Source organism: Nucisporomicrobium flavum (assembly GCF_016464385.1).
Classification (GTDB): domain Bacteria; phylum Actinomycetota; class Actinomycetes; order Mycobacteriales; family Micromonosporaceae; genus Actinoplanes; species Actinoplanes flavus_A.
This window is the reverse complement of sequence record NZ_JADMLH010000024.1, coordinates 1-111926: the sequence shown is the minus strand read 5'-3', so window position 1 is coordinate 111926 and position 111926 is coordinate 1. Positions and strand designations below refer to the sequence as shown.

Below are 111926 nucleotides of genomic sequence, written 5' to 3'. Positions count from 1 at the left end.
ATAGCCCGCCTCAAACGCCACCGCGGCGTCGCCACTCGCTACGACAAGTTAGCCGTCCGCTTCCAAGCCGTCCTGACCATCACCATCATCAGCGAGTGGCTCTGACCGGCTTTTGAAACACGCCTTAGTGAGAAATAAGGCGTTGTCGACCGGCCTTCCCAGTGGTTAACGTGGCCGTACACGTGAAGGGAGGTGGTCCGAAGTTGTATAGCAACGGGACTCGTGAGGTGGCTGTCCGCTAGCCGCTGTCCTCGACAGCTTCGAGAAATTTTGTAGGACGTCGAGACCGTGTGGCAGCGGTCAGGCGAGTACCAGGCAGCCACCCGACCCCCGGGGATCCGGCCTTGTCCGACCGGACCATCGCGTGCGACAGCGCTCGGTGGAAGTCCCCGGGGGTCGCTTAATTTCTCCGGTTCTTTGTCCGGCGGGCGGGGGCGACGTGCGCGAGCTGACGATCCTGGGCAGCGCCAGCCAGGTGCCCACCCGCCACCGCAACCACAACGGCTACCACCTGCGCTGGGACGACGAGGTGATCCTCTTCGACCCGGGCGAGGGCACCCAGCGCCAGATGCTCATGGCCGGGCTCGCCGTGACGCCGCTGCGGCGCATCTGCATCACCCACTTCCACGGCGACCACGCGCTCGGGCTGCCCGGCATCATCCAGCGGATCTCGCTCGACAAGGTGCCGCACCCCGTCCACGTGCACTACCCGGCCGGCGGGCACGAGTATTTCGACCGCCTCCGGCACGCCACGACCTTCTACGACGTCGCCGACCTCGTACCCACGCCGGTCGGCCCCGGCTTCTCGGTGGAGACCCCGGCCGGCACGCTCACCGCGCTGCCGCTGCGGCATTCGATCGAGACGTACGGGTACCGCCTCGCCGAACCGGACGGCCGACGCATGCTGCCCGCGCTGCTCGACGCGTACGGGATCAGCGGGCCGGTCGTCGGCGAGCTGCAACGCACCGGCCGGGCTGGCACCGTCACGCTCGAGGACGTCAGCGCACCGCGACCGGGCCAGCGGTTCGCCTTCGTGATGGACACCGGCCTGTGCGACAGCGTGTTCGCCCTCGCCGAGGGTGCCGACCTGCTGGTCATCGAGTCGACGTTCCTCGCCGAGGACGCGGTGATGGCCGCCCAGGTCGGCCACCTGACGGCCGGCCAGGCCGCGTCGGTGGCCCGGCAGTCGGGGGTACGCACGCTGCTGCTCACCCACTTCTCCCAGCGGTACGCCGACAGCACCCGGTTCCTCGACGAGGCGCGCGCGGAGTTCGACGGCGACATCGTGATCGCCGAGGACCTGATGCGGGTCCCGATGCCTCCGCGGATAGGTTCGTCGCATGAGCGTGCTCCTGCGGCCGGCCGGTGAGGACGACCTGGCCGGCATCGGCGACCTGCACTACCGTTCGCGCGGCGCGGCGTACGCCGGCATCGTCTCCCCCGCCGCGCTGACCTTCGGCTCCCCGGCCGCGCTGGGCGAATGGTGGGCGGAGCGCTGGAAGTGGGAGCAGGAGACGCACCGGCTGACCGTGGCTGTCGACGGCGGGCGGCTCGCCGGGTTCACGTACCTGGGTCCGAGCGAGGAGGACGGCATCGCCGAGCTGTCCGCGATCCACGCCGATCCGGCGTACGTGGGCCGGGGCGTCGGCCGCGCCATGATGATCGACGCGCTGGAAGCCCTGGCGCGGTACGGCGACCGGGCCGTGCTGTGGGTCCTGGCGGACAACGCGCGGGCCCGGCGCTTCTACGAGCGCGGCGGGTGGGTCGCGGACGGGCAGAGCCGCGTCGAGCCGATCGGCGACGAGCCGGTGACCCAGCTGCGCTACGCCATCTCGCTGAGCCTTGCTCAGCGCAGCACGAGCAGATCAAGCACGTCGAGCACCGGGCCCTCGGCGGCCGGCACGGCCGCCTGGAGCCGGTCAACGCCACTGGCGTAGGCGTCATCGCTGATCAGCTGCAGCAGGGTGTGCGCCTCGCGGCGTAGCCCGGCGGCGGCCTCCGCCAGGGACGGCGCGGAGACCTGGGCCACCCGGTCGAGTCCCGCGGTGGCGAACCCGGCACCGGCGAACGCGGCCTCGACGGCGGTGACGGCCGGGTAGTTGTCGTCCAGCGCGGCCCTCGTTTCCGGCCAGAAGCGGCACAGGGTGATGCCGTCGTGCCGGCCCGGGAACGCGGAACGGATCAGGACCGGGGCGCCGGGCTTCAGCACCCGACGGAGCTCGCGGGCCGCGGCCGGCAGGTCGGGAATGTGGTGCACCACCGTGGAGAGCCAGACCGCGTCGATGCTCGCGTCGTCCGCCGGGATGCCGGCGGCGTCACCGGCGAGGACACCGGGGACGACGGACCGCTCACGCATCGCGGCGGACGGTTCGACCGCGAGGACGTCGGTGCTGGGCCACCACGCGCGGAAGGCCCGTGACCAGCTTCCGGTTCCGCAGCCGAGGTCGAGCAGGCGCATGCCCGGCCGCAGAGTCACGTACCGGGTGATCGCTTCCCGCCACGCGCCGAGCGCGTCGTCGCCCAGATGACGGGTCGCCTCGAACGCGGCGGCGTCGGCGTGGTCGTACGCGATGAGCGCCATGCCCCGAGCCAAGCCGACGGCGCTGCCCCTGCGCAAGCCCGGAGGGAGGGCGGGAGCGCGTGACCGATTGAATGCGGGGGAACCTGTGGTCACGCACTCCCGCCTACCACGCCCGCCCTTACCGGATGTGCCTGGCCGGAGGCGCCGACCGGCGGAGGCGTGCCGGTCGATCGGTATGGGCGGGTCCAGTTGCGGGACACCGGCGAGCTGGCGGGGCAACGGCGGTGTCACCGCGGGGGTGGCGTCTGCCGGGCCGGACCCTTGCCGGGGGACGGTCGGGCCGGCCGGTCGACGCCGGATGGGGTCAGTCGAAATAGCCTCGGTTCAGGTCGTCGGTCTTGCGGACCTCGCGGCGTACCCGGTTGTCGTCGAAGACGCCGGGGATGTCGCGCAGGCTGTTGAGGTCGTGCCGCAGCGTCCACGCCTCGCGCCACGGGCGTCGGGACGCGGTCTCGGCGCGTTCGGCGAGGCGCCGTGGCGCGCACGGCCACCGCCATCCGCACCAGACACAGTTGCCGTCGTGACCGGCTTCGGCGTGCCGCCCCAGCATCTGCTGGGCGTCCTGCCAGAGCAGCCGGTCCACGATGCCGGCCGGCATGTTCTGGTCGACGATGGCCATCTTCTCCGAACCTCCCGGGACGAGTGCAGCTCTGTCGCACCCCATACAACCCCCGGACGCCACCCGCCGATCGGACTGAGTGTGCGACCTTCGCGACTATCTGTGACGGCCGATGTTCGCCGTGGGCGGACGGCGTACGGACATCGATGCGGCGGCGGGGGCGTTGACGATGCCATGGACACCGAACACACGGGCGCCGAGAGCGCGGCGCTCGACGCGTACAGCCGGGTTGTCACCGGCGTCGCCGCCGGTCTCCTGCCGTCGGTCGCCGCGCTCAGCGTGCGTACCCCGCGGGGCGCCGGGGCCGGCTCGGCGGTGACGTTCACCGACGACGGATTCCTGCTCACCAACGCCCACGTGGTCGCCGGCGCGAACGCCGGCACCGCCTCCTTCGCCGACGGGACCGAGACCCGCTTCGACGTGGTCGGCGCCGACGTGCTGTCCGACCTCGCGGTGGTCCGGGTGCACAACCTCGGCGCCCCGGCCGCACCGCTCGGCGACGCCGAGAACCTGCGCATCGGCCAGCTCGTCGTGGCCGTCGGCAACCCCATGGGCCTCGCCGGCTCCGTGACGGCCGGCGTCGTCTCCGGCCTCGGCCGGTCCCTGCCGGCCCGCGACGGCCGGCGCGTCCGCATCATCGACAACGTCATCCAGACCGACGCGGCGCTCAACCCGGGCAACTCGGGCGGCGCGCTGGCCGACTCCGGCGGCACGGTCGTCGGCATCAACACGGCGGTCGCGGGGTACGGCCTCGGCCTGGCCGTACCGATCAACCGGACCACCCGCCAGATCATCGGCGAGCTCGTCGGCGCCGGACGGGTCCGCCGGGCCTGGCTCGGCGTCGCGGGCGTCCCGGTCCCGCTGCCGCCGCCGCTGGCCGAACGCCTCAACCAGAAGCTGGGCCTGCGGGTCGTGGAAGTCGTCCCCGGCAGCCCGGCCGGCACGGCGGGCATCTACCTGGGCGACATCCTCATCACCGCCGGCGGCGAGCCGGTGCAGACCGTGCAGGCGCTGCAACGGCTCATGCTCGGGCCCGCGATCGGCAAGAACCTCCCGATCACGGTCCTGCGTAAGAATGCGCTGGTCGACGTCGTGTCGGTCCCCGAAGAACTGCGCTGAGGAAGCGCGCGGCCGACGCAGCCGCGCGCTTCGTCCATCAGCTCAGGTGGGCGAGCAGGTCCTGGCGGGTGAGGACGCCGGCGGGCTTGCCGTCGATGAGGACCATGGCCGCGTCCGCGTGCTCCAGGAGGGCGACCGCCTCGCTCACCGGCTGGCCGCCACCGATCATCGGCAGCGGGTCGCCCATGTGCCGCTCGATCGTGTCGTGCAGGTGCGCCTGGCCGGTGAAGAGCGCGTCCAGCAGCGCCTTCTCCGCTATCGAGCCGGCCACCTCGCCGGTCACCACGGGCGGTTCCGCCTTCAGGACCGGGAGCTGGCTGATGCCGTATTCGCGCATGTAGTCGATCGCGTCGCGGACCGTCTCGGTCGGGTGGACGTGGACGAGCGGGGGCATCGTGCCGCCCTTGGACTCCAGGGCCGTGGCGACCGTGGGGGTGCCGTCGCCGGTGGAGAGGAAGCCGTAGCGGGCCATCCAGGTGTCGTTGAAGATCTTGGAAAGGTAGCCGCGTCCGCCGTCGGGGAGCAGGACCACCACGACGTCGTCGGGGCCGGCCTTGCGAGCGGCCTCCAGCGCCGCCACCACCGCCATGCCGCAGCTGCCGCCGACGAGCAGGCCCTCCTCGCGGGCCAGGCGGCGGGTCATCTCGAACGAGTCCGAGTCGGACACCTCGATGACCTCGTCGCAGACGCCGCGGTCGTACGTCTCCGGCCAGAAGTCCTCGCCGACGCCCTCGACCAGGTACGGCCGGCCGGTGCCCCCGGAGTAGACCGAGCCCTCGGGGTCGGCGCCGATGATGCGGACGTTGCCCTGCTCCTTGAGGTAGCGGCCGACACCGGAGATCGTGCCGCCGGTGCCCACGCCCGCCACGAAGTGCGTGATGCGGCCCTCGGTCTGCTTCCAGATCTCCGGGCCGGTCTCCTCGTAGTGCGAGCGCGGGTTCGCCGGGTTGCTGTACTGGTCGGGCTTCCAGGCGCCGGGGATCTCACGGGCCAGCCGGTCCGAGACGTTGTAGTAGGAGCGCGGGTCCTCGGGGGCGACGGCGGTCGGGCAGACCACCACCTCGGCACCGTACGCCCGCAGCACGTTCTGCTTGTCCTCGCTGACCTTGTCCGGGCAGACGAAGACGCACCGGTAGCCGCGCAGCTGGGCGACGAGGGCCAGCCCCACGCCCGTGTTGCCGCTGGTCGGCTCCACGATGGTGCCGCCCTCTTTCAGGATGCCGGCCTTCTCGGCGTCCTCCACCATCCGTACGGCGATCCGGTCCTTCACCGACCCGCCGGGGTTGAAGTACTCCACCTTGGCGAGGACGGTCGCGGAGATACCCTCGGTGACGCTCCGCAGCCGGACGAGGGGGGTGTCCCCGATGATCTCGACGACGTTGTCGTAGTACCGCACGTCTTTGTGCCCTTCTCGGTGCTGGCCAGTGCAATCTCAGGCCAGCCTACGGCTCACGGCACCACGGTCCCGGGCAGGACGGCGTCGCGTTGCTTCTCCCACTGGATGAACCGCTCGGTCTCGCTCAGAACGGAACCCGCGAGCCAGGCGATCATCGCGGCGTCGTCGACGAGCCCGAACACGAACAGCGCGGCCTCGGGGATCACGTCGATCGGCGAGACCACGTACGCGGTCGCGGCCGTCATCATGATCACCCGCATGCCGCCGTCGTACTCGCCGCGTGCCGTGGCCTTGAGCATCCGCGGCAGCGCGGCCATGCGCTTGCCGAGGGATGGGCCACCGCGGGCCCCCGACACGAGTGCCTTGGCGAGCGCGCCGAACGCGGAAGCCCGTCGCAACGTCTTGGCCATGGTCGTCCCCTTTCGCTCTCTCCAGCATGACGTCCACCTGCCAGTTGTGCCCGCTCGGCGCAGAGTTCAGACTTTTGTCGCACTTCCGCGCTAGCCTCGAAGACCCCACCATCGCTGTACGCCGGTGCTGTGAGACACAGATGTGGTGCTGCATCGGCTGAAGGGCAGGTTCCCGCCGAGCGAAAGCGAGGGAGAGCATGCACAAGGCAATGACCTTGACGGAGGCGGAACGCCGGCGGATCAAGTTCGCCGGTCAGGTGGCCGGCGGTGTCACCGGAGCCGCGGCGGGCCTCACTCTCCTCTCGGCGGGAGTGCTGCTGCGCCAGGCGGCCGACGCCCGCCGGATCATCCCGATGGCCGAGGCGCCGCCCCCGCGCGGCGACGGGGTGTACGGGACGAAGTTCCCCGGCAAGCCCCTGAGCATGGTCGTCCTCGGTGACTCCACGGCCGCCGGCTACGGCGTCCACCGCCCTCGCGAGACGCCGGGAGCGCTGCTGGCCACCGGTGTGTCCCGGCGGCTGCGCCGGCCCGTACGTCTGCACCGGCTCGCCGTGGTCGGCGCGGTCTCCGCCGGCCTGCGCTACCAGGTCGAGGCGGCGCTCGAGCACGACCCCGAGGTCGCGGTGATCATCATCGGCGGCAACGACATCACCCACGTCTCCGACCGCTCCTCGGCCGTGCGCCACCTCGGTGACGCGGTCCGGCGGTTGCGCGCGGTCGGCTGCAAGGTTGTCGTGGGCACCTGCCCCGACGTCGGCGTCATCCAGCCCCTCAAACCGCCCCTGCGCTGGCTGGCCCGGTCGTGGAGCCGCCAGCTCGCGGCGGCGCAGACGGTCGCGGTGGTCGAGGCGGGCGGCAGGACGGTCTCGCTCTGCGACCTGCTCGGCCCGACATTCGCGGCGGATCCGGTACGCATGTTCGGCGCCGACCGCTTCCACCCGTCGGTCGAGGGGTACGCCCGGGCCGCCGCGGTCATCATGCCGACGCTGATGGCGGTGCTCGGCGAGGACGACCGCGCTCCCGCCACCGGGCCGGACGGGGTGCGTACGCTCCCGCAGGCCGCCCACGAGGCGGCGCGTGCGGCGGGCACCGAGGTCAGCGGGGCACGGGTCGACGGGCGCGAGCGCGGGCCGGCCGGGCGCTGGGCGCAGCTGCGCCGGCACCCCTGGTTCGACGAGCCGCGCAGCTGGTTCCTGCACCGGGCCGCGCCGCTGCAGCCGGTCGGCTCGGCAGAGCCCTCAGCTGCGGAAACGGCGCGGCACGCGGCCGTCGCGGGATGGTCCGACGGTTCCCAGGCGCTGCGCGGCGCATGGCGGCGTGCGGGTGCGCATGTCGCGGGCCGGATGGGTACTCGTGTTACCGGCGGGACCGGCCGGTCGCGTCCCGGGGCCGTAGGCTGGACCTCGGAGGATCATCAAGCGGCCGTCGAGTGACGGACCGGGCAGCGCTCGCCCCCGGGCGGGCGCGGGCACTGCGGCAGGGAGGCGACATGACGGGCCTGACCGGACGGATCGGCAAGGCGACGGCCACGACGCTCTTCGCGTCGGCCGTGGGCGGCGTCGCCCTGCTGGCCGGCGAGGCGATAGCCGCGCGCACCCGGCGGTACGCGAAGCCGACGATGGGCCTGGCCCTGCGCACGTCGATGGGCCCCTCGGCGGCGCCCGCGCTGCGGCTGGTGCTGCTCGGCGACGCCGCGGCGATCGGGGTCGGCGTGGAGTGGCTCTCCGAGACCGTCGGCGGCCAGCTCGCCCGGCTGCTCGCGGACGGCACCCCGGAGACCGGCCGGCGGCATGTGCTGCTGTCCAGCGTCGGGGTGGCCGGCTCACGCTCCGCCGACCTGACGACCCAGGTGGCCCGCGCGCTGCTCGGCGACCGGCCCGACGTGGCGGTGGTGCTGGTCGGCGCGCACGACGCGACCGTCCTGCGCAGCCCGGAGGAGTCCGCCGAGCACCTGTTCAACGCGGTCAAGCGGCTGCGCGACGCCGGCGTCCAGGTCGTCGTGGGGACCTGCCCCGACCTCGGCGCCGTACGCTCCATCGCCCAGCCGCTGCGGCAGGTCACCGGCTGGCTCGGTCGGCGGGTGGCGAAGGCCCAGGCGGAGGCGGTGTCCAAGGCCGGCGGCGTGGTGGTGGACCTCGCCGAGGAGACCGGTGCGGTGTTCCGGGCGGACGCGGGGACGCTCTGCTACGACGGCTACCACCCCTCCGCGGACGGCTATCGGGTGTGGGCGCACGCCCTCTATCCGGCGGTGTTCGACGCGGCTCAGGCGGCCGGGCGGCGCTCGATCCAGGAATGACGAATGACGACATTCCGGTGTGACAAAGTTGCGCTACCGCCATAAGTTACCGGCGCGTTAACGTTGGGCCATGCCGGAAGCCGTCATCGTCGCCACCGCCCGCTCCCCGATCGGCCGTGCCGTCAAGGGGTCGCTGAAGGACCTGCGCCCCGACGACCTCGCCACCACCATCGTCGACGCCGCGCTGGCCAAGGTGCCGCAGCTCGACCGGACCCTCATCGAGGACCTCTACCTGGGCTGCGGCCTGCCCGGCGGCGAGCAGGGCTTCAACATGGCCCGCGTGGTCGCCACCAAGCTGGGCCTGGACGGCCTGCCCGGCGCGACCGTCACCCGCTACTGCTCCTCGTCGCTGCAGACCACCCGGATGGCGTTCCACGCGATCAAGGCCGGCGAGGGCGACATCTTCGTCTCGGCCGGTGTGGAGACCGTGTCCCGGTTCGCCCGCGGCAGCTCCGACGGCCTGCCCTCCGAGGCGCAGGCGCTGGTCGGCGGCGGCTGGGAGAACCCGCAGTTCGACGAGGCCCGCGCCCGCACCGCCGAGTACGCGCAGGGTGGCCGCACCTGGCACGACCCGCGCGAGGACGGCAAGCTCCCGGACATCTACATCGCGATGGGCCAGACCGCGGAGAACCTCGCCCAGCTCAAGGGCGTGTCCCGCGAGGAGATGGACGAGTTCGGCGTACGCAGCCAGAACCTCGCCGAGAAAGCCATCGCCAACGGCTTCTGGGCCCGGGAGATCACGCCGGTGACCACCCCGGACGGCACGGTCGTCTCGCTCGACGACGGGCCCCGCCCCGGCGTGACGATGGAGGGCGTGGCCGGCCTCAAGCCGGTGTTCCGCCCCGACGGCCGGGTCACCGCCGGCAACTGCTGCCCGCTGAACGACGGCGCCGCGGCCGTGGTCATCATGAGCGACACCAAGGCCCGCGAGCTGGGCATCACGCCGCTCGCCCGGATCGTCTCCACGGGCGTCACCGCGCTCTCCCCGGAGATCATGGGACTCGGCCCGGTCGAGGCGTCCAAGCAGGCGCTCAAGCGGGCCGGCATGGGCATCGGCGACGTCGACCTGGTGGAGATCAACGAGGCGTTCGCGGCCCAGGTCATCCCGTCGTACCAGGACCTCGGCATCCCGATCGAGAAGCTCAACGTCAACGGCGGCGCGATCGCGGTCGGTCACCCGTTCGGCATGACCGGCGCCCGCATCACCGGCACGCTGCTGAACTCGCTCGACTGGCACGACAAGAGCATCGGCCTCGAGACGATGTGCGTCGGTGGCGGCCAGGGCATGGCGATGGTGCTCGAGCGCCTGAGCTGACACCCCAGAAACGTCCGCCGGGTCCGGCTGCGCTCGACGCGCCGGGCCCGGCGGATCTCATAGTGCCTTGCGTACGGCGAGCACGTCGGCCGCCGCCCGGGCCAGGACGTCGTCGGGGGCGCCCGCCGCGAGCAGGTCGTCGGTCATCACGCGCAGCTGGTCGGGCAGGATCATGTCCGGCTCCCGGGGCACCGGCCGCGGGGTGCGGTGTTCCGCCTGCGCGCCCAGGTCGGCAAGGCGCTGGACCAGCCCGTACACGTGATCGGCGCGGGTGCCGCCGGACGGCCCGGCGGCCTCCCACCGGCCGGTCTCCCAGTGGCCGACCTGGCTGAGCAGGCGCTGGACCGCGACGCGGAGTTCTTCGGCAGACACCCGGCCACCCTATCCGCGCCGCACCGGCTAGGGTCGGGGGCCAGGAGCCACGAGGAGCTGAGACATGCCCGGTCGTTGAGCACGCGTTGACCGTTGAGGCCGCCATCGGCCTGTCATCGCGTGCTGCCCTTGAATCGCGCGGCACAGCGAGCGCCACCACCGATCGTCGACGGTCGGTGGGCCTTGTCCGCAGCCATCCAAGGGATCACTGTGTCCTCCGTTCGACCCTCTGCGCCGCAGCTGCGGCGCGACGCCGATTTCCGTACGTTCTGGGCCGGCCAGACCGCCTCCCAGCTGGGCGAGCAGACGAGCCTGACGGTCCTGCCGCTCCTCGCGGTCTTGACCCTGCAGGTCGGCGCCGATCAGCTGGGCGTCCTGCGCGCGGTCGGGCAGGCGCCGCAGCTGCTGCTCACCCTCTTCGCCGGCGTGTGGGTGGACAGGTGGCGGACCCGCACCGTCATGACCCTGACCGACCTGGGCCGTGCGCTCGTGCTGGGCGCGGCCGCCGTGGCGGCCCTGGTGAGGGGGTTGAACCTGACGGCCCTGCTGATGGTCGCGTTCGCCGTCGGTTCCCTGTCGGTGCTCTTCGACGTCGCCTACCAGGCCGGCCTGGTCCGCCTCGTCCGGCGTGAGCAGCTCCTGCAGGCGAACAGCGCGGTCGAGGCCAGCAGGTCGGCGGCCCAGATCGGCGGTCCCGCCCTCGGCGGCGCGATGACCTCCCTGCTGTCCGCACCCGCCGCCGTCGCGGCCGGCGCCGCGTTCTTCGTGACGTCGTTCGTGTCCATCGCCCGCATGCGGCAGCGCGAGGAGCTGCCCCCACGCCCCCACCGCCGCCCGCGGATCCACCGGCAGATCCACGAGGGCCTCCGCTTCGTGGCCGGCGACGCCTCGCTGCGTACGGTGTGCCTCGCCTCGGCGGCATTCCAGTTCTTCTTCGCCGCCACGATGACGGCGTACCTGCTGTTCCTGCCACGCGAGCTGCACCTGTCCGGCGCGACCATCGGACTGACGCTCGCCGCGACCGGGCCGGGCGCGCTGATCGGTTCGCTGCTGGCGGCTCGCCTCCCGAGCCGTCTCGGGTACGGGCCGGTGCTGGTCGTCGCCGCGGCCGTGGGTGACGGCGTGATGCTGTGCGTGGCGGCGTTGCACGGCGGATCGGTGGGTACCGTCGTGGCGCTGATCGCCGTGAACCTGGTCTTCGGCGCCCTCGGTCAGCTGGTCAATGTCATGATCATGGCTGTTCGGCAGGCGCTGACCCCGGGGGCGCTGCAGGGCCGGGTGTCCGCGACGATCAGCTTCGCCGGCATGGGGCTGGCGCCGGTCGGGTCATTGCTCGGGGGCTTCCTCGCCGCGCAGACGGGGTTCCGCACGGCGCTGGTGGTCGCGGCTGCGGGCATGCTGGTGTCGCCTGTGCTGATGGCGTTGTCGCCGCTTGCGCAATTGGGACGAAGCCTGCCGTCGGTGAACCCGGACCACCACGACGGACCCTGACCGCCGGGCCGCGGGAACCGGGGGGCCGCGGGTCTTGAGGAGGCCGGCCGCGGCAGGCGGCTTGGGCGGCGCGAGGACTGGGAAAGCGGTCCGCGGACAGCCCCACGCCCGGCCCGCCGGCGCGGGCTGCGCGGGCAGGCGGACCGGCTGCGGACAGCGGAACGCCCGGTCCGCGGGTGCGGGCCGGGCGTTCGCCGGTGCCGGGTCGTCCCGGCGGGGTCAGTCGTCGCCCTGCAGGAAGCTGAGCAGCCGCAGGATCTCGATGTACAGCCAGATGAGGCTGACGAGGATGCCGAACGCCGCCGTCCACGAGTACCGCTGCGGGAGGCCCATCCGGACCCCCTCCTCGATCTCGTTGAAGCTGAGGATGAAGCTCAGCGAGGCGACCACGATGCAGACGATGCTGAAGATGATGCCGAGCGCGCCGTTGTCGCGCAGGCCGGTGTGCACGCCGAAGAGCGACAGCACCAGGTTGATCAGCATGACCGCGAAGAGGCCACCCATGACGGCGATCATGCCGCGTTGGAACTTCGGCGTCGCCCGGATCACGCGGGCCCGGTACAGGAACGCCATGAGGAAGAAGACGCCGAAGGTGGCGATCACCGCCTGCAGCACGATGCCCTGATAGCCGGCGATCTCCTGGAAGAACTTGCTGACCAGGCCGACGAAGGCGCCCTCGACCACCGCGTACGCGACGACGAGAGCGGGGTTGGCCATCCGGCTGAAGCTGATGATGAAGCCGAGCACCAGCCCGACGACCGCGGCGCCGATCCACGCCGCGCCGAGCAGGCTCTGCGGGATGAGGTTCCAGGCCGCGACGGCGGAGACGCCGGTGATGCCGAGCAACGTCACGGTCTTGACGACGACGTCGTCGATCGTCATGGGCTGCACCGCGGGGGCCGCGGCCGGGAAGCCCGGGCCCGACGGGTACGGCTGACCGTAACCCGGCTGACCGGCGGGCGGTCCGTACGGTCCGTATCCGGTCGAGCGCTCCCGCTCGGCCGCCTGGCCGAGGCGCGAGAGCACCGGGTTCGAAGTTCTCACTGTGTCCAGCCTCCCTTTGAGGTTGAGGCACGTAGGGGTCGTGCTTACCCCAGGGTATGCCGAGGACCAGCACAAAACCGCCTGGGGAACCTGTGAACGACCTGAAAAAGCCCGCTCGAGCCAGGTATCTGCGGGCTCCTCATGCGCCGGTGTATGCAAACGGCGCCCAGAACCGCGGCTGGGCGTACGCATGATCGCCCGGCGGAGGCACCACCTCCGGGACCAGCGCGGCGAGATCGGCGCGGGTGGCGGTGCGCAACCAGTGCCGGGCCCGGTGGAGGGCCACGGCGGGCTCGTCGCCGTCGACGCACCAGAAGTGGTAGAAAGCGGTCATCAGGTACGTGGTGGCCAGGTCGTCCACCGCCCAGCCGGTGGCGATCACGCCCGCGAACCCGATCTGCAGCAGCGCCGACGGCAGGCCGACCACCTCGTTCGGCATGGCCGAGCCGACCAGATTGGTGTGGCAGGCGGACAGCACCGCCAGGCGGCGCGGGTCCGGCCTCAGCTCGGCGGCCACCTCGGCGAGCGTCACCGCACGATCGGCGAAGAACAGCCGGCTGGCGTAGATGTCCTCCGGTTCGGCGTCGCCGTGACAGGCCAGGTGCCAGACGGTGTGCCGTACGGCGGCGTCGCGGAACTCCGTCCAGGTGCATCCGTGCACCGCCGTCGCCGCCCGGCCGGTCCAGCGCCGGGTCACCTCGGTCGTCTCCCGGGCCACGTGCTGCAGGTGGCTGCCGTGGCCGTCCGGGGCGTCGACGGCCAGGAGGGTCTGCTCGTTCGTCAGCAGTCCCGCGGCGGTCGCTCGGCAGCGGGCCAGGGTACGGACGTTCGGGGCGTACCGGATCGCCGAGAACTGGGCGATGTGCCGGTGGCCGCCTTCCTCGGCCGGCTCGCCGGCCGCGTGCAGGGGCAGGAGATTGAGCAGGCCGACCGGGATCAGCGTCACCACCCGGCCGCGGGCGCTCAGCAGGACGAGGTCGTGCAGGCCGTTGCGCCACAGCAGCCGGAGACCCTCGGCCATCGGGTCGGCGGCCGCCGGAGCGGGCGCGGCGAGGTCGCGTGCCAGCCGGGTCGAGAAGCCCGCCGGGTCCGGCGGCCGGCTGGTCAGCGCGGCGACCGTGGGGCGGTCGAGGCCGGGCAGATCGATGTACTGCGGGTCGTGCGTGGCGGCCACCACCAGGGCATAGCCACCGGCCTGCGCCGCCGCCAGGTAGACGATGGCGCCATCGCCGGTCTGCGCGGTGATGTCCTCGTAGCCGACCTCACCCTCCCCTGACGACAGGGCGACGGCGCGGCCCCTCTCGAGCGCCAGCACCGCCTCCCGGAAGCGGCCGGCGCGGGCCAGCCAGTAGCCGGCCTCCTCGGCATACTCCTGGGCGGCGAGCAGGACCCGGTCCCGGGCGCCGGCGCCCCGACGTGCGGTGGCGTCCCGGGCGGCCAGCGCGACGAGCCGTTCGTACGCCTCGGCGGCGAACTCGGGCACGTCGGTGCCGGCGGCCCACTCGGCCCAGGCCAGGGCGAGCCGGGCCTGGGCGGCCGGGCTGCCGGGCGCGTCCGCCGCCGTACGCCAGGCCGCCTGCCGGTGCTCCGCGGAGCCGCGACCGGTCAGCGCGTCCCGGGCGGCGAGCACCTCCTGGCGCAGCAGCGGATCGTCCACGTGACGGACCAGCCGGACCGCCTCCGCGAGGTCGCCGCCCCCGGAACTCTGCGCGCTGCCCTCGGCGCTCAGCGCGCTGCCCTCGGCGCTCAGCGCACGGACGAGGAGGAGTCGGGCCAGCGGGCCGTCGGCCGGCGTCGTGCGGCGCCACCACGTACGGCCGGCGCGGCGGCCCGCACGGCACAGGTCGATGCCGCGGTCCAGGTCCTCGCGGGCGACCAGGAGGCCACGGGTCGCGAGGGTCTCCGGCCGCCGGTCCGTCAGCTCGCCGAGAGCGGCCTCCAGGTCACCGCGGAGCACGTGCCGCCGGGCCCGCAGAAGGGGTGTCCCACGGCGGGCGATCAGGTCGTCCAGCGGGCCGAAGTCGTCGTGCAGGTCGGCGTGCTCGATCGCCGCGTCCGCCTCGGGGTCACCGATGGGCGGCAGACCCTCCACCCGTTCCGCCCTGGTGCGGCGGATCGCGGCCCGGAAGCGGCGGCGGTCGCGCAGCTCCCGGATCCGCTGGAAGCTCCGCTGGTGATGGTCCGTCAGCACGCCGGCGGCCCGCCGGGCGATGTCGCGCATCGCGGCGTCGATCTCGGCCGCACGCGGGTGCCCCGCGAAGGACTCCCGTTCGAGCAGCGCGATGCACATCGAGAGGAAGTGGCGTGCCTCGGTGCGCCGCTGGTTGTGCTCCTCGAGGTCGCGGGTGTCGATCAGCGGATGACGCTCGAGCACGTACTCGGCCGCGCCGTCGAAGTCCTCGAAATCGGCAGCCAGCATGACCATCTCCGGCGCCAGGAAAAAGGGGTCCGGGACCCTGCGCCACGCCTGCCACGCGTACCGCAGCCCGGCCCGGTCGCCGCGGTAGCCCGCATCCTTGTACGCCCACACGTGCGCCTGGACCCGGGCGATCTCCCGGCGGGTCGGGCTGGTGTCGTACGCGGTCCGGTGACGGTACTCGTAGATCACCGCCTCGTGCTCCCACGGCTCGGCGAACCAGGGGTCGGCCGGATGCCCACACTCGGGGCACGCGTACGGCCAGGACGCGGGCGGCGTCTCTTCGCGCACCCCGCACCCGTCGTTTCCGCAGTACCAGCCACGTACCTCGGCATCGGGTGGCGACTGATAGCCGTACGAGGTTCGCGGCATGCCGTTCTCTGACGGACCGGTCCGTCAGACAGAGCCATGCGAATGTTTCGCCGCACTGCCCGGTCCCGGTTCCCCGCCGACATGCTCCCGTGGCTGGAGACCCTCGGCCGTCACCGGCTCGACACGCTCAACAGCCGGGTCGACCCCGCCGCGCTGTGGGACCGCATCGCGCAACTCATCGAGGACGCCAAGCAGGACCGGGACGGCTTCCTCGCCGACCTCGCCGCACTGGTCGAGAACGACCGCGGTGGTTTCGCGACCCTCGGCGCTGCCGGTGTCGTGTGGGAGCTCTACGGCGGCGACGCATTGCGCATCCCGGGTGCGCTGGTGCTGGTCGACGCCGGCATCGCCGTCAAACAGGCGCGGGGCCTGCCCGGCGCCGGCTTCACCGGTTACGAGTGGCAACGCGTCCAAGAGCTTCGCAACCCTCCCGAAAGGACCTGACAATGGAAGGCTTTCTCTGTTTCCTCGCGGTGGCCGGCCCGATCGGCATCTTCGCCTGGCAATTGGTCGAAACACGCCGGGCGGTGGCGACAACGGTCGTCGACACGCCGCTCAACCCGAACGAGGCGGCCCGCGTAGCCCAGGAGGCGTTCACCGGGCCCCGCGCCGTGCTGTGGACCTCGACGGCCGGCCCCGGCACGATCAACATGCGCCGGCGGGGCATCCACCGGGGCATCACCATGTCGATCACCATCCGGCCACGGGAGAACGGCGGCTCGGAGGTGTCGATGTGGGCATCGGAGACCGTCGTCTATCTGGGCATGCTGGTGAACTTCGCCGGCGTGGTCAACCGGCGGAAGAACGCGATCGGGCGGGCGATGATCGCGGGGGTCCCGGCTTGACCTCGGCGGGGCCGGGCCGTTGGCCGCTGTGCGTGCCCGGGGTGGGGCACGCAACGAACCTCAAACAACGGCCGATGATCTTCATGCGGATCTTCAGGGTGCCCGGGGCGGGTCTCGAACCCGCACGCCTTTTGGGCAGCCGCTTTTAAGGCGGCCGTGTCTGCCGTTCCACCACCCGGGCCGGTGCGCTGATGCTCACCGTAGCCGGTGCGGACCAGCCGGCACGACGCCGGATCGGCCGGAATCGGAAGGATCACGCTCCGGGAGACGCAAGCGCAGGGATCGGTCGGCCGGGCGGAACCGGGCACGGACCGGACGGCCACGATCGCGAACCGGGCACGGACGGCCGGTCGGGACCGCGGGGTAGGGGCCGGATCCCGCCCGGCACATGGCCGGGCGGGATCGGGGCGGGTCGTCAGCGGCGGCCGGCGGCTACCGGTTCGCGGTTGTCGGTCAGCGGCGGGGTCACGTCGGTGAACTCCTCGCGGGGCTCGTGCAGCTGGCCCAGCGAGATCACCTCGCGCTTGAGTACGAACGCCAGCGTCCAGTCGGCGAGGACGCGGACCTTGCGGTTGAACGACGGGATGCGGCTCATGTGGTACGTGCGGTGCATGAGCCAGGCCGGGAAGCCCTTGAGCTTCACGCCGTAGATCTTCGCCACGCCCTTGTAGAGGCCGAGGCTGGCGACGCTGCCGGCGTACTTGTGCTTGTAGTTCTTGGGGGTGCCGCCGTAGACGACCTGGCGGATGTTGTCGGCGAGGACCGCGGCCTGGCGGACGGCGTGCTGGGCGCTCGGCGAGCACCAGGCGCCCGGGTTGGTCAGGTCGGGTACCTGGGCGCAGTCGCCGGCCGACCAGGCGCCGTCCAGGACCCGGTCGCCGTCGACGACCTGGAGGGTCGGCAGGCAGGTGATGTGCCCGCGGGGGCCGCGCGGCAGGTCGGTGTGGTCGAGCATCGGCGACGGTTTGACGCCGGCGGTCCAGACGATCGTCTCGCTGCGGAACACCTCGCCGTCGGAGAGGTGGACCTCGCCGTCGACGCAGGATTCCATGCGGGTCTCGAGGCGGATGTCGATGCCGCGCTTCTGCAGCTGGCGGGCGGCGTACGCGCCCATCTCCGGGCCGACCTCGGGCAGGATGCGGTTGGACGCCTCGACGAGGATGAAGCGGACCTCGTCCTTGTCGAGCTCCGGGTAGTACTTGAGGCCGTCGCGGACCACGTCCTCCATCTCGGCGAGCGCCTCGACGCCCGCGTAGCCGCCGCCGACGAAGACGAACCGCAGCGACGCCTTGCGCACCTCGGGGTCGGGCGTGGCCGCGGCGACGTCCAGCCGGTCGAGGATGTGGTTGCGCAGGTAGATGGCCTCGCCGATGGTCTTGAAGCCGATGCCGCGCTCGCGCAGGCCGGGGATCGGCAGGGTGCGGGAGACCGAGCCCGGCGCCACGATGATGTGGTCGTACGCGATCTCCTTGACCGGCCCCTCGATCGGCTGCACGGTCACCGTCCGCCGGGCGTGCTCGATGCGGGTGACCTCGCCGGAGACGATGTGGCACCGCTTCAGCTCACGACGCAGCGGCACGACCGAGTGGCGCGGCGAGATGTTGCCGGCCGCGGCCTCCGGGAGGAACGGCTGGTAGGTCATGTGCGGCTGCGGGTCGATGACGATCACTTCCGCGCGCCGCGGGTTGAGCTTCTTCGACAGGCGCAGAGCTGCGTAGAGCCCGACGTGTCCTGCCCCGACGACCACGATGCGTTGCGGTTTCACATGTTCATTGTCCCGCCGGGACCGGTCCCGTGCCCGGTTCTGTGACCAAGGACAACCCCGGAAGTCAAGAGTCGTAACGCCCGTATTTCGGTTTCATTTCGCTGGGAACGTGCTGCGCGGGGGCGGTCACGGACGGCGCAGGAGCCGGCCCAGCAGCAGGGCCAGCCCCACCGCGGCTGCCAGGCCGACCAGAGTCGCCAGGACGAACGCGCCGCCGGCGAGCTCGGCGGTCAGCCCCAGCGCCAGCACGGTCAGCACCGCGGAGATCAGGATCGTCAGACCCGCCCGGGTCAGCCAGCCGGTGAGCACGTCGGCGTTCACCATCGAGTCGTACGGCAGCACCGCCGCCAGCGCCGCGAGGGTGTGCCCCGCGTACGTGAGCGTGGCGATGGCCAGCACCCGCCAGAGCGCCGTACGGGCGTCGTACCAGGTGGTGTCGATGATCCAGCCCGCGACCACGGCGACGATCGCCACCGTGGGGCCCCGGCCGCGCGGCGCGAACGCCGGGTAGACGGCGACCGGGGCGAACAGCACCAGGTAGCGGCTGACCACCAGCGTCACCGGCCAGGCGACCGTCATCGCGGCGAAGAAGGCCAGCCCGATGCCGCAGCGCACCACGAGCGGCAGGACCGTCGCCCGGGTGACGACCGTACGGGTGCGGGCCAGGCGGTTGGCGATGCCGTCGAACATGTCAGCGCCCCCGGGGCGCGGATGCCAGCCGGGCCACGTCGCGCAGCACGAGGTCGAGGCTGCCCGCCCCGGCCCAGGTCACCACGGGTACGCCGTGCTCGCGCAGCCGGCCCAGCACGTTCTCCCGTTCCATCCGCCACAGCCGGGTGGCCAGCGGCGTCCACTGGCTGCGCTGCGGCGGCGCGGCGCCCTCCGGCAGCGTGTCGACGGCCACCGTGTAGCGGCCGGACTGCACCAGCCCGGCCAGCATGTCCGCCGCCCGGGGATCCACCAGCGGGGTCAGCACCACGACGAGGGCGTCCGACGAGACGTTGTGGGCGCCGAAGACGTGCTCGTACGGCTCGCTGTCCGTGGTGTCCGCGCGGACGTCGAGCAGCCACTCCAGCACCGTCAGGTACTGCCGGCGGCCGGTTGCGGGGCGCAGGCGGCGGGCGGAGGAGCCGTACTCGGCCAGCGAGACCCGGTCGCCGCGCTGGAGGTAGTGCTCGGCGATCGCGGCGGCCGCCCGTACGGTCGTGTCGAGCACGGACGCCTTGCCCTTCACGCCGCCGGACGCCCCCGCCTCACCCAGCACGTCGAGGAGCAGCAGCACCTCGGCGTCGCGGTCGGACAGCGTCGACGCCACGTGCAGGTCGCGTGTGCGCAGGGACACCCGCCAGTCGATGCGACGCAGCCGGTCGCCCGGCGCGAACGGGCGTACCCCGGCGAGCTCGCCGCCCTCGCCCGGCCGCCGCGACCGGTGGTTGCCGACCAGGCCGGCCGCCGCGGGCATCGCCTCGGTGGCCGCGAACGGCTCCGTCTCCGGGTAGACCCGCACGCCCCGGGCCGGGACGACGACCGGACGGCAGGCCAGCAGGCCGCCGCACGCGGCCACCCGCGCGGCAGCCGGGCCCACGGCGTGCCGGCCCCAGCGCAGCGCCCGGCCGGGCAGCTCGACCGCCGTCCAGCCGTCCGGCGCGACCGAGATGGCGAACGGGCGGTCGGCATCCTCCAGGTCCAGCCACGGCGAGGTACGGGTCCGCAGCACCACCAGGTCGTACGCGATGACGTCCGGGTTGGCGACGGTCACGCCGGCGGTGACCTCACCGCCCTCGACGATGTGCTCCTCGTCGGCGTCGATCCGCAGCTCCGGAGCGGAGCGCGGCATCCGGCGCAGCCCGATGGCCGCCCCGATCGCGAACGGCGCGGCCAGCAGCACGAGGTCGACCCGGCCCAGCGCGACGCCGAGCACCAGCAGCAGGCCGGTGAGCAGCACCGTCCGGCCCAGGGCACGGGTCGGCACCCAGGCCGGGGGCGCCCAGCCCTCGTCGGCCGCCGCCCCGGCCGGGGGCACCGCGGCCCGCAGCGGCGGCGGGTCGATGAGTGTCACTGCTCGGCGTACCCGCCCGCGTACGTCGGCAGTGCCCCGCTGGCCGGCGCCGGCACGTTCTGCAGCACCTCCTGCACCACGAACGACGGGTCGACGCGGCGCAACCACATCTCCGGACGCAGCGTGATCCGGTGCGCAAGCGCGGGCACGGCGACGTCCTTGACGTCCTCCGGCACCACGTAGTCGCGGCCCACCATCGCCGCTCGGGCCCGGGCGAGCAGGAGCAGGGCCAGCGAGCCGCGCGGCGACGAGCCGACCAGCGCCGAGGCGTGCTCCCGGGTCGCCGAGGTGAGCGCGACGATGTACCGGCCGATGGAGTCCTCGACGGCGACCGACTCCAGCGCGCCCTGCATCGCCTGCAGCGTGCGGGCGTTCACGACCGGCGCGAGCTGCGCCTCCTCCTGGCGGCGGGACATGCGGCGGCGCAGGACGTCCCACTCCTCGTCCTGGGTCGGGTAGCCGAACGAGACCCGCAGCATGAAGCGGTCCAGCTGCGCCTCGGGCAGCGGGTACGTGCCCTCGTACTCGATCGGGTTGGCGGTGGCGAGCACGTGGAACGGCGGGTCCAGGCGGTACGTGACGCCCTCGACCGACACCTGCTTCTCCTGCATCGCCTCCAGCAGCGCCGCCTGGGTCTTCGGCGGCGTCCGGTTGATCTCGTCGGCGAGCAGCATGTTCGTGAACACCGGGCCGGCCCGGAAGGCGAAGTCGCCCTTGCGCTGGTCGTACAGGAAGGAACCGGTCACGTCCGCGGGCAGCAGGTCCGGGGTGAACTGCAGGCGGCGGAAGTCGAGCCCGAGCGCCTGCGCGAAGCAGCGGGCGGTCAGGGTCTTGCCCAGCCCCGGCAGGTCCTCCAGCAGCACGTGGCCGCCGGCCAGGATGCCGGCCAGGACCAGCTCGAGGGCGTCCCGCTTGCCCACCACCACGCTGCCGACCGAGTCGAGGACCGCGCCGGCCAGCCGGCCCACCTCGTAGGGCGGCAGGGCCTCCACGCTCGCGTCCGTCACCGATCCACCCTTCTCAGATCTTCTCCAGTGCGTCGACGACCGCCGACATCTCCCGGGCCTTCGGCGGCCGCCGTCCCGGGTCGTGCAGCACCTGCCACAGCGGCTCGCCCAGCAGCTCGCGGGCCCGCCGGGGATCCGAGGCCTGGGTGACCCCGTGCCGCAGCCGCAGGCGCTCGTCGGCCAACTCGGTGAGCGCGGGCAGCACGATACGCGAGAAGCGCTCGGCGTCGTCGTGCGACCAGTCCAGTTGCTGCTCCCACCGGCGTACGGCGATGCGCAGCGTGTCGTTGCCGGCCCAGCGGTAGTCGGCGCTCTCCTCACCCCTGCGGCTGCGGGCCCGCGGGGGCGGTGGCGGGGCCACTTCGGACACCGCCAGCATGAGCAGCCGCAACGCGGCGAACGCGGCCACGATGAGCAGCACCGACACCTTGATGCCCTGGGAGCGCAGGACCGCCACGGTCACGGCGGTCGCGACGGCGACGAGCAGCGCGTTGCGCAGCACCCAGCCGACCCGGGAGCGCGGCTTCGCGGGGGCTTCCGGCGCCTCCTCGGCCGGGCGCTCGGCCCCGCCGGCGAACAGGTCCTCGAGACCACCGTCGTCCCGGGTCATAGGGCCACCCCCGCCCCGAGGTCGGCGCGCAACTGTTCCAGCGCGGTGCGGGCCTGGTGGCGCATCTGGTTGTCGACCGTGTGGGTCGCGTACCGGGCCTGGCGGTAGACGTCGGCGAACGGGGTCAGCACGGCCGCCTCGACCCGCTGCTCGGCGAGGAGGCGGGCGACCAGGTCGGTGGGGCTGTCGCCGGCGTGCCGGGGCGTGCCGGCCGCCGCCGCGGCCTGCTCGAGGCGTACCCAGCAGGCGATGACGGCGCGGCGAGGGTCGCGGTCGGTGTCGGACAGCTCCTGCAGGCCGGCGTCGAGCGCGGCGACGAGGTCCTCGGCCGTACGGGCGTCCGAACGCGGCACGGCCCCGCGGGCGCCCCGCCGCACGCGACGCCGGCTCCGGTCACGGACGACGGCCCAGGCGACCAGCAGGATCACCGCCAGCCCGGCGACCACGATGACGATCCAGGCCGCGGTACCCAGCCAGTCGGGCAGCCCGCGGGCCGCCTCGACCGGCTCGTGGGTCGCCGTCTGCGCCGCCTCAGGCGTCGGCGGCAGCAGCGGCGCTGCGGTCTCGGCGGCCGCCCCGTCGGCGTCCGGGTTGAACCGCTCCAGCTGCGGCGCCGACCGGGTGGCCGCCAGCGAGGTGACGAAGAGCAGCGCGAGGACGGCGGCGAGCGGCCACCAGCGACGCAGTGCGGCGAGATCCAATGCGCAGGCCCTGATCCGTGTGCGGGAGGAAAGTCGGCAGGACACGAATCATGCCAGGCCCGCCAGCCGTTTCGCACTGTCGAAGACGTCGTCCAGCATGGCCGGGGTGAGCCGGCCGGTGAACGTGTTCTGCTGCGACACGTGATAGCAGCCCAGCAGGTCCGGCGCGCCCGGCACGGACACCCGGGCGCCGTGCCCGAACGCGGGCCTGGGCACCGGCGGCTTCACGCCGTACACGGAGGTCAGGGCCGGCCACCACGCCGCCCAGGCGAAGCCACCCAGGGCGATCACCACCCGCAGCGTGGGTTTGATCAATGTCAGCTCGCGCCGCATCCAGGGTGCGCAGGTGTCGCGCTCGACCGGGAGCGGTTTGTTGTCCGGCGGCGCGCAGCGGACGGCGGCGAAGATGCGGGTGTGCAGCAGCTCCAGACCGTCGTCGGCGGAGACACTGGTCGGCTGGTTCGCCAGGCCGGCACGGTGCATCGCGGCGATGAGCACGTCGCCGGAGCGGTCGCCGGTGAAGATCCGGCCGGTCCGGTTGCCGCCGTGCGCGGCCGGCGCGAGGCCGAGGATGGCGATCGGCGCGTCGGCCGGGCCGAACCCCGGGATGGGCCGCCCCCAGTACGTCCAGTCCCGGAAGGCGGCACGCTTCGTGGCCGCGACCTCCTCACGCCATGTGACCAGGCGCGGGCAGGCGAAACAATCCGCGACGCCGGCGTCCAGCACGGTGAGGTCCGGCGCGGCGGCCGCGTGGGCGGCGACGTCTTCAGGGGTACGGCTGAGCACCGGTCAAGTATCCCGGGGCGGGCTCAGCGCCGCCGGGCGAGGCAGAGCAGGTAGCCGTCGCCGGCCGTGCTGCTGTAGACGAAGTACTCCTCGTTGGCCTGGAAGTACGTCTCACAGGCGGTGGTGCGCGGGTCGCTCTGGCCGTCGAGCCGGCCGACCACCGTGTACGCGGCGTACGCGGAGCCGCACCCGACCACCTTGGCGTCGGCCTCGGCGTCCTCGCCGACCCGCACGGTGACCGGGGCGGCGAGGCAGTCGCCGACCGCCGCGTCCGCCGCCTCGTCCCCGCCGCGGAACACGGTCAGGACCAGCACACCCAGCAGCGCCGCCAGAAGAGCGACGCCGAGGAGTTTGTTCACACGGGTCTCAACGACCCTTGGCGCTCGGCGTCGTCGTCGGCTCCACGCTCGCCGACGCCTTCGGAGCGGCGCCGGGCATGCGGAACGGAGCCTTCTCCGGACAGTACGGGTAGACGCCCGCGTCCGATTCCTCGAGCAGGTTGCCGTACTCGTCGTAGCAGTACGCGCTGCCGAGGTGGATCGGCTCGCCGTTCTGGTCGAAGAGGCGCGCGTTGTCTATCAGGCGTCCCTGCTCGTCGTAGACGAACACGTCCTCCACACCGCTGTACGGGTTGTCGTAGTTGACGTCCGAGTAGTACGAGTCCCGGGTGCTGCTGTCGGCCTCCACGAACCCGGTCAGCGCCACCATGACCAGCACGAAGGACCCCAGGTACAGGGCGAGACGCGGCCACCACCGCAGCCGCAGCGACCGGCGGCCCAGCCAGATCGAGCCGAGGACCGCGGCGCCGAGGAGCAGCAGCGCCACCACGTCGCTCCCGCCGATGCGCGGCAGCAGGCCGATCGGCTGCCCGGTGCCGTCCAGCATCACGGCCACCACCATGGCCGCCAGGTAGCCGCGCACCACCCACCAGGCGGGGCGCAGCAGCACGAAGAAGTCCCGGGCGCGCGGGTAGCCCAGAAGCTTTCCGAGGCGCTCGTCCACCACCCGCAGCAGGGGGTAGACGTGCTCGCGCAGCTGCGGGACGAACTGCTCGCGCAGCTCCGCGAAGGGGTTGGCAGACCGCGGCGGGTCGGGGAAGCCACCCACGAACGGCGCCGTGCCGCGCAGCTCCGCGGCGTACGCCTCAGGGCTGCCGAGCCGGTCGATGAGCGACCCCTCGCCGTCGGCCATGACCTCGGTCAAGTGCTCGGTCAGGTCCTCGAGCAGCTCGTCGCGCTGCGCCTCGGGCAGGTCCCCGAGGGCCGCGCGGACCGCGAACACGTACGCGATGATCTCGTCCTGAGCCGTGGAATTCACGCCGTCTCCCGCTCGCGAAGCAGATCGTCCATCGTTGATGCGAACCCGTGCCAGATCTTGCCCGACCGCTGCAACTCGTCCCGCCCGGCGGCGTTCAGCGAGTAGTACTTGCGGTGCGGCCCCTCCACGCTGGGCACCACGTACGTGGTGAGCAGGCCGGCGTTGAACAGCCGGCGCAGCGTGCCGTAGACCGAGGCGTCGCCCACCTCGCCGAGGCCGGCGGTGCGCAGGCGGCGCAGGATGTCGTAACCGTAGCCGTCCTCGTCGCGGAGGGCGGCGAGGACAGCCAGATCCAGCACTCCCTTGAGGAGCTGGGTCGTATCCACGGGGAGCACAGTAGTGCGCGATGCGAAGTAGTGTCCAATCGATGGATCGTCCGCATGTCGCCCGCAGGTCAGGCCAGGGAGAAGGCGATCCCGTCCAGGATGTCGTGCTCGCTGGCGACCACCGACAGCTTCCCGGACCGCTCCATGATCACCCGCAGGATGAGTGCCCCCGCGCCGATCACGTCGGCCCGGCCCGGATGCATCACCGGCAGGTCCCGGCGGTCCGCCACGGTCGAGCCGAGCAGGTCGGCCGTCACCTTCGCCACGTCGTCGTACGGGATGCGGGCGTGATGGATGCGGGCCGCGTCGTACTCCGGGAGGCGCAACGCCAGCGCCGCGACCGTCGTCACCGAGCCCGCGAGTCCCACCAGCGTCATCGCGCCATGGCCCGAGACCTTGCGCAGCGCCGCGTCGACCGTCCTCGTGATGTCCGCCTCCGCGGCCGCCACCTCCGCCGGGGCGGGCGGGTCGCCGTGCAGATGGCGCTCGGTCATGCGGACGCAGCCGATGTCCACCGAGACGGCGTGCTCCACCCGCTCGAAACCGACCACGAACTCGGTGGAGCCGCCGCCGATGTCGACCACCAGGTACGGCGGCTCCGCGTTCAGGCCGTTCACGGCGCCGGCGAAGGACAGCCGGGCCTCCTCCTCGCCGGAGATGACCTCCGGCTCGACGCCCAGCACCGCCCGGACCATCGACCGGAAGTCCTCCGCGTTGGAGGCGTCCCGGGACGCAGACGTGGCGCACATGCGGACCCGGTCGACGCCCAGCTCGGCGATCTCCGCGGCGTACCCCAGCAGCGCCGTACGGGTGCGCTCGATCGCCTCCGGCGCCAGCCGTCCGGTCCGGTCCACGCCCTCGCCCAGCCGGACGATCTCCATCCGCCGCGAGACGTCGGTCAGCGCCCCGCCGGCCACGTCGGCGATCAGCAGTCGGATCGAGTTGGTGCCACAGTCGATCGCGGCGACTTGCACGCCGGGCCTCCTAAAGGTGGAGCAACATCCTCGTGTTGCCGAGCGTATTCGGCTTCACCCGCTCCAGGTCGAGGAACTCCGCGACACCCTCGTCGTACGAGCGCAGCAGCTGCTCGTACACGGCGTGCGGCACCGGCGCGCCGTCGATCTCCGCGAAGCCGAACGACGCGAAGAAACGGGTCTCGAAGGTCAGGCAGAAGACCCGGGCCACGCCGAGCTCCCGGGCCGCGTCCAGCAGCTCGGTGACGAGACGGTGGCCGATCTTCTGCCCCCGGTACGCGGGATCGACGGCGACCGTGCGGATCTCCGCCAGGTCCTCCCACATGACGTGCAGCGCGCCGCAGCCGACGACCCGGTCCTGGCCGGCGTCCACGGCCACCCAGAACTCCTGGACGCTCTCGTACAGGGTGACGGTGGCCTTGCTGAGCAGGCGCCGGTCCGCGGTGTACGTGTCCACGAGCGCGCGGATGGCCTTGATGTCGGACGTGCGGGCCCGGCGGATCTCGATCGGCACGGCCGTCACGCTTCTTCGGTGGGCCGCACGCAGGGGCCGTCGGCCCACCACGGCTCGACGGCCGCCCGGACCTCGTCGCCGAACGGGTTCACGCCCGGCCCGGCGGCCAGCGCGTGCCCGAGGTGCACGTGCAGGCACTTGACCCGGTCGGGCATGCCGCCGGCGGAGACCTTCTCGATCTCCGGTACGTGCCGCACGGCCTCGCGGCGGGCCAGATAATCCTCGTGGGCGGCGCGGTAACGCTGCGCCAGCTCCGGGTCGGTGGAGAGCCGTTCCTGCATGTCCCGCATGACGCCGGCGGACTCGAGGCGGCTGCACGCAGCCGTCGCCCGCGGGCAGGTCAGGTAGAACATCGTCGGGAACGGGGTGCCGTCGTCCAGGCGGGGCTCGGTCTCCACCACGTCCGGGTTGCCGCAGGGGCAGCGGTGCGCGACGGCGCGGGTGCCGCGGGGGCGGCGGCCGAGTTGCTCGGCGACGATCTCGAGATCGGTCTCGGAAGGAGTCGTCATCTACTTTCGGGATTCTGCATTGGCTGCTGCGACGCTTCCCCACAGTGTGTCGTACCACCGGTCGGGGGCGCCCACCACGGGCCGGCCCGCGTCCCGGGCGGCACCCGCCGGGTCGTTCAGGACCAGCAGCGGGACCTCACCCGGGCGGACGTAGAAGAGCCGGTCACGGGCCTGGATGCGGACGTACTCGGGGTCCTTCCACTTCTCCACCTCCTCCTCGAGCCCCCGGATGTCGTCCTGCTGCTTGGCCTGGTCGGCCTGCATCTGGGCGATCTGGGACTCCTGGGCGAGGTAGACCCGCACCGGATAGGTGTACGCGAGGGCCAGCGCGACCAGCACGACGATCAGGACGGTGGCGCGACCGGTGAAGGCCTTCGGGCGGGTGGCGACCGTACGCTTCGTGGTCCCCGACGCGGCCGCCCGGCGCGCGGCGGCGGGCCTGCTGCCGGACCGGTTGAGGCTGCCGGTGGTGCGGGTCCCGACCGTACGGCGTGGCTCGATGCGGGTGGCGCCGGTGTCGCGGGTGCGCGCGGGCCGGGCGCCGTTGCGGACCCCCGGACGCCCCGCATGACCGGTGGAGCGGCGCGACGGCCCCTGCCCACTCGGTGTGCGGCGCTGCGTCATCCCTGCCCTCCCCCGGCACTCGCCAAGACCATGGAGTTGCGGCACCTGCTCTGCGGACACTATGCCCACAGGACGCGGAGCCACAACTCCATGATCCGTGACCGGGCGTTACGCGGTGCGGTAACGCGGGAACGCGCCCGCCCCGGCGTACCGGGCGGCGCTGCCGAGCTCTTCCTCGATGCGCAGCAGCTGGTTGTACTTCGCGACGCGGTCCGAGCGGGCCGGCGCGCCGGTCTTGATCTGGCCGCTGCCGACGGCCACGGCCAGGTCGGCGATCGTGACGTCCTCGGTCTCGCCGGAACGGTGGCTCATCATCGTCCTGAAGCCGGCCCGGTGCGCCATGTCGACGGCGTCCAGGGTCTCGGTGAGCGAACCGATCTGGTTGACCTTGACGAGCACGGCGTTGGCGGCGCTCTCCGCGATGCCCCGGCCGATACGGGTCGGGTTGGTGACGAACAGGTCGTCGCCGACGATCTGGAGCTTCGAGCCCAGCTGCGCGGTCATCGCCGACCAGCCGGCCCAGTCCTCCTCCGACAGCGGGTCCTCGATCGAGACGATCGGGTACGTCTCCGCCAGCTTGGCGTAGTAGTTGATCATCTCTTCGGTCGACTTGGGCGAGCCCTCGAAGACGTACGCGCCGTCCTTGTGGAACTCGGTCGCCGCGACGTCCATCGCCAGCACGATGTCGGTGCCCAGCGTGAAGCCGGCGGCCTGCACGGCCTCGGCGATCAGGTCCAGCGCGGAGGCGTTCGACGGCAGGCTCGGCGCGAAGCCGCCCTCGTCGCCGAGGCCGGTCGACAGGCCCTTCTTCTTCAGGACGGACTTGAGCGCGTGGTAGACCTCCGCGCCGGTCCGCAGCGCCTCGCGGAACGAGGGAGCGCCGATCGGGGCGATCATGAACTCCTGCACGTCGACGTTCGAGTCGGCGTGGGCGCCACCGTTGAGGATGTTCATCATCGGCACCGGCAGCAGGTGCGCGTTGGGGCCGCCGAGGTAGCGGTACAGCGGGAGCTCAGCGCTCTGCGCCGCGGCCTTCGCCACCGCCAGGGACACGCCCAGGATGGCGTTGGCGCCCAGCTCGGACTTCTCCGAGGTGCCGTCGATGTCGAGCATCTTCTCGTCGATCAGGCGCTGCTCGCTGGCCTCGTACCCGAGCAGCTCGTCGGCGATCTTGTCCTCGACGTTGCTGACCGCCTTCTCGACACCCTTGCCGAGGTAGCGGCCCTTGTCGCCGTCGCGCAGCTCGAGCGCCTCGAACGCGCCGGTGGACGCGCCGGACGGGACCGCGGCGCGGCCGATGGTGCCGTCGTCCAGACCGACCTCGACCTCGACGGTCGGGTTGCCCCGCGAGTCGAGGATCTCCCGGGCGACGATCGCTTCAATGGTGGCCATGTGTCGTGTCGCTCCTCATATTCGTACGGATGAAACTCGGACCGCGACCCTGCGGCCGACCACGACCCTGAGGGTATCGAGCCGGGGTTCCCCGCGTGGCGGCGGCCGGTGAACTTCCGGCGGCACTTGCCTCAAGCCGGTACGCGCTCTGCCGATTTCCGGGGTTGCCATGACTACCACCGCGCACCTCCCCGATGCCGGCTCGTACGTCGAGATGACCGCCTCCGACGAGCAGGCCGCCCGCGTCCGCGTCGTCCACGCCGAGGGCGCGGGCCTGACCCTGTCGGCGCCGCAGGCCGCCGTGCCCCCGGTGGGCACGCCGGTCACGCTGCGCTGGTCCGCCGCCCCCCGCGGCAGGTACGCGCTCCCCTGCGCCGTCGTCGGCATCGCCGAGAACCGGGTGGAGTTGCAAGCCTCGGGTACGGCCGAGATCGAGCAGCAGCGCCTCTTCGTCCGGGGCGGCGGCGGCGAACGCATCATCATGCGCCGGCCCGGCTGGGAGGACGCCCACGGCTGGATCCGCGACATCAGCGAACACAGCATGCGCGCCCACTTCGAGGGCACGAACGTGGTCGCGGGCGAGGAACTGCAGCTGTGGATCCAGCTGGGCAGCGAGATCGTCGACATCTCGGCGGTGGCGGCCCGGGTCGCGATGCTGCCCCAGCAGGTGCCGCCGGGGCCGATGTCGGTGGAGATCGTCGCGATCTTCGCCACGGACGAGAGCCAGGCCCGCGTCATCCGGCGGTACGTGATGCGCCAGCAGCTGCTGAGCCGCACTCGCGCTTGAACGCTGCGCTGCGCTTGCTCGGGAACGCTCGTGCGGCTGCGGAGAGCGACGGGGTGAATACCGGTTTGCGCGCGCTTGCGCACATCGGCAAAGGTGGGCTCGTGCCCTCCACCCGTCTCCGTCTCACGACGGCCGCTCTGCTCGCGCTCGCCGCCACGGCAGGCTGCTCGGACCTCGACGACCCGGCGGCGCAGGGGCTCAGCCGCAACGACCTGGTCGCCGACCTCGCCGCCCAGCTCTCCAACGCGACGGCCCTCACGTACGAGGCGACGTACCAGCTCCCCGGCGGCAAGACGGCCACCATCGCCCAGGCGCAGAAGCCGCTCCGGTCCGCCTACGTGTACCCGGGCGGCAAACTGATGGTGACAGCGGACGCCACCACGGAATGCCGCACCACCACCAAGCCGGCAACCTGCACGATGACCGCCCCGGCCACCCCGACCAGCCCACCCCCGCCCACGGTGTTCCGCGGCGCCGACGCCAGCGGCATGATCACCCCGGCCACGCTGCTGACGCTGCTGAACAAGGCGGTCCTCGACCCGGACGTCCAGGTCGACCAGCACGACACGACGATCGCCGGCCGCCATGCCACCTGCGTGGAACTGATGGGCGTCGACGGCGCGGCGGCCCGCGACTTCCGCACCTGCGTCACCAATGAGGGCGTGCTGGGCAGCTTCAGCGGAACGCTGAACCGGACCACCATCGACGTGGCGATGACCCACTACGCGGACCAGGTCGCGGAAGAGACCTTCAAGACGCCCCCGGCCGCCAAACTGATCGACCGCCGCGGCACCTGAAGCCACGCGGTCGGACACCTGCGGTCAGGCGCTGGCCAGCCCATCCAGACCGGCTCGTGCCAACTGGCCGGCTGTCTGAAAGTAGCGCGCGTGCGTACGCCGAAGCGCCTCAGGCGATTCCGCCCCGAGAATGACGACCTCCATGTCCGCCGAGACGCCGTCGGCGCGCTCCGTCTGGAAACGAGCTCGGAGTGCGCTCGCGCGGTCGAGGAACTCCTCCTCGCGGAGCACTTCACCGCGGATGCGGTCGAAGACCACCAGGTAGTGCTTCATCGGGGATTCACCTCTCTTTCCAGCATGTCGGCAACCATTGTCAACAAGACACGAAGTCTCTTGTCCAGGCGCGCCTCGTCAGCCTTCAACTCCAGATACGTGGAGCGTACCCCGCGAAACTCGACAGGCACGTCCTCCTCGACAGTCGCGAACCCCACCCCGGCGTTCCGCAGCAGCGCAGGAATCCCCCACCCCTCGATCTTGGCGCCCCTGGCTTCATGCTCTTCCATGAGGCCGCTGATCTTCATCATGAGGTCGACGATGTCCTGCCTACGAGCGGCGCGGTCGGCACTGTCGCCGCTTGGTGCGCCCCCATACCTGATCTGCCTGCCCCAGACATCGGCGAGCCTCTCGAAGAGCTGAGCCCAGCGGTCCTGCAGCTCGGTACGAAGTTGCACCTCGACAGGGATTCCGCCGATCTTCAAGATCATATGAACGGCTCGGTAGCCCGCTCGAGGATCGGACCGCCGGTCGATGACGAGCGGAGGGACAGGGGCGTCCGAATATGCCTCCGAGATCAAGCGCACTGCGGCATCCTGAGCCCTCAGCGATCCGGAGAGCACGATGCGGGCACCGGCCAAGTCATGGATGGTCTTCAGACTTGAACTTCGCTCGCGGCGAAGCTTGTCGACGATGGTGCCGGTGGTCTTGAGTCTCACGGTCGGCTCGAAGCCGAGCTCGCGAAGCGTCTCTCTGACCTCTTGCAGCGCCTCGTCATAGGCACCGAGAACGGCTTCCAGCATTTCGAAGTCTTCCGCGGCCGGACTGCCGGCGTCGCGTAGGCGATCCCCGAGCTTGTCCAGCTGCTTCTTGCTGATCGGCAGTCCCGGCACCGGCCGAATTTACCGCAAGCGGGCACCGTCTTCGTGAAGCGGAAAGCCAGGCGCGGGAGAGAGAAAGCGGCCGTCAGACGCCGAGGAGGGTGCGGAGGTGGCGGGGTGGCGGGGAGCCGTGCGCCAGCATCGCGTCGTGCCAGGCTTTGGGGGTGGCGCCGAATGGGCGGGCTGCTGCGATTGCCGCGACTTCGGTGTAGCCCACGAAGTAGGTCGAGAGCTGGGTCGAGGTGAGCAGGGCGCGCTTCCATTTGCCCGCCGCCTCGCCCTCTTCCTGGAAGCCGCGCGTGGTCATCAGCGCCATCGCTTCGGACTCGGGGAGGTCTTCGCAGTGGACGAGCTGGTCGATGACCGCGTTGAGGCTCATGCGGAGCTGCATCTTGAGCTGCTGGAGGCGTACGGGCAGGCCACCGAACCCGAGGCCGGCCATCAGCTCCTCGGCGTAGACCGCCCAGCCCTCCACGAACGGGCCGGAGAAGCCGAGCGCGCGGACCCGGGTGCCGGCGCGGAAGCGGCGGGAGTGGGCGAGCTGCAGGAAGTGGCCGGGCATCGCCTCGTGCACGGTCAGGTTGCGCAGCATGTGGTCGTTGTATTCGCGGTAGAACGACTCGACGCGGTCGCGGGGCCAGTCGGCGGGGGCCGGGGCGATGCAGTAGAACGTCGGGACGTCCGCGGTCTCGAGCGGGCCGGGCGGGTCGCAGTAGGCGACGGCGACGCCGCGGGCGAACTCCGGCATCTCCTCGATCAGGCACGGGTCGTCGACGAGCGTCATCAGGTCGTGCTCGCGGACGAACTCGGTGGCTTCGGCCATGGTGACCTTCGCCAGGTCGACGATGGTGGACTCGTCGGGGTGCTCGGCGGCCAACGTGCCGAGGGCGCGGCGTACGGTCTCGTCGGTGGCCGGACCGCCGACCAGCTCGGCCGCGGCCTCGCGCAGGGCGGCGCCGACCTCGTCGAGGTTGCGCTGCGCCCGGGCGAGGACCTCGGCGGCCGGCAGCTCGGTGTCGAGCGTGTGCCAGAGCCGGGCTTCCCAGAGCGGGCGCCCCAGGCGGGGGTCGCGGCCCGGCTCGCCGCTCTCGAGGTTGGCCCGCAGCCAGCCGTCGAACTCGGCCAGCGCGTCCAGCGCGGCGGCGGCCACCGGTTCCACGGCCGGGCGCAGGCCGGGCGCCTCGGCGAGCAGCTCCGGCACCTGGGTGCGGATCAGGGACGCCGCGCCGGCGAACTGGCCGACCGCGATCTCGGCGTGCAGCCGGGGCACGTCGCGCAGCACCGCGCGGGCGGTGGCGAGCGCGTCGGGGACCGCGGCGAGGCGGCCGCCGAGGCTGGTGAGCCGCTCCTCGGCGGGTGCGAACGGGCGGGCGAGGAGAGCGTGCAGCAGCGGGGCCGGGTTGTGCGCCAGCGGGTTCCACTCGTGCTCGCGCACGTCGGTGAGCTCGAACAGGCCGCGCTCGACGACGGCCGACAGGATCGCGTGGTCGACCTGGTCCTGCTCGCCGAACGCGTCGGGGTCGATGCCCGCGAGGGCGTCGGCCGCGTCGCGCAGCATGGTGACCCGTTCGGCCACCGCGCCGGGCGAGCGGTCGGGCAGCCGGTCGTCGTAGCGGTGGTCGCCCGCATACGACGCCAGGGCGGGGTCGCTGGCGAGGATGGCGTCGACGATGCGCTCGGCGAGCGGGACGAACTCCGGCATGGAGCGAAATCTACTCGGCGGGTCCGACATTCTCTCGGGCCCGCACGTCGACATTCTCTCGGGCCCGCACGTCGTCGGCGTACGCCAGCGCGGCCTGGCGCAGCAGCGCCTCGGGGTCGAGACCGTCGGCACGGGCCTGCGCGACCAGGCGCAACAGGGCCGCGCCCAGGTCGTCGCCCGTGGGCAGCTGCACGGTGAGCCCGGCCCGCTCCGTACGCTGGAGGATCTTCGCGGCCAGGGACAGTGCCGGCTGGCTCAGCGCGATGCCGTCCAGGACCGATTCCCGGGCCTTCTCCTCCTTCTTGATGCGCTCCCAGTTGTCGATGATGGCCTGGACGCCGTCGACCTCCTCGCCCGCGAAGACGTGCGGGTTGCGGCGCACCATCTTGTCGACCAGCCCGCCGGCCACGTCGTCGACGGTCCAGCGCTCGTCCTCGGGCAGGTTCTCGGCGAGCCGGGCGTGCAGCACGACCTGCAGCAGCACGTCGCCCAGCTCCTCGCGCAGGGCGGCCAGGTCCTTCGACACGATCGCGTCGTACGCCTCGTAGCTCTCCTCGAGCAGGTACGGCGCGAGCGTCTCGTGGGTCTGCTGCCGCTTCCACGGGTCGCCGCCGGGCGAGGCGAGCCGGTCCATGACGGCCACCGCGTCGAGCAGCCGGGCGCCGGGCGGGTCCCAGGAGCCGTAGCAGAGCTCGAGCTCGGCCAGGGACGGTTCCCGGGCGAGCCGGAGACCGAGCCGGCGGGCGAAGTCCTCGTCCCCGGCGGCGCCGGCGAGCCACACCACCGTGGGGTGCGTGGCCAGCGCGGCGACGAGCAGCTCAGGGTCGGCTTCGACGACCGTCACGGGCACGCCGGCCGAGCGCAGCGCGGTGGCCTGCTCGCTGTCGGCGGCGGCGTACACCGGGGAGCTGCGGACCAGGTCCCAGGCCGCCGCCGTGAGCAGCCCGGCCGGGAGCCTCGGGGAGGTGACCAGCAGGACGATGCGCCCGGCGCCGGGCATCAGGCGACGTCGGCCACGGCGGAGACGTCGGTGACGTACGGGTCGCCGGACTCGTCGTCGCCGGCGAACGGCAGCACGATCAGCGGCACGTCCTTGCCGTCCGAGCCCTGGGCCGACAGCAGGACGACCTCCTGGTTGCCGTACCGCGGGTTGAGCTTGACCTTCTCGTCCGCCACGATCTTCGTCAGCTCGCCGCGCATCGCCGCGTACGTCTCGAGCAGCGACTTGTTCTCCGGCGACAGCGTGTTCTTGAACTGCTCGAAGGTGGTGGAGGGGTCGGCGATGCCGCCCTTGACCAGCCGGCTGTGCACGTCGCGCAGGTCGGCGTCGGTGAGCGTGGCCGGCTTGACGGCGCCCTGCAGCGCGGTCCGCAGCCGGTACGTCTCCGTGTAGAGCTTCGTGTACTCCCACTGGGGCGAGTAGTTCCGCGCCTGGGCGACCTGCTCGACGGTCGGCGAGTCGGCGGCCTGGAGGTTGTGCTCCTTGGCCGACTTGCGGAGCACGTCGACCGTCAGCAGCGTGTTGAGCACGTCCTGCTGCTTGATCGGCATGGTGAGCGGCGGCAGCGGCTCGGCGGAGGCGCCCTTCTGCTGCTGGGCCTGCTCCCGCGCGGCGGTCAGCTCGTCGCGGACCTGGTCGTAGATGTCCTGCACCCGGTCCTCGGTGATGGTGCCGCCGCCCACATAGGCCGCCACGTCGGGCGACTGCTGGCAGGCGGCCAGGCCGGTGATGGCGAGGACGGCGACGACGGCCGTGGATGCGAGTCGGCGAGCACGCTGCATGGTCATGACTCTCTCACGCTCGGGAGGCACCCGGCGTAACCGGGGCCGGGATGTCACCCAACACGTCCTTGAGCAGCTGCGTGCACCACTGCAGCAGCGCCTGGTCGCGCAGCGGTTCGCCGCCCACCCGGCGGGTCGTCGGGCGCGGGACGCTCACCTGGTCGTTGGCCGGCTTGTAGACCGAGTCGGGGTGGTAGCGCTTGAGCCGCATCTGCTTGGAGTCCGGCAGCGGCAGCGGCGAGAAGCGCAGGTGCTTGCCCTGCACGGAGACGTCGGTAAGGCCGTACGCCCGCGCCACCAGCCGGAAACGGGCGACCGCGATGAGGTTGGCGACCGGCTCGGGCGGGGTGCCGTACCGGTCGGTCATCTCGGCGACCACCTCGTCGAGGCGGGCGCCGTCGCGGGCCTCGGCGAGCTTGCGGTACATCTCGAGGCGCAGCCGCTCCACGGAGATGTACTCGGTCGGCAGGTTCGCGTCGACCGGCAGGTCCACCTTGACCTCGGGCTCCTCCTCGGGTCGCTCGCCCTTGAAGGCCTGCACCGCCTCGCCGACCATGCGCACGTACAGGTCGAAGCCGACGCCCTCGATGTGGCCGGACTGCTCGCCGCCGAGCAGGTTGCCGGCGCCGCGGATCTCGAGGTCCTTCATGGCCACGTACATGCCGGCGCCGAGCTCGGTGTGCTGGGCGATGGTGGCCAGGCGCTCGTGGGCCGTCTCGGTGAGCGGCTTCTCGCGCGGGTAGAGGAAGTACGCGTACGCCCGCTCGCGGCCGCGGCCCACCCGGCCCCGGATCTGGTGCAGCTGGCTCAGGCCGAGCAGGTCGGCGCGCTCGACGATGAGCGTGTTGGCGTTCGGGATGTCGATGCCGGACTCGACGATGGTCGTGCTGACCAGGACGTCGAACTCCTTCTCCCAGAAGCCGATCATCACCTTCTCGAGGGCTTCCTCGCCCATCTGGCCGTGCGCCACGGCGACCCGCGCCTCGGGCACCAGCTCGCGCAGCTTGCGCGCCGCCCTGTCGATGGACTCGACGCGGTTGTGCAGGAAGAACACCTGGCCGTCGCGCAACAGCTCGCGGTGGATGGCCGCGGCCACCTGCTTCTCGTCGTACGCCCCCACGTACGTCAGCACGGGGTGCCGTTCCTCGGGCGGGGTGGCGATGGTGGACATCTCACGGATGCCGGTGATCGCCATCTCCAGCGTGCGCGGGATCGGTGTGGCGGACATGGTGAGCACGTCCACCGACGCCCGCAGCGCCTTGAGCTGCTCCTTGTGCTCGACGCCGAACCGCTGCTCCTCGTCCACGATGATCAGGCCGAGGTTCTTGAAGTGCGTCGACTTGGAGAGCAGCCGGTGCGTGCCGATGACGATGTCGGCGGTGCCGTTGGCGGCCGCCTCCAGGGTCAGCGCCGCCTCCTTCGGCGTCTGGAACCGGGACAGCTGCTTGATCGTCACCGGGAACTGGCCCATCCGCTCGGCGAACGTGTTGTAGTGCTGCTGGGCCAGCAGCGTGGTGGGCACCAGGATCGCGACCTGCTTGCCGTCCTGGACCGCCTTGAAGGCCGCGCGTACGGCGATCTCGGTCTTGCCGTAGCCGACGTCGCCGCAGATCAGGCGGTCCATCGGCACGGCCAGCTCCATGTCGTGCTTGACCTCCTCGATGGCGGCCATCTGGTCCGGCGTCTCGGTGTACGGGAACGCGTCCTCCAGCTCGCGTTGCCACGGGGTGTCGGGCCCGAACGAGTGGCCCTTGGACGCCTGACGGGCGGCGTACAGCTGGATGAGCTGGGCCGCGATCTCGCGGACGGCCTTGCGGGCCCGCGCCTTGCTCTTCTGCCAGTCGGAGCCGCCCATCTTGTGCAGGCTGGGCTGCTCGCCGCCGACGTAGCGGGAGAGCTGGTCGAGCTGGTCGGTCGGGACGAACAGGCGATCGCCGGGCTGGCCGCGCTTGCTCGGGGCGTACTCGATGACCATGTACTCGCGCTCGGCGCCGTTGACCGTGCGCTGCACCAGCTCGACGTACTTGCCGATGCCGTGCTGCTCGTGCACCACGAAGTCGCCGGGCTTGAGTTCCAGCGGGTCGATCGTGTTGCGCCGCCGGCTCGGCATCTTGCGCATGTCCCGGGTGGACGCCCCGCGGCCGCCGGTGATGTCGTTGCCGGTGATGATGGCGAGCCGGGAGCCCTCGTCGATGAAGCCGTGGTTGAGCCCGCCGCAGGTGACCAGCAGCTGCCCCGGCTCGATGCCGGTCTCGATCGCGTCGACCGGGGTGACGCCGAGCCCGGCGTCGCGCAGCAGCTCGGTGGCCCGCTGGGCGGTGCCGTGGCCCTCGAAGACCAGCGCGATCGCCCACTGCTCGCCGGCCCACTGCCGCAGGTCGCCGGCGAGCTTCGCGGTGTCGCCGTGGTAGAGCGGGACGGGCTGGGCGTGCAGGGCGATCGCGTCGCCGAGGTCCGGTGACACGTCGACCTCGGGCGTGTCCAGCCACGGCGTGTCCGACGGCTGCTCGCCGGCGTCGGCCAGACCGAAGGGCGAGACCGTCCACCACGGCTGGTGCAGGGTGGCGGCGTGCGCGCGGACGTCCGCGAGGGTCTTGAAGGCGGCGGCGCCGACGTCGATCGGGGCCTGGCCGCCGACCGCGGCCGCGGCCCAGCTGGCCTCCAGGAACTCGTCGGAGGTACGGGTGAGGTCGTGTGCCCGGGTCCGGATCCGCTCGGGGTCGCAGAGCAGCACGTGCGTGCCCCGCGGCATGCAGTCGATGAGCAGCTCCATGGAGTCCGTGCCGTCCATGAGCGCGGGGGCGAGCGACTCCATGCCCTCGACCGGGATGCCCTCGGCGAGCTTGTCGAGGATCTCGGCGATCTCGGGGTGCTCCTGGGCCAGCTCGGCGGCGCGGGCACGGACCGGCGGGGTCAGCAGCAGCTCGCGGCAGGGCGGCGCCCAGAGCCGCTCGACGGGGTCGATGGTGCGCTGATCGGCGACGGCGAAGGTGCGGATCTCCTCGACCTCGTCGCCCCAGAACTCGACCCGGGACGGGTGCTCGTCGGTGGGCGGGAAGACGTCGAGGATGCCGCCGCGGACGGCGAACTCGCCCCGCTTGGTGACCAGGTCGACGCGGGCGTACGCCATGTCATTGAGCCGCCGCGCGACGTCCTCGAGCTCGGCCTCTCCCCCGGCGCGCAGCTCGACCGGCTCGAGGTCGCCGAGGCCCTTGAGCTGCGGCTGGAGCATCGACCGTACGGGCGCGACGACGACCTGCAGCGGCGCGCCACCGGACTCGGCGGGGTGCGCGAGGCGGCGCAGCACGGCCAGCCGGCGGCCGACGGTGTCCGAGCGGGGCGAGAGCCGCTCGTGCGGCAGCGTCTCCCAGGACGGGTACACGGCGACGCGGCCGGGGTCGAGAAGGCAGCCGAGCGCGTTGGCGAGGTCGTCGGCCTCCCGGCTCGTGGCGGTGACGGCGAGCACCGGACGGCCGGCGCCGCCGAGCTCGGCCGGTCCGGCGACGGACGCGACGACGAACGGGCGCAGCGCGGCGGGGGCGGTCAGGTCGAGCGCATCGGAGTCCACCCCGCCCTTGCGGGCCAGGTCACGGGCCCGCGCCAGCCCGCGGTCACGCAGGGAGGCCGGGATGAGGCCGCTGAGTTGCATGAAAAAAGCTCTCCCGACAGGCACATCGAAAACCCCCGACGCCAGTTGGACGGGGGGTACGCCCCCAAGCTTAGTCCGCCACCCGGGGACGTCGGCGCGGCCGACCGTTATCGGACAGCAAGTCCGACATCGTGCCAATCGGGTGGTCCAGACTGCCGGGCTGTTGTGGGGGATTGTCTGGGGAGGCAATGTGCGGGTTCTACTGCTCGTGTCCGGGTTCAACGGCTTGAGCCAGCGCGTCTGGTGCGCCCTGCGGGAGGCCGGGCACGACGTCGGCGTCCTGCTGGCCACCGGCGCGCAGGACATGATCGACGGCGTCCGCGCCGCGCGGCCCGAGCTGATCGTCTGCCCGTACCTGAAGGACCGCGTGCCGGCGCAGGTCTGGCAGAACTGGCGGACGGTGATCCTGCACCCCGGCCCGGTGGGTGACCGCGGGCCGTCCTCGCTGGACTGGGCCATCGCCGAGTCCGCGCCGACGTGGGGCGTGACCGCGCTGCAGGCGGTCGAGGAGATGGACGCGGGCCCGATCTGGGCGACCCGGACGTTCCCGATGCCGGCCGCGGCGCCGCGCAAGTCCTCGCTCTACAACGGACCGGTGGCCGACGCGGTGCTGGAGTGCGTCTTCGAGGTCGTCGCGAAGGCCGCCGACCCCGCGTTCCAGCCGGTGCCCGCGACCGAGCTGACCGTGGAGGTGCAGGGCGCCCGGCCGCGGCCGGTGATGACGCAGGCCGACCGCGCCTTCGACTGGTCCGCGCCGACCGACCAGATCCTGCGCAAGATCCGGGCCGCGGACGGCGCGCCGGGCGTCCGCACCGAGCTGGCCGGGCTGGAGGTCTTCGCGTACGACGCGCATCCCGGCCTGACCCGCGGCGCCCGTCCCGGTACCGTGCTGGGCCGCCGGCAGGGAGCCGTGCTGGTCGGCACCGGCGACGGCAGCGTGTGGCTGGGCCACCTGCGGGACGGCTCCGGCCCGGGCCACTTCAAGCTGCCCGCCACCACGTTGCTCGGCAAGCGGCTGCGCGGTGTGCCGCACTCCCCGCTGCCCGCGGGCGTCGAGCCGGAAGCGCCGTCGTACCGCCAGATCCGGTACCGGCGGGCCGGGTCGGTCGGCTGGCTGGCGTTCGACTTCTACAACGGCGCGATGTCCACCGGGCACTGCCACCGCCTGCTGGCCGCCCTGCGCCACGCGGCCGCACAGGACACCCGGGTGCTCGTGCTGCGCAGCGGCAGCGACGCGTTCAGCAACGGCATCCACCTCAACGCCGTCGAGGCGGCGGCCGATCCCGCCGGCGCGGCGTGGGCGAACATCAAGGCGATCAACGAGGTGTGCCGGGAGATCATCACCTGCACCCGGCAGGTCGTCATCGCCGCGTACGCGGGCAGCGCCGGAGCCGGCGGCGCGATGCTCGGCCTCGGCGCCGACATCGTGGCGGCCCGCGACGGCGTGGTGCTGAACCCGTACTACGACATGGGCCTGTACGGCTCCGAGCTGCACACGTTCACCCTGCCCCGGCGGGTCGGCGCGGACACCGCGCAGCGGCTCATCGACGAGAAGCTGCCGGTCAGCGTGGCACAGGCGCAGTCGATGGGCCTGGTCGACGAGGTCGGCCCGCGTCGCCCCGAGGCGTACGCCGAATGGCTCACCGCGCTGGCCGGACGGCACGCCGACGCCCGGACCGCCCGTCGCCTGCAGGCCGCGAAAGCCAAGCGGCTGGCCACCGAGCGGGTGCCGCTGGAGGTGTACGAGACCCGCGAGCTCGCCGAGATGAGCAGCGACATGTACGGCGACCGCTCCGGTTTCGCCGCGGCCCGGCGTGCCTTCGTCACCAAGGCCCGGCCCGCGCACACCCCGGCCCGGCTGTCGCTGAGCGGGGCGTCGCCGAGCCAGCCGGGACGCCAGCGCCAGGCCACCCGGACGCGCAACGCCGGGCCCACGGCCGACGCTCCGGCGCGCGTACGCCCGGCCGTGCCGCTCTCCGCCTGACCGTCCACACCGGACGCCGGTCGCGACGCATCCCGTCGTGCCCGGCGCCCGTTGCCATGCCCGGGTCCGATGTGAGAGGACGCCATGCGCGACCCTGCCCACCCTTCCACTGAGATCCCCGCGCCGAGAACCCCCGCCGATCAGGCGCTCTCGCGGGCTCTCACCGCCCCGACCGTGCTGTTGCCCGGCAGGTACGAGTACAGCGGCTACAGCGTGCTGGCCGGCCCCGCCGAGCTCCCGGACGGCGACGGCCCCCAGCCGGTACGGATGCGTCCGCTGGCCCGCCGCCGCCCGGTGCTCACCGTGCTGATCACCCTGTTCGCGTTCGCCTTCGAGAGCACGTTCTTCGGCTGGCTGCTGTCGTCGCTGCAGGTGCCCGACCCCGGCCTGGACGTGTGGCTGTACGCGGCCACGATGTTCATGATCGTGGCGACCGCGCTGATCGAGTTGTTCCGGCTCGTCAACGTGGTGACCCTGTGCCTGGCGACGCTGTGGGCCCGCGACCCGGTGCCGATGGTCCCCGACGCCGGCCTGCGCGTGGCGTTCCTGACCACGATCGTGCCCGGCAAGGAACCGGTCGAGATGGTCGAGCGGACCCTGCGCGCGGCCAGGGCGATCCGGCACGCCGGGCCGTACGACGTCTGGCTGCTCGACGAGGGCAACGACGACGGCGTCAAGGCGATGTGCGCGCGCATCGGCGTACGGCACTTCAGCCGCAAAGGGATCGAGCGGTACAACACCGAGGCCGGCGCGTACAAGGCGAAGACGAAGCACGGCAACTACAACGCCTGGGTGGACGCGCGCGGCGACGGCTACGACGTCTTCGTGTCGGTCGATCCGGACCACGTGCCGATGCCGAACTTCTGCGAGCGGCTGCTCGGCTACTTCCGCGACCCGGACGTGGCGTTCGTCGTCGGCCCGCAGATCTACGGCAACTACGACAACGTCGTCACGCGCTGGGCGGAGTCGCAGCAGTACCTGTTCCACTCGTTGCTGCAGCGCGCCGGCAACCGCCTCGGCATCTCGATGCTGGTCGGCACCAACAACGCCGTACGCATCTCCGCCCTGCGCAGCATCGGCGGCCTGCAGGACTCGATCACCGAAGACATGGCCACCAGCCTCGCGGTGCACAGTGGACGGAACCCGGAGACCGGCAAGCGGTGGCGGTCGGTCTACACGCCGGACGTCCTGGCCGTGGGCGAAGGGCCGTCGTCCTGGACCGACTACTTCAGTCAGCAGCACCGGTGGTCCCGCGGCACCGACGAGGTCGTCCTGCGGTCGTTCGCGCGGTTCGCGTGGCGGCTCGGGTTCCGGCGCGGGCTGCACTACGCGCTGCTGATGTCGTACTACCCGCTGACCGCGCTGGCCTGGCTGCTCGGCGCCGTGAACGCGATCTGCTACCTCGTGCTCGGCGCGAAGGGCGTGCAGGTGCCGGCGGAGGTCTGGCTGATGCTGTACGTGGACGCCGCCCTGTTCCAGATCGGGCTGTACCTGTGGAACCGGCGGCACAACACCAGCCCGCACGAGGAGGCCGGGTCGTCCGGGCTCGCCGGCATGGTGATGTCGACGCTGTCCACGCCGATCTACGTGTCCTCGTACATCGGGGCGCTGTTACGCCGCAAGGCCGGGTTCGTGGTCACGCCGAAGGGCGACTCGGCCAGCCCGGACCGGCTGCTCACCTTCCAGCAGAGCCTGCGCTGGGCCGCCTTCTACGTCGCGCTGCTGATCGCCGCGCCGATCGGCGGGCACGTCGACGGCGCGATGTGGCTGTGGCCCGGCCTCAACCTGATCGTCTGTCTCGCGCCGCCGGCCATCTGGGCCGGTCAGGAATACCGGCGCCGCAGAACCGCCCGGCGGACCCCTCCGCCGGAGACCCCGCAGCAGAAGGAGACCGAAGCACCCGTGGAGACGTACGCATGAAGCCCCGTCCCCGCACCTCGACGCCCCGCCGGCTGCTCAGCGCCGGCATCGGCCTGGTCGTGCTCAGCGTGCTCGTGTTCGTGAACCGGCCGATGGTCGCGTTCGGCGCGGACGCCCTGCACGACTTCAGCATCAACCGGGAGTCGTACAAACAGAAGTACGGCCACTGGTCGCGGCTGCCCGTGCCGCAGGGTTTCCGGGTCAACGCGATCCACGCGGCGCTGCTGAACACCGGCAAGGTGCTCATCGTCGCGGGCAGCGGCAACAACCGGGACAACTTCGAGGCGGGAACCTTCCGCACCGTCCTGTACGACCCGGCGAAGGACTCGTTCTCCGAGGTGCCGACGCCGACGGACGTGTTCTGCGCCGGGCACACCTTCCTGCCCAACGGCAACCTGCTGATCGCCGGCGGCACGAAGTCGTACGAGGTGCTGGAGAAGAACATCACCCACGCGGCCGGCGTCATGAAGATCAAGAACGAGTCCGCGACCGGTGGGCCGCGCGCGTTCCCGAAGGGCACGACGCTGCTGTCGGCCGACGGGACCGCGTACCGGACCCGGGACGACCTGACCGTGCCGGCCGCCACGACGATGAAGCACGGCGACGAGGTGATGACCCACGCCGGCGCCGCCGAGGTGTGGGTGGACGCCGTCGAGGAGGGCGACGGGCCGATCGTCGACCACCCCGCGCAGTACACCGTCTCCGGACTGACGGGCGCGGACAAGCGGAACATCTACGGTCTCGCTGACAAGATCACCCGGGAGAAGCAGGAGTACGGCGGGGACAAGACGTCGTACGAGTTCGACCCGCGGACCGAGCGCTACGTGCGTACCGGGGACATGGTGGAGCACCGGTGGTACCCGACGCTCGCCGAGATGCCCGGCGGCGACGTGCTCGCCGTCTCCGGCCTCGACGAGTTCGGCCGGATGCTGCCCGGGCACAACGAGCGCTACCTCAAGGACCAGCGGCGCTGGGTGGACGCCCCGGAGCTCAAGCGGGTGTTCCCCACGTACCCGGCGCTGCACCTGATGAAGGACGGCAAGCTGTTCTTCTCCGGCTCGAACGCCGGCTACGGCTCGGACACCGAGGGCCGTACGCCCGGCCTGTGGAACCTGAAGAACAACACGTTCAAGGAGGTTCCCGGGCTGCGCGACCCGCGGATGACCGAGACCAGCTCGTCGGTGCTGCTGCCGCCGGCCCAGGACCAGAAGGTGATGATCTTCGGCGGGGGCGAGGTCGGCGAGTCGGCCGTCTCCACCGCACGGACCGCCGTCGCGGACCTGGACCAGCCGGCGCCCGTCTACGAGCCGGGGCCCGACCTGCCCCACCCGGCCCGGTACCTGAGCACGGTGATCCTGCCCGACGACACCGTCTTCACCACCGGCGGCTCGTCCGGGTACCGCGGCGGGCGCTACGGCGACAAGACGCGCAGCGACCTGTTCAACGCGCAGATCTACCGTCCCGGCACCGGGAAGTTCGAGACCGCCGCGGAGTCCTCGGTCGGCCGCAACTACCACTCGGAGGCGTTGCTGCTGCCCGACGGCCGGGTCATCACGATGGGCTCCGACCCGCTGTACGACCCCAGCGGCCGCAACCCGGGCACGTTCGAGCAGCGGATCGAGGTGTACTCCCCGCCGTACCTGTTCAAGGGCGACCGTCCGGTGATCGGCGGCGCGCCGGAGGCGGTGCAGCGCGGCACCACGTTCGCGGTGGCCACGCCGGACGCCGGCCGGGTCCGTACGGCCCGCCTGGTCCGGCCCAGCGCGGTCACCCACGTGACCGACCTGGACCAGCGGTCGGTGGCGCTCGACATCACCCCGGCGACCGGCGGGCTGGCGCTGAGCGTGCCCAAGGCCAGGGGGCTCGTGCCCTCCGGCTGGTACATGCTGTTCCTCACCGATGCCGAAGGTGTGCCGTCGGTGGGCCGCTGGATCCGGGTGCGCTGATGTCCCGGCACGCCCTGCCGGCCGGCCGCCGGTGGCCGTTGGCCGCCGCCTGCACGGCGCTCGTCGTCGTCCTCGCCGCCATCGTGGTGCTCTCGATGCGCGGCGAGGAGTCGCCGGTGGTGGCCGGCCCGGCCGCGGTCCAGGCCAGCGTGGCAGCCCCGGAGCGGGGCGGCCACGTACCCGGCCGGGAGCTCTACGTCGACCCGAACGGGGCCGCCGCGGAGCAGGTCCGGGAATGGGAGGCGGCCGGTCGCACCGCCGACGCCGCGGCGATCCGGCGGATCGCCGACCGGCCCGCCGCCACCTGGTTCGCCGACGCCGAACCGGGCTACGACCGGCGGGCCCGGCAGCTGGTCACGGCCGCCGCGGCGGCCGGCCGGCTACCGGTGCTGACGCTCTACAACATCCCCGGCCGGGACTGCTCCGGCCAGTCGGCGGGCGGCGCCGAGGACGCGGAGGCCTACCGGGATTGGGTACGCGCGATAGCGGCCGCGCTGGAGGGCAACGAGGCCCTTGTCGTGCTGGAGCCGGACGCGATACCGCAGGCGGTGCAGGGCTGCCTCGACGAGGAGCACACCCATGAGCGCTACACGCTCCTGGCCGAGGCGGTCGGCGAGCTGCGGGCGGTCCCCGGCGTGCACGTGTACCTGGACGCGGGGAACCCGACGTGGATCACCGACACCGGCCCGCTCGTGACGGCGCTGCGGAAGGCGGGGATCGCGCGGGCGTCCGGCTTCTCGCTGAACGTGGCGAACTTCGAGACCACGGCGGACAACGTCGCGTACGGGCTTCAGCTGTCCGCGTTGCTGGGTGGTGCCCACTTCGTTGTGGACACCAGCCGCAACGGCAACGGGCCGGCGCAGAAGGGCGCCGGGGACCGGCACTGGTGCAATCCGGCCGGCCGGTCCCTGGGCGACCCGCCGACCACGCGGACCGGGGTCGCGGTCGTCGACGCGTATCTGTGGGTGAAACGGCCGGGCGAGTCCGACGGCGCGTGCGGGAACGGCGCTCCCGCGGCCGGCCAATGGTGGCCCGGCTACGCCCTCGAACTCGCCCGGTGAGGATCAGTCCAGGCCGTGCACCGACGGCACCTCGAGGGTACGGGCGCCCGGCGTGCCACCCAGGCGGATCTCCCGCAGGGCGGTGTTGTTCGACGTGCTCAGCTCGCTGAGCTTGTTCGACGGGTTGGCCTTGACCTCGATGTAGTACGTGCCGTTCGGCAGGTCGGTGATCTCGAAGGACTGGCCCGGCCGGTCCTGGGTGTACGTGTCACCGTTGCCGATGTCGAGCACCTCGCGCACCGCGACGGCCGTGTTCTGCCCGCAGGAGCTGGAGAGGTCGGTGTTGCCCGGGCGCCACTTGGCGTTCGGGATCGTGTAGTCGACCGAGTCCGTGTTGGCCAGGCAGAAGGCCTCCTTGCCGCTGCGCACGGCGAGCTTCTTGTCGGCGCCGAGCAGGTTGTACTGCGCGAAGTCGGTGAAGTGCCAGTGCCGGTGCCCCTCGCGGGCGTCCCACTCCATCGTGCCGGCCGCGACCGAGCCGACCTCCTTGCCCTTGGCGTCGAAGAAGTACTGGTACGCGTCCATCAGCTCGGTGCCGGTCCGCCGGAAGCCGTCGACCAGCAGCGGCGAGGTGCCGGCGTTCCAGACGGTGGCGCCGAAGTTGACGAACGTCTTGCCGTCCTCCTCCGACATGGAGATGCCCCAGGCGGGAAGCGAGCGCAGGTCGGGACGCGGGCCCGAGGCGATGCTGGAGAGCTTCATCGCGCGCGGGGCCTTCGCCGGCGGCCGGAACGCCGGGTCGTACGCCGCCACCTGCAGCGCCTTGTCGCCCTGCCCGGCGTGCTCGCCGTGCTGGGCCGCGGCCACCTTGGCGGAGGTGTCGTCGCCGGCCTTCGCCGCCTTGACGCGCGCCTTCGCCGTCTCGATGCCCCGCTCGTCCTCGCGGACGGTCTCCACCGTGAGGTTGACCTGCGCGGTGCCCTGGTCCGCCGGGATCTTGAAGTAGTCCCGGTACTTCTGGTTCAGGGTGACCGTCGCGGTGTACGAGCCCGCGGCCAGGTCGAAGTTCTCCTTGTTCGGCATGCTGGCGACCCCGGCGTTCCACCCGGCCTGGATGCCCCACACCGCGCCCAGATTGAACGGGTTGTACCCGTTGCAGCCCTGCGGGTACGGCGTGTCAGCGGGAGCATCGCGCCGGGTCCGCGTGGAGCTGTAGTCGTTCGGGCAGAAGTCGGTCTGGTAGCTCGCCACCTGGGCGCCCGACGCGTCCTTGATGGTGATCGTGGTGAAGTCCTTGAGCCCGTTCCAGTCGGTGACCATCCCGGCCGGCAGGGCCACGGCCTTGCGCTTCCCGTTCTTCACGACGTACTGCTGCGCCACGATCGGGTCCGCGTACGACTTGCGGGTCGCCCGGACCTCGAACGGGTCCTTGCCGGCGATGACGTTCACGCCGAGGTCCAGGTACAGGTACACCTCGTCGCCGTACACGTAGCGCTCCGCCGTCACGTTCGGCGTGGCCAGTGAGAAGGCCAGCGGCGGGGTGTCGGCCGCCGCGCCGGCGATGCCCACCCCGACGCCGGCGAGGGCGACGGCCGCGGTCACGGCACCAGCCGTGAGCAGTCGGGTCCTGCTTGTCATGCTTTTTCCTCCCCAGAGGTTTTGTGGCGCTCAGGTAAACCGGAAAGGTGTGAAGCAGACGTAAGGCGCTATGAGACTTGCCTCAAATCAACCGGCCGCGGCACGGCACCGATACGATCGCGGGGAGTCGGGACAGCGCCGTCCTCCGCACGTCTTGAACTTGCAAAGGAGCGACCCGGTGTCAGACCACCACGGCCAGCTCGACCCCGACGGGCCCGACGCCGCCCTGCGCGCGGACATCCGCCGGATCGGCACGCTGCTGGGCCAGACCCTCGCCCGGCAGGAGGGCAAGCCGCTGCTCGACCTGGTCGAGGAGGTCCGCGCCCTGGTGCGCGCGGACGCCCCGGCCGCCGCCGAGCGCCTCGCCGCGATGGACGTCACGACCGGCACCAAGCTGGCCCGCGCGTTCTCCACGTACTTCCACCTGGCGAACATCACCGAGCAGGTGCACCGCGCCCGGGACCTGCGCCGGCGCCGGGCCCGCGACGGCGGCTGGCTGGACCAGGCCGCCAAGCAGATCGCCGAGAAGGGCGTGCCGGCCGACGAGATCGCCGCCGCCGCGCGCCGGCTCGCCGTACGGCCGGTCTTCACCGCACATCCCACCGAGGCCGCCCGGCGTTCGATCCTGTCGAAGTTGCGCCAGCTCGCCGACTCCCTGGACGCCGAGGCGAGCGCGGCCGTGCTGTACGGCGCCAAGGACACCACCGCCTCGACCCGCCGCTTCGCCGAGCTCATCGACCTGCTCTGGCAGACCGACGAGCTGCGCCTCGACCGGCCGGACCCCACGGACGAGGCCCGCAACGCCGTCTACTACCTCAAGGACCTGTACGCCGAGGCTGCCCCGCAGGTGCTCGACGACCTGGCCGAGACGCTGCGCCAGCTGGGCGTGGAGACCGCCCCGACCGCGCGCCCGCTGACCTTCGGCTCGTGGATCGGCGGCGACCGCGACGGCAACCCGTTCGTCACGCCGGCCGTCACCCGCGACGTGCTGATCATCCAGCACGAGCACGGCATCCAGGCCACCGAGGCGGCGATGGACGCCCTCATCGACGAGCTGTCGGTGTCCCGGCGGCTGCGCGGGGTCTCCCTCGACCTCTCCGCCAGCCTCGCGGCGGACCTGGACGCGCTGCCCGAGGTGGCGCCCCGGTTCCGGCGGACGAACGCCGAGGAGCCGTACCGCCTCAAGGTCCGCTGCGTGAAGGCGAAGCTGGCCAACACCCGGCAGCGCCTGCGCCAGGGCACCGCCCACGTGCCGGGCCGCGACTACCTGGGCAGCGACGAGCTGATCGCCGACCTCGAGCTGATCCGCGCGTCACTGGCCCGCAACTCCGGCCAGCTCACCGCGGTCGGCACGGTCGCCTCGGCCATCCGCGCCGTCTCCGCGTTCGGCCTGCAGCTCGCCACGCTCGACGTGCGCGAGCACGCCGAGAAGCACCACGAGGTGCTGGCGCAGATGTTCGCCCAGGTCGGCGAGGTCGAGGACTACACCACCCTGAGCCGCGAGGAGCGCACCAAGCTGCTCGCCACCGAGCTGACCGGCCGGCGCCCGCTGGCGGCCGCGGACGTCCCGCTCACCGAGTCGGCCCGCAAGACGTTCGACGTGTTCGGCACGATCCGCGAGTCGCAGGACCGCTTCGGCGCCGACGTCATCGAGTCGTACATCATCTCGATGACCCTCGGCGTGGACGACGTGCTGGCCGCGGCGGTCCTGGCCCGCGAGGCCGGGCTCATCGACATCCACACCTCACGCGCGCGGATCGGCATCGTGCCGCTGCTGGAGACCCCCGCCGAGCTGGACGCCGGCGGCGAGCTGCTGGACGAGATGCTGTCGCTGCCGGCGTACAGGGAGATCGTCCGGGCCCGCGGTGACCTGCAGGAGGTGATGCTCGGCTACTCCGACAGCAACAAGGAGGCCGGCATCACCACCAGCCAGTGGTCGATCCACAAGGCGCAGCGCGCGCTGCGGGACGTGGCGGCCCGGCACGGCGTACGGCTGCGCCTGTTCCACGGCCGCGGCGGCACGGTCGGGCGCGGCGGCGGCCCCACCCACGAGGCGATCCTGGCCCAGCCGTACGGCACCCTCGACGGCGCCATCAAGGTCACCGAGCAGGGCGAGGTCATCTCCGACAAGTACACGCTGCCGGCGCTGGCCCGGGAGAACCTCGAGCTCACCGTGGCGGCCGTGCTGCAGGCGACCCTGCTGCACACCGAGCCGTCGGTGGACGCCGCGTCGCTGGTGCGCTGGGACGCGGCCATGGACACCGCCTCCGGCGCCGCCTTCCGGCGCTACCGGTCGCTCGTCGAGAACCCGGACCTGCCCGCGTACTTCTGGGCGGCGACGCCGACGGAGCTGCTCGGCGCGCTGAACATCGGCTCCCGGCCGGCGAAGCGCCCGAACGCGGACGCCGGGCTGGGCGGCCTGCGCGCGATCCCGTGGGTGTTCGGCTGGACCCAGACCCGCCAGATCGTGCCGGGCTGGTTCGGCGTCGGCACCGGCCTCGCGGCGGTCCGCGAGGCGGGCCAGGGCGACGCGCTGCACGAGATGTACGCGAACTGGCAGTTCTTCCGCACCTTCATCTCGAACGTGGAGATGATGCTGACGAAGACCGACCTCACCATCGCCCGGCGCTACGTCGAGACGCTGGTGCCGCCGGCCCTGCACCCGATCTTCGCCCTCATCGAGCAGGAGTACGCCAAGACGCTCGAGGAGATCCTGGCCATCACCGGCCACGAGGAGCTGCTCGCCTCCCAGCCGGAGCTGTCGCGGACGCTCAACGTGCGCGACACGTACCTCGAGCCGCTGCACCACCTGCAGGTCGCCCTTCTCCGGCAGTACCGCGACCTGGGCGACGCCGACCGGCAGCTGCCGACGGCACCGGGCGCCCGCCGTCCCCCGTCGGACTCCACGGCGCTGGAGCGGGCCCTGCTCACCACGGTCAACGGCATCGCCGCCGGCATGCGCAACACCGGCTGATCAGACCCTCAGGGCAGAGGCCGGGCACCCCCGTGGTGCCCGGCCTCATCTCATCTCAGGTCGCTCGCCGCCGCCCGCGCCTCGGCGAGCGTGGCCAGGCCCTCCAGCCGGTACGTGACCACGCCGCCGGACCAGATCAGCGTGGGCGCGGCGAGCCGGCCGGTCTCCGTACGCTCCGACCCCTGGCGGTCGACGTAGCGGACCGAGTGCGGACCGGCCACCCAGATCGCCGCCTCGCCCTTGACGTCGGTCCACTCCGCGCTGCCCCCGGAGGCCTTGAGGAACATCGGCGAGATCGTCCCGTCGAACTGGTCCAGCCGCACCGCGCCGCCGCGGAACGTCATGGTCACGACGCGTGGGGCGCCGGCCGGATCCGGGTCCGCCAGCTTCACCTCGTCCGGCACGCCCAGCGCCGCGGGGACGCGTACGGGAAAAAGCGCCGCCCGCTTCGCCTCGTCGAGCCGGGCGATCCGGACGCCGGGCAGCGGGCTCGGCGTGGCCGGGAGCGCGCCGGGCGTACGGTCCTGGCGTACCTCGATGCCGACCACCCGCAGGACGTCACCGACCGCCTCGACCACCGCCGCGCGGGCCGGCGCCACCACGCCGACCGCCCCCACCAGCGCCGCCAGGCCCGCGACGATCCACCGCGCGCGGCGCCGGGGCGCGAGCCGGGCCCGCACGGCGGCGCGCTGGTCCGCGGCCGGTGGCACGTCCAGCCACGCGTCGAGGGCCCGGAGTTCCGCGATCAGCGGATCGTCGTCAGGCACCGGGCACCTCCTCCACGGCCAGCAGCGAGCGCAAGCGGGTCAGCGCCCGCGACGTCCGTGATTTGACCGTCCCCTTCGGTACGCCGAGCGTGTCGGCGGTCTCGGCCTCCGACAGCTCCAGGAAGTAGCGGCAGACCAGCACCTCCCGTTCGCGGGAGTCGAGCAGGCGGATCCCGTCGACGAGGCGCTGCCGGCGTTCCGTGGCCAGCACGTGGTCCGCGGGGTCGGCATCGGTGGGCGCCGGGTCCTCCTTGGCGGCGGCGCGCAGCACGAGCCCGTCCCGGCGCTTGCGGGAGCGGTGCAGGTTGCGGGCCTCGTTGGCGACGATCGAGAAGAGCCACGGGCGGAACCCCGAATCGCCCCGGTAGCGCGCGAGCTGCCGGTACGCCTTCACGAACGCCTCCTGCACCACGTCGTCGGCCTCCGCGCCCGCGCCGAGCAGCACGGCGAACCGGTGTGCGGGCGCGGTCCAGCGGGCGACCAGGACGTCGTACGCGTCCAGGTCACCACCGCGCGCCCGCTCCACGGCGGCCGCGTCGTCGACTTCGCCTGCCTCGTCCAGCCCCGACACCTCCACAGCGCCGACACCGCCCGGGCCGCCGAGGTTCCCGGATCCCGGAACCTTTCCGCCGGCCGCGGTGTCGGCCGGGTATGACCACGCGGCGTGACTTGCTCATTCTCGCCGGTGCCGTCGCGGGCCTGAGCGCCTGCGATCCGCCCCGGCGCACCCCGGTGACCGCGGTCCCGGACCGGCTGATCGCCCGGACCACCGGTGGCCTGGTGACCGTCGACGGCTCGACGACGCGTCGATGGGGCGAACGGTCCGCGGTGAGCCCCGACGGATCGTTCGTCTACGCGATGAAGGACGGCACCCTCACCGGACCAGCGGCAAACGCACAGCTCGAAGCCGGCTGGGCACCCGAGGTCGTATCGGCCGACGGTACGGCCTGCGTGCTGCGCCGGCCGGGCTCGCTGCTGGTGACCCACGGCGAGAACCAGACGCGGCTCCCGGTGGCCGGCAACATCCAAGCGGACGCGTTCACCACGGACACCCTCGGGTTGTTCGTGCTCGAATGGCTGCCCGCGGAGGCGCCGGACCACTACCGCGTACGCCTGATGGACCTCGGGACCGGCGCCCTGAGCCCGCTGCTCACCCGCGACAAGAGGCCGGTCCCGGCGGGCGCCGAGGAGGAGATGCGCGGCGAGGGCCGGCAGGCGGTGCTCTCCCCCGACCGCCAGACGCTCTACACGCTCTACACACACCAGCCGGGCCACCAGCACACCCGGAACCTGCTCGCGGGCACCCGCAGCGACGTGCACGCGTTCGTCCATGTGCTGCACCTGGAGCAGCGCTGGGCGTACTGCCTCGATCTGCCGCACCCGTTCGGCGAGGGTCCGGCGGAGTCGCACGCCATCGCCATCGACCCGGACGGGAGGCGCCTCGCTGTCGTCGACCTGGCCTCCGGCTCCCTCGCGTACGCCGACACGCACCGCCTCGCCATCACCTCGGTGATCTCCGTTCCGAAGGGTGCCGGGACGGCCGCCGTGGCCCTCGACGCGAGCCGGACGTTCCTCGGCGCCGGCCGGACCGTGACGCTCCTCGAAGGCGGCGGCACCAGCCGCTGGACCGTCCCGTCCCCGCTGCGCGGCCTGCACCTCAACCACGCCGGCGACCTGCTCTACGCGGGCGGCACCGACGAGATCGTCTGGCTCGACGCCGCCTCGGGAGCCATCCGCGGCCGCGTCCGGGTCCCCGGCCTGCAGACCCTGCGCCACGTCCTCGGTTCTCAGGGGCGAGTCGGGGGTTCACCTGATCCCGGGACGTGACACGTCTCCCTAGGCTGACCCCGTGAGCCTCATCGTTACCCAAGGGTTGACCAAGACGTACGGCGGGCGGGTGACCGCCCTGCACGACCTGACCGTCTCCGTCGAGCCCGGGATCATCGGACTGGTCGGCGCCAACGGCGCCGGCAAGTCGACCTTCATCAAGATCCTCCTGGGCCTGATCCCGCCGTCCGGCGGCGGCGTCAGGGTCTTCGACATCGACCCCACGGTCGACCCGGACCGGGTACGCGCGAAGGTCGGCTACATGCCCGAGCACGACGCGCTGCCGCCGGACGTGTCCGCGGCCGAGTTCGTGACGCACCTCGGGCGGATCAGCGGCCTGCCGCGGACGGCCGCACGCGAGCGCGCCTCCGAGGCCCTGCGCCACGTCGGCCTGTACGAGGAGCGCTACCGGCAGATCGGCGGCTACTCGACGGGCATGAAGCAGCGGGTGAAGCTGGCGCAGGCGCTGGTGCACGACCCCGACCTGCTGCTGCTGGACGAGCCGACGAACGGCCTGGACCCGGCCGGCCGCGACGCGATGCTGGCGCTGATCCACCGCATCGGCACCGAGTTCGGCATCTCCGTCGTGGTCTGCTCGCACCTGCTCGGCGAGGTCGAGCGGATCTGCGACTCGCTGGTCGCGATCGAGGGCGGCCGGTTGCTGCGCGCGGACCGGATCTCGGCGATGACCGAGGCCAGCGACGTGCTCGCGGTCGAGGTGTCGGAGGGCATGGAGGAGCTGGCCGAGGCGCTGACCCGGCTGGGCCTGCCCGCGCAGGCGGACGGGCGGTTGCTGCTCGTACCGCTGGACCGCGAGGACACGTACGACCGGATCCTGCAGGCCGTGGCCGACCTGGACCTCCCGCTGCACCGCCTCGACCAGCGCCGCCACCGGGTGGCCGAACTCTTCGCACCGAGGGAGACCGCCGATGTCTGAGGCGAGCGTCATCCATGACATCGGGTACCAGCGCTACACCGGTCCCCGGCTGGGCCGCGGGGCCGTGTTCGGCGCGATGTACGTGCACGGCCTGCGGGCCGCGTTCGGCCTCGGCCGCTCCGCGAAGGCGAAGATCTTCCCCTGGCTGGTCGTCGGGATCGTCACGCTGGTCGCGGTGATCCTCGCGGCGGTCCGCTCCCAGACGGGCATCGTGCCGCTCACCTACCTCGGGTTCGCCGACGCGATGAGCTGGCTGATCATCTTCTTCGCCGCGATCGTCGCGCCGGAGCTGGTCTCCCGCGACATGCGTGCCGGCGTGCTGCCGCTGTACTTCAGCCGCCCGTTGCGCGCGGCCGACTACGTGGGCGCCAAGGTGGCCGCCATGGTGACCGCGATCTGGGCGCTGCTGGCCGTACCGCAGTTCATCATGTTCCTGGGCGCCGCCTTCACCACCAAGAACGGGATGTCCGACGTCTGGGACGAGCTGGGCGACCTGCTGCCCGGCTGGGGCTACAGCCTGCTGTGGGCGTTGCTCTTCACGGGCATCGGCCTGCTCATCGCGTCGCTGACCGGCAAGCGGGCGTTCGCCGCCGGCGGCATCGTCGCGGTGTTCCTGATGACCACGCCGGTGGTGGGCGTGCTGTCGATCCTGCCGTCCTCGGACGCGCAGCAGCTGGCCGGGCTCGCCAGCCCGATGACGCTGATCAGCGGGGTGGGCCAGTGGCTGATCCCGACGGCCAACTCCGGCATGAACGTGGGCAACTTCGGCCCCGTGTACGCGATCGAGGCGGTCACGCTGATCGCGGCGTGCCTGCTGCTCCTACTCGCCCGCTACCGGAGGGTGGCCGCGCTGTGACCACAGTGGACCTGCAGAACGTGTCGCGCTGGTACGGCAACGTCGTGGCCGTCAACGACATCAGCATGAGCCTGGCCCCGGGCGTGACGGGCCTGCTCGGCCCCAACGGCGCGGGCAAGACGACGGTGCTGCACATGATGGCGGGCTTCCTGGCGCCGTCGCGGGGCGAGGTCACCATCGACGGCACCCCGACCTGGCGCAACCCGGCCGTCTACCGCCAGCTCGGCCTGGTCGCCGAGCGCGAGGCCGTGCACGGCTTCCTGACCGCCCGCGAGTTCATCATGGCGTCGGCCAAGATGCAGAAGCTGCCGGACCCGAAGGCGGCCACGGACTGGGCGCTGGAGATGGTCGAGATGGCCGCGGCGGCCGACCGCCGCATCGAGACGTACTCCAAGGGCATGCGGCAGCGCACCCGGGTCGCGGCGGCCCTGGTGCACAACCCGCAGGTGCTGCTGCTGGACGAGCCGTTCAACGGCATGGATCCGCGCCAGCGCATGCACATGATGGCGCTGCTGCACGACCTCGGCGACCGCGGCCACACGATCCTGTTCAGCTCGCACATCCTCGAGGAGGTCGAGCAGGTCTCCGGCACGGTCCAGGTGATCGTGGCGGGCCGCCTGGCCGCGTCCGGCGACTACCGCCGGATCCGCCGGCTGATGACCAACCGCCCGCACGTCTTCGCCGTGCAGTCGTCCGACGACCGCCGGCTGGCGGTGGCACTGATCGCGGAGAAGTCGGTCAGCGGCGTGGAGATCGACGGCACCGGCATGACGGTACGGGCGTCCGACTACGGCAGCTTCACCCGCGCCCTGCCCCGGATCGCGCTGGACTCGGGCATCCGCCTGCGCAAGCTGATCCCGTCCGACGAATCCCTGGAGAGCGTCTTCTCCTACCTGCTGGAGGCCTGACATGTCGACAGTCGCCTGGATCACGGCGCGTGGCCTGTTCGGCCGCCGGCGGGCCCTGCTCCTGCTGCCCCTGCCGCTGCTGCTCGTCGGGCTGGCCACACTCTGCCGCGCGTACGACGTCCGCCCGTCGGACTGGGGCAGCCCGGTGATCGTCGGCCTCGGCCTGGCCGTGGTGCTGCCCGTGGTGTCGCTGATCGTCGGCACGGGCGTGCTCGGCTCGGAGATCGACGACGGCACGATCGTGCACATCCTGACCAAGCCGCTGCCCCGCCGCGACATCATCCTGGCGAAGCTGGGCGTGGCGGTCGTGGTCAGCGCCCTCACCTCGGCGGTGCCGCTGTTCATCGCCGGCCTGCTCGCGGAGTCCGCCCGCACGGGCGCGGCCCTCGCGGTGGCGGCGACGGTGGGCGCGCTCGCCTACTCGGCGCTGTTCCTGCTGCTGAGCCTGCTGACCCGGCGCCCGGTGCTGCTGGGCCTGGTCTACATCCTGGTGTGGGAGGGGCTGCTCGGCCAGTTCGTGAGCGGCACCCGGGTCCTCTCCATCCAGCAGTACGTGATCACGCTCGCGGACAAGATCTCTCCGACCGGGCTGCTGGAGTCGAAGGTCTCGCTGACCGTCTCGATCGTGATGGGCGCGATCTTCGTCGTCGGTTGCGGTTTGGCATCGATCGATCGGCTTCGGTCGTTCTCCATGGCCGGCGAAACCAGCTGACCGTGCGGGCGTCCGCTCCCCCGGGGGCGGGCGCCCGGCGAGGGCAAGACCCTGAACGGACGGCGGATGACAGCGAGTGACTGAAGACACATATGTCGGATCTTCGGTCAAAAACGCCCAGACGGGCGCATCGTTACATCCCCTTAGTGCGTTTTATGCGGAAAAGGCGTCCCCCTGCGGCGGCTCGCACAAGATGATGCACACCGTCGCCAATCCGTTCGCTGTTCCGGGTCGTTCCCTCGTGGGCACGTCCTATTCTGAAATGAGCTCCTCGCGCGGCATTGTTTGCCTCACGAGCCTGACGACGGGATAATCCGCCCGCGGACGGGCGCGGTGTGGCTCCGGTCGTGTGACGAAGCTGTCCGAAGTCGGAGGATCCACAGTGACCCAGCCCGCCGCACGACCACCCGCCGCGATCACCCCTGTCATCTACGACGGGGCCACCGTGCAGGACGTCGCGAACGCGGACTGCGATTGGGACCATTTCGATTCGGCGTCCTACTTCGAGCACAATTACTCGACCGCCCGCGAGGCCGACATCCGGATCGCGCGCATCATCGCGCGCCACTTCGCCGAGACCGCCCGGCTCTATCCGACCGGCGGACGCGCCATCGACGTCGGCGCCGGCGCCAACCTGTATCCCGCGCTGGCCATGCTCCCGTTCGCCGAGGACGTGCACCTGAGCGAGCGCGCGGAGAGCAACCGCCTCTGGCTCGACGCGCAGATCGAGCAGCCCGCTCCCTCGTGGACGGACTTCTGGCGCGTCATCAGCAGCGGTCGCGAGCCGTACCAGCGCGTCGCCAACTTCCAGCAGTCGCTGCGGCGGCGGGCTCATGTCCAGGCGGGCGACGTCTTCAAGCTGCCGACCGGGGTCTACAACCTCGGCACGATGTTCTTCGTCGCCGAGTCGATCACCACGATGAACAAGGAATTCCGCAGGGCGATCAATGCCTTCGTCGGCTCGCTGAAGGTGAAGGCACCGTTCGCCGCCGCGTTCATGAAGGACTCCTCGGGTTACCGGGTCGGCGGACGCGACTATCCCGCGTGCCCGGTCGATGAGTCGGATATCAGACGCAGCTTTGCCGAGATCGCGCACGATGTGAAGCTGGACACCATCGAGGACACTGAGGTGCGGTCCGGTTACGCAGGGATGATCGTCGTCACCGGCCGCGCAGGAAAGAAGAAGTAGCCTTCGCGACGGGCGGGTGACGGCACTCCCATGCAGCTTCAACCGCGTCAGCAGTTACTGGAGATCTGGCGGGCCACGGCCCGGTCCTCCTACGCCCCACCGGAATGGCACTGGGGCGGGCGCAACGAGAAGAATTCGATCAGCGACGCCGAGCAGCTGCTCTGCCTGCTGGGCCCGGCCACCGAGGTGCCGGTCTTCCGGCTGGACCGTCCCGACGAGACGGCCGACGACGTCATCGCGGCCCTGCAGCGCATCGGCGACAGCGTCGAGATCCCCAAGCTCCTCATCCGGGTGCTCACCGACTACATGCGCGAGTATTCGGCGGCGGACGGGACGCCCCTCTTCGCCGGCAGCTCGTACTTCGCCGCCCCGGACGGGCAGGTTCTCGACGACGACCAGCTCGGCCTGGACGTGGTCGACTCGTTCTCCATCTCGGTCACGCTCACCGTCGCGGTCATCGGCTTCGTCCGGGTCTTCCGCGGCGTCCTGACCCGGGAGAACCTGCGCGCCGAGGCCGACGAGCTCGAGCGGCTGGCCAGCCGCCGGCTCACCGCCGCGATGGTGGGGCTGTTGCGCAGCTTCGCCGTCAACGTGTTCAGCGCGGACTCGGAGTTCGGCGTCGAGCTGTGCCGCATGGTCAACCAGGAGGGCCTGCCCGTCCGGCAGATCGTGGACGAGCTGCGCGAGGCGTTGCGGGAGATCAACGCCCGGCTGCGCGACGACGTCCAGATCGGGTCCGGCGCCCGGGAGGGGTCCGAACTGGACAACCCCAACCGCCTCTTCGAGTGCGGCTGGTCCTGGGGCATCGTCAAGAACGCACCGCCGATCGACCTCGCCGCGGACGTCGACGTGGGCGTGCAGCGCGAGGGGGTGGCGCAGGCGGCGCCGTACCTCTACTTCACCGTCGTCGCCCTGGACGCGATCCAGACGCTGTTCTCCGAACGCACCCGGCTGCTCGGCCTGCTCGACGAGACGCAGCTCAAGCTCGCGCAGTCGCTGCAGCTGCGCTGGGAGCTCACCCAGTCGTACTGGTCGACGATCGCGACGTTCGGCAGCGGGCGCTGGCCGCTGGAGGACGTGCCGTGGCGGACGACCGACGGCGTCGACTCCGACTACCTGTCCCTGCTCGTCAGCGGCATGGTGATCCAGGACCTGGTGACCAAGCGGGCCTCGGACGCCGAGCTCAGCAGGGTCGGCGCGGTGCTCGAGGACCTCGCCGGCCGGGCCCGGATCACCCGCCGGCCGTTCGTCGGCGACCCGGCCCTCCAGCTGCACCATCCGGGCTTCCGGATCGGCCTGGAGCTGCAGGACCAGCCCGGCAAGGAATACCTGGGCTGGACCGCCGCCGACTTCTCCCCCCAGCTGCTGCGCCGCTCGCTCAACCTGGCCCGGCTCATCGCGGACAACGCCGGGCGCAGCCGCTTGCTGGATCTCTCCGACGAGATCTGGGCGCACCTGTTCTCCCGGCGCATCCCCGAGGGTGAGGCGCGAGGGCTGTGGGACCGGCCGTCGCTGGCGTACGCGCAGCTGGACGACGACCCCGATCCCGCCGCGTCGTGGTACTTCACCAAGCGGGTCGTCGACTGCCTGGTGGCCGCCGCCCGGCTGATCGACAGCCCGCCGCAGCGCAGCGACCAGCTCACCCGGCTCGCCGCCGCCCTCATCGTCGAGGCCGACCACCTGTTCGACCAGGAGATGCTGAACGGCTCGTCGGACAGCGGGCGGCCGCTGCAGGCCGAGCGGGAGCAGATCCAGGTGCTGCTGCAGCGGGCGCGGAGCGTACGGCGCACGCAGCCCGGTACGGCCGTCTCGATCACCCAGGCGGTGCTGCGCCGGCTGGACAAGCTCTCCGCCGCCCGCCGGCCCGCCAAGGGGATCAACTGACATGCTCGTCTTCGCCACCTCGGACAAGGGCGGTACGGGCCGATCGGTCACCAGCAGCAACGTGCTGTACCGGTTCGCCCTGCAGGGCCAGGACGGCTGCTACCTGGACTTCGACTTCGGCTCCCCCACCTCCGGCGCGATCTTCGACCTGCCCGGGGCGCTGGCCGGGGTGCCGGGCGGTGGGCTGCACTCGTACCTGCGCGGGTCGTCGCCGCAGGCGCTGGCGCTGGACGTGTGGACGGAGTCCGAGCGGGGCTCGCTGCGCGGCCGGCCGGCGGGTGCGGGCCGGCTCGTGCTGTACCCGGGCGACGTCGGCGGCGGGGAGTTCCCGTCCAGCCCGGAGATGGTCGAGCGTTGCACCACGCTGTTCCAGCGGCTGGACGAGGAATTCGACCTCTGCGTCGTCGACCTGAGCGCCGGCCGCTCGTACGCGACGGAGATCGTGCTCGCCGCGACGGCCTCGCCGCGGCTCGCCCACGTCGCCCGGCGCTGGCTGGTCTTCCACCGCTGGACCCGGCAGCACATCATCGCGGCGAGCGGGCTGGTCCACGGCGAACGCGGCATCCTGGCCGCGGGCGAGTCGCACGGTCACGACCCGCGGGAGCTGCGCGACTCGATCCGCTTCGTCCGCACCGCCGTGCTGGACCTCAAGTCGTCCGAGATGGAGGGTCTGCGGCCGGAGCAGGCGACCTGGCTGGAGCTGTGCGACCGGCGGCTGCAGGAGCTGGCCAGCCGGCACCGGGTGGGCCGCACGTCGATGCTGGGCCAGATCCCGCTGGACCCGGTGCTGCAGTGGCAGGAGCAGCTGCTGTCCAACAACGACGTCTGGCTGCACCGTACGGCCAACGAGGCCACCGTGACGGCCTTCGAGAACCTCGCCAAGCAGATCATGAACGACGCGGCGTGGGAGGGCCTGTGACCTCGGTGGAGGGGGTGTTCACCGAGGCGACCGCCGTCCCGAAGGTGCGCTCGGTCAAGCTGTCGCACCTGTCGATCGAGCTCGGCCATCTCTACATGGACGATTTCAAGGCCGGCCGCGACCGCCTGGTGGACAATTTCCGCAGCGTACGGCCCTGGGCATTGACCGCCACGGAGGCGTGCGGCACCTCGGTGCGCGGCCGCCCCCGGATCAGCACCTGCTTCCTCATCGACGACTACTTCACCCGGTTCAGCTCGCCCGCGGAGGTCATCCCGGCCCTGCTGAGCGCCGCCGAGGAGACCGGCCTGCAGATCGACTACATCGCGCGCGAGTCCGCCTGCGCGCAGGCCGACGGCGTCGACCTGGCGACGCTGGTGCAGCAGCGGCTGGTCGAGGAACCGCCGGTGGGCAGCAACGGCAGCCGGCCGCCGAGCGAGGTGAGCGGGTGGCTCTGCAACGGGGAGCGCTCGCCGTCGGACCGGGCCGCCGAGGCGATGGCCGCGCCGGCGCAGTGGCGGCCGCCGCGGCAGAGCGCATTCCGCAACCACTCGATCTTCATCGACGTGGAGTTGTGGCGCGACGAGGGCGGCCGGCGGCTGTGGTCGTGCCCGTTCCTGGCCGCCGTCTGGCAGCTGCAGCGGCTGGGGCTGCTGCGCCACCACGGGGAGCCGGTGGGCGAGCCGCGCCCGATCACGGTCGCGGAGCTGCCGGCGGAGTGGGACGCGCTGCCCCCGGTGGTCCAGCTCAACCCGGGCGCAGCGGCGTTCCACGCGTACCGCACGTTCTCCGCGCTGGGGTCCCGGTTCCTCGGCATCGAGGTGGCCGTGCGGACCATCCTCAGCCAGGTGTCGGTCGACTCCGCGGTGGCCGCCCAGGTCGCCACCCGCGCCGCCGGGGAGGGCTTTCCGCTCCCCGACGAGGTGGTCGAGCGAATCGGCTACGCGTTTCTCTGAGCCGGTGCGACCGCGTCGCCGGGCTCGCGGGCGGCGCCCCACAGGGCCTCGAAGACGCGTACGCGGTCACGGACGCGGTGTTCCCGCAGCACGAGCTGGGTCTCGGCGACGGCGGGCCGGTCGGTGTCGGTGACCGCGGCGGCCGGCGTGGTCTCGTAGCTGACCACCTCGTCGAAGATGATGAAGTCGAGCACCTGCACCTTGAGGGCCGCGGGAATGCGGCTGCGCTCGAGCACGCGCACGTGGATGCCGACCTTGCGCTGTTCGTCGCAGGCCCACCCGATGTCCGCGTCGTCGTCCGGCTCGAGGATGAAGATGCGGCGCACCGCGACCTCGCGTTCCACCGCCTGCCGCTGCGCCTCCATGTACCGCTGCCCGATCTCGCTGTACCAGAGCCCGCGGTCGACGCTGGCCAGGCTGATGGCGTCGATCGACGTGGTCGCGTACGTCGTCAGCCCCAGCAACCAGTCCCGGTCCTCGCCGTAGTACGTGACCGTGCCACCCTCGGACAGCTGCTTGAGGCATTCGGACATGTCCTGCAGCTCGGCCTGCACGAACTGGTAGACGATCGACGGCGAGTGCGGCGTGATCTTCGTCGAGTGCCGGACAAGCCCCTCCACCAGGCCCTCAGGCAGCTTCGACGCCTCGATCAGCCGGAACAGCTCGGTGGCGTCGTCGATCTTCGCGAACGCCTCGCTGACCAGGTTCTCCATCCGCTTCTGCCCGGCCCGCGAGAGCGCCTCCACCACGGCCAGCCGGCGTTCGAAGTCGACCAGGAAGCGGACCATCAGGAAGATGCCGCCGATGAGGATGGACAGGGTGACGCTGGTGGCCACGGGCTGTTCCAGCGCGTTGGTGATGAGGAACGTCAGCACCCCGGAGGCGGCCGTGTAGAAGATCTTCCGGGAGACGGTGGACGGCGCGACCACCACCTCGCCCGTGGGCTTGCTGTCCGTCATCGCGCGTCCGCCTGCTGCGCGGCGAGGGCGGTCACGGCGCCGACGGAGAGCTGGTCGCGGATGCGGCGGACCAGGGTCTCCCATTGCCGGGTGAAGCCGGGGCGGTTCTCCAGCGCCTGCCAGACGGCGGCCAGCTCGCCGGTGAGCCGGGCGCCCGGCATCCACAGGTGCAGCAGGTAGTCGATCGCCGGTACGAGCCGCTGGACGGCGGTGCGGCGGTCGGTGACGCCGAGGGCACTCTTGCGGACGAGGTCGATGAGGACGGTGAGCAGCCAGTCGTGCACGGCGATGTCCTCGCACAGGGCCGCGACGCCGGCGAGCGGCAGGCCGCCCGCGCGCAGGCGCAACGTCCGCAGCCCGCGCGGCTCGACCCGGAACTCGACCTCGGCGGGTGCGGACACGTCGCCGGTCCACGCGGCCCAGCGCAGCCTCGTCCGCGCGGCCTTGACGGGCGAGCCGCGGACGAAGGAATCGGACTGCTGGAGGCGGTCGAGGACGCGGGCGGCGATCGCGCCGAGGTCGAGCGTGCCGCCCTGGTCGCCGCCGAGGAACGCCGCGGCGGCTTCCGGGCCGGGCGTACGGCCGACGGCCTCCAGCGTGCCGGGCCGGGCGAGGTAGTGCGACCACGGCAGCCGATGCGTACGCTCCGTCGCGGTGATCTCCGCGTGCGCCGACCCCTGCACCACGTGCCCGCCGGTGAGGATGGCGCGGGCCGTCACGGCGCCGATGACGCGCACGGAGCGGCCGGAGGCGGCCGGCAGGTCGCAGTCCACCCCGGTGAGCAGGGGCGGCGACTGCACGAACGGCATCGGCCGCTCCGAGACGAGCACGGCCTGACCCGGCACGAGCTCGAGCAGGCGCGCGGCCTGATCGGTCTCCAGCGGGCTGCGGGTCTGCAACAGCCCGGTGTGCACCTCGCCCAGGATCACCATCGTTCTCCCCACCCCGTGGACCGGCTCATTCCAACCCATGAGGCCGAAATTCGCAACGGTACGTGTTGGGCGCATAAACCATACGTCACTTCGGAACAACCCTCCGGCGCCCGGTCTTCGGATGCCGACCATTCACGTCTTTCACTGTCCGCCGCCCTGTCAACCGCCGATAGCGTGCAGATCATGGCGAGAGTCCGACCCGACGCGCTGATCATCGGGGCGGGTGTCTCCGGCCTGACGACCGCCGTCCGCCTCGCCGAGCGCGGGCTGACCGTCCACATCGTCAGCAAGGAGCTGTCCGCCTGCACCACGTCCGCCAACGCGGGCGCGATCTGGGACCCGATCTACGCGACGCACGAGGACGTGCCGCGGTGGAGCGCGGAGACGTACGAGGTGCTCTCCGCGCTGGTCGGCGTGCCGGGGACGGGCGTACGGATGGTCAGCGGCGTCGAGGCCTCCCGCGAGGTGATCCCCGCGCCCGCCTGGGCGCGCCAGCTTCCCGGGTTCCGTGAGTGCCGGCCGGACGAGCTGCGCAAGCCGTTCCTGAGCGGGTGGCGCTACACGGCGCCCATTGTGGACATGCCTGTCTACCTCGACCACCTGCTGCGCCGCCTGACCACGATGGGCGTCTCGCCGGCCGAGGGCGCGGTGTCGACCCTCGACGAGGTGACCGGGCAGGCGGACGTGATCGTCAACTGCACCGGCATCGGCGCGCGGGACCTCGTCGGCGACCGGGCACTGACCCCGGTGAAGGGCCAGCTGGTGGCGATGACCAATCCCGGCATCACGGAGTTCTTCGCCGAGCACACGACCGAGCTGACCGAGGAGCCGGACATCACGTACATCCTGCCGCAGGGCCCGGACGTCGTGCTGCTCGGCGGCAGCGCCCAGGACGGCGTGGACTCGCTCGCCCGCGACGACAAGGTCGCGGACGGCATCGTCGAGCGCTGCGTGGCGGTGGAGCCGGCGCTGGCCGGCGCGAAGGTACTGGGACACCGGATCGGGCTGCGGCCGAACCGCGTACCCGTCCGGGTCGAGCTGGAGCGGCACGCCGGCGCCACCGTGGTCCACAACTACGGCCACGGCGGCGCCGGCGTCAGCCTGTCCTGGGGTTGCGCCGGCGACGTCGCACGGCTCGTCACGGGGCGGTGAGGGCGCGCTACGGCAACGCCGGCGCCACCTGCACCTGGAAGATCGGCAGCTTGCCCAGCTTCCGGTACGCCCGCAGCGACTCCGGGGTCGCGTCCACCGACGAGGCACGCCCCTCCTGGTTGTGCGGGGTGTCGAAGTGGACCATCGCCCGGATGCCCGGGAAGTGGCCGATCTGCCGGCCCACCTCCTGGTAGAACTCCGCCTTGTGGCCGGGGTTCTTCTTCGACGACCACACGCCCCACTCCGCCACCATCAGCGGCTTGCCGGGGTGCCGTTCGACGGCCCAGTTGTAGAAGCCGGGCCACGTCGGTCGCGCCGACGACTGCCGGTTCAGCAGCTCGGCGAAGTCGCCGTGGCCGTAGCCGGGGTCGCTGTACGCGTACGAGTCGAAGCCGATCCAGTCCACGACGTCGTCGCCGGGGTACATGTCCGAGAACCACTTCTGGCTGGTGTGCGGCACGTACGCCATGTGCACCAGGACGGTCACGATGTTGTCGGCGCCGTGGGCGCGGAGGCGCTTGACGACGTAGCGGTACATGGCCGCGTAGTCCTTGGCCGTGTAGCCCGAGCCGGCCTTCTCCCGGACGTTGTCCTCCGCCTCGTGGTGGACGGTGAAGAAGAACTGCTCCGGGAAGTCGTTCTTGAGGTGGGCGGCGAGCCGGTCGAGGAACTTGTCGGTGTCCTTGTCGCCCTTGGCGATCTTCGCCCAGGAGGCGCCGCGCGGCTTCCAGTTGAGGAACAGGATGCGCTCGCGGCCGGGTTCGCGCGCGATCGCGATCTCGCTCTTCGTCGGGAAGAGCTGCGTGTTGCCCCGGTGGTACGCGTGGTAGATGTCCTGGTGCCGTTCCGTCTTCTCCTCGAAGCGGGCCAGCGCCTGTTTGCCGCGGCTGTCCGTGAACGCCCCCGGCGCCACGCCCCAGAGGATGCCGCAGGTCGGGACGAGCTTCCGGCCGGTACGGCAGGGTCCCCCGCCGGGCGCCGCGAGGCCGGGCGCGGGGGTCGCGGTGGCCCGCGCCGCCGACCGGGCCGACGTGGACGGCGACGCGGTGGCCGAGCCGGTCGGCATCGCACCGCCGGGCAGCATGGGTACGCCGGGCTCCGCGACGGCCGGCGGCTCGGGGCGGGAACCGGGGCCCTTCGTCGCGGCGGCCGGCCCTGGCAGCACGACCGGGCCGGGCCCGTACGGGAGGCCGATCTGGTCAACGCCGCCGGTGTAGGCCCACGAGAGCGTGGCCCCGGCCGAGATGGTGAAGACCGTGGTGATGGCGGCGAGGTGCAGGAGCCGGCTGCGATGAGGACGACGTCGACGTGTCACGATCGCCCAGTATTCGACCTTAAGTCCGTTTTGTCGACTACCCGACTGGGTTACGTCCGGCGCGCCGGATCGATCACAGACCCGGCTCGACCCGGTGGAGTCCGGCTGCGAAACTGTCCTCCAAGTCACTGCAGGGGGAGTCTTTGGTGAACGACGGTTCTGTGCTGCCCGAGGACGTGTTGCGTGACGCGCCCTCGTACACGCCGCGCGCGCACGAACTGGCCGACCTGGAGCTGCTGCTCTCGGGGGCGTACGCGCCGCTGACCGGTTTCCTGGGCCGGGCCGATCTGCAGGCGCTGCGCCGCCGCGGCCGGCTGGCCGACGGGACGTCGTGGCCGGTCGCGGTCACGCTGGAGATCCCCGCCGAGATGGCCGCCGCGCTCGACCTCGACGACCCGCTGCATCGGACGGTCGTGCTCACCGACCCCGAGGGCGCACCGGTCGCGGCCATCGAGGTGAGTGACGCGTGGCCCACCACCGACGGGCTCTCCGCCGTCGGTGGCACGGTGCGCCGGATGGGCGACGGCGGGCACGGGCCGTTCCAGCGCCTGCGGCGTACCCCCGAGGAAGTGAAGGCCCTGCTGCCGCCCGGCCGGGTCCTGGGCGTGATCGCCGACCGGCCGCTGCACCGCCCGCAGCTCGCGCAGATCGCGCACGCGGCCCGCACGCTCGCCGCCCACCTGCTGATCTTCATCCCGGTGACCGGCCCCGGCCCCGACGGCCTGCCGCCGGAGGCGCTGGTCCGCTCGGTCTTCGCCGCGCGCGACCGGATGCCGCCCGCGACCATCGTCGCGGTGCCGCTGCTCCCCCGCGGCGACGAGATGCGCGACGCGCTGCTGCGGGCCCGGGTCGCCGCCGCGTACGGCGTGACGCACGTGCTGTCCACCGGCGACATGCTCTCCGGCGGCGGCCTGCGGGTGCTCGTGCCGCGCGAGCTCGCGTACGACAACCGTGACGGCCAGTGGCGCTGGCGCGACGACATCCCGCCGCGCAACCGGCGCCTGGCGATGTCCGCCGCCGAGATCAACGACCTGCTCGACCGCGGCTTCCCGCTGCCGGAGTGGCACACCCCGCCGGCGGTCGCCAAGGAGCTGGCCCGGGTGCGCCCGCCCCGCCGGCACCGCGGGCTCGTCGTGTTCTTCACCGGCTTCTCCGGCTCCGGCAAGTCCACCGTGGCCCGCGGCCTGGCCGACACGCTGCGGGAGAGCGGCGAGCGGACCATCACGTTCCTCGACGGCGACGTGGTGCGCCGCGAGCTCTCCGCCGGCCTCGGCTTCAGCCGCGCCGACCGGGACCGCAACGTCCGGCGGATCGGCTGGGTGGCGGCCGAGGTGGCGCGGCACCGCGGCATGGCGATCGCGTGTCCCATCGCGCCGTACGCGAACGCCCGCGCCGCCGTCCGGCAGATGGCCGCCGAGGCCGGGGCAGGCTTCATCCTCGTGCACGTCGCGACCCCGCTGGAGGTGTGCGAGCAGCGCGACCGCAAGGGCCTGTACGCGCGCGCCCGCGCCGGCCAGCTGCGCGGCATGACCGGCATCGACGACCCGTACGAGGTGCCCACCGACGCCGAGCTGGTCCTCGACACCACGGACATGTCGGTGCCGGAGGCCGTCGACCTCGTGCTGGCGTACCTGGTGGACAGCGGCTGGGTGGAGCCCGAGATGAAGTAACCGATCGCGGCGGAGTAGTTACGCATCGGCGCACGGGCCGTTTACCCCTCGGGGGCTGGCCCCCGCGTCGTGACCCGCTACTCCGCCTGCGAAAGGGCCGCCGTACCGATGGAACCAACCCGCCCGGTGACCGCCGACCTCTCGCACTACGTGGGCGTGTTCCGCCGGCATTGGTGGGTGGTGCTGGCCGCGACCGGGGCCGGACTCGGGATCGGCGCCGCGGTGACGCAGGCGCTGCCACGGGTCTACGAGTCGTCCACCTCCGTGCTCGTGCAGGCCGTCGACCAGGACACCAACGCGTCCGGCGGGCGTACCAAGGGCGCGATCAACCTGGACACCGAGGCCCAGCTGGTGCCCTCCGGCGCGGTGGCCGCCAAGGCGGCGGCGCTGCTGCGATCGCCGGTGTCGCCGATCGAGCTGGCGCACGACGTGTCGGTCGAGGTGCCGGCGAACACGACGGTCCTCGTGATCAGCTTCGAGGCGGACAACCCGCGCGACGCCCAGGCCGGCTCGCACGCGTTCGCGGAGGCGTACCTGCGCAACCGCGAGGAGGCCGCCCGCTCGGTGCTGGACCAGAAGATCAAGACCTTGAACCTCAAGGTCCGGCAGCTCACCACGAACCTGACCAGCATCAACAGCCGGCTCGCCAAGGCGCCGAGCGGCAGCTCCGACCGCAGCAACCTGGAGAGCCTGCGCAGCAACTCGCAGAACCAGCTCAACAACCTGACCGGCAAGCTCAACGAGCTGACCACGGCGACCGTCGACGCCGGCAGCATCATCAGCGACGCCCGCGAGCCGGAGGAGCCGACCAGCCCCAACGCGCTGCTCAACATCGCCACCGGCACGATGCTCGGGCTGCTCGCGGGGCTCGCGCTGGCGTTCATGCGGGAGCGGTTCGACCGGCGCCTGCGGACGGCGGCCGACGTCCGCGACCGGGGGCGCATCCCGGTGCTCGCGGCGCTGGACGAGCGGACCACCCCGCGCTTCGACGACGTGCTGCAGCCGTACGGGCCGGGCGGGCGGGTCTTCAACCGGCTGCGCAACGAGATCCTGGCCAGCCTCAGCCCCGGCGACCAGATCATCGTCGTCACGGGTGCCAGCCGGGGCTCGTCGACCACGCTGGTCGCCGCGAACCTGGCCGCGGCGCTCGCGCGTACCGGCAGCGACGTGGTCCTGGTCGGCGCGCATCTGCCGGACAGCGTCGTGGACGCCGCGCCGCTGGCCCGGATGCTCGGGGTCACGGCGATGCCCGGCCTCTCCGAACTGCTGGCCGGCCGGATCGGGCTGGAGCGGGCCATGCAGCGCACCCCGCGGATCCCGTCGCTGCGGGTGATCACCACCGGCGGCGCGGCGACCGCGGCCGGCCTGATGCAGTCGCAGCGGCTGCGCGACACCCTGCAGGCCCTGCGCCAGCAGACCGGGTACGTCGTCATCGAGGCCCCGTCGACCAGCAGCAGCGCCGACGCGCAGAGCCTGGCCAGCCTCGCCGACGCCGCGATCCTGGCGGTCGAGCTGCGCCGCGCCAAGCGTCCGGCGCTGCTGGACGCGGCCGAGCAGCTGAGCCGGGTCGGCACGCCGCTGCTGGGCGCCGTGGTGCTGCCCCACCTCACCGGGATGGCCCGCAGCACCGCGGCGGACAACCTGCCGGCGGTGGCGCTCAGCGCGCAGAAGCCGGACGAGACGGCCGTCCTCGACGACGACCGCACCCAGCCGATGCGGATCCCCACCGGCCCGCCGGCCCGCCCGCCGCGCCAGGGTGACGGCAGCGAGGAGGTCACCGCGGTGATCGACCTGACCACCGGTACCAGGCCGGCCGGCGGTCCGAAGGCCGCCTCGAGCCCCGAGAAGCCGGCCGAGAAGTGACCCTGGTCGTCCCCCGCACGCAGCGGGCGGCGCACAGCGCGGCACCCGAGCGGCCCACCCGGCTCCCGGCCTGGCCGGTGGCGGGCATCCTGGCCCTGTACCCGCTGTGGTGGGCGCTCGGCCTGGGCGTGCTGATCTTCCCGATCATGGCCGCGCCGATGCTGGTGCTGCTGGTCCGGCGGCGGGCAGCCGGACGGCCGCTGCGGCTGCCGCCCGGCTTCGGCTGGTGGGCGCTGTTCCTGGCCGCGGTCGTCATCAGCATCGCGGCGCTGGGCGCCGACCCGGCCGGCACGGTGGCCGAGGCGGCGACGGACCGGCTGGTCGCGGTGATCTACCGGCTCGTCATGTACGCGGCCCTGACCGTCCTGCTCGTCTACACCGGCAACCTGACCGAGCTCGAGCTGCCCCGGCGGCGCCTGGTCAAGCTGCTCGGCTGGCTGTTCGTGGTGACCGTCGCCGGCGGCCTGCTGGGCATCCTCGCCGGCACGTTCGAGTTCACCTCGCCGGTCGAGTGGCTGCTGCCGGGCGGCGTACGGTCCAAGGGCTTCGTGCAGTCGCTGGTGCACCCGTACGCGGCACAGATCATGGACCTGGTCGGCGGCGAGAAGCCCCGCCCGGCCGCGCCGTGGGGCTACACGAACACCTGGGGCAACAACTTCTGCCTGCTCATGGGCTGGCTCGTGGTGGCCGCCTGGGCGACCCGTAACGCCGGGACCAAGCTGCTCGCGGTGCTGTGCCTGGCGGTCGCGGTGATCCCCGCGGTGGTCTCGCTGAACCGTGGACTGTGGATCGGCATCGGCGTCGTCGTCCTCTACGTCGCCGTCCGGTACGTGCTGATGGGCCGGCTCTGGATCATCGCGGCCGTGGTGCTGGCCGCCGTGGGGCTGGTCGTCGCCCTGATCGCCACGCCCCTCGGCGACGTGGTCGACGCCCGGCTCGACAACGGCAAGTCCAACGGCGTGCGCTCGTTCCTCGTGCAACGTGCGGTGGACGGCTTCGTCGACTCGCCCGTCATCGGCTACGGGTCCACCCGCAACACCATCGGCGGCCGCAACTCGATCACGGTCGGCGAGAGCGCCAGCTGTGAGCGCTGCGGCAACTTCACCGTCGGCGGCAACGGTCAGCTGTGGCAGCTGCTGTACGCCCACGGCGCCGTCGGCACGATCGCGTACCTGGGTTTCTTCGGCTACGGCTTGTGGCGGTTCCGGCGCGACCGTACGCCGATCGGCATCGCAGCCGGCGCCGCCATCGTCAGCTCGTTCACCGCGATGTTCTGGTACAACGCGATCCCCACCCCCCTGGCGTTCATGTTCCTGGCCTACGCGCTGCTGTGGCGCAACCAACTCGAGGGGGACGCTGATGCCCGTTAAGACCGCGCCGGCGGAGCTGACCGCCGGCGACTCGGCGCTGCGTACGCAGTACCTGGCCGAGGTGCTCGAGCTGCTCTATCCGGCGCCGTGCAGCACCGAGGACCGGCGGGGCGAGGCGATCGCCGAGTACGTGGTCGTCCCGGACGCACGCCGCCCCCGGCTGCTGGTGCCCACGACGTCGCGCCGGGTCTCCGCGGCGGCCGTACGCCGGTACGCCGAGCCGCAGTCGCGCGCCGCCCGGCTCAAGCGGGACGCCGTCGTGGCCGCGCTGCGGACGGGCGCCTCCAGCGTCCTGCTGCGCGACCGGATCCGGATCACCGGCCCGGCCGCCGGGAGCATCGACGGCTACCTGCGGGAGGCGCTGGGCCGCGAGCTGTCGGTGAGCATCCACATCGGACCGGCGCGCGCCAACCGCAAGCCGGTGCTGCAGCTGATCAGCCCCGAGGGCGAGACCTTCGGCTTCGGCAAGATGGGCACCGGCCCGCTGACCCAGCGCCTGGTCAAGGCGGAGACCGCGGCGCTGACCGCGCTCGGGACCGTCGGCCTGAGCAAGCTGACCGTCCCGCGCGTGCTGCACGCCGGGGTGTGGCGCGGCTCGCAGGTGCTCATCCAGTCGGCGCTGCCGGTGTGGCTGCCGCGGGCGCCGCTGACCCCGCGCCGGCTCACCGCCGCCATGCTCGACATCGCCGGGTGCTGCGGCTACACGAGCGGGAGCCTGGTCGGCAGCGCGTACTGGGCGGAGCTGCGCGGGCGCCTCACGGCCGTCGCGGACCGGCCGGAGGGGGCCGCGCTGGCGTCGGCCGCGGAGCTGCTGGCCACGCACGCCGGTCACACCACCCTGCGGTACGGCGCCTGGCACGGCGACTGGGCGCCGTGGAACATGGCGAACCTCGCGGACGCGCTGCTGGTGTGGGACTGGGAACGGTTCACCAAGGGCGTGCCGACCGGCTTCGACGCGGTCCACCACGAGCTGCAGCGCCGCATCCAGGCCTCCGGCGACGCCGAGGGCGCGGTGGAGGCGACCGTACGCCGCGCCGGCGAGCTCCTCCAGCCGTTCGGGGTCGCGCCGGACGCGCAGGAGCTGACCGCGCTGCTGTACCTGGTCGACCTGGCCGTGCGCTACCTGACCGACCGGCAGGCCGAGGCCGGCGCGCGCCTGGGCGTGCTCGGCACGTGGCTGCTGCCCGTACTGATCCGAAGGGTCGAGCAACTCTGATGGACGTTCGCAAAGTTCCCGCGCCGGTCAAGCGCGTCGTGCACCTCGGGTCGAGGTCGTACGGCCGGCTCACCGCGCCCAGCCGGATGATCCCGTCGTTCCTCATCTGCGGCGGCCAGCGGTGCGGCACCACGTCGCTGTACCGGGCGCTGTCGCAGCACCCGGCGGTGCTCAAGGCCGTGCTGCACAAGGGCGTGCACTACTTCGACGTCTCGTACGAGCGCGGCATGTCCTGGTACAAGGCGCACTTCCCGCTGCAGCGCCAGGCCGACAAGGTGTACGAGCGTCACGGCGTACCGGCGCAGACGTTCGAGTCGAGCCCGTACTACATGTACCACCCGCAGGCGGCCGCCCGGATCGCCGCGGACCTGCCCGGGGCGAAGCTCGTGGTGCTGGTCCGCGACCCGGTGGAGCGGGCGTACTCGCAGCACCACCATGAGGTGGCCCGCGACTTCGAACCGGAGCACGACTTCGGCAACGCGCTCGCGCTCGAACCGGCGCGGCTGCACCGCCAGGAGGACATGCTCGCCGCGGACCCGAAGTACTACTCGTTCGCCCACCAGCACCACGCCTACCGCGCCCGCGGCGAGTACGCCCGCTACCTGAGCGTCATGGCGCAGCACGTGGGCCGGGAACGCATCCACGTGGTGGAGAGCGAGCGCTTCTTCAGCCAGCCGGAGCAGGTGTACGACGAGGTCTGCGCGTTCCTCGGGCTGCCGATCAACCTGGGGCACCCGGAGTTCGAGCGGCACAACGCCCGGCCCCGGCAGTCCGACATGGACCCGGGGATCCGCCGTGAGCTGACCAACCACTACGCGCCGCACGACGACGCTTTGATCACGTGGCTGGGCCGCGTACCCATCTGGCGCCAAGCGTGACGGCCACTCTCGAGGCCCCCACCGCATCGAAGGCTCGAGGGGTCGCCCGCGGGGGTCTCGCCAACATGGTGGGGTCCGCGCTGGCCGGCGGCACGGGCGTCGTGGTCACCTGGGTGGTCGCGCGCGCCCTCGGCGCCGAGCAGGCCGGCGCGTTCTTCGCGGCGACCGCGGCGTTCGTGCTGGTCGGCGGTCTGGCGAAGCTCGGCACCCAGACGGGCCTGGTGTACTGGCCGGCCCGGCTGCGCGCCACCGGCCGCGACCACCTGCTCGGCGCGTGCCTGCGTACCGGGCTGACACCCGTGCTGGTGCTGGCGGTCGTGCTCGGCGTCGCCATGTGGCTCGCCGCGCCCGCGATCGCCGGGCTCACCGCCGCCGACTCGCCGCACGTACGCCACGAGCACATCGCCGGGCTGCGCGTCCTGGCGCTGTTCCTGCCGTTGCAGGCGATGACCGACGCCCTGCTGACCGCCACCCGCGGGTACAAGGCGATGCGGCCCACCGTCACCCTCGACCGCGTCCTGCGCAGCACGCTGCAGTTGCTGTGCATCGGGGCGGCGGGGGCGGCGGCGATGTGGACCAGCGCCTCGCTGCCCGCGTTCGCGCTCGCGTGGGTGGCGCCGTACCTGCCGGTCACGGTCCTGGCCGCGCTCGCGCTGCGCAAGATCTACCTGGCCGGCAAGCCGGAGCGGTTCCGGACCCGGCGCAGCGAACGCCTCGACCTGCGCCGGGACTTCTGGCGGTTCACCGGCCCGCGCGCGCTCGCCAGCGTCGCGCAGCTCGCCCTGCAGCGGGTGGACGTGCTGCTCGTGGCGGCGCTGGGCGGCCTCGTCCCGGCCGCCGTGTACGCGGTCGCCGGCCGGTTCGTCGTGCTGATCCAGTTCGCCAACCAGGGCATCTCGCAGTCCGTGCAGCCCCGCCTCGCCGAGGCCCTGGCCGTCGGGGACCGCGCGAGCGCGAACCACCTCTACCAGACCGCGACGGGCTGGCTCGTCCTGGTGACCTGGCCGATCAACCTGCTGGTCATCCTCTTCGCGCCGCTGTACCTGCGGCTGTTCGGCGAGTCCTACGTCGCCGGTACGCCCGTCGTGGTGGTGCTGGCCTGCGCGATGCTCGTCGCCACCGGGTGCGGCATGGTCGACATGGTGCTCGCGATGGCCGGGCGTACCTCGTGGAACCTCTACAACGTCCTGGTCGCGCTCGTCGTCACGATCGGCCTCGACGTGCTGCTGATCCCCCGGTACGGCGCGCTCGGCGCCGCGATCGGGCTCGCCTGCGCCATGGTCGCCAACAACCTGCTGCCGCTCGTCCAGGTGGGCCGGGTGGCGCGGCTGCACCCGTTCGGTCGGGGAACGCTCGCTGCGGGGGCGCTGTCGGTGGCCTGCTTCGGCGTACTCCCCCGGGCCGTGACGGTGCTGACCGGGACCGGCACGACCGGTCTGGCGCTGGCGGCCGGCGTGGCGGTGCCCGCGTTCGCCGCGGGCGCCTGGCTGCTGCGCCGCCCCCTCGCACTCGACGCCTTCAAGCCACGCAAGCTCATGTCAAGGAGGACCGGTTGACCACCGAATACACCAAGGTGTTCCAGGACGCCGACGCCGTCGCCAAGTACGAGCACGTCACGTACGCGCCGGACAGCTACGCCTCGCAGATCAACGAGCGGCAGCAGGCGTACCTGCGCAAGCTCGTGCAGCGCGAGTTCGGGGCGAAGCAGCCGGTGCAGCACGACTTCGCCTGCGGGACGGGCCGGGCGATCCGGACGCTGCACGGGCTGGTCCGGGAGGCGCACGGCTACGACACCTCGGCCGAGATGATGGCGAAGGCGGAGGAGGTCGGCTCGCGGGCGCAGTGGCACCAGATCCCCGCGGACGGCCCGGTGCCGAACCCCGTGCCGGCCGGGCACCCGGCGATCGTCACGATGTTCCGACTGCTGCTCAACGTGGACGAGACGGTCCGCGAGCGGGCGATCGCCTTCGCCGCCAAGGCGCTGCCGACCCGGGACGCGGGCGTGCTGGTGGTGGAGAACCACGGCAACGCCGGCTCGGTACGGCACCTGCGCGCGCGCCGGCACTCCGGGCAGCGCTGGTTCGCCGAGCTGTCGCACGCCGACGTCGAGGCGCTGCTGGCCCGGCACGGCTTCGAGATCGTCGAGCGGCGAGGCTTCTCGATGCTGACCGAGTCGCTGAACAAGAACCCGCTCGCCCGGGCGGCGGACGCGGCGGCCCGGGCCCTGCCCGGCACCGACGGCTTCGCTGTGAACGTCGTCTACACGGCGCGCCGGAAGAAGTAACCGCCGTGCGCCGCCCTGTCGCCCTCCTGGGCGTCGTCGCGCTCGTGCTCGCCGGCTGCACCTCGCACCGGCGGGCCGAGCCCGAGCCGACGCCGTCACCCGACCTGACCAGCCCGCCGGTCGCCGTCGCGGTGAACCCGGGACCGTTCGAGGCGGGACCGTTCGAGGCGCCCGCCGAGGGCGCGTACGTCGGCGCGTGGATCAAGCCGGACGAGTTGACCCACGAGGGCCGCCTCCAGGCGGTCGACGGGCTCGAGGACGACCTCGGCCGGCGGCTGGACATCGTCAACACGTACCGCCGGTTCGAGCAGATGGTCGGCACCGAGTCCGACGCCGACCTGCTGGACCAGGGCGCGACGCTGATGGTCAGCTGGGCGACCGGGGACAACCGCTCGATCACCGCGGGCGAGCACGACCGGCTGATCCGCAAGCAGGCCAAAGCGATCCGCAAGGTGAAAAAGCCGCTGCTGCTGCGGGTGCGCTGGGAGATGGACCGGCCCAACCTGCGGGCGACGATGTGGTCCGGCGAGGACTACATCGCCGCGTACAAGCACATCCGCGGCATCTTCGCGCAGGAGCGGGTGAAGAACGTCTCGTGGGTGTGGTGTCCCACCGCGGAGGGGTTCATCCGCGGCGACGCCCCGGCGTTCTACCCCGGCGACGACCAGGTCGACTGGACCTGCGTCGACGTGTACGCCGGCAACCTGTTCCAGCCGATCGGGCAGCTGATGGGCCCGTTCCTCACCTGGGCGGCGCAGCGGCCGAAGCCCGTCATCATCGGCGAGTTCGGCGTGGCCAAGGCGTGGGGCTCGGCCGGCCGGGCGGCGTGGCTGCGGGACGCGCAGCGCACGTTCAAGGCCAACCCGCAGATCAAGGCGGTCGTCTACTTCGAGTCCGATCCGGAGGGCAACGGGCCGAAGCAGCAGTTCCAGCTCGCCGGGGACCGGCCGGCGTTCAAGGCGTTCACCCGGCTGACGAAGGACCCGTACTTCAACCCGCAGTGACCGGCCTTTGTCATTCCGCGGAAAGCGGTTGCAGGAACTCGAGCCGGTTGCCGTGGTCGTCGAACGAGTAGAGGCGGCGGTGGCCCGGGAAGTCCGGATCCCAGTCCACCGGCCGCCCGGCCTCGCTCAGCGCGGCGGCCAGGGCGTCGAGGTCGTCGACGAGGACGCCCGGGTGCGCCTTGCGCGCGGCCACGAAGTCCTTCTCGACGCCCAGGTGCACCTCCCAGCCGCCCCCACGGAACCAGCAGCCGCCGCGCTGCCGCAGTGACTCCGGCTTCGCCAGCTCGGTCATGCCGAGGACGCCGCCGTAGAAGGCGCGGGCGACGTCCTCGCCGCCGGGCGGGATGGCCAGCAGGACATGGTGGAGACGCTCGAACGTGAATGCCATGCCGCCACCCTAACCCAAACCGTACGTCCGTCTTGTTAGCGGCGGCGCGCCTGGGCGAGCAGCCGCAGCGCGTACGGGGCGTCGTGCTTGAGATAGCGCCCCGCGAGCCGCCGCGGTTCGGTGCCGAGCCGGTGCGCCCACTCGAGGCCGGTCCGCTGCATCCACCGCGGCGCCCGGTCCACGTCCCCGGCGACGAAGTTGACCGCCGCCCCGCAGCCGATGAACCACGCCCGCGGCATGAGCGCGCGCAGCCGGGTGATGACGGCTTCCTGCTTGGGGAAGCCCAGGCCGACGAAGACCATGTCCGGCTCGGCGCCGGCGACCTTGCTGCAGAAGTCCGCGTACGCCGCCTCGTCCCGCTCGAAGCCGAAGGCGGGGCAGAGCGTGCCGGCGACGCGCAGCCCCTCACACTCGGCGGCGAGCCGGTCCGCGGCTCGGGTCGCACCGTCGGTCACGCCGTCGGCTGCCGGCGTACCCCCGATCACGAAGACCGACCGGCCGTCGTGGCCGAGCCCGCGCGACAGCGACCAGACCAGGCTGCTCCCCGCGACGCGCTCGGGCAGCGGCGTGCCGCTCAGCCGGCTGGCCCAGACCAGCGGCATGCCGTCGGCGACGATCAGGTCCGCGTCGGCGAGGTACCCGCGCACCTCCGGATCGCCCTGCGCCTGCCGCATGATGTCGATGTTCGGGGTGAGGATCCGGCCCCCGCGACCGGCCGCGATCGCCTCGCGGACCAGCGCGACCACCTCCCCTTCGGTGATCGGGTCGAACCCGGTCCCGTCGAGGTGGACGCGGTCGAAAGCCTCGATGGACATCGCGCCTCCTTCCAGCTCGTTCGCTCGTTATAGGAGCGAAACGAGCGAAGGTGGGCAGAAGTGGCACGCGTTGTATATCTGGGCGGATTAGGGCGAAGCGGAACGACGCTCGTGGAGCGCCTGCTCGGTCAGCTGCCCTCGGTGTGCGCGCTCGGCGAGATCGTCCACCTCTGGCAGCGCGACATCCGGGACAACGAGCGGTGCGGCTGCGGCGCACGGTTCGCGGCCTGCACGTTCTGGCGGCGGGTCGGCGAGCGGGCGTACGGCGGCTGGCACAACGTCGACGTCGACCGCATCCACGCGCTGCGCAACGCCGTCGAACGCACCCGTTTCATCCCCCGTCTCGCCGCCGCGACCCTGCCCCCGGCCCAGCTCGCCGACGTCCGCGAGTACGCCGGCTTCTACGCCCGCGTGTACGCCGCCGCCGCCGAAGTTTCCGGCGCCGAGGTGGTCGTCGACTCCTCCAAGCACAGCGCGCTCGCTCACGTGCTGCGCTGGGCGGAGGACGTGGACCTGCGCGTGGTGCACGTCGTCCGGGACGCCCGCGGGGTCGCGTACTCCTGGACCAAGACCATCTCCCGGCCGGAGACCGACGGCAGCGACGAGATGACCCGCTACTCCCCCGGCCGCTCGGCCCTGCTGTGGAACGCGCACAACGCGGCGTTCGGTCTGCTCGCCCGCCGCGGCGTGCCGGTGAAGCGGATCCGCTACGAGCAGTTCCTCACGGACCCGCGCGGCGCCCTGCGCGAGCTCGCCGACTACGCGGGCGTCCCGGCCGGCGAGGCCGACCTGAGCTTCCTCGGTGACGGGTACGCGGACCTCGGCGTGGGCCACAGCGCCGCGGGCAACCCCATGCGCTTCACGGTCGGCCGGCTGCCCCTGCGCCGCGACGACGCCTGGGTGCGCTCGCTCCCCAGCAGCCAGCGGCGGCTCGTCGGCGCGGTGTGCGCGCCGATGCTGCGCGCGTACGGGTACCCGCTCAACCCCGCAGAAGCACCCCAGGAGGCGTGATGAACTGGCCGTCCGTCGGCGTTGTGATCCCCACCCGCAACCGCCCCGAGCTGGTCCGCAAGGCGATCGCCTCGGTACGCGGCCAGCGCTACCCCGGCGAGGTCAAGGTCGTCGTCGTGTACGACCAGACCGAGCCCGACTACCTGCTCGCCTCCACCGAGGGCACCCAGGTGCTGGTGCTGACGAACTGGCGTACGTCCGGGCTGGCGGGCGCGCGCAACACCGGCATCCTGGCGCTGGACACCGAGCTCGTGGCGTTCTGCGACGACGACGACCGCTGGGACCCCGACAAGCTGCGCCGCCAGGTCGCCGCGCTGGTGGCCGAGCCGGACGCCGAGTTCGCCACCTGTGCGATCGAGGTCGAGTACGAGGGCAAGTGCACGCCACGGCTGGCCGGGCGCAGCCGGGTCACGGTCGACGAGCTGGCCCGCTCCCGGATGGCGATGCTGCACTCCTCGTCGTTCCTGGTCCGCCGGGAGGCGCTGCACGAGGACGCGATCGGGCTCGTGGCCGAGGACGCGCCCGGCAGTCAGAACGAGGACTGGGACCTGCTGCTGCGGGCGGCCCGGCGCGCGCCGATCGTGCACCTCGACGAGCCGCTCGTCCGGGTGCTGTGGGGCCGGACCTCGCACTATGCGTACGAATACGCCACGAAGATCTCCTCCCTGCGCTGGATGATGCAACGTCATCCGGAGATCAGCGGCTGCCGGCCCGGCGCGGCGCGCGTCTACGGACAGCTCGCCTGCTGGTCCGCGGCCACCGGCAACCGGTCGCAGGCCTGGCAGTTCAGCAAGGAGGCGGTGCGCGCGAACTGGAAGGAACCGCGTACGGCGATCGCGCTCGCGGCCATGACCGGCGCGGTGAAGGTCGAGAATGTGCTCTCCGCCCTGCACAAACGCGGACGAGGTATCTAACACACTCTTTTGCGCACACCCGATCGGCGGGTAGTGTTCGCACGTGTTCGAAATAGTGCGGTTCACACGGCCGACGGCGGCGGGTCTCTGATGCTGGCCCAGCAGCGCCAGGCGGCGATCCTCGATCGGGTACGGGCGGCCGGCGGCGTCCGGGTCAGCGAGCTGGCCGCCGAGTACGGCGTGTCCGACATGACCATCCGCCGCGACCTCGAGTCCCTCGCGGACCGGGGTCTGCTGGCGAAGGTACACGGCGGCGCGACCACGGTGAGCCCTGGTTCGACGCACGAACCGGGCTTCGCGGCCAAGTCGGTGCGCCAGCGCACCGAGAAGGCGGCCATGGCGATGCGCGCGGCGGCGCTGGTGTCCCCCGGCGACGCGATCGCGCTCTCGGCCGGCACCACGACCGCGGGCCTCGCCCAGCGCCTCGTCGACGTGCCGGCGCTCACCGTGGTCACCAACTCGATCCCGGTGGCGGACATCTTCTACCGCGCCGGGCGGCCCGACCAGACGGTGGTGCTCACCGGCGGCACGCGGACCCCCTCGGACGCGCTCGTCGGCCCGGTGGCGGTGGCCGCGATCGGCACGCTGCACCTCGACATGCTCTTCCTCGGCGTGCACGGGATGAGCGAGCGCGCCGGCTACACGACGCCGAACCTCATGGAGGCGGACGTCAACCGGGCCCTCGTGGAGGCGGCGGAGCGGCTCGTCGTGCTCGCCGACCACACCAAGTGGGGCACCGTCGGCATCTCCTCCATCGTGCCGCTGAACCGCGCCGACGTGGTGATCACGGACGACCAGCTCGACGAGAGCGCGCGCACGATCCTCGCGGAACAGGTGAACGACCTCATGGTGGTGAGCGCTCAGTGAACCATTTTCAACCTGGCATCGAGCCCGACGGCGCCCAGCCGTCCAACGGCGGCGGCCAGGATCGGCCTCGCCACGTTGAAAAAAGTTCAGTGATTGAGCAGCGGACGGCGATCGAGCTGTCGGACGGCCGGGAGCTGATCTACTTCGACGAGTCGACGGGCGTGGACCGGACGAAGTGGCCCGACACCCGCCGGCTGCCGCCCCCGCCGCCGACCTCGCAGCTGCGCTACGACCCGCTGGTCGACGAGTGGGTCGCGGTCGCGGCGCACCGCCAGACCCGCACGTTCCTGCCACCCACCGACAAGTGCCCGCTGTGCCCGTCCACACCGGACTTCGCCAGCGAGATCCCGGCCCCCGACTACGACGTCGTCGTGTTCGAGAACCAGTTCCCGTCGTTCAGCGACCGGGTCAAGCCCGACGAGATCACACAGCTCACCGAGATGGTTCCGGTACGCCCCGGCGTCGGGCGCGCGGAGGTCGTCTGCTTCACCAGCGACCACACCAGCTCGTTCGGCGCCCTCTCACCCGCGCGGGTCCGTACGGTCGTCGACGCGCTCGCCGACCGCACCACCGAGATGTCGGCGCTGCCGGGTGTGGCGCAGGTCTTCCCGTTCGAGAACCGCGGCATCGAGATCGGCGTGACGCTGAGCCACCCACACGGCCAGATCTACGCGTACCCGATGGTCCCGCCCCGCACGACGGCGATGCTGGCAGCCGCCCGCCGCCACGCCGACCGCACCGGTGGCCGCAACCTGTACGCGGACGTCCTCGCCGCTGAGCAGCAGGCCGGCATCCGGGTGGTGGGCGCCAACGAGCACTGGACCGCGTACGTCCCGGCCGCCGCGCGCTGGCCGTTCGAGGTGCAGCTGGCGCCCAACCGCCACGTCCTGGACATCCCGGCGCTGACGAACGCCGAACGTGACGCGTTCGCCCCGCTGTATCTGGACATCTTGAAGCGCTTCGACGCGCTGTTCGACAAGCCGATGCCGTACATCGCCGCCTGGCACCAGGCGGTCATCGGGGAGGGGCGGGAGCTGGGCTACCTGCACCTGCAGCTGTTCAGCATCCGGCGGGCGGCGGACAAGCTGAAGTTCCTGGCCGGGTCGGAATCCGCGATGGGCGCGTTCATCAACGACATCGTGCCGGAGAAGGCGGCACAGCTGCTCCGCGACGCGATCTGACTGTCCCACCCCCGGCGCTTCACGCCGGAGCCGGCGCCGCATCCCGCGGCGCTGGAGCCTCTTCACGCCGGAGCCGGCGCCGCATCCCGCGGCGCTGGAGCCTCTTCACGCCGGAGCCGGCGCCGCATCCCGCGGCGCTGGAGCCTCTTCACGCCGGAGCCGGCGCCGCATCCCGCGGCGCCGGAGCCTCTTCACGCCGGAGCCGGCGCCGCTTCTCGCGGCGCCGGCTCTTCGCGGCGGACATAGGGGGCGGGGGGCCCGGGACAAGGCCCCCCGCAGGGAAGGGACGGCAGGCGTGCACACCTACTGGTCGGCACCGCTTGCGGAGAGCCGATCGGCGCCCGGGACAAGGCGGCCAGATCGGCGGGCGACCTCCGTCATGCGGCGGACCGTCATCCGTTCTGTCCAGTGAAACGAACGGCCTACCCCTCGGTTACGGATCCTAAACATCCCCTTTGATGCATTCTTACTTTTCGTCGACACCGGTCCCGAAATAAGCGTCGCGCATGAGGCGCTGCAGGTCGGCGAGCATCGGCATCCTCGGGTTCGCCGGGGCGCACTGGTCCAGGTAGGCGTTCATGGCCTGCTGGGGCAGGGCGTCCACGAACTCCCGCTCGGGGACACCGATCGCCTGGAAGGACGGCGGGATGCCGACGGCCGTGCGCAGCCGCTCCACCGCTGCCGCGTACGACTCCACGCCCTGCTCCGGGGTCTCCGCGGGCAGGCCGAGCATCCGGGCGATGTCCTGGAACCGTTCCGGCGCCACGTACCGCTCGTACTTCGGCCAGCCGGTCAGCTTCGCCGGGACCTTGCCGTTGTGCCGGATCACGTGCGGCAGCAGCACCGCGTTGGTACGCCCGTGAGCGATGTGGAACGTCGCCCCCAGCGTGTGCGCCATGGCGTGCACGATGCCCAGGAACGCGTTGCCGAACGCCATGCCGGCGATGGTGGCCGCGTTGTGCATCTTCTCCCGGGCCGCCGGGTCCGCCGCGCCCGCCACGGTCGCGCGCTCCAGGTTGCCGAAGATCAGCTTGATGGCGTGCAGCGCGAGGCCGTCGGTGTAGTCGTTCGCGTAGACCGACACGTACGCCTCGGTCGCGTGCGTGAGCGCGTCGAAGCCGCTGTCCGCGGTCACCGCCGGCGGCAGCGCGGCGGCCAGCTCGGGGTCGACGATCGCCACGCTCGGGGTGAGCGCGTAGTCCGCGAGCGGGTACTTCTGGCCCGTGGCGGTGTCGGTGATCACCGCGAACGGCGTCACCTCCGCGCCGGTGCCCGAGGTCGTCGGCACGCACACCAGCTGGGCGAGCTTGCCGAGCGTCGGGAAGCGGAAGGCGCGCTTGCGCACGTCGACGAACTTCTCGCGCATGTCGGCGAAGACCACGTCCGGGTGCTCGTACAGCAGCCACATCACCTTGGCGGCGTCGATCGGCGACCCGCCGCCCAGCGCGATGATCGTGTCGGGGCGGAACGAACGCATCACCGCGGCACCGCGCTGCACCGTGTCGATGCTCGGCTCCGGCTCGACGTCGTCGATGACCTGGACGGTCACCCCGCCGCCGCGCTGGCGCAGCACCTGCTGGATGCGGTCCACATAGCCCAGACGGGTCATCGTCGGGTCGGTCACGATGGTGACCCGCTCCACGCCCGGCATGTCGCGCAGGTATCGGATCGCGTGCGGCTCGAAGAACGTCTTCGACGGCACCTTGAACCACTGCAGGTTGTTGGTGCGCCGGCCGATCCGCTTGATGTTCAGCAGGTTCACGGCCGACACGTTGTCCGACACCGAGGTACGCCCGTAGCTGCCGCAGCCCAGGGTCAGCGAGGGCACGAACGCGTTGTAGATGTCGCCGATGCCGCCCTGCGAGGCGGGGGCGTTCCAGATCACGCGGACGGCCTTCACCCGGGAGCCGAACTCCTCGACCAGGGCGTTGTCCCTCGCGTGGATGACGGCGCTGTGGCCCAGGCCGTTGAACGCGACCATCTGCTCGGCGTACCGGATGCCCTGCTCGTCGCTGTCGGAACGGAGCAGCGCCAGGACCGGGCACAGCTTCTCGCGGCTGAGCGGCTCGGCGGGCCCGACGGCGGCGACCTCGGCCAGGATGAGCGAGGTGTCCTCGGGTACGGCGAAACCGGCCCGCTCGGCGATCCACGCCGCCGACTGCCCGACGACGGCGCTGTTGAGGCCGCCGTTCTTCTCCGGCGGGAACACGTACCGCTCCAGCAGCGCCTTCTCCTCGGCACTCGCCACGTACGCGTGCAGCCGCCGGAACTCGGCCAGCGCCTCGGCGGCGATCTGCTCGTCGAGGATCACGGCCTGCTCGGAGGCGCAGATCATGCCGTTGTCGAAGGTCTTCGACAGCACGATGTCGTTGACGGCCCGCCCGACATCCGCGGTGGCGTGCACGTACGCCGGAACGTTGCCGGCACCGACACCCAGCGCGGGCTTACCGGCGGAGTAGGCGGCCCGCACCATGGCGTTGCCGCCGGTCGCGAGAATCGTGGAAACCCCGTCGTGGTGCATGAGAGCCCGGGTCGCCTCGAGCGACGGCTCCTCGATCCAGCCGACGCAGTGCTCCGGGGCACCGGCGGCGATCGCGGCGTCGCGCACCACCCGCGCGGCGGCGGCACTGCAGCGCTGCGCGTTCGGGTGGAAGGCGAAGACGATCGGGTTACGGGTCTTGAGCGCCAGCAGCGCCTTGAAGATCACGGTGGCGGTCGGGTTCGTCACGGGGGTGAGGCCGGCCACGACCCCGACCGGGTCGGCGATCTCGACGATCCCCTCGATCTCGTGCCGCGCGATCACACCGACCGTCTTGAGCCCCGCCATGTGGTGGGTGACATGCTCGGCGGCGAACATGTTCTTGACGGCCTTGTCCTCGAAAACACCCCGCCCGGTCTCCTCGACGGCCAGCCGCGCCAGCTCACCGTGCTGGTGCAGGGCGGCAACGGAAGCCTTCGCGACGATGTGGTCGATCTGCTCCTGCGTGTACGAGGCGTAGTCGGCGAGCGCCTTCTCCGCGGCCGTCACGAGCGCACCCACCGCCTGGTCCACCACCGTCGGCGCAGCCTCCGCGGCCGTCGCAGTCTTCGCGGCTTCGGCGGTCTTCGCGGCCTCCGCGGCCGGTGCTTTCTCCGCCGTCTTCGCGGCCTTCGCGACCTCCGGAGCCGGTGCGGCCTTCGGGGCATTCGCGCCTGATGCGTCCTTCGGGGCTTTCGCGGCCGGCGTCGTCGGCGCGGTGGGCTTGACGGCCGCGGCCTGCTCGGCAGGTGCGACCGGTTCGGCGGCTACGGCCTGCGTCCCCGCTGCCGGAACTCGTGTGGCATTCCTGTGGCTCATCGTCGGCCCCTCGTGATCGGCTGGCGGCCCATCCGCCGAGATCATCCTCGCTGGCCGGGCCCGTGCGGCGATGCGGCGCAAGGGCACGACCATCCGGGCCGAAGGTCCCGGTCAAGTCCGGCCCTCCGGCCGGGCAGGCCTCCGACCAGGCCCGCAGCGCCCGGGCCGGCCGACCCCCCGGACACTTCAGCCCGGGCCGGCCGACCCCCAGACGCTCCAGCCCACGCCGGCCGACCCCCAGACGCTCCAGCCCACGCCGGCCGACCCCCAGACGCTCCAGCCCACGCCGGCCGATCCCCAGACGCTCCAGCCCGGGCCGCCTGGTCCCCCGGGACCCTCCGACCCAGGCCGGCCGACCCCCCAATCCTCCGACCCAGCCCGGCCGATCCCCCGAGACGCTCCGGCCCGGGCCGGCCGGTCCTCCGGACGCGCGAAGGCCCGCCGGCGCAGGTGCCGGCGGGCCTTCGTCGAAGCTGTCGGATCAGGCGGCGAGCTTCCGCGCCAGGTTCTCGTCCAGCGCGTTCATGAACTCGTCCGTCGTCAGCCACGGCGCGTCCCGGCCGATCAGCAGCGCCAGGTCCTTGGTCATCTGGCCGCCCTCGACGGTGTCGATGCAGACCCGCTCGAGGGTCTCCGCGAACTGGGTGACCTCCGGGGTCCCGTCCAGCTTGCCGCGGTGCTTGAGGCCGCCGGTCCAGGCGAAGATCGACGCGATCGGGTTCGTCGACGTCTTCTCGCCCTTCTGCCACTGCCGGTAGTGCCGGGTGACCGTCCCGTGCGCCGCCTCGGCCTCGACCGTGCTGCCGTCCGGGGTCATCAGCACCGAGGTCATCAGGCCGAGCGAGCCGAAGCCCTGCGCCACCGTGTCCGACTGCACGTCACCGTCGTAGTTCTTGCAGGCCCAGACGTAGCCGCCCTCCCACTTCAGGGCCGCGGCGACCATGTCGTCGATGAGGCGGTGCTCGTACGTGAGGCCGGCCTTCTTGAAGTCCTCGGCGAACTCGGTCTCGAAGATCTCCGCGAACAGGTCCTTGAAGCGCCCGTCGTACGCCTTGAGGATCGTGTTCTTGGTCGACAGGTAGACCGGGTAGTTGCGGGCGAGGCCGTACCGGAACGAGGCGCGCGCGAAGTCGCGGATCGACTCGTCGTAGTTGTACATGCCCATCGCGACGCCGCCGGCCGGGAAGTCCGTGACCACGAACTCCATGGGCTGCGAGCCGTCCTCCGGGGTGAAGGTCATCGTCAGCTTGCCGGGGCCGGGCGCCACGAAGTCGGTGGCCTTGTACTGGTCGCCGTGGGCGTGCCGGCCGATGATGATCGGCTTGGTCCAGCCCGGCACCAGCCGCGGGACGTTCGACATGATGATCGGCTCGCGGAAGACCACGCCACCGAGGATGTTGCGGATGGTGCCGTTGGGCGACCGCCACATCTTCTTCAGGCCGAACTCCTCGACGCGGGCCTCGTCCGGGGTGATCGTCGCGCACTTGACGCCCACGCCGTGGCGCTTGATGGCGTTGGCCGCGTCGATGGTCACCTGGTCGTCGGTCTCGTCGCGGTACTGGATCGACAGGTCGTAGTACTCGAGGTTGACGTCGAGGTAGGGCAGGATCAGCTGCTCACGGATCTGCTTCCAGATGATCCGCGTCATCTCGTCGCCGTCGAGCTCCACGACCGGGTTGTTGACCTTGATTTTCGCCACCATCGGCCGGCGCTCCTCTCCCGGGACACATGCTTAGCAGTACGAGCGTACTGCCTGCCGGTTGAAGATCGCCGCCGGGCCTCACGTGGCGCGAGGGTTCTACGCTTTCTGACGATGTCCAGCGCGCAGCCTCCGCTCCCGCCCCACCGGACCAGCCCGATCCTGGTCACGGTGGTTCTGGCTGCCCTCGTGCTGGCCGTCACCGTGAACGCCGTGTGGCTGGTCGCGGCCGCTGTCGTGCCGGTCGCGGCGCTCGTGCTGCGGGAGACGACGTCGGAGGGCTCGGCCACCTCGACCGTGGCGACCCTGGCAGCCGCGACCGGGCTCATCCTGCTCGGCCTGGGCGTCGCACACAGCTGACGAAGGCCCACGCACGGCTGACGAAGGCCGGCGCGCAGCTGACGAAGGCCGGCGCACGGCTGATGGAGGCCCGCGCGCAGCTGACGAAGGCCGGCACACGGCTGATGGAGGCCGGCGCGCAGCTGACGAAGGCCCGCGCGGGCGCCCGCTGCCATCCGGCGGACAGCCCTCGTGAGGGCGGCACAGCACCTCATCCTCAGGCCGCCGGCAGCCCTCGCGACGGGCCGATCATCGATCTTCATGCCCACGAGGCTGCCCGTCGGCCCCGGCCGCCCGCAACGCCGCACCGGCGTTCCTGTGGACAGAGCCCTGATGTGGATAACTCCGGCCGGGCCCGGCCGCCATCGATAAAGTCGCGGCCATGACCGACGCCACCCGCAAGATCGGGCCCCTGACCGTGATCGCCCTCGACGACGCCCAGGGGCCGCATTTCGATCAGCGCGAGGACGCTTTCCCCGCCGCGACCGCCCAGGACTGGGCCGCCGCCGACGCGCTCGACCCGGGTTCGCTGACCGCCGACGGCCGATGGTGGTTGAGCTTCCGCAGCTTCGCGATCGGAAGCGCCGACGGCCGGGTCACCCTCGTCGACGCGGGCATCGGGCCGGCCGGCTCCCTGGCCGCCGACTGGGCGCCGGTGCCGGGCCGGCTGCCGTCCGCGCTCCTCGATGCCGGTCTCGACCCGGGCGCCGTCGAGGCGATCGTGCTGACCCACCTGCACACCGATCACATCGGCTGGGCCGTGCCGGCGGATTCACCGTTCGTGAACGCCCGGGTGGTTGTGCAACGGGCGGACGCGGAGGCCTTCGCCGCGCGAGCGCAGGAGGACGTATTGCTGCGTCCGCTCCGGGAGCAGGGCCGGCTGCAGGTGGTCGACGGGGACACCACGCTGTCACCGGAGGTGCGGATCGTCGCGACGCCGGGTCACACGCCGGGGCACCAGTCGGTGCTGGTGGAGTCGGGCGACGAGTCGTTGCTCGTGACAGGGGATCTGCTGGTCCACGCCGTGCAGCTGGTCCGGCCCGAGCTGGCGTACGGCCATGACCTGGACCCGGAGTCGGCGCGGCGGTCACGGATCGCGGCGCTGCAGCGGGCCGCCTCCCGTGGCTCGGTGCTGGCGGTGTCGCATCTGTCGACGGTGTGGGGGCGGGTGGGAAAAGAATGAGGGCCGAGCCGAAACGGCCCGGCCCTCATCGCGATCTGTCAGAGGTCGGCGACGTCGGCCTGCTTCGCGCGAACCGCCTCGGCCGCCTCCTTGAGGCCCGCCAGCTCGGAGTCGGTGAGCTCGGTCTCCACGACGCGGCGCACGCCGGTCGCGCCGATCTCGGCCTCGACGCCCAGGTAGACGCCGGAGATGCCGTATTCGCCGTCGACCCACGCGCACACCGGCATGACCGCGCCGGAGTCCTCAGCCACAGCGCGGGCCATGCGGGCCGCGGCCGCCGACGGGGCGTAGTACGCCGATCCGGTCTTCAGCAGCGCGACGACCTCGGCGCCACCGTTGCGGGTACGGGTGACGAGCTCCTCGACCTTGTCGGCGGGCAGCAGGTCGGTGAGCGGCTTGCCGTTGACCGAGGACTTCGACGGCACCGGCACCATCGTGTCGCCGTGCGAGCCCAGCGTGAGGGTCTTCACGCTCGCGACCGGGACCTTGAGCTCCTCGGCGACGAAGTTCGTGAAGCGGGCCGAGTCGAGCATGCCGGCCTGGCCGAGCACCCGGTTCTTCGGGAACTGCGTGGCGATCTGGGCCAGCGCGGTCATCTCGTCCAGCGGGTTGGACACGACGATGACGACGGCGTTGGGGGCGTACTTCGCGACGTTCTCGGCGACCTGGCGGACGATCTTGGCGTTGACGCCGAGCAGGTCCATGCGGCTCATGCCGGGCTTGCGCGGCAGGCCGGCGGTGATCACGACGACGTCCGAGCCCTCGATGGCCTCGTAGCCCTCGCCGTTCGGGCCGGTCGTGGCGCCGACGATCTTTGTCTCGAAGCCCTCGATCGGGCGCGACTGGTTGAGGTCGAGCGCGAGGCCCTCGGGCTTGCCCTCGACGATGTCGGTGAGCACCACGGTCTCGAAGATGTCGTACTCGGCCAGACGCTGTGCGGTCGTGGACCCGTAGAAACCGGCGCCTACGACGGTGACCTTCTTGCCCATGCTCTTACTCCCAGTCCGCGGGACGGTTTTTCCGGACCGTATCAGTCGGTTAACGGCGCATTACCCGGCAGGTCCGCCCGGCGGGAGATAAGCCACTCGCGTTCAGCCCAGGATCGCTCCGTAGGCCTGCGCGACCAGCCCGGCCTGGGAGATGTCGATCTTCGCCCCGGTGAGGTCCACCTCCCGCAACGCGACTCCGTCGAGGTCCGCGCCGCGCAGGTCGGCGCCCTTGAGCACCGCATCCTTCAGCCGCGCGTAGGAGAGGTCCGCGCCGCGCAGATCGACCCGGGTGAGGTTGGCTCCCTCGAAGTCGGCCTCCCGCAGCCGCAGGCCGCCCAGCTTCGCCGCGGTCAGGTTCTGCCCGCGCAGCGACACGAAGCCCCAGTCCCCGCCGTCGACCGTCAGCGGTCGCAACGAGCAGTCGAGGAACTGGGCGCCGGTGAGCTTGCAGCCGGTCAGCGTCGCGTCGAAGAACGAGCAGCGGCGCAGGCGGGACTGGATGATCGCGCAGGTCGTCAGCTCCGCCGCGTTGAAGCGGACGTTGCCGAACTCGCAGTGCCGGAACGTGCAGCCGGTCAGGCGCGCCTCCGACCAGTCGACGTCGTGGAACGCGCAGTCCTCGTAGACCGCGCGTTCCACCTCCGCCAGCGCCCAGTCCTTACCGGAGAAGGTCTCGTTGCGGATGACCTCGACGTCGGACACGTCAGTGGTAGAAGTGCCGCGTACCGGTGAGGTAGACGGTCAGGCCCGCCTTCTCCGCCGCCTCGATCACCAGGTTGTCGCGGATCGAGCCGCCGGGCTGGACCACGGCCTTCACCCCGGCCGCGATCAGCACCTCGAGTCCGTCGGGGAACGGGAAGAACGCGTCCGAGGCCGCCACGCTGCCCTTCGCCCGGTCCGCGCCGGCGCGGTTGACCGCCAGGTGGGCCGAGTCGACGCGGTTGACCTGGCCCATGCCGACGCCGACCGTGGCGCCGTCGTGGGCGAGCAGGATCGCGTTGCTCTTCACCGAGCGGATCGCGCGCCAGGCGAAGGCCAGGTCGCGCAGGTCCTCCGGCGAGGCAGCCGGGCCGGTCGCGAGCGTCCAGTTGGCCGGGGCGTCGCCCTCCGCGTCGATCCGGTCGGACACCTGGACCAGCACGCCGCCGCCGATCTGCTTCACCTCGGCGGGCGGCGGGTTCCATGCCGGCGCGACCAGCACGCGCAGGTTCTTCTTCTCCTGGAAGACCGCCAGCGCGTCCGGCGCGTACGACGGCGCGACGATGACCTCGGTGAAGATGCCGTCGAGCTGCTGGGCGAGCTCGAGCGTCACCTCCCGGTTCACCGCGATGACGCCGCCGAACGCCGACACAGGGTCGCACGCGTGCGCCTTGCGGTGCGCCTCGGCCACGTCCGCGCCGATCGCGATGCCGCACGGGTTGGCGTGCTTGATGATCGCGACGCAGGGGTCGGTGAAGTCGTTGGCGCTGCGCCACGCGGCATCCGCGTCGACGTAGTTGTTGTACGACATCTCCTTGCCGTGCAGCTGCTGCGCCTGGGCGAGGCCGGCCGGCGCGTTCGGGTCCACGTAGAGGGCCGCCTGCTGGTGCGGGTTCTCGCCGTAGCGCAGCGCGCTCTCCCGCTTGAGCGCCAGCCCGGTGAACTCCGGCCATTCCGACGGGGCCAGCGTCGTGGCGCACCAGTTGGCGACCGCGACGTCGTACTCGGCGATGTCGGCGAAGGCGCGGGCCGCGAGCAGCTTGCGCTGCGTCAGCGTGAACCCGCCGTCCTTCACGGCCTCCAGGATCAGCGGGTACGCCGACACCGACGTGACCACCGCGACGGAGGGGTGGTTCTTCGCCGCCGCCCGGACCATCGCGGGCCCGCCGATGTCGATCTGCTCGACGCACTCGTCCACGCTCGCGCCCGACGCGACCGTCTGCGTGAACGGGTACAGGTTGCTGACGAGCAGGTCGAACGGCTGAACCTCCAGCTCGGCCAGCTGCTGCTCGTGCGCCGGCAGCCGCAGGTCCGCGAGGAGGCCCGCGTGCACCTTCGGGTGCAGCGTCTTCACCCGGCCGTCGAGGCACTCCGGGAAGCCGGTGAGCTCCTCGACGCGGGTCACCGGCACGCCGGCGCCCTCGACGGTCGACGCGGTGGAACCCGTGGAGACGATCTGCACCCCGGCGGCGTGCAGGGCCTGGGCCAGCTCGACCAGCCCCGTCTTGTCGTACACGCTGAGCAGTGCCCGCTTGATCGGACGACGGCCGTCGGCGCTCATGGGATGGTGACCTTCCTGTCCGTGATGGTCCAGCCTTCGCGGACCAGCCGGCCGACCTGCTCGACGAGCTGCCGACGCTCGGCTTCCTTGATCCGCTCGGTCAGCGTCTCCTCCGTGTCGCCATCGAGCACGGGGACGCTGACCTGGGCGATGATGGGTCCGGTGTCGACGCCGGCGTCGACGAAGAACAGCGTCGCGCCGGCGATCTTCACCCCGTACGCGAGGGCGTCGCGCGGGCCGTGGATGCCCGGGAACGCCGGCAGCAGCGCATTGTGGGTGTTGACGTACCGGTCGCCGAACGCGTCGAGGAACTGCTTGCCGACGAGCTTGAGGAACCCGGCCGAGATGACCAGGTCCGGCTCGTGCTCGGCGACGTGCGCGGTCAGAGCGGCGTCCCAGTCGTCACGCGTCGGGTACGCCTTGACGGAGTCCACGAACGTGGGCACTCCGGCCGCGGCGGCACGGTCGAGGCCGGCGATGCCGTCCCGGTCAGCCCCGACGGCGACGACCTTCGCGCCGTACGCGGGATCCGCGGCGGCGTCGAGCAGGGCCTGCAGGTTGCTGCCGGAGCCGGAGACGAGGACGACCAGGCGGGCGGGCGCGGGGTCTGTCACCCGAGCACCCTATCGTCGCGCCCCCGCCCAGCCGCACCCGGGCCGAGCGCGCCCGCCGGCGACGGCACCCCGCCGGACGAACAGGGTTCAAGCCGGTCGACCCCACGGCCGGACGCCCCGCGAAGACACCACCGGGCGCGCCGAAGGACACCAACGGTCGCCTGGCGAAGGCACCGCCGAGTGCGTCGCACGCAAATCGTCGGGCGTCCCGCCAAGCCACCACTGGTCGCACCGCGAGGACACCGCCGGGCGCGTGAGGCCCGCCGCCGGGCGCGCCGGGAGGACACGGTTCGTTCCGTGGACAGCGAAAACACCTGATCATCGGTTAGGCTGCGGGCCGCTCACGCGATGGTCCGCGTGCGCATGGATTGCACACCCCCCGCCTGAGCGCGGAATTATCTGGAGGATTCGCCCGTGACGCCACCGCCCTACTACGGACAGCAGCCGCCGCCCGCCGCGGGCAACGACAAGACGACGCTCTGGGGTGTCCTGGGCATCGTCTTCGCGTTCTGCTGCTGGCCGCTCGGCATCGTCTTCGGTGTGCTGAGCCTGCTCGAGGCCCGCAAGGTGGGCAAGCAGCCGACGCTGGCCTACGTGACCTTCGGCGTCATCGTGCTGGCCCTGATCATCAACATCATCCTGGCCGCGACGGGCACGCTGTCGAACCTGACCTCTCCCTGATCGACCAGGGCCCACGACGGGCGTTCCGGCTCCGGCCGGGACGCCCGTCGTCCGTTCCAGCACGCCCCACCGCACCCACCCGCCACCCGGGCCACAAAGCACCGACCGACCGACCGACCGGCGCAGCGCAATCACCGCCGCAGCCCAGCGCAGCGCAATCACCGCCGCAGCCCAATGACCGCCGCAGCCCCACGCAGCGCCATGACCGACACAGCCCAGCGCGGAGCACCGACTGACCGACACGTGCTCCGCCGCGGCCGACCCCCTCACCGAACCGCGAACAAGCACGCTGATCGCTGACGGGCCGGCAGGGCCTACTTGTGGTGGACCGGCGCCCGGAACGCTCGCCCGGCCGCCGCGCCGATGCACGCCGACACCGTGACCACCACGGTCGCGATGAATGCCACCTGCCACGGCACCGGTCCGATCTCCGCCATCCGGCCGTTGCCCAGCGGGCCGCCCGACAGCCACGACAGGACGCCGAGAACGAGGCCCGCCACCGGACCGGCCAACGCCGCCGAGGCGAGCACCAGGTGCCATGCCGGTTCGGCGGGGGCTGTGTCGCCGGATCGCGACGGGTGGCGGCCATCGACCAGGTGACCGTCCACCACGTGGTGCACGCCCATGAGCCGGCGGGTCAGCAGCCAGCCCGCGGCCATCGCGGCGAGGACCGGTACGGCGAGCAGGGCCGCTCCGCTCGCGCCCATCGGGCCGTTGGGCAGCCCGGCGAGCAGTGGCAGCGTGGGCAGCGGGCCGACGGTCAGCTCGGTCAGGCGTACGGCGGAGTCGGTGCCGAGCGAGAATCCCGGGCCGAGCAGGTACGCCGCCGCCCACACCACGCCGTTGGCCCCGTACGCGAGGCTGACCAGGGTGATGCCCGCCTGCCCCGCCACCCCGGTGCGGTACGCGCCGATCATGTCGGCCGCCTGGCCCCCGCCGATCGCGACCGACAGGCCGGCGAACGCAGCCCCGGCGGCGAGGATCAGCAGGGCCGCCACAACGCCGGTACGCAGGCCGTGCCGTAGGGGCGGCGGCATGCGCCGGGCGACGACCACGAGGGCTTCCGTGCTGCGCAGGGAGCCGATGAGTGAGAAGACCAGCCCGGCCAGGAAGAGGTGGAGCGCGGCGCGGCCGGGGGTCACCGCGGTGCCGCGGCCGTCGACCACGAGGGCCGCCAGCGTGCCGAGGATGGCGTACGCGATCCCGATCGTGGCCGCGACCAGCAGCGCGGCCCGCGGCGAACCGCTGCGCCGGGCCCCGATGGCGCGGGTGACGTGCAGCCCGGCGCGGTTGAGCCGCCACCCTGCGAGCAGTGTGAGCAGCAGCGGCGCGAGGCCGAGCGGGCCGATGGACGTGCCGATCGGTACGCCGTGCCCGAGCAGCCACCCGGCGAGCCCGGCATGGGCGGCGCCGCCGAGGCCGCCCTGCCCCTCGAGCGTGCGGGCGAGCCCGATGACCGCCGCCACCGGCACGTACGACAGCAGCGCGGCCCACAGAGTCGCGAAAGCCGCGGCGACCGGCAGGGGTGCGCGCCGGCTCCGGTACTCCGCGGGGCGCCGCTGACCGGGAAGCTTGACCGTCTGGTGATTGCGCGGGTCGACGCGGACCGTGGGCCGGTTCCGCGGATCGATCCCGACCGTGGCGTGGTCGCCCCCCGCCCCGGAACCGGCGGCCGCCGAGGCACCGTCGGCGGGACCAGCCGAGGCGTTCCCGCCAGCAGGACCGGCCGAGACACCACCGGCGGCGGGGCCGGGTGCGGCGGGCCGTACGCCGATCGACACGGTTTCCCGCGCGATGGCGAAGTCGTCGTCGTCGACGTCGTCCCCACGCAGGGGCGTGCCCGGACCGGTGGCGGGGTCTGCCCACGGGCCGAGGGCAGCGTCGTCGGTGGCCTCGGCGGCCTCGATGGGGTCCCCCGAGCCGGCGGGTCGACCGTCGGGACGGTCGGGTGTGGTCGGCATCGCCGACTACTTTTCCACGCCGGGCGGCCTGCGGCGACGCGAAAACCGCGACGCGCCGCCACAAGCCCCGGCCGACGCACCGCCACAACGCCCCGGAACAGCCCGGAACGAAGGGGCGCCGCCACGCCGGGACGGAAAAGGCGACGCGCCGCCGACCGGACCGGGCTGGTCCGTGCGGCGGCGCGTGCGTGGCCGTACCAAAATCAGCTCATGACCTCGCGCATGAGGCGCGCGGTCTCGCTCGGCGTCTTGCCGACCTTGACGCCCGCGGCCTCGAGGGCCGCCTTCTTGGCGTCCGCCGTGCCGGCCGAGCCGGAGATGATCGCGCCCGCGTGGCCCATGGTCTTGCCGGGCGGGGCGGTGAAGCCGGCGATGTAGCCGATGACCGGCTTGGTCACGTTCGCCTTGATGAACTCGGCCGCGCGCTCCTCGGCGTCGCCGCCGATCTCGCCGATCATCACGATCGCGTCGGTGTCCGGGTCGTCCTGGAAGGCCTTGAGCGCGTCGATGTGGGTGGTGCCGATGATCGGGTCGCCGCCGATGCCCACGCACGTCGAGAAGCCGAAGTCGCGCAGCTCGTACATGAGCTGGTAGGTCAGCGTGCCGCTCTTCGAAACCAGGCCGATGCGGCCGGCCGGGGTGATGTCGGCCGGGATGATGCCCGCGTTCGACGCGCCCGGGGACGCGATGCCGGGGCAGTTCGGGCCGATGATGCGGGTCTTCTGCCCCTGGGCGATGTTGTGCGCCCAGAACGCGGCGGAGTCCTGCACCGGTACGCCCTCGGTGATCACCACGGCGAGCGGGATCTCGGCGTCGATGGCCTCGAGCACGGCGGCCTTGGTGAACGCCGGCGGGACGAAGATGACCGACACGTCCGCGCCGGTCTCCTTCATGGCCTCGCCCACGGAGGCGAACACGGGCAGCGAGGTGCCGTCGAAGTCCACCGTCGTGCCGGCCTTGCGGGGGTTCACGCCGCCGACCACGTTGGTGCCGGCGGCCAGCATGCGGCGGGTGTGCTTCGAACCCTCCGAGCCGGTCATGCCCTGGACGATGACCTTGGAGTCCTTGGTGAGCCAGATAGCCATGTCGTCACTTCCCCGCAGCCGCGAGCTCGGCGGCACGCTCGGCCGCACCGTCCATCGTGTCGACCCGCTCCACGAGCGGGTTGTTCGCCGAGTCCAGGATCGCCCGGCCGGCCTCGGCGTTGTTGCCGTCGAGGCGGACCACGAGCGGCTTGGAGACGGCCTCGCCGCGCTCGCCGAGCAGGGCGAGGGCCTGGATGATGCCGTTGGCGACCTCGTCGCAGGCGGTGATGCCGCCGAAGACGTTGACGAACACCGACTTGACCGACGGGTCACCGAGCACGATCTCGAGGCCGTTCGCCATGACCTGGGCGCTGGCGCCGCCGCCGATGTCGAGGAAGTTGGCCGGCTTGACGCCGCCGTGCGCCTCACCGGCGTACGCGACCACGTCGAGCGTCGACATGACCAGGCCCGCGCCGTTGCCGATGATGCCGACCTCGCCGTCGAGCTTGACGTAGTTGAGGTTCTTCTCCTTGGCGGCCTGCTCCAGCGGGTCGACCGCGGACTGGTCCACCAGCGCCTCGTGGTCGGGGTGGCGGAAGCCGGCGTTCTCGTCCAGGGTGATCTTCGCGTCGAGCAGCAGCACCCGGCCGTCGCCCACCTTGGCGAGCGGGTTCACCTCGACCAGCGTGGCGTCCTCGGCCACGAAGGCCTGCCACAGCTTCTGCGCGATCTCGACGATCTGCTCGGACACCTCGGCCGGGAACTGCGCCGCGGCGACGATCTCGCGCGCGACCGCCTCGTCCACGCCCTTCACGGCGTCGATCGCGATCTTGGCAACCTTGTCCGGCTGCTCCTCGGCGACCGTCTCGATCTCCATGCCGCCGGCGACGCTGGCGATGCAGAGGAAGGTGCGGTTGGCCCGGTCCAGCAGGTAGGAGAAGTAGTACTCCTCCTGGATGTCCGCGGTCTCCGCGAGCATCACCTTGTGCACCGTGTGACCCTTGATGTCCATGCCCAGGATGTCGGTCGCGCGGGCCTCGGCCTCGTCGGCGCCGTCAGCGAGCTTGACGCCGCCGGCCTTGCCCCGGCCGCCGACCTTGACCTGCGCCTTGACGACGACCTTGCCGCCCAGGCGCTCGGCGATCGCACGCGCCTCCTGCGGGGTCTCGGCGACGCCGCCGCCCAGCACGGGCAGCCCGTGCCGTTCGAACAGGTCGCGCCCCTGATACTCGAACAGGTCCACGTGTCTCCTTTCGCTCGCGACGCTTGCCCCGGCAAGCCGCGTACCTGCGTCCCGACCTGTGTGCGCGGCGCGTCGTTGCGTCGCCGCCAGCGTGAGAAGAAATGTCGGCCCGGTGGTGCCAGCGGACCTCGTTCGAAGCCTAGCCACACCGCCCGTGACGACAGCCTCGCGGGTGGTCCGTGTGCACCAACCCACAATCCACTTCATCGGGGGGCGTGCACCAAACCACGATCCACTTCATAAGTACGGACTTCATAAGTACGCCGAGCGGCGTCCACAACCGCAGCAGCCGGGCTGGACCGCCTCCGGCGGCTACCGCGGCCGGCCGGGCGGGTGCCCCAGGCCGTCCCCCGCCGCCGGCCCGGCCCCAGCCCGGCCCCGGCCCCGGCCCGGAGCCCTGCGCAGGCGCCGGGCCACCCGGGCAAGAGCTGGACCGCCACGCGGGAGCCGGACCACCGCGCGGGAGCCGGGCCACCGCGCGGGAGCCGGGCCACCGCGCAGGAGCCGGACCACCGCGCAGGAGCCGGACCGCTGGGCCGTCGGCGACGGCTTGGGCCGGCGGGGGGCTTCGGTCGGCGGGCCGCTCCCGGCCGGCGGGCCGCTGGGTCGGCGGCGGGGGCGGCCGGGACCACCGAGGGGCCCGGCGCGGTAGCCGCCGGAGGCGGTCCAGCCCCGGTGCTGCGGTTGTGAACCCGGTCCCGCGTACTCGTGGAACGATCTTGATTTTCGTCGTAACCGCCCACGGAGCGCGTCGTTGAGTGTGATGTCGGAGCGCTGAGCGACGACGAAAGCGGCCGATGCCCTGTCGGTCGAGGGGTGGCGGCGGGGCATCGTGCATGAGGGGCCGGACGTGTGAGGGGTGCGTCCGGCCTCTCCCCTTAACTCTTCGCAGTTATGCGGTGACTATTCGCGTCAGGAAACGGGTGCGGCGACATTGGCGCGTACCCATTCGATGATGGACGCGGTCGTGGCACCCGGCGTGAATATGCGGGCGACGCCGAGCTTCTCCAGTTCGGCAATGTCGTCGGCCGGAATGATGCCGCCGCCGAATACCACGATGTCTGATGCGTCACGTTCGGCCAGCAGTTCCAGAACCCGGCGGAAGAGCGTCATGTGCGCGCCGGAGAGGACGGACAGGCCGATCGCGTCGGCGTCCTCCTGGATGGCGGTCTCGACGATCTGCTCGGGCGTCTGGTGCAGCCCGGTGTAGACGACCTCCATGCCGGCGTCACGCAGGGCGCGGGCCACGACCTTCGCGCCCCTGTCGTGCCCGTCCAGGCCCGGCTTGGCCACCACGACCCTGATCCGTGCTTCCATCTGCGACCCCTTCGGCGCGCGACGACTGACGACCTGAACGAACGGTAACCCGGCCCGGTTGAACCGTGGTAGCCGCCGCTCCGTACTACCGCCCGGCACAGACCACCCCGGCGATCCAGCGCAAGCACCGTTTACCGTATTCCACGTCACATGACTTTCCGTTTCGAGTGCCGTTACTCACAGACATCACTGCGCGACCTCCGAAAAGATGACCAACTCGGACATTCGCCCCCGAAAGCCCTGAGGGAACTGTCAGGGAATTGGCGGTGCGACTTGTGACCGGCGTTGCGTTTCGTTACCGTGGCTCCCGGCTGTCAACCGGTTAACGCCGGACCGATCGCCCGGCAAACCACCGTTCAGTTTCAGTTCCCCCACGGTGGAAGCCGTTCTTTGCCATCGACGGAGGGTTGTTCGTGCGTCAGCGCTTGTCGTCTGAGCCCGACCGCTATCGCGGCCGTCGTCGCGTCCCCACACCTCCGCGCAGCCGGTATGCGGCCGTCGTCACGTCGGCCTTCGTCGGTGCCGGAGTCGTGGCCCTCGGAGCGGCATCACAGCTCCCGGACGCCAAAGCAGTCAGCCCCACGGTCCTGCAGAACCTGGAAGAGGCCTCGGCCGCCCAGGACGCGCTCGCGGACCGCTCCGCGGACAACGACCGCGCCTCCCGCAGCGAGGACCGCGGCGTCAGCACCAAGGTCAGCGAGGAGGAGGCCGCCGAGCAGGCCTGGCTCCTCCCGCTCGGGGACTACGAGTTCACCTCGGCGTACGGCGTCCGCTTCGGCAAGCTGCACGCCGGCATCGACCTGGCGGCCCCGGAGGGCACCCCGTACAAGTCGATCCACGCGGGCACGGTGACGTCGGCCGGCTACACGGGCGGCTACGGCTACGCGGTCACCGTCAAGCACGACGACGGCACCGAGATCATCTACGCCCACTCCCGCCGCCTCTTCGTGAAGGCCGGCGACACGGTCAAGGCGGGCCAGGTCCTCGGCCAGGTCGGCAACACGGGCTACTCGTACGGCACCCACCTCCACGTCGAGGTCCACGTCAACGGCGCCCCCACCGACCCGATCGTCTTCCTCCGCAACCACGGCGTCGACATCAAGCTCAAGATCGAGTCCGTGCTCGGCACGCTCGCCGCCTCCTGAGCCCTCTCCCCCGCCCGGCCGCGACCTCCCGCGGCCCCGCCTTTCGCCGCGCGGCCCCCGCCTTTCGCCGCCCGGCCCCGCCTTTCGCCGCCCGGCCCACCCTTCGCCGCCCGGCCAGCCCGCAAGCGCGGCTTCCCCGCGAGTGGCCTGCCGTTCGTCGGCCGCGCTCCCCGTAAGCGGCGGGCTCCCCGCAAGCGCGGCTTTCGCGGGTGCTTTCTCGCACTCCTGACCCTTCCTGGTCTCCTGGTGCTCGGCGACGCGATCCCTCTGTCAGAGGCTCCCGGGCCGCCCTCTGATACCTCCCCGCAACCACCCGGGTAGCAGCTCCCCCACCCCGCTCATCATCGGCCGGAGCGTGCCGACAGGCAGATGTCGAACGACGTCGCAGCCCTGGAGGATCAGCCCGCCGTGCAGCACCGAGCCCCCCGGCACACCACCGGTCGCCACCGCCGTACGGCACCGCTGCACAGCCACCGCGCGCCCCGCGAGCCGATCGCCGACAAGGGCCGCTACGCCGTGGCCGCCGCGCTGGTCGCCGGCGTGAGCGTGGCCGGGGTGTCCGCCGCCGGCGACAGCGCGTCCCCGGCCGGAGCCGTCGCGAGGAGCGCCGCCCAGAACTCCGCCGCCCAGAACTCCGCCACGACCCCGTCGGCCGCGCCGGCTCCCACCACCTCCGCCGACGCGAACGGGAGCGCGATCGCGGGCGCGTCCACCGGATCGGCCGCGGCGTCCACCGGAGCAGGCGCGGCGTCCGCCGGACCCGGCGCGGCGTCCGCCGGACCCGGCGCGGCGTCCGCCGGACCCGGCGCGGCGTCCGCCGGACCCGGCGCGGCCGCCCCCGGATCAGGTGCGGCGGCTGGAGTGCCGGCGGGACCGTCCGCCGCGGGCATCAGCGCGACGGCCGGTGACAAGACGGCGGGTGACGTCCTGTCCTTCATCCCGCAGCTCCGCAAGGCCAAGCCGCTCCCGCAGTGGGTCAACCCGATGCCCGAGGGCGCGGTGACCTCCTGCTTCGGCCAGCGCTGGGGACGCCTGCACGCCGGCGTCGACCTCGCCGCGCCGAGCGGCACCCCGATCCACGCGGCGGGTGCGGGCATTGTGGTGTCGGCCGGCGTCGAGCAGGGCTACGGGAACGCGGTGCTGATCGACCACGGGAACGGCTACCTCACGCACTACGGCCACATGTCCGCGATCACGGCGACGCTGGGCCAGCGCGTACGACCCGGCGACGAGATCGGCAAGGAGGGCTCGACGGGTCACTCGACCGGCCCGCACCTGCACTTCGAGGTGCACGAGGGTTCGTACAAGAACCCGATCGAGCCGACGGCCTGGATGCGCGGGCACGGCGTCGACATCCCCGGCTGCGCGAGCTCCTAGATCTTCTCGATCGGGGCGTGCCGCAGCACCAGCCACATCACCTGGTCGCCGAAGTCGATCTGCGCCCGCGCTCCCGGCCCGTGGCCCTCCACCGTGACGACGCGGCCGAGGCCGTACCGCTGATGGTTGACGCGGTCGCCCGGCGCGACCTTGGGGGTCTGCTTCATCTCGCTGGCGGTGGTCAGCTTGCTGGCGTCCACCCCGAGCCGTTCGGCCAGCCGCTGTGCCTTGGGCGTACCCCCGGCGAAGCCTCCGCCGCGACCGTAGTCGCGGCCGTTGTCGCCACCGCGACCGCCCACGCCGCCGCCCGTGCCGGACCATGACGTGTACGAACCGGCCGTACGCTCCCAGCGCACCAGCTCCGTCGGCAGCTCGTCGGTGAACCGCGACGGCGGGTTGTACTGCGGCTGCCCCCACGCGGAGCGGGTGACGGCGCGGGACAGGTAGAGCCGCTGGCGGGCGCGGGTGATGCCCACATACGCCAGCCGGCGCTCCTCCTCCAGCTCGGTGTTGTCCCCGAGCGCGCGCATGTGCGGGAAGACGCCGTCCTCCAGGCCGGTCAGGAAGACGACCGGGAACTCGAGGCCCTTCGCGGTGTGCAGCGTCATGAGCGTGACGACGCCCTGGTGGTCGGGGTCGTCGCTGGGGATCTGGTCGGCGTCCGCGACGAGGGCGACCTGCTCGAGGAAGCCGGCCAGCGTCGCGGCCTGGGCGTCGTCCTCCTCGGCCTGAGCCTCGACGCGTTCGGTGTACTCGCGGGCGACGCTGACGAGCTCCTGCAGGTTCTCCACGCGGCCCTGGTCCTGCGGGTCGAGGCTCTCCTCCAGCTCGGACAGCAGGCCGGAACGCTGCAGCACCGACTCGAGGACCTCCTCGGGCGGCGCGGTGCGGGAGAGCTCGCGCAGGTCGTCGAGGAGCTGGACGAAGTCGGTGATGCTGTTCACCGCGCGGGTGGAGATGCCCGGGGCGTCCTTGGCGCGGCGCAGGGCCTGACCGAAGGAGACGCGGTCGCGTGTGGACAGTGCCTCGATGCAGGCCTCCGCGCGGTCACCGATGCCGCGCTTAGGGGTGTTGAGCACCCGGCGGATGCTCACGGTGTCGTCGTCGTTGACCACCGCGCGCAGGTACGCCAGCGCGTCGCGAACCTCCTTGCGCTCGTAGAAGCGCACGCCACCGACCACTTTGTACGGCAGCCCGACCCGGATGAACACCTCTTCGAAGACCCGCGACTGGGCGTTCGTACGGTAGAAGACCGCGACGTCTCCCGGACGCACCTCGTGGTTGTCGCAGAGCCGGTCGATCTCGCGGGCGACCCAGTCGGCCTCGGCGTGCTCGGTGTCGGCCACGTAGCCGACGATCTGCTCGCCGGCGCCCTGGTCGCTCCACAGCCGCTTGGGCTTGCGGCTGGTGTTGCGGTCGATGACGGCGTTGGCCGCGGAGAGGATCGTCTGGGTGGAGCGGTAGTTCTGCTCGAGCAGGATCGTGCGGGCGTCCGGGTAGTCGCGTTCGAACTCGAGGATGTTGCGGATGGTCGCGCCGCGGAACGCGTAGATGGACTGGTCGGCGTCGCCCACCACGCACAGCTCGGCCGGGGGCACCTCGCCGCCGGACGGGCCGACGAGCTCGCGGACCAGCGTGTACTGCGCGTGGTTGGTGTCCTGGTATTCGTCGACGAGCACGTGGCGGAACCGGCGCCGGTACGCCTCAGCGACGTGCGGGTGCGACTGGAACAGGTGCACGGTCGCCATGATGATGTCGTCGAAGTCCAGCGCGTGCGCCTCGAGCAGACGGCGCTGATACAGCTCGTACGCCTCCGCGACGGCGCGCTCGTTGGGGCCCTTCGCCTTCTCCTTGAAGTCGGCCGGGTCGACGAGCTCGTTCTTGAGGTTGGAGACCTGGGCGGCGAGCCCGCGCGCGGTGTAACGCTTCGGGTCCAGGTCGAGCTCGCGGGCGACGAGCTGCATCAGGCGCCGGGAGTCGTCGGCGTCGTAGATGGAGAACGTGCTCTTCAGGCCGGCGTGCTCGTGCTCGGCGCGGAGGATCCGGACACAGGCCGAGTGGAAGGTCGAAACCCACATCAGCCGGGCGCGGGGGCCGACGAGCGCGGCGACCCGCTCCTTCATCTCCCCGGCCGCCTTGTTGGTGAACGTGATCGCGATGATCTCGCCGGGGTGCACGTCACGCTCGGCCAGCAGGTAGGCGATCCGGTGGGTCAGCACCCGGGTCTTGCCCGACCCCGCGCCGGCCACGATGAGCAGCGGCGACCCGGCATGGGTCACCGCGTCGCGCTGAGGGCCGTTGAGGCCGGTCAGCAGCGACTCGGGGTCGAGGCGCCGGGCGGCCGGCCGCCGGGGCGGCTCCTGCTGGACCGGGGGCACCGCGAACAGGGGCTGAGGATTTTCCGGAAGGACTCGCATCGCGCGGACAAGTGTATGCCCGGGGTCCGACAATCCGAGGAGGGCTGCACCGAGGGGAGGATCCGCACCAAATCGCCGTACGCCGATGCAGGCGCAACCAACCTGTCACTCGGAAGTAGTAGCGCTGACCAGCATCGATACACCAGGCTGTCGAGGTTGGTTGAACCGTAACCCGACCGGGAGACCGAATACTATGGATCACCCCCGCCGAAGCGGCCGGGCTGTGCTGCGCCACCTCGCCGTACCAGCCCTCGCACTGGCTGTCATCGCCACCCTGCCGATGACGCGCTCCGAGCAGGCGCAGGCCGCTCCGCAGTACCTGCCCGGCATGGCGCCCGCCGCCGTGTCCTACGGGCTGCCCGCCGGGCCGGCCGTCAAGGGCCAGTTCCTCAGCTACAACGACTTCCACGGCGCCATCGACCCGCCCGGCGGGTCCGGCGCCGTCGTGAACGGCACGCCCGCGGGCGGTGTCGAATACCTCGCCACGTACCTGCGCAACCTGCGCTCCCAGGCCGCTCAGGAGGGCCGCTCGACGCTGACCGTCGGCGCCGGTGACCTGATCGGCGCGAGCCCGCTGGTCAGCGCGGCGTTCCACGACGAGCCGACGATCGAGCTCATGAACGAGGTCGGCCTGCAGGTGTCCTCGGTGGGCAACCACGAGTTCGACGAGGGCGTCGACGAGCTGATCCGCATGCAGCGCGGCGGCTGCCACCCGGTGGACGGCTGCCAGGACGGCGACGGGTTCGGCGGCGCGAAGTTCAGCTACCTCGCCGCGAACACCATCAACAAGAAGACCGGCCTGCCGATCCTCCCGCCCATCGACATCAAGTTCGTCAAGGGCGTACCGGTCGGCTTCGTGGGCCTCACCCTCGAGGGCACGGCCGGCATCGTCAACCCGGCCGGCATCCAGAACGTACGCTTCGCCAACGAGGTCGAGACCGCCAACAAGTGGGGCAGCCTCCTGAAGCTGTTCGGCGTCAAGGCGCAGGTCCTGCTGCTGCACCAGGGCGGCCAGCAGAACGCGTCGGACCCGGTGCCGGGCGTCTCGGACTGCACCAACTTCACCGGCCCGGTGGTCGACATCGTCAAGGGTCTGAACCCCGAGTTCGGCCTCGTCGTCTCCGGCCACACGCACCGCTTCTACTCGTGCACGCTGCCCAACGCGAAGGGCTCCTCGGTGGTCACCAGCGCCGGCACGAACGGCCAGCTGGTCACCGACATCGACTACAGCATCGACCGGCGCACCGGCCGGTTCGCCGAGATCTCGGCGAAGAACGTCGTGGTCGAGAACGGCGTACCGGACGGCAAGGGCGGCTGGCAGAAGGACGCCAACGGCGTCTTCCTGAAGAACCCTGACACCGTCGACCCCAAGGCCAAGAAGGTCGCCGACAAATACCGTACGGCGGTGGCCCCGATCGCCAACCGCGTGGTCGGCACGATCACGGGCGACATCGTACGGACCGCCGGCGCCAACGGTGAGTCCCCGCTGGGCGACGTCATCGCGGACGGGCAGCTCGCCTGGACGAAGAACAACGGGGCGCAGATCGCGCTGATGAACCCGGGCGGCATCCGCGCCGACTTCGACGCCGAGGCGTCCGCGGGCGGCGAACCCGACGGCAAGGTCACGTACGGCGAGGCCTTCACCGTCCAGCCGTTCAACAACCTGGTGGTCACCCAGACGTTCACCGGGGCGCAGCTCAAGGACGTCCTCGAGCAGCAGTTCGTCGGCTTCGGCGGGCAGACCACCCAGCGCATCCTGCAGGTGTCGGCCGGCTTCACGTACACGTGGACCAGCACGGCGGCCCCGGGCTCGAAGGTCTCCGCGATGGCCCTCAACGGCACGCCGATCGACCCGGCCGCCACGTACCGGGTCACGACGAACGACTTCCTGGCCAACGGCGGCGACGGCTTCACCAACCTGAACGTGAAGGTGGACCGCACCACCGCGCCGGGCTTCGACATCGACGCCCTGGTCGGCTACCTGGGCGCCGGCACGCCGGTCGCGCCGGGCCTCGCGAACCGCATCACCAAGGCGGGCTGAACGTCCTGATCCGACGGCCCGGGTCGCGTCCTCACGGGGCGGCCCGGGCCGGGATCCCACGCTTCGGGCCGTTTCCTTGCGGGGCGGCCCGGGCCGGGGGCATACTCGGTCCGTGATTCAGACCGCGCGATTTTTTTACTACGGCACCGGAGGTCCGGCGGCCGTAGGACGCGTCTGAACGACATTCCTGCATCAAGCCCCGGGCTTCCCAGCCCGGGGCTTGATGCTGTCCGGGCCGGACCGACCGAGGCGCCAGCACCCGAGGAGCACGACATGACCGCCGACCTGATGGACCAGTCGACCGGTGCCGGAGCGCCCCCCGCCGCCGAGGAGATCAAGGCGATGCGGGAGCGGATCGACGAAATCGACCAGGCGATCATCGACCTGTGGCTGGAACGCGCCCGGCTCTCCCAGGAGGTCGGCAAGACCCGCATGGCCTCCGGCGGCACCCGCCTGGTGCTCTCCCGGGAGCGCGAGATCGTGGAACGCTTCCGCGAGGCCCTCGGCGCCGACGGCACCCAGGTCGCGCTGATGATCCTCCGCGCCGGCCGCGGCCCGCTGTAACAGCCCGGCCCGCGCGGCAGCTCAGCCCGCGCCCGCGAGCCGGCCCGGTAGCGCGGCCCTGGTCCGGCGGCGCGGTGCCGGAAACGTCGAACGGCCCGCCCCCGTTTCCGGATGGCGGGCCGCTCGGGCCGTACGTCAGATCGCTCTCGCGTCGTGGGTGACCACGACCTCGCGCGGTTCGGCGAAGTGGCAGGCGCTCGGGTGGTCGCTGCCCCGCCGCTCCACGAGCTGCGGGACCTCGGTCGCGCAGATGTCCTGCGCCTTCCAGCACCGCGTACGGAAGCGGCAGCCGGACGGCGGGTTCACCGGGCTGGGGACGTCGCCGGTGAGGCGGATGATCTGCTTGGTGTGCCGGACCGTCGGGTCCGGCACCGGCACCGCCGACAGCAACGCCTGCGTGTACGGGTGGGTCGGCCGCTCGTAGATCTCGTCCTCGGAGCCGATCTCCACGATCTTGCCGAGGTACATGACCGCCACCCGGTCCGACAGGTGCCGGACCACCGACAGGTCGTGCGCGATGAAGATGTACGCCAGCCCGAACTCGCTCTGCAGCCGGTCCAGCAGGTTCATCACCTGGGCCTGGATGGAGACGTCCAGCGCGCTGACCGGCTCGTCGCAGACGATGATCTCGGGCCGCAGGGCCAGCGCCCGGGCGATGCCGATGCGCTGCCGCTGACCGCCGGAGAACTGGTGCGGGTAGCGGTTGATGTGCTCGGGGTTGAGCCCGACCACCTCGAGCAGCTCCTGCACCTTGCGCCGGCGGCTGCCCTTCGGCGCCACCTCCGGGTGGATCTCGAAGGGCTCGCCGATGAGGTCACCGACCGTCATACGCGGGTCCAGCGACGTGTACGGGTCCTGCATGACCAGCTGGATCTGCCGGCGCATCCGGCGCAGCGCCGCGCCCCGCAGGCCGGACAGCTCCTCGCCGCGGTAGTGCACCGAGCCGCTGGTCGGCTTCTCGAGGTTCATCAGCACCCGGGAGAGGGTCGACTTGCCGCAGCCCGACTCGCCCACCACGCCGAGCGTCTCGCCGGCCTTGAGGTCGAACGAGACGCCGTCCACCGCGTGTACCTGGCCGATGGTGCGCCGGAAGACCACCCCGCGGGTCACGGGGTAGTGCTTCACCAGGTTGTCGACTTTCAGGATCGTCTCAGGCACGGTTCACCAGGTCCTCGGCGAAGTGGCAAGCGCTGGCCCGGGTGGGGCCGATCTGCAGCAGCGGCGGCACGTTCGGGATGCAGATGTCGTCCACCCGCATGGGGCAGCGCGGGTGGAAGGGGCACCCCGAGGGGATCCGCATGAGGTTCGGCGGCAGGCCCTTGATGGTGCGCAGCTCCTGGCCCTTCTCATCGAGCCGGGGAATCGACTGGAGCAGGCCGATCGTGTACGGGTGGGCGGGCTTGGCGTACAGCTCGTAGACCGTCGCCTCCTCCACGATGCGCCCGGCGTACATGACGGCGATCCGGTCCGCGACGTCGGCGACGACACCGAGGTCGTGGGTGATCAGGATCATGCCCATCTGCCGTTCGCGCTGCAGCTCGCTGAGCAGGTCCATGATCTGGGCCTGCACGGTCACGTCGAGCGCCGTGGTGGGCTCGTCGGCGATCAGCACCTCCGGGTCGAGCGCCAGCGACATCGCGATCATGACGCGCTGCCGCATACCGCCGGAGAACTGGTGCGGGTACTCGTTCACCCGCTGCTTCGCGAACGGGATCTTGACCTGGTCGAGCATCTCGATCGCGCGCTTCTTGGCGTCCCCGCGGCTGAGTCCCTGCCGTACGCGGAACTGCTCGGCGATCTGGAAGCCCACGGTGAAGACCGGGTTGAGCGCGGACAGCGCGTCCTGGAAGACCATGGCGATGCCGTTGCCCCGGATCCGGCGGCGCTGCTCGGGGCTCATCGTGAGCATGTCGTCGCCGTGGAAGCGGATCTTGCCGCCGGTGACGAAGCCGGGCGGGGTGTCCAGGATGCCCATGATCGCCTGGGCGGTCACGCTCTTGCCGGAGCCGGACTCGCCCAGAACCGCAAGCGTCTCACCGGCGTTGACGTGGTAGGTGACACCGTTGATGACCTTGGCGACGCCGTCCCGGGTACGGAACTCGACACGCAGATCCTCGACCTCGAGCAGCCTGCCGGAGGGTTTGCCCGCACTGGCGTACCGGGGGTCGGTGATAACAACTTCGGACAAGGGGATCTCCTACCGGAGTTTCGGGTCGAGGGCCTCGCGGACGGCCTCGCCCAGCATGACGAACGCCAGAACCGCCGTCACCAGGAAGGCAGAGGGGAAGAAGAGCAGGAAGGGCGAGACCCGGATGTAGTTCTGCGCCTCGTTGATCATGATGCCCCAGGAGACCACCGGGGTCCGCAGACCGACGCCGAGGAAGGACAGGGTGGCTTCGGCGCCGACGAACGAGCCGATCAGGATCGTCGAGTAGACCAGCAGCGGGGCCAGGCAGTTCGGGATCAGGTGCTTGAAGATGATCCGCCCCGGGCCGGCGCCCATCGCGCGGGCCGCGACGACGTAGTCGGCGTCGCGGACGGCCAGCACCGACGAGCGCATGATACGCATCGACACCGGCCACGTCAGGACGACCAGCGAGGCCACGACGATCGCCATGATCGCCCACGGTCCGCGGTTGCTGCCGGGGCCGTTGAACGTGAAGAGGATGACGATCGCGCCGAGCACGAACGGGATACCGGAGAAGACTTCGCCGAGCCGGGACACGAGGCCGTCCACCCAGCCGCCGCGGTATCCGGCGATGACGCCCATCATGCCGCCGAAGAGCACGGTGCCGAGCGTGGAGGCGAGCGAGACGACGATGGACGCCCGCGCGCCGTAGATGACCCGGGCGTAGACGTCGCGGCCCTGCACGTCGTAGCCGAACCAGGCGTCCGCCGACGGGCCGACCCGGCTGCGCGACAGCACGCCGTCGGAGGGGCTGGCCGACGTGAACAGGAACGGCATCGCGGCCATCAGCACGAAGAGCACGATCAGCGCGGCGGAGATCCAGAACAGCGGCTTCCGGCGCAGGTCACGCCAGGCGTCGCCGAGCAGGCCGCGGGGCTTGTCGTGCGACCGCTTCTCCTGCGCGTCCGCCTCGAGTGCGTTCCCCACGGTCGGGTCGCTGGACGGCGGCGACGTCACCAGCGACGGGGGCATGGGCTCACTCATAGCGGATCCTCGGGTCGAGCGCGGCGTACAGGAGGTCGACGAGCAGGTTCGAGAGCAGGTACACGAGCACGAGGATCACGACGATCGAGACGACGGTCGCGCCCTCCTTCGTGACGATCGCACGGTAGACCTGCCGGCCGATACCGTTGATGTTGAAAATGCCCTCGGTCACGATGGCGCCACCCATCAGCGCGCCCAGGTCGGTGCCCAGGTAGGTGACCACCGGGATCAGCGAGTTGCGCAGCAGGTGCACACCCACCACCCGCTTCATCGGCAGACCCTTGGCGATCGCCGTACGGACGTAGTCGGAGCGCCGGTTCTCGGCGATGCTGGTGCGCGCGAGCCGGGCGATGTACGCCATCGACGCGCTTCCCAGCACGAAGCCCGGCATGAGGAGCTCACCGAAGCTGGGCGGATTGGAGACCGTGGGCTTGACGATGCCGAGGTCGACGCCGAGCCACTTCTGCAGCAGGAAGCCGAGCACGAAGATCGGCAGCGCGATCATGAAGAGCGTGGAGACCAGGACGAGGTTGTCCAGGAAGCCGTTGCGGCGCAGGCCGGTGAGGACGCCCGCGGTGAGGCCGATGACGGCCTCGATGATAAGCGCGACGATCGCCAGCTTGATCGTGTTCGGGTACGCGTCCGAGATGAGGTCGCTGATCTGCCGGCCGCCGAAGGTCTGCCCGAAGTCGCCTTGCAGCAGGTTCTTCATGTACGTGCCGTACTGCACGATGATCGGCTTGTCGAGGTTGAACTTCTCGGTCATGAAGTCGACGTACGACTGCGGGCACGGGCGCTCGCCGCACTTGCCCGCGAAGGGGTCGCCGGGCACTGCCCAGACCAGGTAATAGATGAGGAACGTGGTCCCGAAGAAGACGGGTATCAGCTGGAGCAGCCGCCTCAGCACGTATCGGCCCATGGATGTTTCTCCTAGAACGGGCGTTGGTGACGCCCATGACGAAACCGGAGCCGTGCGGGGGTCGGCAGGACTCCGGGCGTGGGAAGAACTCAGGTCCGGCCCACCCCTCGCAGGGTAGACCGGACCTGAGATTCGCGCCTTACTTGAGCTGCACCGAAGAGAGGTCGATCTCTCCCACGTTGGTCGTCTTCACACCGGTGACGCGGTCCGAGACACCCGACTGCTGGGTGACCTCGAACATCGGGATCGCCGGCACTTCCTGGTCGATGATCTTCGTCGCGTCGGCGAACTTGGCGTGCGCCTCGTCAACGGAGGGCGCCGCGGTGCCCTCCTTGTAGAGCTTGTCCACCTGGCCGTTGCTGAACAGGCCGTCGTTCGAGGAGCCGCCGGTCACGTACAGCGGACCGATCCAGTTCTCGACGTCGGGGTAGTCCTGCTGCCAACCGGCGCGGTAGATGCCCTTCATCTTGTGGTCGTTGATCGTCTGGCGGAAGACCGCGAAGGTCGGGATGCCCTCGGCCCGGACGTTGATGCCCAGGTTGGTCTTGATGCTCTGCGCGGTCGCCTCCATCCACTCCTTGTGGCTGGCGTCGGCGTTGTAGTAGAGCACCAGCTCACCGGTGAAGCCACCGGCCGCCTGCAGAGCCGCCTTGGCGGCCGCCGGGTCGAACTTGCAGACCGTGCAGTCGTTGTCCGTGTGACCGGGCGCCAGCGGGCTGGACCAGCTGGTGGCGGCCTTACGGGTGTTGAAGAAGATCTTGTCGGCGATCTCCTGGCGGTTGATCGACAGCGAGATGGCCTTACGCAGGTTCGCGTTCTGGAACCGCTTGTCGTAGATCGGGATGCCCAGGATCTGCATGACCGGGATCTGCGCCTCGATGGCGCGGTCGCCCAGGTCGGCCTTCCACTTGTCGCCGGCCAGCGAGGAGACCGGGACCTGCTGCTGGAAGTCGAGCGTGCCGGACACCAGGTCGTTGTACGCCGCGGTGTCCTCCTGGTACATCTTGACCGTGACGTCCTTGATCTTGACCTTGTCGTCAAGGTTGTAGTCGTCGAAGCGGGTCAGCTTGACCTCGACGTTGTCCTGCCACGAGACGAACTTGACCGGGCCGTTGCCGATCGGCTTCTTGCCGAACTCCTCCGGCGTCTGGGAGAAGAAAGCGTCGGGCAGCGGCATGAAGGCGCTGTAGCCGAGCTTGGTCGGGAAGATCGAGAACGGCGCGTTGAGGGTGACCTCGAACGTCGTGTCGTCGACGACCTTCAGGCCGGACATCGTCTTGGCCTTGGGCTCGGGCGCCTTCTTCGGGCCGTCGCCGTCCGGGTCCTCGGTGTGCACGTCGGCGAAGCCGGCGATGTCGCTGAAGAAGCTGCCGTTCTGCGCGCCGTTGGGCGAGTACGCCGCCCAGTTCCACGCGTCCACGAAGTTCTTCGCCTTGACGACGGTGCCGTCGTGGAACTTGGTGTCCGGCTTGATCTTGATCGTGTAGACCTTGGAGTCCGTGGTCTTGATCTCCTGAGCGACGGCGTTCTTGGGAGCACCACCGTCGTTCGGGTACTGGACCAGACCCGTCCACAGGAAGTCGACGATCTTGCCGCCACCGGTCTCGGTGGTGTTGGCCGGAATCAGGCCGACCTCAGGCTGAGTGCCGTCGATGGTGATCGCACCGTTTGCGGTATCGCCGCTGCCCTTACCGGTATCGCTGTCGTCGCTACCGCTGCAACCAGCAGCCACGAGCGCGACGGCGGTGGTCAGCGCGACCACGCCCGCCCGCTTCGAGACTCTCATTGTGAAAGGCCTCCTCTAAAGGTTCTTACCTCGTGGGCTCATCGGAGCATTTCCGCGGACCCGCCACCGGCCGGTGGTGCCGCCCGGTGAGGTGCAAGCTACCGCAGGTGCGTCTCCATACCGTTCGACTTCGGTGGGTCGCCCGGCCGACCACGACGGCCGACGGGCACTCGTCCGTCGGTGCCGCACAGCGCACCGCCATTGGCAGCGATGACTGATCGAGCTCCGCGGAAGACACGGGCGCGAGGTCGAAGCAACTCTGACACCCCCCGCCCATCTCGGAAAGGCGTGTTATCAACCCGATACGCGACGAGGGGCTGTAACAGGGACGACAAGCAATCAGCTCGCACCCCGGCCACCATCGGTCTGGGCTGTTCGCCCAGCTCCGCGGCTTTTTGCCCGCAAGAGGCCCGCCGCCGCGCCCGCCCACCGCCGTTCCACCCTTATCCGACTGGAGTCTGCGCAGGTCAAGCCCCCGAGCGCGGCCGATCGCCACATTCGTCACTCTTTTGGAGTGCATCCCATTCTGCCCGAACAACCGCGGGACGATCGGCATATCCACAGCCCGGATTTCACCGCGTTCCCCGCCATTTCGCCGCCGGGAGGGTGCACTGCGCGGGGCGGCGGGGAGGGGCCGGGGGCGCAGGGTAGGGCTTAGCGCGCACCCGCGCTGCGTATTTTCTTGAGCCCGCGCAAAGCGTCCGCGTCCGGGCAAAGCACTCCAGCGCCGACCGGCCAAGCGGCCCGGCCCGAGCGAGCGGCCCGGCCCGAGCGAGCGGCCCGGCCCGAGCGAGCGGCCCGGCCCGAGCGAGCGGCCCGGCGCGGGCAACGCGGGCGCGCGGCAAGGCGCGGCGGCAAGGCGCGGGCGAGCAGCAGGGCACCGCGCGTCACGGCGCGGCACGGCACGCCGCGGGCGGCACGGCACGCCGCGGGCGGCACGCGCGGGGCGGGG

Annotated in this window: 96 protein-coding genes, 1 tRNA gene and 2 pseudogenes; 46 read left to right on the top strand and 53 right to left on the bottom strand. The window is 71.8% G+C overall.

Annotation, left to right across the window (positions count from 1 at the left end; all coding sequences use genetic code 11):
• The 3 genes and pseudogenes from IT780_RS42370 to IT780_RS36870 form a co-directional block, all read left to right on the top strand.
• Nucleotides 1-105 (top strand): annotated as a pseudogene (locus IT780_RS42370) (IS5 family transposase); the annotation flags it as partial.
• Between the two features lie 334 nt (nt 106-439).
• Nucleotides 440-1369, top strand: a complete 930-nt coding sequence (locus tag IT780_RS36875; RefSeq protein ID WP_199516495.1) for a ribonuclease Z — start codon at nt 440-442, stop codon at nt 1367-1369.
• Nucleotides 1341-1826: pseudogene (locus IT780_RS36870) on the top strand (GNAT family N-acetyltransferase); the annotation flags it as partial. The gene IT780_RS36875 and the pseudogene IT780_RS36870, both read left to right, overlap by 29 nt.
• A 20-nt stretch (nt 1827-1846) precedes the next feature.
• Here IT780_RS36870 and IT780_RS36865 read toward each other — a convergent pair.
• Both IT780_RS36865 and IT780_RS36860 read right to left on the bottom strand, forming a co-directional pair.
• A complete protein-coding gene (locus tag IT780_RS36865; RefSeq protein ID WP_199516493.1) occupies nt 1847-2581 on the bottom strand; it encodes a class I SAM-dependent methyltransferase in 735 nt (244 codons plus the stop codon).
• Nucleotides 2582-2885: 304 nt separating this feature from the next.
• Nucleotides 2886-3200 carry a hypothetical protein gene (locus IT780_RS36860; protein ID WP_199516492.1) on the bottom strand — a complete coding sequence of 105 codons (315 nt, stop codon included), beginning with the start codon at nt 3198-3200 and terminating at the stop codon, nt 2886-2888.
• A gap of 174 nt (nt 3201-3374) precedes the next feature.
• Between IT780_RS36860 and IT780_RS36855 the strand changes: the two genes are divergently transcribed.
• On the top strand, nt 3375-4319 hold the full coding sequence (locus IT780_RS36855; protein WP_199516491.1) for a S1C family serine protease: 945 nt from the start codon (nt 3375-3377) through the stop codon (nt 4317-4319).
• A gap of 37 nt (nt 4320-4356) precedes the next feature.
• On the opposite strand, the gene IT780_RS36850 is transcribed toward IT780_RS36855, so the two are convergent.
• A complete protein-coding gene (locus IT780_RS36850; RefSeq protein ID WP_199516490.1) occupies nt 4357-5715 on the bottom strand; it encodes a cystathionine beta-synthase in 1359 nt (452 codons plus the stop codon).
• A 53-nt stretch (nt 5716-5768) separates the two neighbouring features.
• The gene (locus tag IT780_RS36845; protein WP_199516489.1) at nt 5769-6125 is read right to left on the bottom strand and encodes a YkvA family protein; all 357 of its coding nucleotides are present in this window, start codon (nt 6123-6125) and stop codon (nt 5769-5771) included.
• A gap of 197 nt (nt 6126-6322) precedes the next feature.
• On the opposite strand from IT780_RS36845, the gene IT780_RS36840 reads away from it, so the two are divergent.
• From IT780_RS36840 to IT780_RS36830, 3 genes are all read left to right on the top strand, one after another.
• The gene (locus IT780_RS36840) at nt 6323-7558 is read left to right on the top strand and encodes an SGNH/GDSL hydrolase family protein (protein ID WP_199516488.1); all 1236 of its coding nucleotides are present in this window, start codon (nt 6323-6325) and stop codon (nt 7556-7558) included.
• A gap of 56 nt (nt 7559-7614) precedes the next feature.
• A complete protein-coding gene (locus IT780_RS36835) occupies nt 7615-8421 on the top strand; it encodes an SGNH/GDSL hydrolase family protein (protein ID WP_199516487.1) in 807 nt (268 codons plus the stop codon).
• Nucleotides 8422-8491: 70 nt separating this feature from the next.
• Nucleotides 8492-9736 (top strand): acetyl-CoA C-acetyltransferase, encoded by a 1245-nt coding sequence (locus tag IT780_RS36830; RefSeq protein WP_199516486.1) that lies wholly within the window; start codon nt 8492-8494, stop codon nt 9734-9736.
• Between the two features lie 57 nt (nt 9737-9793).
• Here the strand turns inward: IT780_RS36830 and IT780_RS36825 are convergent, their stop codons facing one another.
• A complete protein-coding gene (locus IT780_RS36825) occupies nt 9794-10108 on the bottom strand; it encodes a hypothetical protein (protein WP_199516485.1) in 315 nt (104 codons plus the stop codon).
• Nucleotides 10109-10318: 210 nt separating this feature from the next.
• On the opposite strand from IT780_RS36825, the gene IT780_RS36820 reads away from it, so the two are divergent.
• Nucleotides 10319-11599: an MFS transporter gene (locus IT780_RS36820; RefSeq protein WP_307831576.1), complete on the top strand. Its 1281-nt coding sequence runs from the start codon at nt 10319-10321 to the stop codon at nt 11597-11599.
• A 219-nt stretch (nt 11600-11818) separates the two neighbouring features.
• Here IT780_RS36820 and IT780_RS36815 read toward each other — a convergent pair whose 3' ends face one another.
• Both IT780_RS36815 and IT780_RS43350 read right to left on the bottom strand, forming a co-directional pair.
• Complete coding sequence (locus tag IT780_RS36815; protein WP_199516484.1) at nt 11819-12643, bottom strand: Bax inhibitor-1/YccA family protein; 825 nt, start codon at nt 12641-12643, stop codon at nt 11819-11821.
• A 139-nt stretch (nt 12644-12782) separates the two neighbouring features.
• Nucleotides 12783-15350 carry a CHAT domain-containing protein gene (locus tag IT780_RS43350; RefSeq protein ID WP_199516483.1) on the bottom strand — a complete coding sequence of 856 codons (2568 nt, stop codon included), beginning with the start codon at nt 15348-15350 and terminating at the stop codon, nt 12783-12785.
• A gap of 123 nt (nt 15351-15473) precedes the next feature.
• Here IT780_RS43350 and IT780_RS36805 point away from each other — a divergent pair, with 123 nt between their 5' ends.
• Both IT780_RS36805 and IT780_RS36800 read left to right on the top strand, forming a co-directional pair.
• Nucleotides 15474-15875 (top strand): hypothetical protein, encoded by a 402-nt coding sequence (locus IT780_RS36805; RefSeq protein ID WP_199516482.1) that lies wholly within the window; start codon nt 15474-15476, stop codon nt 15873-15875.
• A 2-nt stretch (nt 15876-15877) separates the two neighbouring features.
• Nucleotides 15878-16276 carry a hypothetical protein gene (locus tag IT780_RS36800; RefSeq protein WP_199516481.1) on the top strand — a complete coding sequence of 133 codons (399 nt, stop codon included), beginning with the start codon at nt 15878-15880 and terminating at the stop codon, nt 16274-16276.
• A 99-nt stretch (nt 16277-16375) separates the two neighbouring features.
• Here the strand turns inward: IT780_RS36800 and IT780_RS36795 are convergent.
• The 16 genes from IT780_RS36795 to eno form a co-directional block, all read right to left on the bottom strand.
• Nucleotides 16376-16457: transfer RNA gene (locus IT780_RS36795), tRNA-Leu, on the bottom strand.
• Nucleotides 16458-16691: 234 nt separating this feature from the next.
• Entirely contained in the window at nt 16692-18041 is a 1350-nt protein-coding gene (locus IT780_RS36790) for an NAD(P)/FAD-dependent oxidoreductase (protein ID WP_199516480.1), read from the bottom strand.
• A 126-nt stretch (nt 18042-18167) separates the two neighbouring features.
• On the bottom strand, nt 18168-18731 hold the full coding sequence (locus IT780_RS36785) for a hypothetical protein (RefSeq protein ID WP_199516479.1): 564 nt from the start codon (nt 18729-18731) through the stop codon (nt 18168-18170).
• Nucleotide 18732: 1 nt separating this feature from the next.
• Nucleotides 18733-20076, bottom strand: a complete 1344-nt coding sequence (locus IT780_RS36780; RefSeq protein WP_233414122.1) for a DUF58 domain-containing protein — start codon at nt 20074-20076, stop codon at nt 18733-18735.
• 20 nt (nt 20077-20096) lie between these two features.
• On the bottom strand, nt 20097-21107 hold the full coding sequence (locus IT780_RS36775; RefSeq protein WP_199516478.1) for an AAA family ATPase: 1011 nt from the start codon (nt 21105-21107) through the stop codon (nt 20097-20099).
• Between the two features lie 13 nt (nt 21108-21120).
• Nucleotides 21121-21717, bottom strand: a complete 597-nt coding sequence (locus tag IT780_RS36770) for a hypothetical protein (RefSeq protein WP_199516477.1) — start codon at nt 21715-21717, stop codon at nt 21121-21123.
• Nucleotides 21714-22418 (bottom strand): DUF4129 domain-containing protein, encoded by a 705-nt coding sequence (locus tag IT780_RS36765; protein WP_199516476.1) that lies wholly within the window; start codon nt 22416-22418, stop codon nt 21714-21716. Before IT780_RS36765 ends, IT780_RS36770 begins: the two co-directional genes overlap by 4 nt.
• A 48-nt stretch (nt 22419-22466) precedes the next feature.
• Complete coding sequence (locus IT780_RS36760) at nt 22467-23204, bottom strand: uracil-DNA glycosylase (protein WP_275980024.1); 738 nt, start codon at nt 23202-23204, stop codon at nt 22467-22469.
• A 23-nt stretch (nt 23205-23227) separates the two neighbouring features.
• Nucleotides 23228-23563 carry an LppU/SCO3897 family protein gene (locus IT780_RS36755; protein WP_199516475.1) on the bottom strand — a complete coding sequence of 112 codons (336 nt, stop codon included), beginning with the start codon at nt 23561-23563 and terminating at the stop codon, nt 23228-23230.
• Nucleotides 23564-23570: 7 nt separating this feature from the next.
• On the bottom strand, nt 23571-24521 hold the full coding sequence (locus IT780_RS36750; RefSeq protein WP_199516474.1) for an HAAS signaling domain-containing protein: 951 nt from the start codon (nt 24519-24521) through the stop codon (nt 23571-23573).
• Nucleotides 24518-24847 (bottom strand): PadR family transcriptional regulator, encoded by a 330-nt coding sequence (locus tag IT780_RS36745; protein ID WP_199516473.1) that lies wholly within the window; start codon nt 24845-24847, stop codon nt 24518-24520. Before IT780_RS36745 ends, IT780_RS36750 begins: the two co-directional genes overlap by 4 nt.
• A gap of 68 nt (nt 24848-24915) precedes the next feature.
• Nucleotides 24916-25821 carry a Ppx/GppA phosphatase family protein gene (locus IT780_RS36740; protein WP_199516472.1) on the bottom strand — a complete coding sequence of 302 codons (906 nt, stop codon included), beginning with the start codon at nt 25819-25821 and terminating at the stop codon, nt 24916-24918.
• A gap of 10 nt (nt 25822-25831) precedes the next feature.
• Nucleotides 25832-26329 (bottom strand): amino-acid N-acetyltransferase, encoded by a 498-nt coding sequence (locus IT780_RS36735; protein WP_372443889.1) that lies wholly within the window; start codon nt 26327-26329, stop codon nt 25832-25834.
• A gap of 11 nt (nt 26330-26340) precedes the next feature.
• A complete protein-coding gene (locus IT780_RS36730; protein WP_199516470.1) occupies nt 26341-26844 on the bottom strand; it encodes a DUF501 domain-containing protein in 504 nt (167 codons plus the stop codon).
• Nucleotides 26845-27468: an FtsB family cell division protein gene (locus tag IT780_RS36725; RefSeq protein WP_199516469.1), complete on the bottom strand. Its 624-nt coding sequence runs from the start codon at nt 27466-27468 to the stop codon at nt 26845-26847.
• Between the two features lie 108 nt (nt 27469-27576).
• Nucleotides 27577-28860: a phosphopyruvate hydratase gene (eno, locus tag IT780_RS36720; protein ID WP_199516468.1), complete on the bottom strand. Its 1284-nt coding sequence runs from the start codon at nt 28858-28860 to the stop codon at nt 27577-27579.
• 169 nt (nt 28861-29029) lie between these two features.
• Here eno and IT780_RS36715 point away from each other — a divergent pair, with 169 nt between their 5' ends.
• The gene (locus tag IT780_RS36715; RefSeq protein WP_199516467.1) at nt 29030-29647 is read left to right on the top strand and encodes a hypothetical protein; all 618 of its coding nucleotides are present in this window, start codon (nt 29030-29032) and stop codon (nt 29645-29647) included.
• 101 nt (nt 29648-29748) lie between these two features.
• Entirely contained in the window at nt 29749-30444 is a 696-nt protein-coding gene (locus tag IT780_RS36710) for a hypothetical protein (protein WP_199516466.1), read from the top strand.
• A gap of 24 nt (nt 30445-30468) precedes the next feature.
• Here the strand turns inward: IT780_RS36710 and IT780_RS36705 are convergent, their stop codons facing one another.
• From IT780_RS36705 to mfd, 6 genes are all read right to left on the bottom strand, one after another.
• Nucleotides 30469-30717 (bottom strand): hypothetical protein, encoded by a 249-nt coding sequence (locus IT780_RS36705; RefSeq protein ID WP_199516465.1) that lies wholly within the window; start codon nt 30715-30717, stop codon nt 30469-30471.
• Entirely contained in the window at nt 30714-31550 is an 837-nt protein-coding gene (locus IT780_RS36700) for a RelA/SpoT domain-containing protein (protein ID WP_199516464.1), read from the bottom strand. The genes IT780_RS36705 and IT780_RS36700 overlap by 4 nt, the downstream gene beginning before the upstream one ends.
• A gap of 73 nt (nt 31551-31623) precedes the next feature.
• A complete protein-coding gene (locus tag IT780_RS36695; protein ID WP_199516463.1) occupies nt 31624-33240 on the bottom strand; it encodes a DUF885 domain-containing protein in 1617 nt (538 codons plus the stop codon).
• Nucleotides 33241-33250: 10 nt separating this feature from the next.
• The gene (locus tag IT780_RS36690; protein WP_199516462.1) at nt 33251-34240 is read right to left on the bottom strand and encodes a nucleoside triphosphate pyrophosphohydrolase; all 990 of its coding nucleotides are present in this window, start codon (nt 34238-34240) and stop codon (nt 33251-33253) included.
• Nucleotides 34240-35028, bottom strand: a complete 789-nt coding sequence (locus IT780_RS36685) for a SurA N-terminal domain-containing protein (protein ID WP_199516461.1) — start codon at nt 35026-35028, stop codon at nt 34240-34242. The genes IT780_RS36690 and IT780_RS36685 overlap by 1 nt, the downstream gene beginning before the upstream one ends.
• A 7-nt stretch (nt 35029-35035) precedes the next feature.
• Nucleotides 35036-38671 carry a transcription-repair coupling factor gene (mfd, locus tag IT780_RS36680; protein ID WP_199516460.1) on the bottom strand — a complete coding sequence of 1212 codons (3636 nt, stop codon included), beginning with the start codon at nt 38669-38671 and terminating at the stop codon, nt 35036-35038.
• A gap of 190 nt (nt 38672-38861) precedes the next feature.
• Between mfd and IT780_RS36675 the strand changes: the two genes are divergently transcribed.
• The 4 genes from IT780_RS36675 (at nt 38862) to IT780_RS36660 (ending at nt 45582) form a co-directional block, all read left to right on the top strand.
• The gene (locus IT780_RS36675; RefSeq protein WP_199516459.1) at nt 38862-40655 is read left to right on the top strand and encodes an enoyl-CoA hydratase-related protein; all 1794 of its coding nucleotides are present in this window, start codon (nt 38862-38864) and stop codon (nt 40653-40655) included.
• Between the two features lie 84 nt (nt 40656-40739).
• Nucleotides 40740-42575: a glycosyltransferase family 2 protein gene (locus IT780_RS36670; protein WP_199516458.1), complete on the top strand. Its 1836-nt coding sequence runs from the start codon at nt 40740-40742 to the stop codon at nt 42573-42575.
• Nucleotides 42572-44521, top strand: coding sequence for a radical copper oxidase GlxA (glxA, locus tag IT780_RS36665; protein ID WP_199516457.1), 1950 nt, complete (start codon nt 42572-42574; stop codon nt 44519-44521). The genes IT780_RS36670 and glxA overlap by 4 nt, the downstream gene beginning before the upstream one ends.
• Nucleotides 44521-45582 (top strand): glycoside hydrolase family 6 protein, encoded by a 1062-nt coding sequence (locus tag IT780_RS36660; RefSeq protein WP_199516456.1) that lies wholly within the window; start codon nt 44521-44523, stop codon nt 45580-45582. The genes glxA and IT780_RS36660 overlap by 1 nt, the downstream gene beginning before the upstream one ends.
• A 3-nt stretch (nt 45583-45585) precedes the next feature.
• Here IT780_RS36660 and IT780_RS36655 read toward each other — a convergent pair whose 3' ends face one another.
• Nucleotides 45586-47160 (bottom strand): lysyl oxidase family protein, encoded by a 1575-nt coding sequence (locus IT780_RS36655; RefSeq protein WP_199516455.1) that lies wholly within the window; start codon nt 47158-47160, stop codon nt 45586-45588.
• A 178-nt stretch (nt 47161-47338) separates the two neighbouring features.
• Between IT780_RS36655 and ppc the strand changes: the two genes are divergently transcribed.
• Nucleotides 47339-50134: a phosphoenolpyruvate carboxylase gene (ppc, locus tag IT780_RS36650; RefSeq protein WP_199516454.1), complete on the top strand. Its 2796-nt coding sequence runs from the start codon at nt 47339-47341 to the stop codon at nt 50132-50134.
• A 50-nt stretch (nt 50135-50184) separates the two neighbouring features.
• Here the strand turns inward: ppc and IT780_RS36645 are convergent, their stop codons facing one another.
• The gene (locus IT780_RS36645; protein WP_307831575.1) at nt 50185-50901 is read right to left on the bottom strand and encodes a hypothetical protein; all 717 of its coding nucleotides are present in this window, start codon (nt 50899-50901) and stop codon (nt 50185-50187) included.
• Entirely contained in the window at nt 50894-51478 is a 585-nt protein-coding gene (locus tag IT780_RS36640; protein ID WP_307831573.1) for an RNA polymerase sigma factor, read from the bottom strand. The genes IT780_RS36645 and IT780_RS36640 overlap by 8 nt, the downstream gene beginning before the upstream one ends.
• Before the next feature lie 74 nt (nt 51479-51552).
• On the opposite strand from IT780_RS36640, the gene IT780_RS36635 reads away from it, so the two are divergent.
• The 9 genes from IT780_RS36635 (at nt 51553) to IT780_RS36595 (ending at nt 61086) form a co-directional block, all read left to right on the top strand.
• Nucleotides 51553-52728 (top strand): lactonase family protein, encoded by a 1176-nt coding sequence (locus IT780_RS36635; protein ID WP_199516453.1) that lies wholly within the window; start codon nt 51553-51555, stop codon nt 52726-52728.
• 22 nt (nt 52729-52750) lie between these two features.
• The gene (locus IT780_RS36630; RefSeq protein ID WP_199516452.1) at nt 52751-53665 is read left to right on the top strand and encodes an ABC transporter ATP-binding protein; all 915 of its coding nucleotides are present in this window, start codon (nt 52751-52753) and stop codon (nt 53663-53665) included.
• Nucleotides 53658-54521 (top strand): ABC transporter permease, encoded by an 864-nt coding sequence (locus IT780_RS36625; RefSeq protein WP_199516451.1) that lies wholly within the window; start codon nt 53658-53660, stop codon nt 54519-54521. The genes IT780_RS36630 and IT780_RS36625 overlap by 8 nt, the downstream gene beginning before the upstream one ends.
• Complete coding sequence (locus IT780_RS36620) at nt 54518-55429, top strand: ABC transporter ATP-binding protein (RefSeq protein ID WP_199516450.1); 912 nt, start codon at nt 54518-54520, stop codon at nt 55427-55429. Before IT780_RS36625 ends, IT780_RS36620 begins: the two co-directional genes overlap by 4 nt.
• A gap of 1 nt (nt 55430) precedes the next feature.
• Nucleotides 55431-56141: an ABC transporter permease gene (locus tag IT780_RS36615; protein ID WP_199516449.1), complete on the top strand. Its 711-nt coding sequence runs from the start codon at nt 55431-55433 to the stop codon at nt 56139-56141.
• Nucleotides 56142-56523: 382 nt separating this feature from the next.
• Nucleotides 56524-57330: an SCO2525 family SAM-dependent methyltransferase gene (locus tag IT780_RS36610; RefSeq protein WP_199516448.1), complete on the top strand. Its 807-nt coding sequence runs from the start codon at nt 56524-56526 to the stop codon at nt 57328-57330.
• Between the two features lie 30 nt (nt 57331-57360).
• A complete protein-coding gene (locus IT780_RS36605) occupies nt 57361-59214 on the top strand; it encodes an SCO2524 family protein (RefSeq protein WP_199516447.1) in 1854 nt (617 codons plus the stop codon).
• A 1-nt stretch (nt 59215) separates the two neighbouring features.
• Nucleotides 59216-60133 carry an SCO2523 family variant P-loop protein gene (locus IT780_RS36600; protein WP_199516446.1) on the top strand — a complete coding sequence of 306 codons (918 nt, stop codon included), beginning with the start codon at nt 59216-59218 and terminating at the stop codon, nt 60131-60133.
• Nucleotides 60130-61086, top strand: a complete 957-nt coding sequence (locus tag IT780_RS36595; protein WP_199516445.1) for an SCO2522 family protein — start codon at nt 60130-60132, stop codon at nt 61084-61086. The genes IT780_RS36600 and IT780_RS36595 overlap by 4 nt, the downstream gene beginning before the upstream one ends.
• On the opposite strand, the gene IT780_RS36590 is transcribed toward IT780_RS36595, so the two are convergent.
• Both IT780_RS36590 and IT780_RS36585 read right to left on the bottom strand, forming a co-directional pair.
• A complete protein-coding gene (locus IT780_RS36590) occupies nt 61071-62045 on the bottom strand; it encodes a hypothetical protein (protein ID WP_199516444.1) in 975 nt (324 codons plus the stop codon). The genes IT780_RS36595 and IT780_RS36590 overlap by 16 nt on opposite strands.
• Complete coding sequence (locus tag IT780_RS36585; RefSeq protein WP_199516443.1) at nt 62042-62977, bottom strand: SCO2521 family protein; 936 nt, start codon at nt 62975-62977, stop codon at nt 62042-62044. Before IT780_RS36585 ends, IT780_RS36590 begins: the two co-directional genes overlap by 4 nt.
• A gap of 183 nt (nt 62978-63160) precedes the next feature.
• Here IT780_RS36585 and IT780_RS36580 point away from each other — a divergent pair, with 183 nt between their 5' ends.
• Nucleotides 63161-64129: an FAD-dependent oxidoreductase gene (locus IT780_RS36580; RefSeq protein ID WP_199516442.1), complete on the top strand. Its 969-nt coding sequence runs from the start codon at nt 63161-63163 to the stop codon at nt 64127-64129.
• Nucleotides 64130-64136: 7 nt separating this feature from the next.
• Here the strand turns inward: IT780_RS36580 and IT780_RS36575 are convergent, their stop codons facing one another.
• On the bottom strand, nt 64137-65444 hold the full coding sequence (locus IT780_RS36575; RefSeq protein WP_307831571.1) for a glycoside hydrolase family 26 protein: 1308 nt from the start codon (nt 65442-65444) through the stop codon (nt 64137-64139).
• 146 nt (nt 65445-65590) lie between these two features.
• Between IT780_RS36575 and cysC the strand changes: the two genes are divergently transcribed.
• From cysC to IT780_RS36535, 8 genes are all read left to right on the top strand, one after another.
• Nucleotides 65591-67114, top strand: a complete 1524-nt coding sequence (gene cysC / locus IT780_RS36570; protein ID WP_199516441.1) for an adenylyl-sulfate kinase — start codon at nt 65591-65593, stop codon at nt 67112-67114.
• Between the two features lie 108 nt (nt 67115-67222).
• Entirely contained in the window at nt 67223-68977 is a 1755-nt protein-coding gene (locus tag IT780_RS36565; protein ID WP_199516440.1) for a Wzz/FepE/Etk N-terminal domain-containing protein, read from the top strand.
• On the top strand, nt 68974-70347 hold the full coding sequence (locus IT780_RS36560) for an O-antigen ligase family protein (RefSeq protein WP_199516439.1): 1374 nt from the start codon (nt 68974-68976) through the stop codon (nt 70345-70347). The genes IT780_RS36565 and IT780_RS36560 overlap by 4 nt, the downstream gene beginning before the upstream one ends.
• Nucleotides 70337-71563 (top strand): hypothetical protein, encoded by a 1227-nt coding sequence (locus IT780_RS36555; RefSeq protein WP_199516438.1) that lies wholly within the window; start codon nt 70337-70339, stop codon nt 71561-71563. The genes IT780_RS36560 and IT780_RS36555 overlap by 11 nt, the downstream gene beginning before the upstream one ends.
• The gene (locus IT780_RS36550; protein WP_199516437.1) at nt 71563-72441 is read left to right on the top strand and encodes a sulfotransferase family protein; all 879 of its coding nucleotides are present in this window, start codon (nt 71563-71565) and stop codon (nt 72439-72441) included. Before IT780_RS36555 ends, IT780_RS36550 begins: the two co-directional genes overlap by 1 nt.
• Nucleotides 72438-73997 carry an MATE family efflux transporter gene (locus IT780_RS36545; RefSeq protein WP_307831570.1) on the top strand — a complete coding sequence of 520 codons (1560 nt, stop codon included), beginning with the start codon at nt 72438-72440 and terminating at the stop codon, nt 73995-73997. Before IT780_RS36550 ends, IT780_RS36545 begins: the two co-directional genes overlap by 4 nt.
• Nucleotides 73994-74725, top strand: coding sequence for a methyltransferase domain-containing protein (locus tag IT780_RS36540; protein ID WP_199516435.1), 732 nt, complete (start codon nt 73994-73996; stop codon nt 74723-74725). The genes IT780_RS36545 and IT780_RS36540 overlap by 4 nt, the downstream gene beginning before the upstream one ends.
• Nucleotides 74726-74730: 5 nt before the next feature.
• Complete coding sequence (locus IT780_RS36535; RefSeq protein ID WP_199516434.1) at nt 74731-75729, top strand: glycosyl hydrolase; 999 nt, start codon at nt 74731-74733, stop codon at nt 75727-75729.
• A gap of 10 nt (nt 75730-75739) precedes the next feature.
• Here IT780_RS36535 and IT780_RS36530 read toward each other — a convergent pair whose 3' ends face one another.
• Complete coding sequence (locus tag IT780_RS36530; RefSeq protein ID WP_199516433.1) at nt 75740-76117, bottom strand: VOC family protein; 378 nt, start codon at nt 76115-76117, stop codon at nt 75740-75742.
• 35 nt (nt 76118-76152) lie between these two features.
• Entirely contained in the window at nt 76153-76932 is a 780-nt protein-coding gene (locus IT780_RS36525; protein WP_199516432.1) for a WecB/TagA/CpsF family glycosyltransferase, read from the bottom strand.
• Between the two features lie 60 nt (nt 76933-76992).
• Between IT780_RS36525 and IT780_RS36520 the strand changes: the two genes are divergently transcribed.
• The 4 genes from IT780_RS36520 (at nt 76993) to galT (ending at nt 80905) form a co-directional block, all read left to right on the top strand.
• A complete protein-coding gene (locus tag IT780_RS36520; RefSeq protein ID WP_199516431.1) occupies nt 76993-77943 on the top strand; it encodes a sulfotransferase family protein in 951 nt (316 codons plus the stop codon).
• Nucleotides 77943-78857: a glycosyltransferase family 2 protein gene (locus IT780_RS36515; RefSeq protein ID WP_199516430.1), complete on the top strand. Its 915-nt coding sequence runs from the start codon at nt 77943-77945 to the stop codon at nt 78855-78857. The genes IT780_RS36520 and IT780_RS36515 overlap by 1 nt, the downstream gene beginning before the upstream one ends.
• 90 nt (nt 78858-78947) lie before the next feature.
• Nucleotides 78948-79724 (top strand): DeoR/GlpR family DNA-binding transcription regulator, encoded by a 777-nt coding sequence (locus IT780_RS36510; protein WP_199516429.1) that lies wholly within the window; start codon nt 78948-78950, stop codon nt 79722-79724.
• 89 nt (nt 79725-79813) lie between these two features.
• Nucleotides 79814-80905, top strand: a complete 1092-nt coding sequence (gene galT / locus IT780_RS36505) for a galactose-1-phosphate uridylyltransferase (RefSeq protein WP_199516428.1) — start codon at nt 79814-79816, stop codon at nt 80903-80905.
• Nucleotides 80906-81371: 466 nt separating this feature from the next.
• Here the strand turns inward: galT and adhE are convergent, their stop codons facing one another.
• Entirely contained in the window at nt 81372-84242 is a 2871-nt protein-coding gene (adhE, locus tag IT780_RS36500) for a bifunctional acetaldehyde-CoA/alcohol dehydrogenase (protein ID WP_233414094.1), read from the bottom strand.
• A 481-nt stretch (nt 84243-84723) separates the two neighbouring features.
• Nucleotides 84724-85941 (bottom strand): NADP-dependent isocitrate dehydrogenase, encoded by a 1218-nt coding sequence (locus IT780_RS36495; protein WP_199516496.1) that lies wholly within the window; start codon nt 85939-85941, stop codon nt 84724-84726.
• Between the two features lie 114 nt (nt 85942-86055).
• On the opposite strand from IT780_RS36495, the gene IT780_RS36490 reads away from it, so the two are divergent.
• A complete protein-coding gene (locus IT780_RS36490; RefSeq protein ID WP_199516427.1) occupies nt 86056-86301 on the top strand; it encodes a hypothetical protein in 246 nt (81 codons plus the stop codon).
• A 361-nt stretch (nt 86302-86662) separates the two neighbouring features.
• Entirely contained in the window at nt 86663-87463 is an 801-nt protein-coding gene (locus tag IT780_RS36485; RefSeq protein WP_199516426.1) for an MBL fold metallo-hydrolase, read from the top strand.
• 38 nt (nt 87464-87501) lie between these two features.
• On the opposite strand, the gene mdh is transcribed toward IT780_RS36485, so the two are convergent.
• From mdh to purN, 4 genes are all read right to left on the bottom strand, one after another.
• A complete protein-coding gene (gene mdh / locus IT780_RS36480; protein WP_199516425.1) occupies nt 87502-88452 on the bottom strand; it encodes a malate dehydrogenase in 951 nt (316 codons plus the stop codon).
• A gap of 102 nt (nt 88453-88554) precedes the next feature.
• On the bottom strand, nt 88555-89154 hold the full coding sequence (locus tag IT780_RS36475) for a pentapeptide repeat-containing protein (RefSeq protein ID WP_199516424.1): 600 nt from the start codon (nt 89152-89154) through the stop codon (nt 88555-88557).
• A 1-nt stretch (nt 89155) separates the two neighbouring features.
• Nucleotides 89156-90712: a bifunctional phosphoribosylaminoimidazolecarboxamide formyltransferase/IMP cyclohydrolase gene (gene purH, locus IT780_RS36470; RefSeq protein ID WP_199516423.1), complete on the bottom strand. Its 1557-nt coding sequence runs from the start codon at nt 90710-90712 to the stop codon at nt 89156-89158.
• On the bottom strand, nt 90709-91326 hold the full coding sequence (purN, locus tag IT780_RS36465; protein WP_199516422.1) for a phosphoribosylglycinamide formyltransferase: 618 nt from the start codon (nt 91324-91326) through the stop codon (nt 90709-90711). The genes purH and purN overlap by 4 nt, the downstream gene beginning before the upstream one ends.
• A 414-nt stretch (nt 91327-91740) precedes the next feature.
• Here purN and IT780_RS36460 point away from each other — a divergent pair, with 414 nt between their 5' ends.
• Nucleotides 91741-92007: a DUF4190 domain-containing protein gene (locus IT780_RS36460; RefSeq protein ID WP_199516421.1), complete on the top strand. Its 267-nt coding sequence runs from the start codon at nt 91741-91743 to the stop codon at nt 92005-92007.
• A gap of 314 nt (nt 92008-92321) precedes the next feature.
• Here IT780_RS36460 and IT780_RS36455 read toward each other — a convergent pair whose 3' ends face one another.
• From IT780_RS36455 to icmB, 4 genes are all read right to left on the bottom strand, one after another.
• Nucleotides 92322-93968 carry a cell division protein PerM gene (locus IT780_RS36455; RefSeq protein WP_199516420.1) on the bottom strand — a complete coding sequence of 549 codons (1647 nt, stop codon included), beginning with the start codon at nt 93966-93968 and terminating at the stop codon, nt 92322-92324.
• Nucleotides 93969-94171: 203 nt separating this feature from the next.
• Entirely contained in the window at nt 94172-95053 is an 882-nt protein-coding gene (gene sucD, locus IT780_RS36450) for a succinate--CoA ligase subunit alpha (RefSeq protein WP_199516419.1), read from the bottom strand.
• Between the two features lie 4 nt (nt 95054-95057).
• Nucleotides 95058-96236, bottom strand: a complete 1179-nt coding sequence (gene sucC, locus IT780_RS36445; RefSeq protein WP_199516418.1) for an ADP-forming succinate--CoA ligase subunit beta — start codon at nt 96234-96236, stop codon at nt 95058-95060.
• Nucleotides 96237-97148: 912 nt separating this feature from the next.
• Nucleotides 97149-97553, bottom strand: coding sequence for a coenzyme B12-dependent isobutyryl CoA mutase small subunit (gene icmB, locus IT780_RS36440; protein WP_199516417.1), 405 nt, complete (start codon nt 97551-97553; stop codon nt 97149-97151).
• A 413-nt stretch (nt 97554-97966) separates the two neighbouring features.
• Between icmB and IT780_RS36435 the strand changes: the two genes are divergently transcribed.
• Both IT780_RS36435 and IT780_RS36430 read left to right on the top strand, forming a co-directional pair.
• A complete protein-coding gene (locus tag IT780_RS36435; protein ID WP_199516416.1) occupies nt 97967-98698 on the top strand; it encodes a M23 family metallopeptidase in 732 nt (243 codons plus the stop codon).
• A gap of 369 nt (nt 98699-99067) precedes the next feature.
• On the top strand, nt 99068-100075 hold the full coding sequence (locus tag IT780_RS36430) for a M23 family metallopeptidase (RefSeq protein ID WP_199516415.1): 1008 nt from the start codon (nt 99068-99070) through the stop codon (nt 100073-100075).
• Here IT780_RS36430 and pcrA read toward each other — a convergent pair.
• Nucleotides 100072-102492: a DNA helicase PcrA gene (gene pcrA, locus IT780_RS36425; protein ID WP_199516414.1), complete on the bottom strand. Its 2421-nt coding sequence runs from the start codon at nt 102490-102492 to the stop codon at nt 100072-100074. The genes IT780_RS36430 and pcrA overlap by 4 nt on opposite strands.
• A 193-nt stretch (nt 102493-102685) precedes the next feature.
• Here pcrA and IT780_RS36420 point away from each other — a divergent pair, with 193 nt between their 5' ends.
• Together IT780_RS36420 and IT780_RS36415 are read left to right on the top strand one after the other, a co-directional pair.
• Entirely contained in the window at nt 102686-104533 is a 1848-nt protein-coding gene (locus IT780_RS36420) for a bifunctional metallophosphatase/5'-nucleotidase (protein WP_199516413.1), read from the top strand.
• Nucleotides 104534-104806: 273 nt separating this feature from the next.
• Nucleotides 104807-105097, top strand: a complete 291-nt coding sequence (locus tag IT780_RS36415) for a chorismate mutase (protein WP_199516412.1) — start codon at nt 104807-104809, stop codon at nt 105095-105097.
• Nucleotides 105098-105232: 135 nt separating this feature from the next.
• On the opposite strand, the gene IT780_RS36410 is transcribed toward IT780_RS36415, so the two are convergent.
• From IT780_RS36410 to IT780_RS36390, 5 genes are all read right to left on the bottom strand, one after another.
• A complete protein-coding gene (locus IT780_RS36410) occupies nt 105233-106255 on the bottom strand; it encodes an ABC transporter ATP-binding protein (RefSeq protein WP_199516411.1) in 1023 nt (340 codons plus the stop codon).
• Nucleotides 106248-107285 carry an ABC transporter ATP-binding protein gene (locus IT780_RS36405; protein WP_199516410.1) on the bottom strand — a complete coding sequence of 346 codons (1038 nt, stop codon included), beginning with the start codon at nt 107283-107285 and terminating at the stop codon, nt 106248-106250. Before IT780_RS36405 ends, IT780_RS36410 begins: the two co-directional genes overlap by 8 nt.
• A 9-nt stretch (nt 107286-107294) precedes the next feature.
• Nucleotides 107295-108269: an ABC transporter permease gene (locus IT780_RS36400; protein WP_199516409.1), complete on the bottom strand. Its 975-nt coding sequence runs from the start codon at nt 108267-108269 to the stop codon at nt 107295-107297.
• Nucleotides 108262-109188, bottom strand: a complete 927-nt coding sequence (locus IT780_RS36395; RefSeq protein ID WP_199516408.1) for an ABC transporter permease — start codon at nt 109186-109188, stop codon at nt 108262-108264. The genes IT780_RS36400 and IT780_RS36395 overlap by 8 nt, the downstream gene beginning before the upstream one ends.
• Nucleotides 109189-109327: 139 nt before the next feature.
• The gene (locus tag IT780_RS36390; RefSeq protein WP_199516407.1) at nt 109328-110974 is read right to left on the bottom strand and encodes a peptide ABC transporter substrate-binding protein; all 1647 of its coding nucleotides are present in this window, start codon (nt 110972-110974) and stop codon (nt 109328-109330) included.
• Nucleotides 110975-111926 lie beyond the last annotated feature (952 nt).

Coding starts and splice junctions, on each gene's coding strand:
- eno (WP_199516468.1), bottom strand. CDS start 28,860: ATGGCCACCATTGAAGCGATCGTCGCCCGGGAGATCCTCGACTCGCGG.
- IT780_RS36430 (WP_199516415.1), top strand. CDS start 99,068: ATGTCGAACGACGTCGCAGCCCTGGAGGATCAGCCCGCCGTGCAGCAC.
- IT780_RS36615 (WP_199516449.1), top strand. CDS start 55,431: ATGTCGACAGTCGCCTGGATCACGGCGCGTGGCCTGTTCGGCCGCCGG.
- IT780_RS36660 (WP_199516456.1), top strand. CDS start 44,521: ATGTCCCGGCACGCCCTGCCGGCCGGCCGCCGGTGGCCGTTGGCCGCC.
- IT780_RS36550 (WP_199516437.1), top strand. CDS start 71,563: ATGGACGTTCGCAAAGTTCCCGCGCCGGTCAAGCGCGTCGTGCACCTC.
- IT780_RS36865 (WP_199516493.1), bottom strand. CDS start 2,581: ATGGCGCTCATCGCGTACGACCACGCCGACGCCGCCGCGTTCGAGGCG.
- IT780_RS36485 (WP_199516426.1), top strand. CDS start 86,663: ATGACCGACGCCACCCGCAAGATCGGGCCCCTGACCGTGATCGCCCTC.
- IT780_RS36525 (WP_199516432.1), bottom strand. CDS start 76,932: ATGTCCATCGAGGCTTTCGACCGCGTCCACCTCGACGGGACCGGGTTC.
- IT780_RS36605 (WP_199516447.1), top strand. CDS start 57,361: ATGCAGCTTCAACCGCGTCAGCAGTTACTGGAGATCTGGCGGGCCACG.
- IT780_RS36840 (WP_199516488.1), top strand. CDS start 6,323: ATGCACAAGGCAATGACCTTGACGGAGGCGGAACGCCGGCGGATCAAG.
- mfd (WP_199516460.1), bottom strand. CDS start 38,671: ATGCAACTCAGCGGCCTCATCCCGGCCTCCCTGCGTGACCGCGGGCTG.
- IT780_RS36855 (WP_199516491.1), top strand. CDS start 3,375: ATGGACACCGAACACACGGGCGCCGAGAGCGCGGCGCTCGACGCGTAC.
- IT780_RS36420 (WP_199516413.1), top strand. CDS start 102,686: ATGGATCACCCCCGCCGAAGCGGCCGGGCTGTGCTGCGCCACCTCGCC.
- IT780_RS36805 (WP_199516482.1), top strand. CDS start 15,474: ATGTTTCGCCGCACTGCCCGGTCCCGGTTCCCCGCCGACATGCTCCCG.
- pcrA (WP_199516414.1), bottom strand. CDS start 102,492: ATGCGAGTCCTTCCGGAAAATCCTCAGCCCCTGTTCGCGGTGCCCCCG.
- IT780_RS36400 (WP_199516409.1), bottom strand. CDS start 108,269: ATGAGTGAGCCCATGCCCCCGTCGCTGGTGACGTCGCCGCCGTCCAGC.
- IT780_RS36835 (WP_199516487.1), top strand. CDS start 7,615: ATGACGGGCCTGACCGGACGGATCGGCAAGGCGACGGCCACGACGCTC.
- IT780_RS36510 (WP_199516429.1), top strand. CDS start 78,948: ATGCTGGCCCAGCAGCGCCAGGCGGCGATCCTCGATCGGGTACGGGCG.
- mdh (WP_199516425.1), bottom strand. CDS start 88,452: ATGGGCAAGAAGGTCACCGTCGTAGGCGCCGGTTTCTACGGGTCCACG.
- purH (WP_199516423.1), bottom strand. CDS start 90,712: ATGAGCGCCGACGGCCGTCGTCCGATCAAGCGGGCACTGCTCAGCGTG.
- IT780_RS36860 (WP_199516492.1), bottom strand. CDS start 3,200: ATGGCCATCGTCGACCAGAACATGCCGGCCGGCATCGTGGACCGGCTG.
- IT780_RS36590 (WP_199516444.1), bottom strand. CDS start 62,045: ATGACGGACAGCAAGCCCACGGGCGAGGTGGTGGTCGCGCCGTCCACC.
- IT780_RS36600 (WP_199516446.1), top strand. CDS start 59,216: ATGCTCGTCTTCGCCACCTCGGACAAGGGCGGTACGGGCCGATCGGTC.
- IT780_RS36690 (WP_199516462.1), bottom strand. CDS start 34,240: ATGCCCGGCGCCGGGCGCATCGTCCTGCTGGTCACCTCCCCGAGGCTC.
- IT780_RS36395 (WP_199516408.1), bottom strand. CDS start 109,188: ATGGGCCGATACGTGCTGAGGCGGCTGCTCCAGCTGATACCCGTCTTC.
- IT780_RS36585 (WP_199516443.1), bottom strand. CDS start 62,977: ATGGTGATCCTGGGCGAGGTGCACACCGGGCTGTTGCAGACCCGCAGC.
- IT780_RS36635 (WP_199516453.1), top strand. CDS start 51,553: ATGACCACGCGGCGTGACTTGCTCATTCTCGCCGGTGCCGTCGCGGGC.
- IT780_RS36695 (WP_199516463.1), bottom strand. CDS start 33,240: ATGCCGGAGTTCGTCCCGCTCGCCGAGCGCATCGTCGACGCCATCCTC.
- IT780_RS36530 (WP_199516433.1), bottom strand. CDS start 76,117: ATGGCATTCACGTTCGAGCGTCTCCACCATGTCCTGCTGGCCATCCCG.
- IT780_RS36725 (WP_199516469.1), bottom strand. CDS start 27,468: ATGACGCAGCGCCGCACACCGAGTGGGCAGGGGCCGTCGCGCCGCTCC.
- IT780_RS36785 (WP_199516479.1), bottom strand. CDS start 18,731: ATGTTCGACGGCATCGCCAACCGCCTGGCCCGCACCCGTACGGTCGTC.
- sucD (WP_199516419.1), bottom strand. CDS start 95,053: ATGGCTATCTGGCTCACCAAGGACTCCAAGGTCATCGTCCAGGGCATG.
- IT780_RS36685 (WP_199516461.1), bottom strand. CDS start 35,028: ATGACCATGCAGCGTGCTCGCCGACTCGCATCCACGGCCGTCGTCGCC.
- IT780_RS36830 (WP_199516486.1), top strand. CDS start 8,492: ATGCCGGAAGCCGTCATCGTCGCCACCGCCCGCTCCCCGATCGGCCGT.
- IT780_RS36670 (WP_199516458.1), top strand. CDS start 40,740: ATGCGCGACCCTGCCCACCCTTCCACTGAGATCCCCGCGCCGAGAACC.
- IT780_RS36845 (WP_199516489.1), bottom strand. CDS start 6,125: ATGGCCAAGACGTTGCGACGGGCTTCCGCGTTCGGCGCGCTCGCCAAG.
- IT780_RS36555 (WP_199516438.1), top strand. CDS start 70,337: ATGCCCGTTAAGACCGCGCCGGCGGAGCTGACCGCCGGCGACTCGGCG.
- IT780_RS36565 (WP_199516440.1), top strand. CDS start 67,223: ATGGAACCAACCCGCCCGGTGACCGCCGACCTCTCGCACTACGTGGGC.
- IT780_RS36455 (WP_199516420.1), bottom strand. CDS start 93,968: ATGCCGACCACACCCGACCGTCCCGACGGTCGACCCGCCGGCTCGGGG.
- IT780_RS36800 (WP_199516481.1), top strand. CDS start 15,878: ATGGAAGGCTTTCTCTGTTTCCTCGCGGTGGCCGGCCCGATCGGCATC.
- IT780_RS36580 (WP_199516442.1), top strand. CDS start 63,161: ATGGCGAGAGTCCGACCCGACGCGCTGATCATCGGGGCGGGTGTCTCC.
- IT780_RS36415 (WP_199516412.1), top strand. CDS start 104,807: ATGACCGCCGACCTGATGGACCAGTCGACCGGTGCCGGAGCGCCCCCC.
- IT780_RS36625 (WP_199516451.1), top strand. CDS start 53,658: ATGTCTGAGGCGAGCGTCATCCATGACATCGGGTACCAGCGCTACACC.
- adhE (WP_233414094.1), bottom strand. CDS start 84,242: ATGAGCCACAGGAATGCCACACGAGTTCCGGCAGCGGGGACGCAGGCC.
- IT780_RS36770 (WP_199516477.1), bottom strand. CDS start 21,717: ATGACCCGGGACGACGGTGGTCTCGAGGACCTGTTCGCCGGCGGGGCC.
- icmB (WP_199516417.1), bottom strand. CDS start 97,553: ATGGAAGCACGGATCAGGGTCGTGGTGGCCAAGCCGGGCCTGGACGGG.
- IT780_RS36715 (WP_199516467.1), top strand. CDS start 29,030: ATGACTACCACCGCGCACCTCCCCGATGCCGGCTCGTACGTCGAGATG.
- IT780_RS36705 (WP_199516465.1), bottom strand. CDS start 30,717: ATGAAGCACTACCTGGTGGTCTTCGACCGCATCCGCGGTGAAGTGCTC.
- IT780_RS36655 (WP_199516455.1), bottom strand. CDS start 47,160: ATGACAAGCAGGACCCGACTGCTCACGGCTGGTGCCGTGACCGCGGCC.
- IT780_RS36490 (WP_199516427.1), top strand. CDS start 86,056: ATGTCCAGCGCGCAGCCTCCGCTCCCGCCCCACCGGACCAGCCCGATC.
- IT780_RS36730 (WP_199516470.1), bottom strand. CDS start 26,844: ATGACGACTCCTTCCGAGACCGATCTCGAGATCGTCGCCGAGCAACTC.
- glxA (WP_199516457.1), top strand. CDS start 42,572: ATGAAGCCCCGTCCCCGCACCTCGACGCCCCGCCGGCTGCTCAGCGCC.
- IT780_RS36515 (WP_199516430.1), top strand. CDS start 77,943: ATGAACTGGCCGTCCGTCGGCGTTGTGATCCCCACCCGCAACCGCCCC.
- IT780_RS36390 (WP_199516407.1), bottom strand. CDS start 110,974: ATGAGAGTCTCGAAGCGGGCGGGCGTGGTCGCGCTGACCACCGCCGTC.